The organism is Mycobacterium sp. ACS1612, assembly GCF_001667505.1.
Classification (GTDB): Bacteria; Actinomycetota; Actinomycetes; order Mycobacteriales; family Mycobacteriaceae; genus Mycobacterium.
Genome location: NZ_LZHZ01000063.1, coordinates 57,672 through 172,533 on the forward strand (window position 1 = coordinate 57,672; position 114,862 = coordinate 172,533).

115 protein-coding genes, 4 tRNA genes and 1 pseudogene (2 of these 120 only partly in view) are annotated in these 114,862 nt (G+C 66.0%); 51 read left to right on the plus strand and 69 right to left on the minus strand.

Going from position 1 to position 114,862, the window contains the following annotated elements:
- On the minus strand, positions 1–820 hold the 5' portion of the coding sequence (locus tag A5724_RS25585) for a sensor domain-containing protein (RefSeq protein WP_067808933.1). Its footprint begins 740 nt before the window's first position; the window shows 820 of its 1,560 coding nt (coding positions 1–820); the start codon lies at positions 818–820; its stop codon lies beyond the left edge, outside the window.
- 834 nt (positions 821–1,654) lie between these two features.
- Here A5724_RS25585 and A5724_RS25590 point away from each other — a divergent pair.
- Genes A5724_RS25590 through A5724_RS25600 form a run of 3 tightly spaced genes read left to right on the plus strand, consistent with a single transcriptional unit; the run spans position 1,655 to position 4,557 of the window.
- Positions 1,655–2,398 carry an SDR family NAD(P)-dependent oxidoreductase gene (locus A5724_RS25590; RefSeq protein WP_067808936.1) on the plus strand — a complete coding sequence of 248 codons (744 nt, stop codon included), beginning with the start codon at positions 1,655–1,657 and terminating at the stop codon, positions 2,396–2,398.
- A 40-nt stretch (positions 2,399–2,438) separates the two neighbouring features.
- Positions 2,439–3,305 carry an ABC transporter substrate-binding protein gene (locus A5724_RS25595; RefSeq protein ID WP_067808941.1) on the plus strand — a complete coding sequence of 289 codons (867 nt, stop codon included), beginning with the start codon at positions 2,439–2,441 and terminating at the stop codon, positions 3,303–3,305.
- A gap of 13 nt (positions 3,306–3,318) precedes the next feature.
- On the plus strand, positions 3,319–4,557 hold the full coding sequence (locus A5724_RS25600; protein ID WP_067808944.1) for a thiolase family protein: 1,239 nt from the start codon (positions 3,319–3,321) through the stop codon (positions 4,555–4,557).
- Here A5724_RS25600 and A5724_RS33360 read toward each other — a convergent pair.
- From A5724_RS33360 to A5724_RS25615, 4 genes are all read right to left on the minus strand, one after another.
- Positions 4,554–4,709, minus strand: coding sequence for an SDR family oxidoreductase (locus A5724_RS33360; RefSeq protein ID WP_082965270.1), 156 nt, complete (start codon positions 4,707–4,709; stop codon positions 4,554–4,556). The genes A5724_RS25600 and A5724_RS33360 overlap by 4 nt on opposite strands.
- 21 nt (positions 4,710–4,730) lie before the next feature.
- Positions 4,731–5,678: an aldo/keto reductase gene (locus A5724_RS25605; protein ID WP_067808946.1), complete on the minus strand. Its 948-nt coding sequence runs from the start codon at positions 5,676–5,678 to the stop codon at positions 4,731–4,733.
- A gap of 4 nt (positions 5,679–5,682) precedes the next feature.
- Entirely contained in the window at positions 5,683–6,405 is a 723-nt protein-coding gene (locus A5724_RS25610) for a cysteine hydrolase family protein (RefSeq protein ID WP_232004978.1), read from the minus strand.
- A 70-nt stretch (positions 6,406–6,475) separates the two neighbouring features.
- Complete coding sequence (locus tag A5724_RS25615) at positions 6,476–7,069, minus strand: TetR/AcrR family transcriptional regulator (protein ID WP_067808950.1); 594 nt, start codon at positions 7,067–7,069, stop codon at positions 6,476–6,478.
- 159 nt (positions 7,070–7,228) lie between these two features.
- On the opposite strand from A5724_RS25615, the gene A5724_RS25620 reads away from it, so the two are divergent.
- On the plus strand, positions 7,229–7,600 hold the full coding sequence (locus A5724_RS25620; protein ID WP_067808952.1) for an RNA-binding S4 domain-containing protein: 372 nt from the start codon (positions 7,229–7,231) through the stop codon (positions 7,598–7,600).
- Here the strand turns inward: A5724_RS25620 and A5724_RS25625 are convergent.
- Positions 7,585–8,259, minus strand: coding sequence for a DUF899 family protein (locus A5724_RS25625; protein ID WP_067808954.1), 675 nt, complete (start codon positions 8,257–8,259; stop codon positions 7,585–7,587). The genes A5724_RS25620 and A5724_RS25625 overlap by 16 nt on opposite strands.
- Positions 8,260–8,338: 79 nt before the next feature.
- Here A5724_RS25625 and A5724_RS25630 point away from each other — a divergent pair, with 79 nt between their 5' ends.
- Positions 8,339–9,109, plus strand: a complete 771-nt coding sequence (locus A5724_RS25630; RefSeq protein ID WP_232004979.1) for an SDR family NAD(P)-dependent oxidoreductase — start codon at positions 8,339–8,341, stop codon at positions 9,107–9,109.
- Between the two features lie 37 nt (positions 9,110–9,146).
- On the opposite strand, the gene A5724_RS33950 is transcribed toward A5724_RS25630, so the two are convergent.
- The 7 genes and pseudogenes from A5724_RS33950 to A5724_RS33955 all read right to left on the minus strand — a co-directional run bounded on the left by A5724_RS33950 (position 9,147) and on the right by A5724_RS33955 (position 12,749).
- On the minus strand, positions 9,147–9,314 hold the full coding sequence (locus A5724_RS33950) for a hypothetical protein (protein WP_156752454.1): 168 nt from the start codon (positions 9,312–9,314) through the stop codon (positions 9,147–9,149).
- Positions 9,307–9,520, minus strand: a pseudogene (locus A5724_RS35235) (cellulose synthase); the annotation flags it as partial. The gene A5724_RS33950 and the pseudogene A5724_RS35235, both read right to left, overlap by 8 nt.
- Before the next feature lie 7 nt (positions 9,521–9,527).
- The gene (locus A5724_RS25635) at positions 9,528–10,112 is read right to left on the minus strand and encodes a zeta toxin family protein (RefSeq protein ID WP_067808959.1); all 585 of its coding nucleotides are present in this window, start codon (positions 10,110–10,112) and stop codon (positions 9,528–9,530) included.
- Between the two features lie 28 nt (positions 10,113–10,140).
- Positions 10,141–10,527 carry a hypothetical protein gene (locus tag A5724_RS25640; protein ID WP_067808961.1) on the minus strand — a complete coding sequence of 129 codons (387 nt, stop codon included), beginning with the start codon at positions 10,525–10,527 and terminating at the stop codon, positions 10,141–10,143.
- Positions 10,528–10,653: 126 nt separating this feature from the next.
- Positions 10,654–10,902: a hypothetical protein gene (locus A5724_RS25645; RefSeq protein WP_067808963.1), complete on the minus strand. Its 249-nt coding sequence runs from the start codon at positions 10,900–10,902 to the stop codon at positions 10,654–10,656.
- Between the two features lie 351 nt (positions 10,903–11,253).
- Positions 11,254–11,853 (minus strand): hypothetical protein, encoded by a 600-nt coding sequence (locus A5724_RS25650; RefSeq protein ID WP_067808965.1) that lies wholly within the window; start codon positions 11,851–11,853, stop codon positions 11,254–11,256.
- A complete protein-coding gene (locus tag A5724_RS33955) occupies positions 11,850–12,749 on the minus strand; it encodes a hypothetical protein (RefSeq protein ID WP_067808968.1) in 900 nt (299 codons plus the stop codon). Before A5724_RS33955 ends, A5724_RS25650 begins: the two co-directional genes overlap by 4 nt.
- A 344-nt stretch (positions 12,750–13,093) precedes the next feature.
- Here A5724_RS33955 and A5724_RS25660 point away from each other — a divergent pair, with 344 nt between their 5' ends.
- Positions 13,094–14,317 (plus strand): cytochrome P450, encoded by a 1,224-nt coding sequence (locus A5724_RS25660; RefSeq protein ID WP_067808969.1) that lies wholly within the window; start codon positions 13,094–13,096, stop codon positions 14,315–14,317.
- On the opposite strand, the gene A5724_RS25665 is transcribed toward A5724_RS25660, so the two are convergent.
- Positions 14,308–14,982 (minus strand): hypothetical protein, encoded by a 675-nt coding sequence (locus tag A5724_RS25665; RefSeq protein ID WP_067808972.1) that lies wholly within the window; start codon positions 14,980–14,982, stop codon positions 14,308–14,310. The genes A5724_RS25660 and A5724_RS25665 overlap by 10 nt on opposite strands.
- Before the next feature lie 173 nt (positions 14,983–15,155).
- Positions 15,156–15,467 (minus strand): hypothetical protein, encoded by a 312-nt coding sequence (locus A5724_RS25670; protein WP_067808974.1) that lies wholly within the window; start codon positions 15,465–15,467, stop codon positions 15,156–15,158.
- A 153-nt stretch (positions 15,468–15,620) separates the two neighbouring features.
- Here A5724_RS25670 and A5724_RS25675 point away from each other — a divergent pair, with 153 nt between their 5' ends.
- A complete protein-coding gene (locus A5724_RS25675; protein WP_067809496.1) occupies positions 15,621–16,316 on the plus strand; it encodes an ABC transporter ATP-binding protein in 696 nt (231 codons plus the stop codon).
- The gene (locus A5724_RS25680; protein ID WP_067808976.1) at positions 16,313–18,802 is read left to right on the plus strand and encodes an FtsX-like permease family protein; all 2,490 of its coding nucleotides are present in this window, start codon (positions 16,313–16,315) and stop codon (positions 18,800–18,802) included. The genes A5724_RS25675 and A5724_RS25680 overlap by 4 nt, the downstream gene beginning before the upstream one ends.
- Here A5724_RS25680 and A5724_RS25685 read toward each other — a convergent pair whose 3' ends face one another.
- From A5724_RS25685 to A5724_RS25700, 4 genes are read right to left on the minus strand one after another with little or no spacing between them, the layout of a single operon-like run.
- The gene (locus A5724_RS25685; protein WP_067808978.1) at positions 18,803–19,387 is read right to left on the minus strand and encodes a hypothetical protein; all 585 of its coding nucleotides are present in this window, start codon (positions 19,385–19,387) and stop codon (positions 18,803–18,805) included.
- A gap of 50 nt (positions 19,388–19,437) precedes the next feature.
- Positions 19,438–20,064, minus strand: coding sequence for a class I SAM-dependent methyltransferase (locus A5724_RS25690; protein WP_067808980.1), 627 nt, complete (start codon positions 20,062–20,064; stop codon positions 19,438–19,440).
- The gene (locus A5724_RS25695; RefSeq protein ID WP_067809499.1) at positions 20,061–20,630 is read right to left on the minus strand and encodes a DUF4389 domain-containing protein; all 570 of its coding nucleotides are present in this window, start codon (positions 20,628–20,630) and stop codon (positions 20,061–20,063) included. The genes A5724_RS25690 and A5724_RS25695 overlap by 4 nt, the downstream gene beginning before the upstream one ends.
- Positions 20,631–20,647: 17 nt before the next feature.
- On the minus strand, positions 20,648–21,823 hold the full coding sequence (locus A5724_RS25700; protein WP_197518783.1) for an NAD(P)/FAD-dependent oxidoreductase: 1,176 nt from the start codon (positions 21,821–21,823) through the stop codon (positions 20,648–20,650).
- A 42-nt stretch (positions 21,824–21,865) separates the two neighbouring features.
- Here A5724_RS25700 and A5724_RS25705 point away from each other — a divergent pair, with 42 nt between their 5' ends.
- Positions 21,866–23,326, plus strand: a complete 1,461-nt coding sequence (locus A5724_RS25705) for a glycosyltransferase family 39 protein (RefSeq protein WP_067808982.1) — start codon at positions 21,866–21,868, stop codon at positions 23,324–23,326.
- Here the strand turns inward: A5724_RS25705 and A5724_RS25710 are convergent, their stop codons facing one another.
- Positions 23,327–24,139, minus strand: a complete 813-nt coding sequence (locus tag A5724_RS25710) for a family 16 glycosylhydrolase (RefSeq protein ID WP_067808984.1) — start codon at positions 24,137–24,139, stop codon at positions 23,327–23,329.
- 124 nt (positions 24,140–24,263) lie between these two features.
- Between A5724_RS25710 and A5724_RS25715 the strand changes: the two genes are divergently transcribed.
- Positions 24,264–25,403 carry a hypothetical protein gene (locus A5724_RS25715; RefSeq protein ID WP_067808986.1) on the plus strand — a complete coding sequence of 380 codons (1,140 nt, stop codon included), beginning with the start codon at positions 24,264–24,266 and terminating at the stop codon, positions 25,401–25,403.
- On the opposite strand, the gene A5724_RS25720 is transcribed toward A5724_RS25715, so the two are convergent.
- From A5724_RS25720 to A5724_RS25735, 4 genes are all read right to left on the minus strand, one after another.
- Entirely contained in the window at positions 25,400–27,151 is a 1,752-nt protein-coding gene (locus A5724_RS25720; RefSeq protein WP_232004980.1) for a zinc ribbon domain-containing protein, read from the minus strand. The genes A5724_RS25715 and A5724_RS25720 overlap by 4 nt on opposite strands.
- Before the next feature lie 104 nt (positions 27,152–27,255).
- Positions 27,256–28,899: a S53 family peptidase gene (locus A5724_RS25725; RefSeq protein ID WP_067808991.1), complete on the minus strand. Its 1,644-nt coding sequence runs from the start codon at positions 28,897–28,899 to the stop codon at positions 27,256–27,258.
- Entirely contained in the window at positions 28,856–29,152 is a 297-nt protein-coding gene (locus A5724_RS25730) for a hypothetical protein (protein ID WP_067808993.1), read from the minus strand. Before A5724_RS25730 ends, A5724_RS25725 begins: the two co-directional genes overlap by 44 nt.
- A gap of 9 nt (positions 29,153–29,161) precedes the next feature.
- Complete coding sequence (locus A5724_RS25735; protein ID WP_067808995.1) at positions 29,162–29,455, minus strand: hypothetical protein; 294 nt, start codon at positions 29,453–29,455, stop codon at positions 29,162–29,164.
- A 275-nt stretch (positions 29,456–29,730) separates the two neighbouring features.
- Here A5724_RS25735 and A5724_RS25740 point away from each other — a divergent pair, with 275 nt between their 5' ends.
- Genes A5724_RS25740 through A5724_RS25760 form a run of 5 tightly spaced genes read left to right on the plus strand, consistent with a single transcriptional unit; the run spans position 29,731 to position 35,389 of the window.
- Positions 29,731–31,383 (plus strand): ABC transporter substrate-binding protein, encoded by a 1,653-nt coding sequence (locus A5724_RS25740; protein WP_067808997.1) that lies wholly within the window; start codon positions 29,731–29,733, stop codon positions 31,381–31,383.
- 7 nt (positions 31,384–31,390) lie between these two features.
- Positions 31,391–32,428, plus strand: coding sequence for an ABC transporter permease (locus A5724_RS25745; RefSeq protein WP_067808999.1), 1,038 nt, complete (start codon positions 31,391–31,393; stop codon positions 32,426–32,428).
- Positions 32,428–33,390: an ABC transporter permease gene (locus tag A5724_RS25750; protein ID WP_067809001.1), complete on the plus strand. Its 963-nt coding sequence runs from the start codon at positions 32,428–32,430 to the stop codon at positions 33,388–33,390. The genes A5724_RS25745 and A5724_RS25750 overlap by 1 nt, the downstream gene beginning before the upstream one ends.
- The gene (locus A5724_RS25755) at positions 33,387–34,388 is read left to right on the plus strand and encodes an ABC transporter ATP-binding protein (RefSeq protein ID WP_067809003.1); all 1,002 of its coding nucleotides are present in this window, start codon (positions 33,387–33,389) and stop codon (positions 34,386–34,388) included. The genes A5724_RS25750 and A5724_RS25755 overlap by 4 nt, the downstream gene beginning before the upstream one ends.
- Complete coding sequence (locus A5724_RS25760) at positions 34,385–35,389, plus strand: ABC transporter ATP-binding protein (RefSeq protein WP_067809005.1); 1,005 nt, start codon at positions 34,385–34,387, stop codon at positions 35,387–35,389. Before A5724_RS25755 ends, A5724_RS25760 begins: the two co-directional genes overlap by 4 nt.
- On the opposite strand, the gene A5724_RS25765 is transcribed toward A5724_RS25760, so the two are convergent.
- Complete coding sequence (locus A5724_RS25765; protein ID WP_067809007.1) at positions 35,386–37,188, minus strand: Hsp70 family protein; 1,803 nt, start codon at positions 37,186–37,188, stop codon at positions 35,386–35,388. The genes A5724_RS25760 and A5724_RS25765 overlap by 4 nt on opposite strands.
- A 408-nt stretch (positions 37,189–37,596) precedes the next feature.
- Between A5724_RS25765 and A5724_RS25770 the strand changes: the two genes are divergently transcribed.
- Both A5724_RS25770 and A5724_RS25775 read left to right on the plus strand, forming a co-directional pair.
- A complete protein-coding gene (locus A5724_RS25770) occupies positions 37,597–39,102 on the plus strand; it encodes an FAD-dependent oxidoreductase (RefSeq protein WP_067809009.1) in 1,506 nt (501 codons plus the stop codon).
- Between the two features lie 9 nt (positions 39,103–39,111).
- A complete protein-coding gene (locus A5724_RS25775; RefSeq protein WP_067809011.1) occupies positions 39,112–39,570 on the plus strand; it encodes a nuclear transport factor 2 family protein in 459 nt (152 codons plus the stop codon).
- Positions 39,571–39,573: 3 nt separating this feature from the next.
- Here the strand turns inward: A5724_RS25775 and A5724_RS25780 are convergent, their stop codons facing one another.
- Positions 39,574–40,227, minus strand: coding sequence for a L,D-transpeptidase (locus A5724_RS25780; protein WP_067809508.1), 654 nt, complete (start codon positions 40,225–40,227; stop codon positions 39,574–39,576).
- Between the two features lie 87 nt (positions 40,228–40,314).
- Between A5724_RS25780 and A5724_RS25785 the strand changes: the two genes are divergently transcribed.
- On the plus strand, positions 40,315–41,808 hold the full coding sequence (locus A5724_RS25785; RefSeq protein WP_067809013.1) for a bifunctional phosphatase PAP2/diacylglycerol kinase family protein: 1,494 nt from the start codon (positions 40,315–40,317) through the stop codon (positions 41,806–41,808).
- Here the strand turns inward: A5724_RS25785 and A5724_RS25790 are convergent.
- Entirely contained in the window at positions 41,762–42,370 is a 609-nt protein-coding gene (locus A5724_RS25790; RefSeq protein WP_082965299.1) for a phosphatase PAP2 family protein, read from the minus strand. The two genes, A5724_RS25785 and A5724_RS25790, sit on opposite strands and share 47 nt — an antisense overlap.
- A 128-nt stretch (positions 42,371–42,498) precedes the next feature.
- Here A5724_RS25790 and A5724_RS25795 point away from each other — a divergent pair, with 128 nt between their 5' ends.
- Positions 42,499–42,981 carry a hypothetical protein gene (locus A5724_RS25795; RefSeq protein WP_067809017.1) on the plus strand — a complete coding sequence of 161 codons (483 nt, stop codon included), beginning with the start codon at positions 42,499–42,501 and terminating at the stop codon, positions 42,979–42,981.
- A 22-nt stretch (positions 42,982–43,003) separates the two neighbouring features.
- Here A5724_RS25795 and A5724_RS34775 read toward each other — a convergent pair whose 3' ends face one another.
- Positions 43,004–43,651: an HNH endonuclease signature motif containing protein gene (locus A5724_RS34775; protein WP_232004981.1), complete on the minus strand. Its 648-nt coding sequence runs from the start codon at positions 43,649–43,651 to the stop codon at positions 43,004–43,006.
- Positions 43,624–44,529 (minus strand): DUF222 domain-containing protein, encoded by a 906-nt coding sequence (locus A5724_RS34780; protein ID WP_232004982.1) that lies wholly within the window; start codon positions 44,527–44,529, stop codon positions 43,624–43,626. The genes A5724_RS34775 and A5724_RS34780 overlap by 28 nt, the downstream gene beginning before the upstream one ends.
- Before the next feature lie 136 nt (positions 44,530–44,665).
- Between A5724_RS34780 and A5724_RS25805 the strand changes: the two genes are divergently transcribed.
- The gene (locus tag A5724_RS25805; RefSeq protein WP_067809019.1) at positions 44,666–46,036 is read left to right on the plus strand and encodes a sulfatase; all 1,371 of its coding nucleotides are present in this window, start codon (positions 44,666–44,668) and stop codon (positions 46,034–46,036) included.
- Between the two features lie 66 nt (positions 46,037–46,102).
- A complete protein-coding gene (locus A5724_RS25810; protein WP_067809021.1) occupies positions 46,103–46,903 on the plus strand; it encodes a Stf0 family sulfotransferase in 801 nt (266 codons plus the stop codon).
- Here A5724_RS25810 and A5724_RS25815 read toward each other — a convergent pair.
- Positions 46,864–47,652 carry a trans-aconitate 2-methyltransferase gene (locus A5724_RS25815; RefSeq protein WP_067809025.1) on the minus strand — a complete coding sequence of 263 codons (789 nt, stop codon included), beginning with the start codon at positions 47,650–47,652 and terminating at the stop codon, positions 46,864–46,866. The genes A5724_RS25810 and A5724_RS25815 overlap by 40 nt on opposite strands.
- Before the next feature lie 86 nt (positions 47,653–47,738).
- Between A5724_RS25815 and A5724_RS25820 the strand changes: the two genes are divergently transcribed.
- Complete coding sequence (locus A5724_RS25820; protein WP_082965273.1) at positions 47,739–49,595, plus strand: glycosyltransferase family 39 protein; 1,857 nt, start codon at positions 47,739–47,741, stop codon at positions 49,593–49,595.
- Between the two features lie 16 nt (positions 49,596–49,611).
- Positions 49,612–50,820: a S9 family peptidase gene (locus A5724_RS25825; RefSeq protein ID WP_067809027.1), complete on the plus strand. Its 1,209-nt coding sequence runs from the start codon at positions 49,612–49,614 to the stop codon at positions 50,818–50,820.
- Here A5724_RS25825 and eccE read toward each other — a convergent pair.
- From eccE to eccA, 11 genes are read right to left on the minus strand one after another with little or no spacing between them, the layout of a single operon-like run.
- Complete coding sequence (eccE, locus tag A5724_RS25830) at positions 50,807–51,631, minus strand: type VII secretion protein EccE (protein ID WP_067809029.1); 825 nt, start codon at positions 51,629–51,631, stop codon at positions 50,807–50,809. The two genes, A5724_RS25825 and eccE, sit on opposite strands and share 14 nt — an antisense overlap.
- Positions 51,628–52,971, minus strand: coding sequence for a type VII secretion-associated serine protease mycosin (gene mycP / locus A5724_RS25835; protein WP_067809032.1), 1,344 nt, complete (start codon positions 52,969–52,971; stop codon positions 51,628–51,630). The genes eccE and mycP overlap by 4 nt, the downstream gene beginning before the upstream one ends.
- The gene (gene eccD, locus A5724_RS34785) at positions 52,968–54,365 is read right to left on the minus strand and encodes a type VII secretion integral membrane protein EccD (protein WP_067809034.1); all 1,398 of its coding nucleotides are present in this window, start codon (positions 54,363–54,365) and stop codon (positions 52,968–52,970) included. The genes mycP and eccD overlap by 4 nt, the downstream gene beginning before the upstream one ends.
- Entirely contained in the window at positions 54,347–55,204 is an 858-nt protein-coding gene (locus A5724_RS25845; RefSeq protein WP_067809035.1) for an ESX secretion-associated protein EspG, read from the minus strand. Before A5724_RS25845 ends, eccD begins: the two co-directional genes overlap by 19 nt.
- Positions 55,205–55,492, minus strand: coding sequence for a WXG100 family type VII secretion target (locus A5724_RS25850; protein ID WP_067809036.1), 288 nt, complete (start codon positions 55,490–55,492; stop codon positions 55,205–55,207).
- 16 nt (positions 55,493–55,508) lie between these two features.
- Positions 55,509–55,802 (minus strand): type VII secretion protein EsxS, encoded by a 294-nt coding sequence (locus tag A5724_RS25855; protein ID WP_067809038.1) that lies wholly within the window; start codon positions 55,800–55,802, stop codon positions 55,509–55,511.
- Positions 55,799–57,346, minus strand: coding sequence for a PPE family protein (locus A5724_RS25860; protein ID WP_067809040.1), 1,548 nt, complete (start codon positions 57,344–57,346; stop codon positions 55,799–55,801). The genes A5724_RS25855 and A5724_RS25860 overlap by 4 nt, the downstream gene beginning before the upstream one ends.
- 2 nt (positions 57,347–57,348) lie before the next feature.
- Positions 57,349–57,657 (minus strand): PE family protein, encoded by a 309-nt coding sequence (locus A5724_RS25865; RefSeq protein ID WP_067809045.1) that lies wholly within the window; start codon positions 57,655–57,657, stop codon positions 57,349–57,351.
- Positions 57,657–61,544 (minus strand): type VII secretion protein EccCa, encoded by a 3,888-nt coding sequence (gene eccCa / locus A5724_RS25870; protein ID WP_067809047.1) that lies wholly within the window; start codon positions 61,542–61,544, stop codon positions 57,657–57,659. Before eccCa ends, A5724_RS25865 begins: the two co-directional genes overlap by 1 nt.
- A complete protein-coding gene (eccB, locus tag A5724_RS25875) occupies positions 61,541–63,001 on the minus strand; it encodes a type VII secretion protein EccB (RefSeq protein WP_067809049.1) in 1,461 nt (486 codons plus the stop codon). Before eccB ends, eccCa begins: the two co-directional genes overlap by 4 nt.
- Entirely contained in the window at positions 62,998–64,821 is a 1,824-nt protein-coding gene (gene eccA, locus A5724_RS25880) for a type VII secretion AAA-ATPase EccA (RefSeq protein ID WP_067809051.1), read from the minus strand. Before eccA ends, eccB begins: the two co-directional genes overlap by 4 nt.
- 126 nt (positions 64,822–64,947) lie before the next feature.
- Here eccA and A5724_RS25885 point away from each other — a divergent pair, with 126 nt between their 5' ends.
- The gene (locus A5724_RS25885) at positions 64,948–65,871 is read left to right on the plus strand and encodes an LLM class F420-dependent oxidoreductase (protein WP_067809053.1); all 924 of its coding nucleotides are present in this window, start codon (positions 64,948–64,950) and stop codon (positions 65,869–65,871) included.
- Here A5724_RS25885 and A5724_RS25890 read toward each other — a convergent pair.
- Together A5724_RS25890 and A5724_RS25895 are read right to left on the minus strand one after the other, a co-directional pair.
- Complete coding sequence (locus A5724_RS25890) at positions 65,861–66,754, minus strand: class I SAM-dependent methyltransferase (protein ID WP_067809055.1); 894 nt, start codon at positions 66,752–66,754, stop codon at positions 65,861–65,863. The two genes, A5724_RS25885 and A5724_RS25890, sit on opposite strands and share 11 nt — an antisense overlap.
- Positions 66,755–66,825: 71 nt before the next feature.
- Positions 66,826–67,707, minus strand: coding sequence for an oxygenase MpaB family protein (locus A5724_RS25895; RefSeq protein ID WP_369830667.1), 882 nt, complete (start codon positions 67,705–67,707; stop codon positions 66,826–66,828).
- 90 nt (positions 67,708–67,797) lie between these two features.
- Between A5724_RS25895 and A5724_RS25900 the strand changes: the two genes are divergently transcribed.
- Positions 67,798–68,424 carry a TetR/AcrR family transcriptional regulator gene (locus tag A5724_RS25900; RefSeq protein ID WP_369830668.1) on the plus strand — a complete coding sequence of 209 codons (627 nt, stop codon included), beginning with the start codon at positions 67,798–67,800 and terminating at the stop codon, positions 68,422–68,424.
- On the opposite strand, the gene A5724_RS25905 is transcribed toward A5724_RS25900, so the two are convergent.
- Positions 68,421–69,002 (minus strand): VOC family protein, encoded by a 582-nt coding sequence (locus A5724_RS25905; protein ID WP_067809060.1) that lies wholly within the window; start codon positions 69,000–69,002, stop codon positions 68,421–68,423. The genes A5724_RS25900 and A5724_RS25905 overlap by 4 nt on opposite strands.
- Before the next feature lie 77 nt (positions 69,003–69,079).
- Here A5724_RS25905 and A5724_RS25910 point away from each other — a divergent pair, with 77 nt between their 5' ends.
- The 9 genes from A5724_RS25910 (at position 69,080) to A5724_RS25950 (ending at position 78,388) form a co-directional block, all read left to right on the plus strand.
- The gene (locus A5724_RS25910) at positions 69,080–69,709 is read left to right on the plus strand and encodes a TetR/AcrR family transcriptional regulator (RefSeq protein WP_067809062.1); all 630 of its coding nucleotides are present in this window, start codon (positions 69,080–69,082) and stop codon (positions 69,707–69,709) included.
- Positions 69,706–70,848 (plus strand): alpha/beta hydrolase, encoded by a 1,143-nt coding sequence (locus A5724_RS25915; RefSeq protein ID WP_067809064.1) that lies wholly within the window; start codon positions 69,706–69,708, stop codon positions 70,846–70,848. Before A5724_RS25910 ends, A5724_RS25915 begins: the two co-directional genes overlap by 4 nt.
- Before the next feature lie 29 nt (positions 70,849–70,877).
- Positions 70,878–71,816, plus strand: coding sequence for a 2-hydroxyacid dehydrogenase (locus A5724_RS25920; RefSeq protein ID WP_067809516.1), 939 nt, complete (start codon positions 70,878–70,880; stop codon positions 71,814–71,816).
- 59 nt (positions 71,817–71,875) lie between these two features.
- Positions 71,876–74,068, plus strand: coding sequence for an acyl-CoA dehydrogenase (locus A5724_RS25925; RefSeq protein WP_067809067.1), 2,193 nt, complete (start codon positions 71,876–71,878; stop codon positions 74,066–74,068).
- A gap of 64 nt (positions 74,069–74,132) precedes the next feature.
- Positions 74,133–75,089 carry a LysR family transcriptional regulator gene (locus A5724_RS25930; RefSeq protein WP_232004983.1) on the plus strand — a complete coding sequence of 319 codons (957 nt, stop codon included), beginning with the start codon at positions 74,133–74,135 and terminating at the stop codon, positions 75,087–75,089.
- Between the two features lie 71 nt (positions 75,090–75,160).
- Entirely contained in the window at positions 75,161–76,657 is a 1,497-nt protein-coding gene (locus A5724_RS25935) for an APC family permease (RefSeq protein ID WP_067809070.1), read from the plus strand.
- A gap of 25 nt (positions 76,658–76,682) precedes the next feature.
- Positions 76,683–77,699, plus strand: a complete 1,017-nt coding sequence (locus A5724_RS25940) for an aminotransferase class IV (protein ID WP_067809071.1) — start codon at positions 76,683–76,685, stop codon at positions 77,697–77,699.
- Between the two features lie 86 nt (positions 77,700–77,785).
- Positions 77,786–78,043, plus strand: coding sequence for a hypothetical protein (locus A5724_RS25945; RefSeq protein WP_232004984.1), 258 nt, complete (start codon positions 77,786–77,788; stop codon positions 78,041–78,043).
- A 33-nt stretch (positions 78,044–78,076) separates the two neighbouring features.
- Positions 78,077–78,388 (plus strand): hypothetical protein, encoded by a 312-nt coding sequence (locus A5724_RS25950; RefSeq protein ID WP_067809075.1) that lies wholly within the window; start codon positions 78,077–78,079, stop codon positions 78,386–78,388.
- On the opposite strand, the gene A5724_RS25955 is transcribed toward A5724_RS25950, so the two are convergent.
- On the minus strand, positions 78,385–79,164 hold the full coding sequence (locus A5724_RS25955; RefSeq protein WP_067809077.1) for an SDR family NAD(P)-dependent oxidoreductase: 780 nt from the start codon (positions 79,162–79,164) through the stop codon (positions 78,385–78,387). The genes A5724_RS25950 and A5724_RS25955 overlap by 4 nt on opposite strands.
- Positions 79,165–79,193: 29 nt before the next feature.
- Complete coding sequence (gene fadD2 / locus A5724_RS25960) at positions 79,194–80,924, minus strand: long-chain-fatty-acid--CoA ligase FadD2 (RefSeq protein ID WP_067809079.1); 1,731 nt, start codon at positions 80,922–80,924, stop codon at positions 79,194–79,196.
- Between the two features lie 54 nt (positions 80,925–80,978).
- On the opposite strand from fadD2, the gene ligD reads away from it, so the two are divergent.
- From ligD to A5724_RS25975, 3 genes are all read left to right on the plus strand, one after another.
- Positions 80,979–82,226: a non-homologous end-joining DNA ligase gene (gene ligD, locus A5724_RS25965; RefSeq protein WP_067809081.1), complete on the plus strand. Its 1,248-nt coding sequence runs from the start codon at positions 80,979–80,981 to the stop codon at positions 82,224–82,226.
- Between the two features lie 117 nt (positions 82,227–82,343).
- Positions 82,344–82,757: an STAS domain-containing protein gene (locus A5724_RS25970; protein ID WP_067809083.1), complete on the plus strand. Its 414-nt coding sequence runs from the start codon at positions 82,344–82,346 to the stop codon at positions 82,755–82,757.
- 168 nt (positions 82,758–82,925) lie between these two features.
- A complete protein-coding gene (locus tag A5724_RS25975; protein ID WP_067809085.1) occupies positions 82,926–83,234 on the plus strand; it encodes a hypothetical protein in 309 nt (102 codons plus the stop codon).
- A gap of 3 nt (positions 83,235–83,237) precedes the next feature.
- On the opposite strand, the gene A5724_RS25980 is transcribed toward A5724_RS25975, so the two are convergent.
- Positions 83,238–84,449, minus strand: coding sequence for an acyl-CoA dehydrogenase family protein (locus A5724_RS25980; RefSeq protein WP_067809087.1), 1,212 nt, complete (start codon positions 84,447–84,449; stop codon positions 83,238–83,240).
- Positions 84,450–84,557: 108 nt separating this feature from the next.
- On the opposite strand from A5724_RS25980, the gene A5724_RS25985 reads away from it, so the two are divergent.
- Positions 84,558–85,616 carry a M42 family metallopeptidase gene (locus A5724_RS25985; protein WP_067809520.1) on the plus strand — a complete coding sequence of 353 codons (1,059 nt, stop codon included), beginning with the start codon at positions 84,558–84,560 and terminating at the stop codon, positions 85,614–85,616.
- A gap of 325 nt (positions 85,617–85,941) precedes the next feature.
- Positions 85,942–87,345, plus strand: coding sequence for an NCS2 family permease (locus A5724_RS25990; RefSeq protein ID WP_067809088.1), 1,404 nt, complete (start codon positions 85,942–85,944; stop codon positions 87,343–87,345).
- Here the strand turns inward: A5724_RS25990 and A5724_RS25995 are convergent.
- Positions 87,332–88,180 (minus strand): helix-turn-helix transcriptional regulator, encoded by an 849-nt coding sequence (locus A5724_RS25995; RefSeq protein ID WP_067809090.1) that lies wholly within the window; start codon positions 88,178–88,180, stop codon positions 87,332–87,334. The two genes, A5724_RS25990 and A5724_RS25995, sit on opposite strands and share 14 nt — an antisense overlap.
- Positions 88,181–88,344: 164 nt before the next feature.
- Between A5724_RS25995 and A5724_RS26000 the strand changes: the two genes are divergently transcribed.
- Positions 88,345–89,124, plus strand: a complete 780-nt coding sequence (locus A5724_RS26000) for an SDR family oxidoreductase (RefSeq protein ID WP_067809092.1) — start codon at positions 88,345–88,347, stop codon at positions 89,122–89,124.
- Positions 89,125–89,135: 11 nt separating this feature from the next.
- On the opposite strand, the gene A5724_RS26005 is transcribed toward A5724_RS26000, so the two are convergent.
- The 3 genes from A5724_RS26005 to A5724_RS26015 all read right to left on the minus strand — a co-directional run bounded on the left by A5724_RS26005 (position 89,136) and on the right by A5724_RS26015 (position 90,910).
- Positions 89,136–89,642 (minus strand): hypothetical protein, encoded by a 507-nt coding sequence (locus tag A5724_RS26005; protein ID WP_067809097.1) that lies wholly within the window; start codon positions 89,640–89,642, stop codon positions 89,136–89,138.
- A gap of 66 nt (positions 89,643–89,708) precedes the next feature.
- On the minus strand, positions 89,709–90,368 hold the full coding sequence (locus A5724_RS26010; protein WP_067809099.1) for an IF2 family translation initiation factor: 660 nt from the start codon (positions 90,366–90,368) through the stop codon (positions 89,709–89,711).
- On the minus strand, positions 90,365–90,910 hold the full coding sequence (locus A5724_RS26015) for a CsbD family protein (RefSeq protein ID WP_067809101.1): 546 nt from the start codon (positions 90,908–90,910) through the stop codon (positions 90,365–90,367). The genes A5724_RS26010 and A5724_RS26015 overlap by 4 nt, the downstream gene beginning before the upstream one ends.
- Positions 90,911–90,998: 88 nt before the next feature.
- Between A5724_RS26015 and A5724_RS26020 the strand changes: the two genes are divergently transcribed.
- Positions 90,999–91,955 (plus strand): DNA polymerase domain-containing protein, encoded by a 957-nt coding sequence (locus A5724_RS26020; RefSeq protein WP_067809102.1) that lies wholly within the window; start codon positions 90,999–91,001, stop codon positions 91,953–91,955.
- On the plus strand, positions 91,952–93,325 hold the full coding sequence (locus A5724_RS26025; RefSeq protein ID WP_067809104.1) for an MFS transporter: 1,374 nt from the start codon (positions 91,952–91,954) through the stop codon (positions 93,323–93,325). The genes A5724_RS26020 and A5724_RS26025 overlap by 4 nt, the downstream gene beginning before the upstream one ends.
- A 4-nt stretch (positions 93,326–93,329) precedes the next feature.
- Here the strand turns inward: A5724_RS26025 and A5724_RS26030 are convergent, their stop codons facing one another.
- The 10 genes from A5724_RS26030 to A5724_RS26075 all read right to left on the minus strand — a co-directional run bounded on the left by A5724_RS26030 (position 93,330) and on the right by A5724_RS26075 (position 101,860).
- Positions 93,330–94,442, minus strand: coding sequence for a spore photoproduct lyase family protein (locus A5724_RS26030; RefSeq protein WP_082965276.1), 1,113 nt, complete (start codon positions 94,440–94,442; stop codon positions 93,330–93,332).
- A 111-nt stretch (positions 94,443–94,553) separates the two neighbouring features.
- A complete protein-coding gene (locus tag A5724_RS26035; RefSeq protein ID WP_067809106.1) occupies positions 94,554–95,912 on the minus strand; it encodes an MFS transporter in 1,359 nt (452 codons plus the stop codon).
- A gap of 67 nt (positions 95,913–95,979) precedes the next feature.
- Positions 95,980–97,827 (minus strand): CocE/NonD family hydrolase, encoded by a 1,848-nt coding sequence (locus A5724_RS26040; RefSeq protein WP_067809108.1) that lies wholly within the window; start codon positions 97,825–97,827, stop codon positions 95,980–95,982.
- A 24-nt stretch (positions 97,828–97,851) separates the two neighbouring features.
- Positions 97,852–97,928, minus strand: a tRNA-Arg gene (locus tag A5724_RS26045).
- A 14-nt stretch (positions 97,929–97,942) separates the two neighbouring features.
- Positions 97,943–98,014: transfer RNA gene (locus A5724_RS26050), tRNA-Arg, on the minus strand.
- Between the two features lie 3 nt (positions 98,015–98,017).
- Positions 98,018–98,090, minus strand: a tRNA-Arg gene (locus A5724_RS26055).
- A gap of 133 nt (positions 98,091–98,223) precedes the next feature.
- A tRNA-Lys gene (locus tag A5724_RS26060) sits at positions 98,224–98,295 on the minus strand.
- Positions 98,296–98,733: 438 nt separating this feature from the next.
- On the minus strand, positions 98,734–99,732 hold the full coding sequence (locus tag A5724_RS26065) for an NADP-dependent oxidoreductase (protein ID WP_067809110.1): 999 nt from the start codon (positions 99,730–99,732) through the stop codon (positions 98,734–98,736).
- Positions 99,729–100,733: an LLM class F420-dependent oxidoreductase gene (locus A5724_RS26070; protein WP_067809112.1), complete on the minus strand. Its 1,005-nt coding sequence runs from the start codon at positions 100,731–100,733 to the stop codon at positions 99,729–99,731. Before A5724_RS26070 ends, A5724_RS26065 begins: the two co-directional genes overlap by 4 nt.
- Positions 100,730–101,860, minus strand: coding sequence for an acyl-CoA dehydrogenase family protein (locus A5724_RS26075; protein WP_082965277.1), 1,131 nt, complete (start codon positions 101,858–101,860; stop codon positions 100,730–100,732). The genes A5724_RS26070 and A5724_RS26075 overlap by 4 nt, the downstream gene beginning before the upstream one ends.
- A gap of 67 nt (positions 101,861–101,927) precedes the next feature.
- Between A5724_RS26075 and A5724_RS26080 the strand changes: the two genes are divergently transcribed.
- Complete coding sequence (locus tag A5724_RS26080; protein WP_197518784.1) at positions 101,928–102,569, plus strand: TetR/AcrR family transcriptional regulator; 642 nt, start codon at positions 101,928–101,930, stop codon at positions 102,567–102,569.
- Here A5724_RS26080 and A5724_RS26085 read toward each other — a convergent pair whose 3' ends face one another.
- The 3 genes from A5724_RS26085 to A5724_RS26095 all read right to left on the minus strand — a co-directional run bounded on the left by A5724_RS26085 (position 102,570) and on the right by A5724_RS26095 (position 105,825).
- A complete protein-coding gene (locus tag A5724_RS26085; protein ID WP_067809113.1) occupies positions 102,570–103,955 on the minus strand; it encodes a S1C family serine protease in 1,386 nt (461 codons plus the stop codon).
- Positions 103,956–104,054: 99 nt separating this feature from the next.
- Positions 104,055–105,203 carry a metallophosphoesterase gene (locus A5724_RS26090; protein ID WP_067809115.1) on the minus strand — a complete coding sequence of 383 codons (1,149 nt, stop codon included), beginning with the start codon at positions 105,201–105,203 and terminating at the stop codon, positions 104,055–104,057.
- A gap of 1 nt (position 105,204) precedes the next feature.
- Positions 105,205–105,825, minus strand: a complete 621-nt coding sequence (locus tag A5724_RS26095; protein WP_067809117.1) for a TenA family protein — start codon at positions 105,823–105,825, stop codon at positions 105,205–105,207.
- 148 nt (positions 105,826–105,973) lie between these two features.
- Between A5724_RS26095 and A5724_RS26100 the strand changes: the two genes are divergently transcribed.
- Positions 105,974–106,480: a hypothetical protein gene (locus A5724_RS26100; protein WP_067809119.1), complete on the plus strand. Its 507-nt coding sequence runs from the start codon at positions 105,974–105,976 to the stop codon at positions 106,478–106,480.
- Here the strand turns inward: A5724_RS26100 and A5724_RS26105 are convergent.
- Together A5724_RS26105 and A5724_RS26110 are read right to left on the minus strand one after the other, a co-directional pair.
- Positions 106,465–107,673, minus strand: coding sequence for a metallophosphoesterase (locus A5724_RS26105; RefSeq protein WP_067809121.1), 1,209 nt, complete (start codon positions 107,671–107,673; stop codon positions 106,465–106,467). The genes A5724_RS26100 and A5724_RS26105 overlap by 16 nt on opposite strands.
- 134 nt (positions 107,674–107,807) lie before the next feature.
- The gene (locus A5724_RS26110) at positions 107,808–108,083 is read right to left on the minus strand and encodes a site-specific integrase (RefSeq protein ID WP_067809123.1); all 276 of its coding nucleotides are present in this window, start codon (positions 108,081–108,083) and stop codon (positions 107,808–107,810) included.
- 102 nt (positions 108,084–108,185) lie between these two features.
- Between A5724_RS26110 and A5724_RS26115 the strand changes: the two genes are divergently transcribed.
- Positions 108,186–108,407: a hypothetical protein gene (locus A5724_RS26115; RefSeq protein ID WP_067809124.1), complete on the plus strand. Its 222-nt coding sequence runs from the start codon at positions 108,186–108,188 to the stop codon at positions 108,405–108,407.
- A 27-nt stretch (positions 108,408–108,434) separates the two neighbouring features.
- Here A5724_RS26115 and A5724_RS26120 read toward each other — a convergent pair whose 3' ends face one another.
- A complete protein-coding gene (locus A5724_RS26120) occupies positions 108,435–109,322 on the minus strand; it encodes a LysR family transcriptional regulator ArgP (RefSeq protein ID WP_369830669.1) in 888 nt (295 codons plus the stop codon).
- 71 nt (positions 109,323–109,393) lie between these two features.
- On the opposite strand from A5724_RS26120, the gene lysE reads away from it, so the two are divergent.
- The 3 genes from lysE (at position 109,394) to A5724_RS26135 (ending at position 111,786) form a co-directional block, all read left to right on the plus strand.
- Positions 109,394–109,993, plus strand: a complete 600-nt coding sequence (gene lysE, locus A5724_RS26125; protein WP_067809128.1) for an L-lysine exporter — start codon at positions 109,394–109,396, stop codon at positions 109,991–109,993.
- Positions 109,994–110,019: 26 nt separating this feature from the next.
- Positions 110,020–110,625: a TetR family transcriptional regulator gene (locus tag A5724_RS26130; RefSeq protein WP_067809130.1), complete on the plus strand. Its 606-nt coding sequence runs from the start codon at positions 110,020–110,022 to the stop codon at positions 110,623–110,625.
- A 78-nt stretch (positions 110,626–110,703) separates the two neighbouring features.
- On the plus strand, positions 110,704–111,786 hold the full coding sequence (locus tag A5724_RS26135) for a hypothetical protein (RefSeq protein WP_197518785.1): 1,083 nt from the start codon (positions 110,704–110,706) through the stop codon (positions 111,784–111,786).
- A 39-nt stretch (positions 111,787–111,825) separates the two neighbouring features.
- Here the strand turns inward: A5724_RS26135 and A5724_RS26140 are convergent, their stop codons facing one another.
- Together A5724_RS26140 and A5724_RS34790 are read right to left on the minus strand one after the other, a co-directional pair.
- Positions 111,826–112,173 carry a heme-binding protein gene (locus tag A5724_RS26140; RefSeq protein ID WP_067809139.1) on the minus strand — a complete coding sequence of 116 codons (348 nt, stop codon included), beginning with the start codon at positions 112,171–112,173 and terminating at the stop codon, positions 111,826–111,828.
- A gap of 39 nt (positions 112,174–112,212) precedes the next feature.
- The gene (locus tag A5724_RS34790; RefSeq protein WP_082965280.1) at positions 112,213–112,506 is read right to left on the minus strand and encodes a hypothetical protein; all 294 of its coding nucleotides are present in this window, start codon (positions 112,504–112,506) and stop codon (positions 112,213–112,215) included.
- 278 nt (positions 112,507–112,784) lie between these two features.
- On the opposite strand from A5724_RS34790, the gene A5724_RS26145 reads away from it, so the two are divergent.
- The 3 genes in view from A5724_RS26145 to A5724_RS26155 are tightly spaced (at most 2 nt apart) and all read left to right on the plus strand, a layout consistent with a single transcriptional unit that may run on beyond the window.
- Positions 112,785–113,339, plus strand: coding sequence for a hypothetical protein (locus tag A5724_RS26145; protein WP_067809141.1), 555 nt, complete (start codon positions 112,785–112,787; stop codon positions 113,337–113,339).
- Positions 113,336–113,734: a nuclear transport factor 2 family protein gene (locus A5724_RS26150; protein WP_067809143.1), complete on the plus strand. Its 399-nt coding sequence runs from the start codon at positions 113,336–113,338 to the stop codon at positions 113,732–113,734. Before A5724_RS26145 ends, A5724_RS26150 begins: the two co-directional genes overlap by 4 nt.
- A 2-nt stretch (positions 113,735–113,736) precedes the next feature.
- Positions 113,737–114,862, plus strand: partial view of a peroxidase gene (locus tag A5724_RS26155; RefSeq protein WP_082965281.1) — the 5' portion only. Its footprint extends 188 nt past the window's final position; only the first 1,126 of its 1,314 coding nucleotides appear in the window; it begins with the start codon at positions 113,737–113,739; its stop codon lies beyond the right edge, outside the window.

Below are 114,862 nucleotides of genomic sequence, written 5' to 3' on the forward strand. Positions count from 1 at the left end.
GCACCAGCACATAGTGGCCGCCGTGCGCTTCTAGGACACGTAGGCATTGGTAGCGGTAGACCGGTGGTGCCGGCGGTCCCTGCGAGGGCAGCACCGTTGTCTTCACCAGGTTGCTTGGCATGTCGAGTATCTCGGTGGTGTCGAGTTGGACTGCGGTGTAGTCACCGTCGGCGGCCCATAGCTGGTCTGAGGCATACGCGCCGTGGCCCTTGCCTTGTTCGACGGCGTACAGATCGGTGACCCAGAACAGCGCGACCACTAAACCTGTCGCCGCCAAGACGAGCAGTGTCCGCTCGGCGAGCTTGGGCAGCCGGCTCAAGCCGGTGTGGGTCAGAGTCCAATAGCCGGTGGCCAGTAGTGTGATTCCGGCGGCGATCGTCACTGCCATCTGCATCTGGGTCGGGTTGTCGACTATCCAATTGATCAGGTTGTAATCGGACGCCAGCCAGACGACGGCAACGGTCACGCCTACTGCGCCGAGGGTTGCCAGCGACCACGCAATGGTGCGCAACAAGGTGATTCGACGCCCCGATGCCACCCAGTGGCGGACGGCCACCATGAGCACCACCAGCGCTGCGAGCACGATCAACACGCGCAGTGCCGCGAAGAAGAAGAGCCCGATGGTGGTGACTGCGTAGTCGGCCGACGTGTAGCCCAGCGTGGACGGATCGACACCGAAAAACTGCAGTTTGCTTCGGATGAAGAGCAGACCAAAGAAGTAGCAGAGACCAGTGATCAGTGATGTCGGTGCGACGATGAGCGCCGCAAGGCTCAGCCACCGCTCCGCGGACTGGGTCAGCGACTTCGCCCCGTCGCTCACGCCGGCGGCGCCTGCGTGGTGGGCGGAACCGACGTGAGTATCGGCAGACCGTCCGTCGTCGGGGTTGTGATTGTCGTGGTCGGCAAAGTTGTGGTCGTCTCCGGGACAGTAAGTGTTGTCGTCACCGATGTGGTGGTTGTGGTGTACCCATCTGGGTCCTCAGTGATTGTCGGGTTTGAATGGGTTGTGGGCGGTCCTGACTTGGTAGGCGTGTTCGACGGCAAAGTCGCGCTCCCGCTCGTGGGCGGCGGTGGCGTCGTCTCGGTGTGGTCGCCCTGTCCGCCACAGGCCACCGCTAGAAATGCCGATGCAGCAATCGCCGTGAGTCCGGCAATGCGCCCCATCATTCTCGTTCCGAGGTTCATTTCACCTCCTACCAGTGGCTTTACGATGATGGCAAAATCGTTGAGGTCGTGCGTACGTATCCGACTACTCGAATCGCAGAGCCGTGCCAAAATCGGTCACGAACCACTCTCGACCAGTAAACGACCCGTCGATTCTGCGGCGCCCCAGAGCTTCCAGAGCTCCATGTCGACGTAGAGTGCCGGGCTTGTTCAGCACAGCCCATCGCTGCTTGCGAGCCTGTTCCGCATCGAGCAAAGCAAAAGTCTCAAAGGGTCAGGGGGCTCACATGGTGTTTCAGTGTCGTTGCCCTGCAATGACTTTGACATGTCGATCTTCGGCCGGGAACCCCGCAGAGGGCGGGACAGATGCGAGGCTGGATCCCATCTGCTGCCAGTAGACGCGCACAGCATCCACCCAGGTTTCTCATACCCACGGTCGCGATCACGAAAGTTGCTGACATCGCAGGGCAAATGGCGGCAAGATCAGCTGATGACTCGTGTCGCCTTGATCACCGGAGCCAGTCGTGGAATCGGCGCGGCGGCCGCGTCGGTTCTCGCAGAGCGCGGATTCCGGGTCGTCGTAAATTACCGGGCAAGTGCGGAGCAAGCGGACGAGGTGGTCCAGCGGGTGACGGCCGCCGGCGGCGAGGCGGTGGCGATTCGTGCCGACGTCACCGAGGGCGACGAGGTCGCGGCAATGGTCGGGGAAACCGTAGACCGGTGGGGACGGGTCGACGTCGTCGTCCACAACGCCCTGATTCCCTTCGATGTCACGTCGTTCGCGGACCTGACCTGGCAGCAACTCGGCGGCAAGCTCGATCGGGAGATGCACGCGGCATATCTGATCACCAAAGCCGTTGTGCCAGGAATGATCCAGCGCGAGTACGGCCGGCTTGTATATCTCAGCACAGGACTGTCTCGCCGCCCGCGGGCGGGAATGATTGCGCTGGGCACCGCCAAGGCGGCGTTGGATCAATTCGTTCGCTACATCGCGCTCGAACTCGCTCCCCACGGGATCACCGCGAACCTCGTCGCACCTGCCACCGTCGACGAAACGAAGGTGACCGGACAGCTGACGCCCGACAAGGTGCAGCATCTCGGCGCCACCAACCCAATGGGACGTCTGGTCCGCGCTGACGAGGTGGCCAGAACGGTGGCGTTCCTCGCTAGCGAAGACTCTGGCTTCACCACAGGTCACTACCTGCCGGTCAACGGCGGTCTGTCGATGGACTGAGCGTCGCCGCGCCCAATCACGTCGAAGGAAGGATCTGGCGATGCACACCATCGACCTTGCCTATGTCGGACGCGGCATCCACGAGGAACTGATCGCCCACGTCGCCGACCAGGAGGGCTTTTTCGCGGACGAAGGTATTCACGTCGCCATCCATGACGGGACCGGCTGGAGCGAAGAACGGCTGCGTTCGTACGTGACCATCGGACTGGGACGAGCCACGCTATCGCGATTGACCGACCGCACCCCGTGGCGTGTGCACTGCGTCAATACGCACCAACCACTCTTCTGGTTTCTCGGCAACGGCGACACCACGTCGATGGCCGATCTGCGCGGACGTCGGCTCGCTGTGCACGCGGCCCACACGGCACCCGGCTGCTTCGCCCGAATAGTGCTGCGCCGCAATGGTCTTGATCCTGACCGTGATTTGGAGTGTGTGTCCCGGCACCCAGGTGACTATCAGATGGATCTGCGGCGTCTGCGCGACGGGTCCATCGTCGCGGCCTACGTGGGCAGCACCCTCGGGCCGGAACAGGTTGCCGCCGAGGAGGGCTTCAATGTGCTGGCCTGGGTCGGCGACCATTTCCAGATCCCCACGGTCGGCATCGCCGCAGACGCCACCCGATTTCCGGCCGAGGACACAGCGTTGCAGGCACTTGTGCGCGCCAATCGACGAGCCTTGGCGGCAATCGCGAGCCGAACCGATATGGCGGTCGACTACATCGCATCCTTCTTGAACCGGATGACACGCGATGAAGTGCAGGCCTACTACACGCGCTACATCGGTCCGTACTTCACCGCGGACGGTCGGGTCGATCTCGATATCGCCCGGGCGGCGATCGATGTCGTTGCGACAGAACTCGGCGTGCCATCCGCTGATGCTGAAGAGATCTATCAGCCCGCCCTGTGAGCGAGGAGAGGACATGACCGACGCGTTCATCCTGGGAGGCATCCGCACGCCGTTCGGGCGCTACGGCGGTTCCCTTTCGCATCTGCGGGCCGACGATCTGCTTGGCATGACCATGCGCGGTGCCTGCGATCACCTGGGCATCCCGCTCGACCATATCGAGGACATCGTCGCCGGATGCGTCAATCCGGCGCATGAGGGACTGGGCGACATCGCCCGGTGGGCGGCACTGGCGGCGGGCTTCCCCGACAGTGTTCCCGGCGCGACCATCAACCGGTTCTGCGGATCGTCGGTGAGCGCCACGGTCAACATCAGTCACGCGATCATGGTGGGCGATCTGAACATCGGCATCGCTGCGGGCGTGGAGTCGATGTCGCGCTCCGGGTGGGCCTGGATGAAGGGCGACGCACCCTTCGCGCCTCGCGGACCTCTGTTCCTTCTCGACACGATGTGGGCAGGCGCCGGCGGACCGCCGAACCCCACGTTGGTGGCCAGCAACGCCTACATCTCGATGATCGAGACCGCACAGAACGTGGCGGATCGCTACCGCCTGAGCCGCGAGGAGATCGATGCATTCGCTTTGCGGTCGCAACAGCGGGCCGCGGCGGCGCGCGACTCCGGCCGGCTGGCCAAGGAGATCATGCCAGTGACGATCGCGGCGACGAAGAGGAGTGGCGAAAGGCTGTTCGAGCACGACGAATTCATCCGTGACGACACCACAGCCGAACGCCTGGCGGCGCTGCCCGCCCAGTCGGGCACCACGCAGATGACTGCGGGCAATTCGTCGCCGCTCACCGACGGCGCCAGCGCGATCGTGATCGCGTCGGGGAAGAAGGCCGCCGAACTCGGCATCACTCCGATGGCCAGAGTGGTCTCTTCTGCCGTCTACGCCCTCGACCCGCTGATCATGGGACTCGGTCCTGCGTATGCAATGCCGTTGGCGCTCAAGCGCGCTGGGCTGACCCCGGAGCAGATCGACGTGTGGGAAGTGCACGAGGCCTTCAGTGCGCAGACACTGGGGGTGCTGCGCGAACTCTCCAACCAACTCGATGGTTTCGGCATCCCCGACGACAAACTATCCCCGAACGGCGGAGCCGTTGCCACCGGACATCCGTTCGGCGCCTCGGGCACCCGCTACGTGCTGACGCTCGCCACCGAACTGCGTGAGCGCAACGCGCGGTACGGGATCCTCGGAGTATGCATCGGCTCCGGCCAGGGCATCGCGTTGGTCATCGAGAACACCCAGGTCCGCTAGAACAATCCCCGACGGGCGCCGCCGTCCAACGCCAGTGTCGCACCGTGCAGCGCGGCCGCCTCAGGGGCGAGCAGAGCCACGATTGCCCAGGCGACCTCGTCGGCGGTCGCCATCCGTCCCAATGGCGAGTGCGACCGGTATTCGTCGAGCACGTCCGGGACACCGGACCCGGCTCAGATGTCCTTCGGCACTTCACTGAAGCCCGGTTCCCCGCCGTCCACCACTGAGTTGAACCGGACGCGCGTGTGCAGTCGCTCGCTTATCTCCCGGACGGCGCTAGCGGGAAGGGCCGTGACACCGAAATTCTCCCGGATCCGGCGTGGCGTCACCGAGGACGTCAACACAGCGGTGCCGCGCTGAATGCCCCAGGCCAGAAGTATCTGTGCGGGAGTGCTTTTGAAGCGCTTGGCCATGTCCACGATGAGCGGGTCGTCGAGTACGCGCGGCTGCAATGCATGTCCGAGCGGCGCGAATGCCAACAGCACCATGCCTTCGCTGGTGCAGTAGTCGTGCAAATCCCACTGCGGGTGATAGGGGTGCGATTCCACCTCGACGACCGCGGGCTTGATCCGTGCGCTTGCGACGATCCGCTGGGTTCCCTCGACATCGATGTCCGACAGACCGATCGCCCGAGTGAGTCCCTCGTCGACGAGTGCCTCCATCGCCGCCCACGTCTCCTCGAGAGTGACGCCGTCGTCGTACACCACGTTTCCAGACGCGTCCCGCGGATCCTGGTCGTCGCCCGGCGCGAACGCGAAGGGAGTGTGCATCAGGTAGAGGTCGGCGTACTCGAGACCGAGCTTTGTCAAGCTGGCCTGTAGCGCGGGCCTGACACGTTCGGGGCGGTGGTTGTTGTTCCAGAGCTTCGTGGTGATGAACAGGTTGTCGCGGCGGACGGTTCCGTCGGCGAACACCTCCTTCAGAGCGAGTCCGACCTCCTCTTCATTTCGATACCGCTCTGCACAGTCGAGATGTCGAAAGCCCTCTGCCACAGCGGCTTTGGTCGCGTCTCTTGTGGCGCTGCGGTCCGACAGCAGTGTCCCGAAGCCGAGAGCGGGAAGAGACCCACCGCCGTGGTTCAGGGCGAATCTGCGCTGTCGCGGATCCTCGATCGATGTCATGTCTTCAGACTCCTTGTTGTTGTTCTTCGGTCAGGTGGGCAACGGCTTGCGCGGTCGTCCATACCGCGCTGGCGAGGAACCGGTAGTTCACCAGTGCCGCGAGGTACCCGTCGCCCTCGGGGAGACGTGGGCCCGCCGTGGCGTCCTTGACCACGGCTACCTCGAAACCTTGTTCCACGAGCTCGCGCATGTGGCCCTCGACACACAAATTGGCCGCCATCCCGGCCAGGATCACCTGGCTGATATTGCGCTTGCGGAGTTGCAGCACAAGGTCATTCGATTCCGGACCCACGATCTTGTGCGGAGAGGTGATCACCGTTTGCCCGTCGAGAATGTGGTGCTTGTATTCGGCCAGGAAGTCGGCACCGGATCCGGCGAACCCGTCTGTCGTGTACGCACTTTGGCGGGCGAACATGTCGACCGAACTCATGAATTGCTCGAGCGGATCGCCGAATGCCCACTGCCTGTCGGACGGATAAAAGTAGTGCGGCGACACCGCGACGGTGATGCCCGCCGCCTTGGCAGCGTCGAACAATTCGCCGATGTGCGCCACGGTGTCGTTCTCGCGAACGCTGTCGCCGAACACCGGCCAGGAGACACCGTTGGGGCTCAGGAAGTCGATCTGCGGATCGGTGACGACGAGTGCGGCCCGCGCGACGTCGAGTTGGAATCCGGTCGCCGGCAGCGCAGCGTCCTTCGGTTCGGGATGGATCGGGGTAATGGTCACGATTTCGAATATAGATGACCAGTCGTCTATAAATCAACTGAGAGGCGTTCCGTGCCGCTGAGCAGGGCGATCAATGCAGCAAGGCGGGCACGACGACGGTTTCGAACCGGTCGTATGGAGCGCGGTCGCGGGTGACCTTCCCCCGCAAAGCGGCGCCTTCCCACGCCTCGATGAGAAGAGATGCGAGGTCTTCGGCATCGAGATCGGTCCTGATGCCGTCGGCGCCCGCTTGGCCTGCACGCACGCACGCGGCCAACGCGCCATCCCAGCGGGCGAGAATGCGCACGATTTCGTCCCGAATCGCGTCGCTCGACCCGCCGAGTTCCAGCGATAGCTTGCCGACCAGGCAGCCCAGCAGAAAGTCGCCGGCTTCGTGCTCGTCGGCCAGCGCATTGAAGAACCGCGTGATCCGCTCGGAGGCCGATCCATCGGCCTCGAGGATCGGAATCATCAGCCGCGCTTCGATATCGGACCAGTAGTACTCGAGTATCGCTGCCGCGAAGGCCTCCTTGCTGGGGAAATACGCATAGAAGGAACCCTTCGGCACGCCTGCCGCATCGGTGATGTCCTTGACGCCGCTCGCTGCGAAGCCGCGGGCATGGACGAGTGCGAGCCCCGCCTCGAGTAGGCGGCGGCGTACATCGGGATTGGCCGGCCGCGGCATACGTCCAATAATAGCCGACCGGTCGTTTATTGCTTCTTCTTCAGGGCACCAGCACCATCCCGGTTACCGGACACTGCACGAGCCGGTGAGTCTTGATCTGCAGCACCGACCCGCCACTCGAGGATGCTTCGCCATGGTCACGCGTCCACAATGAAAGCCATGGAAGCGACCCGCGTCGACAAATGGTTGTGGGCAGTCCGGCTGACCAAGACCCGGCCCGACCCCCCCCCCGCCTGCCGCGGCGGCCACGTCCGGGTCAACGATCGACCCGCCAAGCCCGCCACCACGGTGTCACCCGGCGACACCGTGCACGCCCGCATCGGCGACCGGACCCGCATCGTCGAAGTGACGCGCGTGATCCACAAGCGGGTCGGCGCCGTCGACGCCGTCACGTGCTACCTCGACCGCTCGCCCGCGCCACCGTCGACGCCGTATGTGCCTGTCGCCGTTCGTGATCGCGGCGCCGGGCGGCCGACCAAACGCGACCGCAGGCTCCTCGACAAGTGGCGGGCCGGCTACCGCCGACCGTAAGCCTTCGCGATGTCCGGCGAGTCGAGCCACCCAGAGTACGTGGGCCGCGACGGCCAGCCTTCCGGCGAATCCTGCCACTCCTCCTGACGCCCGAACGGCAGGATGTCGATCAGCCCGAACGAGTGGCTCAGCTGTTCGGTGCCACGGCCATTCGTATGCCACGTCCGGTAGACCGTGTCGCCGTCACGCAGGAACACATTGACCCCGAAGCCACCGCCTGGCGGCGCGTCGATATCTGCGCCGAACGAACTCCCGGACGACGAGTACCACTCCATCTTGTTGCCGACCTTGTCCCGGTATGCCAGCGCCTCGTCGATCGGCCCGTTGGTGACGATCACGAACCGCGCGTCGTAGTTGTCCAAAAACTCCAGCCGGGTGAACTGCGACGTGAAGCCGGTGCAGCCACCGCACTGCCACTCCGCGCCGTCCTCCCACATGTGGTTGTAAACAATCAGCTGCGAACGGCCCTTGAACACGTCGACCAGCCGAACCGGGCCCTCCTCGCCGATCAGCGTGTACTCACCCATCTCCACCATCGGCAGCCGCCGCCGCTGCGCGGCGATGGCATCCAACTCCCGCGTGGCCGCCTTCTCCCGTCGCCGCAACTCTTCGAGTTCCTTACGCCAGGTCTCCTGGTCTACCACCGGTGGTTTAGCCATGGCACTCTCCTTCCGAACACCGTTGTCCGTATAGACATGATGCGCACGCGAAACTCATCGCCAGGGAAGGATCGACACGGTGGCCGGACTGCTCGAGAACAAGGTTGTCATCGTCGCCGGCCTCGGCGGCATCGGCAACGGCCTGGCGCGCCGCTACGCCGAGGAAGGCGCGCTGCTCGTGATCGGCGACCTCGACGCCGACCTCACCGCGCGGGTGGCCGCCGAGATCGACCCGTCCGGTGCGCGAGTCAAAAGTGTGCCGCTCGACGGCGCCGACGAAGACTCGGTCAAAGCGATCGTCGACCTCGCCGTCAACACGTTCGGCCGCCTCGACGGCATGCACGTCAACTTCACCAACGCCGCCGACGCCTATGAGCCCGGCGGCGTCGTCGAACTGCCGCTCGACGCGTTCGACGAAGTCATGCGCGTCAACACCCGCGGGTTCGTCATCTGCGCCAAGCACGCGATCCCGCCGATGATCGACGCCGGCGCCGGGTCGATCGTGTTCACCGCATCCATCGACGCCTACAACGGCGCGGGCACCCGGGTGTCGTACGCGATGAGCAAGGCCGCCGAGCTCGCGCTGATGCGCCACATCGCGCGCCGCTACGGCCCCAAGGGCATCCGCGCCAATGCCATTGCGCCAGGCCTGATTTGGCACTACAAGTTCGACGAGCAATGGATGCCAGACGGCATCATCGAGCAGACCCGGGCACGTCAGATGATCAAGTCCCGCTTCGGGAAACCCGACGACGTGGCCGCATTGGGTGCGCTGCTGCTCTCCGACGACGGCAGCTTCATCACCGCCCAGACCATCAGCGTCGACGGCGGAGTCACCTTCCGCCCGTGACTACCTCAGTCGCAGCATCAGCGTCCACCGATTCCCGTCACCGTCGCCCCTGCTCGGCCAATTCGTCGAGCAGTGTCACCGCGGACAGGTCGACGGCCGCGGGATGGCCATCGTCACACAGCGTCACGGTGGCTGAATCGGAGTTGAGGAAGGGGCTTACCACGACGACGCCTGAAGTTGCTGTGCGCGTTGAGAACTCATTCATCACTTTCCTCCGCTTCGTGCCCGCGGTAGCGCACCGCTTGGAACACCACACTCAGAATGATCGTGTCGAAGATGACCCAGAACAGATTCACTCCGACTCCCAGCACGGAGACGCACCGAAATACAACTGCACGATCCCGATGATCGACGCGACCACCAACAGCACCATTGCGCCATCTGCCACTTCACCAGCCCCCACGGAATCGAGGCGCTGTCAGCTGGTTAGCGGCCAGCGCGTGGTCAGCGGCTGCGGCGCCCAGCCCGGCCAGTCCGGGGCGCCGACGATGAAGCCTTCCGCCATCTGCGCGACGATCCGCGGGCCGGTGAGAGCGCTGTTGTCGTACACCGTCGCCTGCTCGCAGCGCGAGATCGCCTCGGCGACCAGCGGCCACAGCCGGTGATAGCGCTGCCGGATCTTGTCCTGCGCCACCGGGTGTCCCCCTGCGCGCACCCGGTAGGCCACGCGCGCCACCGCCAGCTCCTCGGGGATCAGCAGCACATGCAGCACCACGGTGTAGCCCGCGGCGTGTGCCGCGTCGATCAACTCGAGCTTCGACGGATGGGAGAACACCGTCTCGGCGATGAACGAGCGGCCCGCTCGAATGAGCGTCTCGCGCGTCTCGGCGGCGATGACCGCCGCTTCATAGGCGTGTGCCGACGGCTCCTTGGGCCAGCGGTCCTTGGCAATCTCGTCGGCGTTGACGAACACGCTGCCCTTGAGCAGCGGCGCCAGGGTGAGCTCGACGAAAGTGGACTTACCGGCGCCGTTGGGCCCGGCGATGAGGTCGAGCCGGTTCACCGGCAGGCGGCGTCGTCTGTCGCCGGCGTCACCGACCGCTCACCACGACCGAGGTGCCGTCGGGGCGGTGTTCGACGAGCTCGCCGGCGTCGTTGAGCGCGACGGTGGTGACGCCGCGTCCAGCCAGGATGCCGCCGTAGTTCGCGCCGGCCAGCTTCTCCTCGATCGCCGCGGAGATCTCCGCGTTGAACACCACGCCCTCCTCGTGGGAAAGCTCAGTCAGCTCCAGCTCACCGGCCAGTGCCGCCTCGACCCGGCGGCGCGCAGCGCTGTGCCGGCTGGACACCGCGCGTCCGACCCGCGCCCAGTGGTCGAGCTGCTGTTTGGCTGAGCGGCTCTGGCGCGCGCCTTCGGCCGCCGCCGCATCCATCAGGTCAGCGGCGAATCGGGTCACCCGGTCAGCGGTTTCCGCCATGACACCCTCCTGCGTGTAGCATTCTGCAACTAAGTGTAGCAGTCTGCTACAGAGGAGGTCATTCGGCATTTCGTCGGTGCGATTACTGCGGAAGGGGCTGTTCGCGACCGGCCTAACGACGCCGGATCACGCCAACACCAGGTCATCGCTGTCGACGAACACCAGGGTGTCATCGCCCAAGCGAACTGCCCAGCGCCGCGCCGCATTCACAATGTGATGAACGCCGATGTCAACGCTGTGACCCGCCGAGTCGCCGAAGTCCTCGACCACCACACCAAGTCGCTCCTGCTCACTGCCTGGATACACCCGCACGGATGCGCCGACGGTGACCTCATCACGTTCGTCGCGCTTGTCGCCCGGCTGATCGTCGGTCATCGACCGATCGTACGAAGCGACGCGGAATCGACGCAGCCGATCGCGGCTGATTGCTCGCAGCAGCTCTACCAGAATTCGACGTTACCGTTGCCCACCGTGTGCCACTTGATAGCGGTAGGGAAGTCCTCACCAGTTCGCACTGGACCGCACGGGACCGACTGGGGCACAACAGGATTCACAACTCGGGGATAGCTACTCGGGACCGGAATCCGTCTCACAATTCAAGTTTTGACATCGGAATGCCTAGCGAACCTTGGCCACTAGCGGTCCGGTTCCGATTGACCCTCACCCACCGCATCGGGTCGGTGTGGCCAATTCGCAGGGACGCGAGCAGTTTTATGGCGGATTGAGTCAGTTTCGCACGTCCCGGCGGTCGCCGCGCAAGGTGAGTTCCGCGGTGATCGGGAAAGTCATTGTCCTATGGCCGATCTGCAGATCGTCAATCATCACCGACCCGTCGGCTTTGGCGTTCCCGGACCGAATCGCAACGACGCGCCCGTCGCGCGCGACCGCCACCACATCGCACAGCTGGGCCGCCATGGCCATCTCGACGGCCAGCGTCATCACCCGCACATGGTCCATTTCGATATCCACACTGTGGTCGTGTCGCGTGGTAACGGTGTGTTTGGCCAGCGAAACAATCTGATCGACCCCAGGTTGCCTGCGCGATTTCTGCAACGCCTCGGTGACCGTGGCGTGCTTTCGCCAAGCAGCGATGACGAGTTCGACGAGCGTCTCGCTGAGGACCATGCGCAGTTTTGTCTCGATCTCCTCGAGCAGGACCCGGCGGGCCACGTCGGTCAGCGTACGCAGCGGCCGTGCCCCGTTGGCGCCGGTTGACTTCGGTTGCCGCATGACATTTTCGAGTCGTAGCCGGGTCTCAGTCGAGGTCGGCAACAGCCATTCGGCGACCGGTGTGTGCGCGGCGGTGGGCGTATCCGTGTGTGTCATGAGCGGTTCTCCTCGATCGTTGAATGCCGCTGGCCGTTTGTCGCCACAACGCTGAAGGCGTGGTCGCGCAGGCGTTCGTCGTCACGATGTATGTCGGCGGTCGGCGCTTGGGCTGGCCGCGTTGTCACTGTGACGTGCTCGCGGAGCCAGTCGGGGCCGCGACGTCGCTTCGTGTGCCAGAACAGACCGGCCCCCAACAGGACCGCCAGGGTGAGAAGGACCCCCACTGTCACCCAGGGAACGGCGTCAACTGCCGATCCACAGGACGCCACACTGGCCGCGGGCTGCACGAACACCGCGACCCTGGGAAGGACAAAGGTCGGCAGCGGGGACGTCGTGGTGGGCGTGGTCTCCGTCGGCGTGGTCTCGGTCGGCGTGGTCTCCGTCGGCGTGGTCTCGGTCGGCGTGGTCTCCGTCGGCGTGGTCTCCGTCGGCGTGGTCTCGGTCGGCGGCGTTTCGGTGGTCAGAGTCGTCGTGGTGGTGGGTGACTCTCGGAACGGGGTCTGGTACGTCCACGTATCGGTGGGATAAACCGTCGGCGCCCATGTCGACGTCGCCGGCGTCGACTCGGTGGACTGCACCACGTGCTCAGCCGGTAGACACTCGTCGCTGGCCGTCGCCGGGTCCGCGTGTGCACGGGCCATGACCGTGGCGCCCACCACCAAGGGCAACGACATCGCCGTCATCCATACCAGCGCGACCGCTACTGCGCGACGTCTGGCGCCAACGCGCACCGCGCTCCCCCGCCGCCGAGGCGCAATAGCCGGAATCGTGCCCAGCACGTCGGTGGTGGTCGGCACATGCTCGTCGACCGAACGTCTGCGGCCTCTGGCGCCGATTTGGTGGCGCCCGTCGCTGTCCGCACCGAGCACCGCAAGGCCGTCAACCGCTGACATCTTCGCCCCCGCCGCTGCAACTCCCCTTCTGAAAGAAGCATCAACCTGCACGGGTGCGCCGGCGCGAGTAGACAGCTACTCGATTTCGGCAAAGACCTGTTCCGCCCTTCCCCCGGGCTTCGCCGTTGAACGCAGCGACTGCCCGGCGTCAAGCTGGCCGACAGCGCGGTCGCCGCGACCCCAACCGCAGGGGTAGAGACGCTGGTCAATGCCGGGCAATGAGCGGCGACGACGGTCACCGACACCGTCAGTGTCGGATGTTTGACCGACAGACACGCCTGCCAGTTCATTTACCCGAAAATCGGCGGTCACCCGTTCTACCGTCGGGCGGGAGGTGATCCGCCATGGTCGAAGACGCGATCAGCATCGGCGGGGTCGATCTGGCCGACCCGGACACGTACGCCGAGGGCATGCCTTACGAAGCGTTCCGCGAACTGCGCCGGCGCGCGCCCGTCGCATTCCATCCGTTTAAGGACGGACCCGGATTTTTCGCCGTGACCGGCTACGACGAGGTGCACGCGGTGTCCCGCGACAGCGCCACGTGGTCGTCGCAGGCGACCGGTGTCTTCTACGACGTTCCGCTGCCAGCAGAGCAATTCCAGTTGGAACTGATGATGCTGACACTGGACCCGCCGCGACACACCAAGCTGCGGTCGCTGGTCAGCAAGGGCTTCACCCGGCGTCAGGTCGCGCGCCTGAACAAACACATGGCGGACATGGCACGCCAGATCGTCGATGACGTCATAGAGCGGGGAGAGTGCGATTTCGTCGACGACGTCGCCGGCGCCCTGCCGTCCTACGTGATCGCAGAGCTGCTCGGGATTCCGCTCGACGACGGTCGCACGCTCTACAGGCTGACCGAGATCATGAACACCGGCGACATCGCAGACGCCACCGTCAAAGACGCTCAGATGCAGATGTTCGCGTACGGCACCGAATTCGCCGCGCGCAAACGCAAGGTCCCCGGCGACGACATCGCAACCTCGCTGCTGCACGCCGAAGTCGACGGCGAGCACCTCACCGATCTCGAGTTCAACATGTTCTTCCTACTGCTCATCAATGCGGGCGGCGACACAACCCGAAACCTGGTCGCCGCAGGCATTCTCGCGTTGATGCAACATCCTGACGAGCGAACCAGACTGGTTGCCGACCCGTCGCTGCTACCGACAGCCATCGAGGAGATGCTGCGCTACACCAGCCCCGTCACCGTTTTCACCCGCACGGCCACCAGGGACACCACACTGCGTGGCGTACCGCTACGTGAAGGCGACCGGGTGGCGCTGTACTACCCATCGGCCAATCGGGACGAGGCGCACTTCGCTGACCCCGACCGGTTCGACGTCGGCCGCACGCCGAACCACCACCTAGCGTTCGGCGGGGGCGGCACGCACTTCTGCCTCGGCGCGAACCTCGCGCGGGTGGAGGCCACCGCGCTCGTGCCCGAAGTGCTGTCGCGGATGACGGATCTGGCACTCGCGGGCCCGGTCGAGCGAGTGCGCTCGACCCTGATGAACGGCGTCCACAAGATGCCGGTGCGGTTCACCCCCGCCGGAGTGTCTCAGCGGTAGTAGGTCTCACCGCCGGTCGGATACCCGCCCCCGGTGGTGGTGACATGCACGTGGTCGAAATGGCCGTAGCCGCCACTCTTGGCACCGCCTGGGGTGTAGTAGACACCGCGCCAGATGGCGTCCTGAATTCCGAAGACCTTGGCGTTCTGCAGTACGTACGTCACGATCTGGTCGCCCAGTGCGATACCCGCGGCACTACTGGGGTCGGGGATCATCACGTCGAGCGCCAACCCGTTGGGATGCCACCGCAGCGCATCCGGCCGGACGCCGCCGATCGATTGGATCTCGGGGAACTCGGCGCTGATGTGGCGTGCGGTGAGAATCGTCCTGACTTGCAGACCCTTCTCGGGTGCGACGCCCGCCGGCAGCGCACGGTCGACCACACGGTACCGCGACGCCGCCGAAACCAATTGCGCGGGCGCGGAACTCGCTCCCGGCGGAACCACCGACGGCAATCCGGGCGGCGCAGCGACGATCTCGAAGCAGCACGGCGCGGGTGGTTCGGGGGCGGGCGCGGGCTTGGGCGCGACCGGTTTGATCTCGCGTTCGGCGGCCAACGGATGTACATCGGCGGTGACGGCGAAGAACATGGCAGCGGGGGCGATGAGCGCAGCCAGCGCAGCAGGTGGCTTGCGCCGCTCCTTGGCTAATGAGTGCCGGCCCACGCAAGCACGATACGAAATACCAGGGGCAAATGTCACGAAGTTGTCACGACGCGGTCACAGAACGGGGTCACGCGGTTCGGATCCCTAGCCGACGCGCGCATCATTCTCGCAGGTCAAAAGCCTGCGCGGGAACAGAAGTACCCGTTATACAGTCCGCCTCGACGTGTGAACAATCACGGAATAGGAGCGGCGCCCCCGCCCTGGGATTCCTGCAATCCGATGCATTCGCCGGTGTTGGCGCCGGTGCACGGAATGCCGTCGACCTCGGGCATGGCCGGGTTGCCAGGCACCGCCGATTCCCCGATCTGGGGCGCGCCCATCACGCAGGCCCCGCTGGTCTCCTCGGTGACGTAACCGGGCGGGCATTCGGCGACCTGCGTCAGCGTCGATGAAACCGGTACGGCGGCAACCGCCGGCGCCGCGGCAACGGCGAGGGCGAATGCGCCGAGAAGGATGGATCGCCGCGACGAAAGCTGCAGAGTCATCGCCGCTCCTTTCTGAAGTCTCCGGTTATTTACGGAGAGGTCATCAACTGTAGGCATCGCCCCTGCGCACCGGGCCGAAATCGCAGGTTGACCTGCCTGCTCCCGAGTAAGCTGCCCGAGCGGGGGTGACCCGCCATGAGCGACGCTGCGGAACTGACCATCGAACTGCGCGACGTGGTCCGTGAATACACGGTCGGGGGTCAACCGGTTCGCGCGCTCGACGGCATCAGCCTGCGCCTGACCGGTGGCCAATTCGTTTCCATCGTCGGGCCCTCGGGTGCGGGCAAGAGCACCCTGCTGCATGTGCTCGGCGCGCTGGATTCCCCTGACTCCGGTTCGATCACGTTCGACGGCGACGAGATCGGCGCGCTGACCGACGAACAGCAGTCGGCGTTCCGGCATCACCGCGTCGGCTTCGTCTTCCAGTTCTTCAACCTGTTGCCGACGCTGTCCGCCTGGGAGAACGTCGCGGTCCCCAAGCTCTTGGACGGCGTTCGCCTCGGCAAGGTCAAACCGGACGCGGTCCGCCTTTTGGAGCGGGTTGGTCTGGGGAACCGGACGACGCACCGGCCATCAGAACTGTCCGGCGGGCAGATGCAGCGGGTCGCGGTGGCCCGCGCCCTGATGATGGATCCACCGCTGATCCTGGCCGACGAGCCGACCGGAAACCTCGACACCACAACAGGCGCTGCGATTTTGGCGCTACTCGCCGAGGTCGCACACGAACAGGGCCGCGGCCGATTGGTCGTGATGGTGACGCACAATCCCGACGCCTCGGCCGCCACCGATCGGGTGATCACATTGCAGGACGGTCGGCTGGGATCTGATGAGATGTCGGCGCTGCCGTGACACTGGGCGCGACGATCACCGCCACCGCGAGCCGGTTGCGGGTGTTCAGTCTGCGCGAGTTCGTCGTGCATCGCCGACGGACCGTCGCCTCGATATCCGTAATGGCAGTCTCTGCAATGTATCTCGTCGCCGTCTTCGGCATCTTCGGGTCGATCACCGGATCAGTCAGCCGGCTGGCCGACGGCGTCGCCGGTATCGCCGCCCTCGAGGTGTCGGGTATCACCGACGCGGGGTTCCCCGATTCGATCACCGCCGAGGTGGCCGCGGTACCCGGCGTCGCCACCGCCGCACCGATGATCCGGATGTCGGCGCAGACGCAATCAGGACCGGTGCTGCTGTTCGGCGCCGATAAGAGCAGCGCCGAACTGGGTGGTGCGCTCAAAGACGCTGTCGCCCAACCGGTCGAGCAGTTGGCGCAGACACCGGACGGTGTGCAGGTCGGGCCCGGCGTAGGCCGCGCCAAGGGCGACAAATTCCAGTTGGGCTCCGGCGAGGTGACCGTCACCGATGTGCTCGAAGGCGAGCAACTCAGCGACCTCAACAGCGGACAGTACGTCCTTGCCCCGCTTGCCCTGGCGCAGAACGTCACCGGCAGAACAGGCCAACTCGACTCGATCCTGATCACCACCCGACCGGGCGCCGACCTCGCGGTGGTTCGAGACGTGGTCACCAAAGCCGTCGACGGGCGTGCGATCGTCGCGCCGCCGAGTATGCGTGCCGCGCGCGCGGGCGACGGCGTCAAGATGATGAACTACATGGCTCTGATGGGCGCGGTGGTCGCCCTCATCGTCGGCGCGTTTCTCATCTACACCACCATGACGATGGCGATCACCCAGCGCCGGCCCGTGCTCTCCATGCTCCGCGCGATCGGCGGTAGGCGCGCCACCATCGTGCGCGACATGCTGGCCGAGGCGGCGGTGCTCGGCGTCAACGGTGGCGCGATCGGGTCGGCCGCCGGAATAGCGCTCGGCCGCATCGCGATTGGTCGATTGCCCCCGGCGTTGACCCAGGGGTTGGAGGCCCGGATCCAGTACTGGCTGCCGGGTTACGCGATTCCGATCGCGCTCGCGACGACGGTGCTCACCAGTGTCGTCGCGGCGGCCACGGCGGCCAGGCAGGTGTACAAGGTGTCGCCGATCGAGGCGCTGGCGCCGGTCGGGGTGTCGGCGGCCGACCGGGTACCGAGGTGGCTGCGCGTCGCGGTCGGCGTCGGCGCCATAGCGGTGTTCGCCGTGGCGATCGTCATCGTCGTCGGCCGAAGCGGCACCATCGCGGTCGCTGCGATGTCCGCGCTGTTCTGCGCCGAGATCGCCCTTGGCTTCGCCGTCGCGGCGCCGATCGTCAAGGCCACCGCCGGCGTCGCCAGAACGTTCGGCTCCGCCGGATCGCTGGCCGCCGCGACCATCGAGCGCTCGACGCGTCGGGTGTGGGCCACCGTCATGACCGTGCTGATCGCGGTGGTCACCACGGTTCTCATCACCGGCACGAACACCGACATGATCCGCTCGGCGCGCGCCATCTTCGCACCCGTGGCCGACGTCGACGTCTGGGTGAGCGCGGACTCGCCTGACAGGTACGCGACCACACCCCTGCCGCAGGGCCTTTCGGATCAAGTGCGCTCGGTGCCGGGAGTCCAACGGGTGGTCGAGGGCGCGTTCGCGTTCGCCGACGTGTCAGGCACCCGCGTCATGCTCGACGGATTCGCCCCCGGCACAGCCGATCCGCTGTATCGGGCGCTCGACGCCCGGACACGCGACGAGGTGCTCGCCGGTCGCGGTGTGGTGCTCACCCAGAACCTCGGCAGGTCACTTCAGGTCAAGGCCGGCGACACGCTGCGGATGCAGTCCCCGCACGGTGTGCAGCAGGTGACGGTGTTGGCGCTGGTGCCCTACTTCTCCACAGTCATCGGCACTGTCGGAATGGAACTCGGCCAAATGCGCGCATGGTTCGACCGTCCGGCCGCCACCACGCTTCAAATTGACGGCGCCCCAAGGGTTCTGCAGGGCGTCCGACGGGTCGTGCCCGCCGAGAACTACGTCTACGACGGTGCGGCGGCGTTGGCCGGGATGGAAGCGCCGATGCGACAGAGCATGTTCATCGCCAACGCGGTGTGGATCATCGTCGCGTTCGTTGCCGCCGTCGCGCTGCTGAACACGCTGACGCTGTCGGTGCTGGAACGACGCCGGGAGATCGGCGTGCTGCGCGCCATGGGATCCAGTCGCAGACTGACTCTCGGCATGGTGCTTGCCGAAGCGGCCGCCATCGGTGTCGTCGGCGGCGTGCTCGGGCTGATGTTCGGGCTGGCCGACCAATGGCTCTACAGCCTCGTCAGCGGCGACATCATGAACTTCACCGTCGAGTTTCGGCCGAGCCCGATGGCGCTCGCCTTCACCCTCGGGGCGATCACCATCAGCCTGCTCGGCTCGGTGCCGCCTGCGCGTCGGGCAGCGCGGCTGAACATCATCGAGGCCGTCAGCGTCGAATGATCAAAAGCCAGCCCGCACAAGCTCGGTGAACAGCGGGGCGAACGGGTCCTCGACCGGGATCGCGAGCGAGAAGGTCGCGAACGGGCCGATGAACGTGTTCACCGTATGCCCGGCCACTCCGATGCTCGCGCGCCCCAATCCCAGGTTGTTCTCCGGGTCGGTGCCCGACGTCAGCACGTCGGTGAACAACGGTGTGCGAAGAACGAACGCGACATAGTTGTCGTCGTCGGGATCGGCGGCCGAGGTCACCGAGAACAGGCCGAAGAAGTCGTGTGTCGAGCTGATGAAACCCGGGTCGGCCGCCGCGGCAGCAGTCTTCGGTTCGGGTGCAGTGGCCGTCGAGCGCACCTGTAGCGCTGACACCTTGGTGACAGGCTGTTTCTTCGGCGCACGCCGGTGCGGTTTGGGGGTGTCGTTCTTCGTCGCCGCCCCGCTCTTCTTGGCCGACGGCTTATGCGCCGACTGCGACGACGCCCCCTTCCCCGAATCTGCCGCCGCGATCGCCGGCGTGCTCACCGCCGCCACCCCGACGCCCAGCGCGATGGCCAGGGCCCACATGCATCCGATCTTCTGTGCGTTTGTCATGGGTCGCTCCCCTTCCCCTGTAGAGGTCACGTAGCACCCCCGCGGGAAGTTCAACCGCGCGCCGACGTCGCGAAACCCAGCAGATGCGGTGTGCACGGCGGCGGCACGGCCGTGCGGCGGATGCGGCGCAGTCCCGCCGTGTCGAAGCCGGCCGCGGCGATGGCATCGACGGTCCGGCGGTTGGGATGACACCCGGACGCCACCACAGACCACGGCCTGGCGATCAGATCCTGGAACCGACCCATCACACCGTCGCCGCGGACGTGCTCGAGCACCACCAACCGTCCCGCGGGCGCGAGCACCCGCCCGATCTCGTCGAGGGCCGCGTCCGCGTCGTCGACCGAGCACAGCACCAGGCCGACGTGAACCGAGTCAAAGCTGTTGTCCGGGAACGGGATCGACTCCGCCACCCCGGCCACCACGTCAACCGTTAGACCGCGGCGGCGCGCGGCAGCCAACGCCATCCGCCGAAACGCCGCCTCCGGTTCCACGGCGGCGATCGACGTCACCGCCTGCGGCACAAACGCCAGATCGGTGCCCGGTCCGATACCGACCAGCAACAGCCGACCGGTCGCATAGCTCATCGCCTCGCGGCGATACCGGTCGTAGAACAGCTTCCCGAACACCGGTGTGCCCAACCGGTAGACATACGGGAACAACGGGTTACGCCGCGTCACGGCATGCCCAAATCCATCCGGAACGGCGGATATTCGTCTCGCATCAACGAGACGTAGACCGCCACCCGGTACCGGTAGCGCACCATCCCCATCAAGAGGTCGAACATGCCCTCGTGAATCGAGCCCTTGACCAATAACCACGCCGCGTTGATCACGCACAGCACCTGGAGGAACGCCTCCATCGCCCAGCACAGCAGGATCTGCGGCAGGCCCAGCAACCACCATTTGACCAGCACCGACCATCTGTCCAGCCGCTCGGGATAGTCGACGTCCAGGTCGCCCGGATAGGCAGGCCGGGCGGCGAGAGTGAACGGCGGGTACTTGTCGGTGGTGTTCATCGGGAATCGGTAGTTCATCACCCGCCAGGACCAGCGCAGCACCCCCACGTTAAAGTCGAAGATTCGGCGCGGATAGCGTCCCGTGCACAAGATCGCCACGCCTGCAACGAAAGTCGAGAACGGATACACCAGATACAGGCCGATCAAGATCGGATAGTGCGGCACCGCAAGCACGCACCACTTGACCAACCAGAGCCAGCGCGACGGCGCATCGATGGCGCCGCGCACCGTCACCGGGTCGACGGTCATGAGCTCGGCATGGCCGCGAGATCCCTGCTGACCTCCGCGCAGATCCGGCGGTGACTCACCTTGCCGAGGAAGGTCGTCAGCGCCCACGTCATGCAGCGGTCCGGGATCACCGCCGCCGGCCTGAGCACCGCCTCGGTGTGCGACACCTGCAGCGCGGTCACCCGCGACACCGCCGACACACTGCGTCGCCGCGTCTTCTCATACCAGCGCAACGCTTTCGACGGATCGCCGCGCACATCCGCGAGCGCCTTGCACAGCACCATCGTGTCGAGCAGCGCCTGATTGGTGCCCTGCGCGAGCGTCGGCGGCATCGTGTGCGCGGCGTCGCCCAGCAGCGTCAGCGGGCCGCGACCGGGTCCCGGCACCGGATGCCGGAAGTGTGGGTACGGCGAATCCGCCAGATCAGCGTCGGTCAACGTGGCCAGCAACCCGTCGACCACTTCGCACCATCCGGTGAAGTGTTGGCGGAGACCGGCTATCGGCGATTCGGGTCTGACGAATCCGAACGACCACGGCAGATCGAACCACCACTGCACCTCGGATCCGCCTGCGGGCCAAAGGCCGAGATTCCCGTGCTCGCCGATGACGAGAAGCGCGACGTGCTTGTCTACGAGATCAGCAACGGTGGCCAACCCCTGCCAGCTACACCAACCTGTCGGCTCCGCATCGCGCGCCCCGACTACGTCTCGCACCTTCGAGTGCAGACCGTCCGCGCCGATGAGCAGATCAGCCTCTGCCGCGCCACCGTCTTCGAACTCCACCCGCACCCCGTCGCGAAAAGTGGCCACCCTGGCCGCGCGCCGGTCGAATTGGATCCGGTCGGTCTGGAAGCCATCGAGCAGTCGTTCGAGCAGCACCCGCCGCGGCACCATCCGGACCGACTCGCCGAGCCGATGCACGATCGCGGTCAGGTCCAAAGTGACCAGCGGGCGGCCCGTCGACGTCACCACCCGCACGCTGCTCAGCCGCTGCCCTGCCCCGGTCATGTCGACACCGAGTTGCTGCAACACCGTCGCACCGTTGGGCCAGATCGTGACGGCCCCACCTCCGGGCTGGGTGTCCGGCCGCTGTTCGACGACGGTGACGTCGTGGCCGTCGCGCAGTAATCCCCTGGCTGCGGAGATGCCGCCGACGCCCGCGCCGACGACGAGGATCCGCAGCCTCCTCCCCACGCACTCAGGCTACGACGAAGGCTCTGGCAACATAGCCGTCTGATGAGACTGAGGCCGGCCGTGCTCGACCCACTGGTCGTCGGGGTCCTGGCCGCCGCGGTGAGCCTCGCGGGTGCGGCCCGCCCGTCGTTCTGGTACGACGAAGCGGCGACCATCTCGGCTTCCTACAGCCGGTCGCTGCCCGCGCTGTGGCAGATGTTAGGCAATGTGGATGCCGTCCACGGCCTGTACTACCTGGTGATGCACGGCTGGTTTCAACTGTTTCCGCCGACCGAGTTCTGGTCGCGTGCGCCCAGCGGATTGGCGGTCGGCGCCGCGGCGGCAGGCGTGGTGGTGTTGGCCAAGCAGTTCTCGTCGCGCACCGTCGCGGTGAGTGCGGGGGTAATTTGCGGGATCCTGCCCCGATCGACGTGGGCGGGCATCGAAGCCAGGCCCTATGCGATGACGATGGCGGCCGCGGTCTGGTTGACGGTGCTGTTCGTGCACGCGCTTCGCCGCGACGACGCGCGGATCTGGGTGGCGTACGGCGTCGCGTTCGCGGTGTCGACTCTGCTCGACATCTATCTCGCGCTGATGTTGTTGGCGCACATCACATTCCTCTGCCTCTACCGGCCCGGCCGAAAGACGGTGCTACGGTTCGGCGTTGCTGCGGGGCTGGCAACTCTGGCGTTGGGCCCGTTCGTGCGCGAGGCGTTCGGTCAGGTGCACCAGATCGTCTGGATCGCACCCGTCGGCCGACGCACGCTCGAGGACGTGGCGATCCAGCAGTATTTCGAGAGGAGCCCGCCGTTCACGATCGTGTCGGTGCTCGTGGTCGCGACGGCTGTCGCGGTGTGGCTGTTCACCTCGGCCAGCCCGGACCGTCAACTGCTGGCCTTGGCGGCCGCGTGGCTGATCCTCCCGACCTCCGTGATCCTGCTCTGGTCCACGGTCGTGAACCCGATCTACACCCCCCGCTACTTGTGCTTCACCGCACCTGCGGTCGCACTGGCGTTGGGAGTGTGCATCGGCGCACTGGCCGTCAAGCCGTGGCTGGCGGTGGCCGTGGTGAGCGTCCTCGCGGTCGCCGCCGTACCGAATTACCTTCTGGTGCAACGCGGTCCGTATGCGAAGTACGGGATGGACTACAGCCAGGTGGCGGACCTGATCACCGCGAAAGCCGCCGCGGGCGACTGCCTGCTCGTCAACGACACGGTGACCTTCATGCCCGCACCGATGCGGCCGTTGCTGGCCGCCCGCCCCGACGCCTACCGGAAACTGGTCGACCTGAGCCTGTGGCAGCGAGCGACCGACCTCAACGACGTCTTCGACACCAACCTGATCCCGGAGGCCACCGCGGGACCGCTCAGCGACTGCCGTGTCGTGTGGATCATCACCCAGGCGGACACGTCCGACCAACGCTTCTCCGATACGCCCGCGTACGCGGTGCCCAACAGCCTCGGCTTCCGGTTCGTCGACCGTTGGTCGTTTCACCTGGTGCAGGTGATCAAGGCGACCAAATAGCTACCAGACGCGGATGTAGTCGACCAGATACGCCGCCGGGTAGGTGCCCAACGCGGCGTCGCCGGCGCCGACCCCACCGACCGCGAGGGTGAACATCGGTGACAACCAGTAGCCGGGGTTGTTGAACGGCCACCGCAAGTCAGTCACGTTGCCGTGCACCGGGATCGGCTTGTTCGGCACGCTGAAGTACGGCTTCGCCCCGTCGACATAATCCCGCCAGAACTTGAAACCGTCCTCGCCCCAATGCATCCGCCAGGTGTGCCACGCGCCGTCGACCATCCCCGGGATCGACTTGCCTTCCCAGGTCTTGCCATTGGAAGCGGCGTGCACGGTGGTTCCCGGTGCCCAGTTGCCGTTGCCGTACCACTCGAAGATGTCGACCTCGCCGTCGGGGAGCGGATCCTCGTTCACCGCCCAGAACGCAGGCCACAGTCCTGGGAACAAGCAGTCGAGCTTGATCCGCGCCTCCCAGGTGGTGTTGATCGGCACTCGCCAATTACCGCGCACCTTGCCGCTGAAGTAGTCGCCCATTTCCTGGGTGGCGAGCAGGACGAGGTTGGAGTTGCCGTCGAGGAACACGTTTCGGCGATCGTCGCGGTATATACCCTCCACCGGCGGGAACACGTCGTCCTGCCAGCTCTGCACCGTCCAGTTCGCGGGATTGGGCGGCGCACCGGCGGGCCCGTCGAACTCATCCGAGAAGATGTACCTGCCGGGATCGCCGCTCGGCGGCGCAGCCCCGGCCTCGGGTAGGGGGATAGCGGCGGCCAGGGCACCGAGCCCGGCCATCAACATCAAATTGCGACGATCCATCTGAGGCACGACTGGAACCCTAAAGGTACAACCTCTGACCGCGCGCGATTTACGGACGGTTTTTGAGAATTTGATTAGAGCGGTAGGCTCGGATCCGATTTGTCCGAAGCGGGGAGCAAACCAGGTGGACCTCGTACTCGGTCTGTCGATCAGTTCGGCAGTCCTCCGATGGGTGCTGGTAGAAGGCACGACGGCCGAGGGCGCCACAATCTCTCGCGATGCAGTGGATTCCGACACCCTCGACGACGTCCTGACCGCGGTCGCGGACAACCGACTGCATGCGGTGGGGGTCACCTGGGCTACTGAGGCCGAGGCCGCCGCGTCCAGCCTGCTCGACGCCCTGGCCGACCGGGGTCTGTACAACGTCGTCACGGTGTCCGACGAGGAAGCCGCCGACGCGCTGGCGGCGGGTATCGCCGATCGGGGCGGCTTCGCAGACGTGGCTGTTTGCCTGTTCGAACCCGACGGCGCCCTGCTCACCGTGGTCGATGCGGACGGGGTGACGACGGACCGGGTCGAACCGACGGCCGACGAGATCTTCGCCGCCCTCGACCGCCACGCCGCCCGACCCGAGTCGATCTTCGTGCTCGGTTCGGCAGGCGACCTCGATGCCATCGCGGCGTCGTTCGACGGGGCAGGCGTTCCCGTGATCACCGCGGCCCAAGCCGATCTCGCGCTGGCGAGGGGTGCCGCGCTGGCGTCGGCCGGAGCGGTCAACGCCCTGAACGCTCCGCCTGCACGATGGCGGATGCCGTCGAGGACCGCAGCGCTGTCGTCGGTGGTGGCGGCCGCGGCCGTCGCGCTCGTCGTCTCGCTGTCCACCCTGCTCGGCATCGGGCTGACTCCCGACAGGGAAACGGCTGTGGCGCAACGGGACACAGCGGCCACCATTGAGAAACCGGTACGACCGCCCGCAAAACCGCCCGCTGCACCTTCCGCACAGGCCGCGCCCGCACCGGTGCCGCCGCAACCGGTTCCGGCGGCAGCTCTGCCTCCGCCGCCAGAGCCGGAGGCCCATCCGATCGTCGAGGCCGCCGCTCCGCTGCCGGATGTGCCCGACGCCATCCCGATGGTCGAGCCGCCCGCCGCGCCTGCGCCCGAACCGGCGGCGGTGCCGCCTGCGCCGAATTACGTACCGCCTGCGCCCGCACCGGTTTACGTGCCGCCCGCGCCGCCGCCGCAGCCACGGTTGCGTGACCGGATCATCGAACGCATCCCGATCATCAACCGATTCCACGAACCGCAGTACGGCTACGGCAATTAACGGTGCGAGTTGTCGCGCCAGATGAAGCTGTTCACGTACTTGCCCATGTCCAGAGCCAGTTGCATGTTGACCCCCGACGGGTGGCCGCTGCCGAAGCTCGGGCTGAATTCGTGATAGGGGCCGATCGCCGCCGCCACCAACGCGTAGTTCTTCTTGATCGCAACCAGCACCAGTAGCCTCAGCCGCGTGAAGGTGCCCGCCGAATCCTGCGGGTAGGCGTCTTTGACCACCCCGTAACCGGGCTGATAGCCGACCATGGCGTTGGGTATCTCGTAATCCGTTGTGGCGTCCGGATATTTGTCCCGGATCAGTTGCTCGGCGATCTGCTTCGAGGTGCGCCCGTTGGCGGGAAGGCCGAAGAACTGCATCCTGCCGGTGTCCCCCGCGGTGAAGTCCACGTTCACCCCGTCGGGATCGAACGTCACCTCGTAGGCCGTCCCGGCGCGGGGATATTGGACGGAGAATCTGCCGTCGCTGGACATGAACCACGGATTCGTCTCGACGGGTTCGCCGATCGGCGGCTGCCCACAGTCTGGCGGACACACGAATTTCGGCGCCTTCGGCGTCGCCAGCACCGACACCGCGACCGCCGCGGCGGCCACGACGGCCGTGCCGACCCCCAAGCCCGTCAACACCCTGCCATGAGTGATGTATCGGGTCGGCGCGGTCTCATACGAGCCAGCGGGCATCGCGTAACCGGGCCGGGTCACGGGTGCGCTTGCGGGTGCGCGTCGTTGCTGGCGCGCCGTGCGCGACGAGGCACGCGCGGCCACCCCGCAATTCGGGCAGAAAGCCGTGTCCGGCACGACATGGTCGCAGTGCGGGCACAACACATGCCGCTCGGGTACCCGCGGGTCGTGCTCTTCGTACAACAGCATCGCCTGCAGCCCGATCCGCAGCACCAGCAAGGCGATTACGGCGATCACCAGGTGCAGTCCGAGATGAAGTCCTTCGAAAAAGGGCAGTGACTCCATCACGCCGAGCAGGCCGTACAGCAGCAGGGCCGCCGCGGCACTTGCAGCGAGCAGCACCACCGCCGGTCGCCGGTTGCTGCCCGCGGGCGGCGTGAACCACAGCGCTCCGCCGAACAGACCGCCGAGTGCCGCGGCGGTCAGCGGCAGGGCGACGCCGAGGATGGCGGCCTGGACGAGGAGTTCGGTGACCGGCCGCGCGGCGTCCGCCTTCGGTCCCGTGGCGAATTGGGGCGCGAACCGTGTGAGGGTGCCCGCCGCGGTGAACGCGATGGCTCCCAACGCGCCAATGACGAACCCATCCAACGACTCTCGCGTCGACGGCCGGGTCAACCGCACCACCACCGCGGGAAGCAACGAAAATACCGCCGTCAGCAGCGCCACCCCGAGTCCGGTGAGGACCGTGGCGGCGTCGACCTCGACGTCGCCGAACGCGACGTCGTACCGCTCGGCGATGAGCCCACCGCTGAGCAGCCCCCACCCAACGCCGAACCCCACCCCAAGCAACACAGTCAGGACCAACGCCGGGGCGGGCAGATCGTCGTCGACATCCGCCGCGCGCAAGTACATTCCGAACAGCAACGGAAGCGCAAGAGCGCTGAGCGCGATCAGGGGTGCTTGCCCGCGCAGCAGCCCGCAGACCACCAACGCCAGGAACACCAGCGCCAGCGCCGCCCGAAACGGTGCCCGCGAGCGGTGTGGCAGATGCGGAAACAGGGTGCTCGCGATCGACAGCCGCAGTACGTGTTCACCCGGCGCCGCCGCTGATGCGCTCATGCGCAGGCGGCCCCTGCGCTCACCGCGCTCCGCCGGAAGGTGTGTGCCGCAGGTGCCGCAGAACGCGGCCGCGGGCACCTCCGCGTCGCAGACCGGGCAGTGCATCATCGCGGCGCGACGCCGCTCTGGATATCCAGCAGATCCCGGACCAGGTAGTCGACGTTGGGGCTGCCGAGACCCGTCACCATGTCGTATCCGGGCTGCGACAGGTCGACGGCGTTGCCGCCAAAACTGATGTCGCGGAACGCCGGCCGGTTCGCACCCGCGGCCACCCGGTAGAGCAGCGGGTTGATGTTGCCCAACTTTTGTCCGCCGTTGGCGACCAGGTACTGGTTCATCAACACCGTCAGCGCCGCCCAGATCGGTGCCGCCTGCGAGGTGCCCGCGCCGACCGCGTCCTGCTGGTTGAACACGATCCGCACACCGGTGAACGGGTCGGCGACGGCGGAGACGTCCGGGGCGAGGCGACGCTGCTTGATGTCGCGTTCCATCGAAAGGTCGCGCTGCCACGCGGGACGGTTGAACAGCGCCGACACGCCGCCGCTGGTGCCCTGGGACAGCGGCGAATCGACCCAGGCGCGTTCGCCCATCCAGCCGCCGTTCTGATCGGTCGACAGGGTGGTCCCGCCGACCGACGTCATCGCGGGCAGCGACGAAATCGCGTCCAGCCCAATATCATCCGCACCGGGTGGTGACGCCCACTCGTCACCGCCCTTGCATTCCAGGCCCGCCGTGTCGCCGCTGGCGTCGAACGCCGACGTGCCGTGCTTCTGCGCGGTGGCCAACGCGCCCTCAACCGGAGCCAGATCAGCGGCCTTCAGCAGTGCATCGCACCCCCAGCCGATCGACAGACTCCAAACCGCGCCGGGGAACTGCCGATCGACAGACTCGAACAACTGCCCGATCTTCTCGTATGCCCCGTCGCCTTCGACGGTAGGCCTGGCGTTGACCACCACCTTCGTCGCGCCGGGCGCAATGGCATGTGCGACTTCGAGGTCCATCACCGTCTCGGCGCCGGACGGTCCCGGCTGACCACCCACCAGTACGGGGGTGAACCGCGGCAGTCCCGACGAGTCCGCGAACGCATCGAGGTCTTTCTGGTCGTATCCGCTGAATTCGAAGAACACGATGGTCTCGCCCTTGCCGGTGAAGCCCGCGGCGGCAAGGGGGTTGGCGTTGTAGGCCTCCAGCAATGCCTTCGGACCCAAGCCGCCGGTGGGCACGTCCAGCGGCAGGACGCCCGGCGACGCCTCGCGGTGCGGGGTGTAGCCGAGGATGCGGCCCAGTTCGCTGACCACGCCGCGCACCGGTTCCGGCACCGCGGGCTGCTGCGGCGACGCGTAGAACACCTGCCCCTTGCGCCCGCGGTAGTCGTGCACCGGCACCCGCAACGCGCTCGCCACATCCTGAGCCGCACCCTCGATGACGGCCCATGCGTCGCCAGGCCGCCACCGCACCGACACGCGTTGTGCGCCAGCCCAGTCGAACAACGCGGCAGGCCGAACCGGGTCGGACAGCGCAGCAGTCAACTGCACGCTGCCGTCCCGGGACGGCCCGAGATCCGTTGAGCTGGTGAGCAACAACGCCATCGGACCGCGGATGCCCGGTTGCTGGTCAGGGATCCGCGTGTACACACCGGTGGCGAGCACGAGCACGCCCGCCGCAACTATCGCCAGCAGGCGGTGACGCACCTGAATCCGGCGCTTACGGAACGTTGTTGATACCGGGATGCTGGCCGGGCGGAACATTCGGTGCCGGGGTGGCCTGAACCGGCGGGGTGAACAGGTTGCCGCCCGTCGGGTCAATGCTCTTCTCAGACGGTGCCGACGGCGCTCCCGCTCCTGAGGTGGCGGTCGTCGCCGTCGTGGTGGTGGTCGTCGTCGTGTTTTCCGGCGCCTTCTCTTCTTCCTTGGCGCACGCGGCCGTCATAGCGCCCATTGCGACGATCGCCGACAGGCCGGCCACAGCGGCGAATCGGCGAGTCGGGAGGAATGACTTCATGTTGGGGTCCTATCCGTTGTTCCGGTGAACGCCGGGCGGCTCAGTTGGCGCCGGCGGCGCCTTCACCGGCGGCGTGAACAGGTTGCCCCCGGTCGGGTCGATGCTCTTCTCGCCAGTCGTCGGTGGTGGAGCGGTCGGAGGCGCCGTGGTTGCCGGTGCGGTAGTGGTCGTCGTCGTGGTTGTCGTGGTCTCGGGCGCCTTTTCTTCCTCCTTGGCGCACGACGCCGTCAGGCCCACCATGGTGATGATGGCCGCCCCTCCGGCAACAGCCGCAAGTCGACGAGACAAGCGGGAGAACTCCATCTTGATTCCTATCTATTGGCCCCGCAACTAGCCGATTTTTGACAACCGGCAGCCGCCGAGGAACTCGGCGTAGCCCTGCGGTGATCATGGCACAGTTAACTTCGCCCGGCTGAAATACCGAAAAATTGACGCTATCGGTGGGCCAAACGAACACAAGAAATGTTCGAAAACGCTCGACTTGCCGTCAGGAAATTTTCCTCCAAGATGGCATCTCAGCCGATGAAAAGGCGTACAGCTTTAGGGGAGTCACCCCACATGTGAGCCACAGGAGCGAGATGAACACACTGCGCAAAGTTGTCGCGATCGCCTGCATCACCCCGCTGGCAGCGTTCGGTGTCGCGGCGTGCGGCAGCGACAAAGGCGGCGGTGGCGGCGGTGGCGCTGGCGGCGGCGACATCAACATCGCGCTGACCTCGTTCCCCGACTATGTCGACCCGCAACTGTCCTACACGGTCGAGGGCTGGGAAGTGCTGTGGAACGTCTACACCCCGCTGCTGACCTACAAGCACGCCAAGGGCAAGGACGGCACCCAGGTGGTGCCGGCGCTGGCCGAGAAGATGCCCGACATCTCGCCCGACGGCAAGACGTACAAGCTCAAGCTACGGTCGAACATGAAGTACTCCGACGGAACGCCCATCAAGGCATCCGATTTCACCTACGGCATCCAGCGGCTGTTCAAGGCCGACTCCGGCGGTTCGGTGTTCTTGAAGGTCATAGTCGGCGCTCAGGACTACGCCGACGGTAAGGCGCAGACGATCAGCGGCATCAAGACCGACGACAACACCGGTGACATCACGATCGAATTGACCAAGCCGAACGGCACGTTCGAAAACGTGCTGGCGCTGATGTTCGCCGCACCGGTGCCGCCGACCACTCCGCTGGACAAGGACGCAACCAACAAGCCGCCGGCATCCAGCGGTCCGTTCATGATCACCAAGGTCGAAGCGCCGCGCACCATGACACTGGAGCGCAACCCGAACTTCAAGACCGTCAAGGATGCGGGAGCCACCGAAGTCGCCGACGCCAACGTCGACAAGATCACCATCGCCGAGAACAAGAACAACAGCGCGCAGGTCACCGACGTCGAACAGAACAAGGTCGATTTCATGCTCGACCCGCCCGCGTCGGACCGGCTCCAAGAGGTGAAGACCCGCTACGGCAACCGATTCCGCCTCGAAGACTCGATCAACACCTACTACTTCTGGATGAACACCCAGAAGGCCCCGTTCAACGACATCAGGGTGCGTCAGGCGATCAACTACGCCGTCGATCCGGAAGCGCTGAACCGGATCTTCGGTGGGCGTCTGCACCCGACGCAACAGATCCTGCCGCCGGGAATGCCCGGTTACCAGGAGTACAAGCTGTTCCAGGGGCCCGACATGAACAAGGCCAAGCAACTGATCGCAGAAGCGAATCCAGCGGACCGCGATATCACGGTGTGGACCGATGACGAGCCGGACCGCAAGCGGATCGGGGAGTACTACCACGACCTGCTCACCCAATTGGGCTTCAATGCAACGCTGAAGGTGATTGCGGGCGATGTCTACTGGACGACGATCGGCAACCAGTCGACGCCCGACCTGGACACCGGATTCGCCGACTGGTTCCAGGACTTCCCGCATCCGGACGACTTCTTCCGGCCGCTGCTGCACGGCGATTCCATCCTGCCCACGAACGGAAACAACTTCTCCCACGTCAACATCCCTGCCAACAACGCCAAGCAGGACGAGCTGCTGACGAAGCTGATCGGAGACGGCGGCGTCGAGGAGCAGTACGCGGCCCTGGACAAGGCGTACATGGAGCAGGCCGTGTGGGCGCCGTACGGCAACGAACAGTTCTCCACGTTCCTGTCCGAACGCATGGACTTCGATACGTCCTATCACCATCTGCTGTTCAACCAGGACTACACGTCGTTCAAGATCAAGTAGCCGGAAGATGGTCGCTACCGTAGGCGAACTGGAGATCCCAGGAGAACCGCCGCTTCCCACCGGTGTGCCCGCCTCGCAGATCCAGGGGCGCAGCCCCTGGTATCTGGCCTGGCTTCGGCTGCGGCGCAACAAGGTCGCGCTGTTCTGCGGCGGCGTCTTCGTGCTCATCGTGTTGTTCTGCCTGGCCGCACCGCTGTGGGCGCAACACGTCGCGCACACCGGCCCGAACGAGAACCACATCACCGAGAAGGTGCTGATCGACGGTCAGCCGACGAACGTGGTGGGCACTGACGGCACCCCGATCGGGCCCGGCCTGCACGGGCAGTATCTGCTCGGCGCGGACCAGAACGGTCGCGACGTGATGGTGCGACTGATGTACGGCGGGCGCACATCGATCTACATCGGCCTCGCGGCCGCCGCCGTCACCACGGTGCTGTCGGTGATCGTCGCTCTGCTCGCGGGCTACTACCGCGGCTGGATCGACTCGGTGCTGTCCCGGGTGATGGACGTGATCTGGGCCTTTCCGGTGCTGTTGCTCGGCATCGCGTTGGGCACCACGTTGGCCATCGGCGGTCTGAAGCTGGGCCCCCTTGCGATCGCCGGTGATTCGATCTGGATCCCGATTTTGATCATCGGCTTCGTGTACGTGCCGTACATGGCGAGACCGATCAGGGGCGAGATCCTGGCACTGCGGGAAAAGGAGTTCATCGAGGCCGCCGTCGCCCAGGGCAAGGGTCCGCTGCGGATCATGTTCTCCGAACTGCTTCCGAACGTCATCTCGACGATCATCGTGTTCTTCACGTTGAACATCGCCAACAACATGCTGCTCGAATCCGCCCTGTCGTTCCTCGGCGCTGGCGTCCGCCCCCCCAATGCGTCGTGGGGCACCATGATCGCTGACGGCTACGAAATGATCTACACCGCACCGCATCTGACGATCGTTCCCGGCTTGATGATCATCGCGACGGTGTTGTCGCTGAACGTGTTCGGCGACGGGCTGCGTGATGCACTTGATCCGCGCGCGAAAATCCGGCTGGAGCACTGATGGCTCGTTTCGTCGCCCGCCGATTGCTCGGCATGATCGCGGTGCTGTTCGCGATCTCGGTGATCGTGTTCCTGATCTTCAACGTGATTCCCAACTCCGACCCGGCGGCACGGATCGCGGGCAAGAACGCCGATCCGGCGTTGATCGCCAGGGTCAGTGCCGACCTCGGATTGGATCAGCCGCTGCCGATTCAGTACCTGACGATGATGAGGCAGATCTTCACCGGCCAGTTGATGTCGTACGCCAAGGACCGCAACGTCGTCCAGCAGATCTGGGACGGTGTGCCCGCGACGTTCTCGCTGTGCATCGGGGCGGCGGTGATCTGGATGGTGCTCGCGGTGATCTTCGGCTACATGAGCGCGGTACACGCGGGCAAGATCACCGACCGCGCGTTGACCATCCTGTCGCTGGTCGGGATCTCGATGCCGGTATTCTGGCTGGCCGCAATCCTGCTGTACTTCTTCACGTTCAAGGTGCAGGCGTTCCCGACCGGTGGATATGTGCCGCTGACCGACGATCCCGCGGAGTGGGCCTATCACCTGATCCTGCCCTGGCTCACGCTGGCCGTGCTCTACGTCGGGTTCTACAGTCGACTGCTGCGCTCCAACATGCTCGACGCGATGAACGAAGACTATGTGCGCACTGCGCGCGCCAAGGGGCTGTCCGAACGGCAGGTGCGGATCCGGCACGTGCTTCGCAACTCGATGATCCCGGTCGTCACGCTGTTCGGCCTCGACTTCGGCATGGTGGTCGGCGGCGGCGCCATCCTCACCGAAACGGTGTACAACCTCAACGGCGTCGGCCTGTATGCCGGTGAGGCCATCCGGAGCCTGGATCTGCCGCCGCTGATCGGCGTGACGCTGTTCGGCGCGTTCTTCATCGTGCTGTTCAACACGATCGTCGACATCGCATACGCGGTGCTCGATCCCCGAATCCGACTCGGAGAGGCGGCCCCAGCGTGAGCGCCATCCTCAAGGTGGACGATCTGCGGGTCAGCTTCGCCACCGAAGACGGTGTGGTGCAGGCCGTCGGCGGCGTCTCGTTCGAGCTACAGGCCGGTGAAGTACTGGCCATCGTCGGCGAATCGGGCTCCGGGAAAAGTGTTACGGCGCAGACGATCACGGGGTTGACACGGGCGCCCAACGCGCGGATCACCGGATCGGTCACCTACCACGACCGCGAACTCAACGGCCTCGACGACGACCAACTGCGGGACATCCGCGGCGGGCAGATCGCGATGGTGTTCCAGGACCCGATGTCGTCGTTGAACCCCGTCTACCGCGTCGGTGACCAGATCGCCGAGATGATCCGGGCACACCGCGACGTGTCGAAACGCGAAGCGGCAGAACGCGCGGTGGAACTGCTGCGGTCGGTGGGCATCCCCAACCCCGAACGCCGAGTCCGGCACTATCCGCACGAGTTCTCGGGCGGCATGCGGCAGCGCGTGATGATCGCAATGGCCCTCGCGCTCGAACCGGATGTGCTGATTGCCGACGAACCCACCACCGCACTGGACGTGACGGTGCAGGCGCAGATTCTGCGCCTGCTCGACCAACTCAACCGCGAGCGCGGCCTTGCCGTCATCCTGATCACCCACGACCTCGGGGTGGTCGCCGAGATCGCCGACCGGGTGCTGGTGATGTACGCCGGCCAGATTGTCGAGAACGCAACGCTTGACGAGACCTTCTACGACCCGCAACACCCCTACACGTGGGGACTGCTCGGTTCGCTGATGCGTCTGGACCAGACCCGCACCGACCGGTTGGCCCAGATTCCCGGACAGCCGCCGTCACTGCTGGCCCCGCCGACGGGATGCCGGTTCGCACCGCGCTGCCCACACGAGTTCGACAAGTGCGCAGAACACCCGACGTTGGAACCGCGGGCAGGTGGAATGCATCTCGACCGGTGCTGGCTGGACCCCGAAGACAAGAAAACGCTTCGGGCGCAGGTGATTTCATGAGCAAGGGCGATCTGCTGCTGGAGGTCAGCGACCTGGTCAAGCACTTCCCCATCAAGACCGGGGTGGTGGTGGACCGCGAAGTCGCCAGGGTGCGTGCAGTCGACGGTGTCAGTCTTTCGCTACGCGAGGGTGAAACACTCGGGCTGGTCGGCGAATCCGGATGCGGCAAATCAACGCTGTGCCGGGCGATCCTGCAACTGACACACCCCACGTCAGGGTCGGTGCGGTTCCTCGGCGAGGAGTTGGTGGGCCGGTCGCGGCGTGACCTGCGCCCGCTGCGCAGGCAGATGCAGATGATCTTCCAAGACCCGTTCGCATCGCTGAATCCACGCAAGCGGGTCGGCCAGATCATCGGCGATCCGCTGGAATTGCACGGCATCGCCACGGGCGCCGCGTTGAAACGCCGGGTGCAGGAACTGCTCGACCGGGTCGGTCTGTCCCCCGAGCACTACAACCGATACCCACACGAATTCTCCGGCGGCCAGCGGCAACGCATCGGTATCGCAAGGGCGTTGGCGCTGCAGCCCAAGTTCATCGTCGCCGACGAACCGGTGTCGGCACTCGACGTGTCCGTGCAGGCGCAGATCATCAACCTGCTCAAGGAGCTCCAGGACGAATTCGGCCTGTCCTACTTGTTCGTCGCCCACGACCTCGGCGTGGTCCGGCACGTATCCGATCGCGTCGCAGTGATGTACCTGGGCAAGGTCGTCGAGAACTCGGAGACCGAGGACCTGTACCGCAAACCGATTCACCCGTACACGAACGCGCTGCTGTCGGCGGTGCCGATCCCCGATCCGAAACTCAACGCCGCACGCGAGCGCCTCGTGCTGCAGGGCGATGTGCCGAGCCCGATCGATCCGCCACCGGGATGCAGCTTCCACACCCGCTGCCCGTGGGCCACTGAGGTCTGCACCACCGACGAACCCGCTCTGCTCGAACATGCCGCGGCACACGTCGCCGCCTGCCACCATCCGCGTAACGTCGAAAAGGCTGCCGTCTAAGGGAATTGCGGAGGCTGCAGGTACTGCGGTTCCTGTGGATAGGGATACGGCTGCTGGTACGGCGGCGGCTGGTATTCCGGCGCCTGCGTCTGCGGCACCTGGATAGGGATCGGAACCGGCACGAACGGCACCTTGATGTACGACGTGGTCATCGGCACGGTCGTGGTGGTTGTCGTGGTTGTTGTCGTCGTGGTCGTGGTGGTGGTCGTCGTCGGCGACGTGGTGGTGGTCGTGGTTGTCGTCGGCGGGGTTGTCGTGGTGGTGAAGTGCGTCGTCGTCGTCACCGGCGGCACATACGTCGTGGTGGACGGCGGTGGTGGCGGCGCCTCGCTGGTCACCGTGACGGTCTCGACCGGCGGCGGAGTCGACGGCGGTGGTGCGGCACTGGTGGGCGGTGGTGGCGGCGGAGCCGAGGTGGCGGTTTTCGGCGGATCGGTGGCCTTGGTGGCGTCACTGGCGCTGGTCAGCGCCACTGCGACCCCACCGACGGCTATCACCGCGACCACGGCGGCCAGCCCAAAGATCAACTGCGGCAGTCGGTTCCAGCTGCTGCGCTGCTCTTCGATGGGTTCGGTGGGCGGTACGTACTGCACCTGCGGACGCGCACCGGTGGTCGGTGGGTCGTAGACATCGCCGGTGTAGGGCACCACATCGTCGGTGCTGTCGTCGTCCTGCGACCATGCCAGCGCGCGGAATGTCGACGACGCTGGCGCATCGAGCGCAGCGGTGACCTCCGCGGGAATGCCAGGCGCCATCCCGGTCTGCAGGTCGGACTCGGCGCCGTAGGCGGCGATGAGCGCGGCCCCGACCGCGGCGTCGAGCGCCGGTTGCGGTGTCGCCACGACCTGCGCCCGCGAATGCTCGGACAGCCTTTGCGTGATCATCGGGATGCTGGCACCGCCACCGACGGTGACCACCGCCGACACGTCGGACCAGCCGATCCCGTTGCGCTCCAAGGCGTTATCCAGAGCGGCGAGCGCACCGGCCAGCGGTTCGGCGATCAGGCTCTCCAGTTCCGAGCGCGTCACCCGCACACCCGACCGGTACCCCGGCAGGTCGGCGATCAGTGAGGTCACCGTGTCGGCGGACAGTCGTTCTTTGGCGCCGCGGCACTCCTCGCGCAACCGGGTCAGCGAACCGACCGCGGCGGTGGCTGCGGGGTCGATGCCGCCCGCGGCCGTGATGCCCGCCAGCACATGGTTCAACAGCGCCTGGTCGATCTGATCACCGGAAAAGTCGGCATAGCGGATGGTGTCCTCGATCGGTACGAACCCCGCCGCCGCGTCCGCCAGCGTGATGCTGGTGCCGCCGCCGCCGAAATCGAGCAGCGCCACCACGCCGTTGGGACTCAGGCCCAGGTTGGCGTGCAGGGCGGTCAGCGACGCCACGGCGTCCGAGACCAACCGGGCAGGCACACCGTTGGGCGCCAACGTCGAGTTGGCCCGCAGCGCGTTGCGCAGCGCCCACATCGTCGACGTGCCCCAGTGCGCCGGGACGGCGATCGCGGTCTGCGGCGACGGTTGGCCGCCGGTGGCCACCACCATCGCCTGCAGGGCGTCGACCAGTAGCGAATCGGCGGAATGCGACGACCCGTCGGGCGCGACCAGTGGCACCCGGTCGCCGACCCGTTCCACGAACCCGCTCAGCACGATGCCGCCGGCGTGCGCTGACGGCACGCCGACTTCGGGCGCGGCATTGCCGAACACGGTCAACACCGAGCGCCTGATCACTGGTTGATTGCCGACTAGTGTCGCGACCAGGTTGGTCGTCCCGATCGACAACCCCAACGGGTCGCTCATAACGGAGGACACCATAGCGGGCCGACAACCCCAATTTCTTTAGACACTCCGCTTTTTGGGCTGCTTTGCCAGCTGGTTGGAGTCAACCGCATAGCTGCAGCACAGGATTCGATGTTCGCGTTTACCGCGTGAAAACATTGGCGCGCTGTGCAGCAACGACATTCATCGTCGCGGCCGGACTTGGATTGACAGGTGTTTCAGCGGCGACGGTCGCGTCCGCTCAAATCGGAGAGTTCCCGAGCTACCACTGGTGCCCAGGTGAATTCTGCATCCGGAATGGGGCTTCAACTTCGACTGGAACACCCGCCACGCCGACCACCATCGCGACAGCGACGGAGACAACCACAACAACGACTTCTGAGGGCTGACCCGGGTTTCGTCCTTGCTGGCCTGGGTACAGCTTTGGCCATGAGTTCACTGTGGCTTGCCGACCGCATCGAGAAGCCCCAACAGCCCAATCCACTGGTCGAGGAGAACCGGAAAGTGGACGTCGCGGTGGTTGGCGCCGGGATCACTGGCCTGATCACGGCGGTGCTGCTGGCCAGGGCCGGCAAGGACGTCCTGGTACTCGAGGCACACACCGCCGGGGCCGGTGCGACCGGCAACACGACCGCGAAGATCAGTCTGTTGCAGGGCACCAAGATGTCGAAGATCGTCGGCAAGCACGGAGCGAAGACCGCGCAACAGTACGTCGACGGCAACCGTGAGGGCCAGGAGTGGCTGATCGCCCACTGCGAGGCGCACGGCATCTCGGTGCAGCGCGAAGACGCCTACACCTATGCGCAGTCGGAGAAGGGTGTGCCGTCGGTGCGCCAGGAGTTGGACGCCTGCAAGGCGGCCGGCCTCGACGTCCAGTGGGTGGACGAAGCCGACGTGCCGTTCGCGTTCGCGGGCGGTGTCCGGCTTGCCCACCAAGCGCAGTTCGACCCGATGCCGCTATTGGACAGCCTGATCGTCGAACTCGAAGAACGAGGCGGCAGACTCGCGCAAGGCGTTCGGGTGCAAAAGGTTTCGGGTCAGGGTGATGGCCTGGCGTTGAACGTACGCACTTCTGACGGTGGCGAGTTCGACGTACTCGCCAAGCAGTGCGTGCTGGCGACGGGCATCCCGATCCTCGACCGTGGCGGGTTCTTCGCCCGGCTCAAGCCGAGCAGGTCGTACTGCATGGCGTACAAGGTGCCGGGCAACATCACGCGTGGCATGTACATCTCGGCGGATTCGCCGACCCGCTCGGTGCGTTACGCGCCCACCGCTGACGGCGATCGGCTGATCGTCGGTGGTGCGGGGCATCCCGTCGGCCATCAGAAGAGTCCGGCCTGCTCGGTGCAGGAACTCGACGCATGGGCCAAGAAGACGTACCCGGGAGCCATGCAGACCCACTACTGGTCGGCACAGGACTACACCCCGATCGACGAATTGCCGTACGTGGGCCCGATCCTGCCCGGCAACGACAACATCTTCGTCGCAACGGGTTTCGACAAATGGGGGATGACCAACGGCACGGCCGCGGCGCTGGCGTTGTCCAGCATCATCCTGGGCGGACGGATGGATTGGGCCCAGGCGTTCGCCAGTTGGAGCCCGCACGAGTTGTCGGGCATCCCCAAGGCGATGCAACTGAACATGGAAGTGGGGCTGTATCTGGCCAGGGGTTGGCTCACTCCGGTGACGCGCATCGGCAACCGCACGCCGGACAGCGGTGGTGTCGTCAGCGGCCCGCCATGGGATTTGGAGGCCCGCAGCGTCGTCGACGGCGTCGAGCATCGGGTGTCGCCGGTGTGCCCGCACCTCGGCGGGATCGTCAACTGGAACGACGCCGACCAGTCGTGGGAATGCCCGCTGCACGGGTCACGCTTCGCACCAGACGGCACGTTGCTCGAGGGACCTGCGACGCGGAATCTGACCGCTGCTCAGTAGCCTGTCGCCATGGGCGACATCGAGGAGATCCAGCAAGTCAAGTACCGGTACCTGCGCGCGCTGGACACCAAGCACTGGGACGACTTTGCCGACGCGCTGACCGAGGACATCATCGGTGACTACGACGCCTCGATCGGCGAGTCACACCACTTCACCGACCGGGACTCACTCGTCGAGTTCATGCGGACCTCGATGCCCGCCAACATCATCACCGAGCACCGCGTCACCCACCCCGAGATCACCGTCGACGGAGACGAGGCGTCAGGCACGTGGTACCTGCAGGACCGGGTGATCGTGCCGGACTTCAACTTCATGTTGATCGGCGCCGCGTTCTACCACGACCAGTACCGCAGGACCGCGGGCGGATGGAAGATCAGCAAGACCGGTTACGACCGGACCTACGACGCCACCATGTCGACCGAGAACCTCAATTTCAAGTTGAAAACCGGTCGTGCGCTTGACATTTGATCGCTACTCGCTGATCGCGATCAGCGCGCCTGGCTGAAGCCAGCGGATGATCTCCACCAGCGTGCCGTCGTCGATGGACACACAGCCCGCGGTGGGACCTCCGTCGGTGCTGTGCAGGAAGAACGCACCGCCGTTGCCGGGCACCCTGGCCTTGTTGACACCCATCACGACAGCATGCTTGTACTGCGGGATGTCGAGGTTCTCGGTGCCACTGGCGGGCGCCGTGTCGAACGGGCAGTCCTGCTTCTTGCAGACCTGCATGGTGTTGTAGGTCGGGCTCTTCATATCGCCGTCCCACCAGTGATCCGGCGTCACCTGGACGTATTGCAGGCCGCCGCCCGGATTGGCCGCGGTACCGAACGCGAAGTCGAGCGTGTAGATGCCGAGCGGGGTTTTCATCTGGCCGTCATGGGTCTGGGGTGCGAATCCGTTCGCGCCGACGTGCGCGGGGATGCCCGCGCGCAGCGGCTGCCACCCGTTCGGACCGCGTTGGAAGACATCCAGCTTCGCTGACGAACCGCCCGCTCCCACAACGGAAATCACCTGGGTCGCGTTGCCCACCTGCGGGGCGAACCACGGCGTGTACTCGGCCAGCGCCACGGGCGCCGCGGTCAGATAGACGGCTCCCGCGCACAGCAGAGCCAGCAGTCGGCGCACGTCCTCCATGGTCAGTGGTGCCACAGCTAGGGTCAAGTCAAGGTTCAGACACGATTGAGAACGCCGAGATGGGGCTAAGTAGAGATCATGAGCTTGCTGCCCGTGCGTGGGCGCCTACAAGGGGTCCGGCAGATCGGACAGGGTCTGGGGACCTTGGACCGCGAGGTTTTCGAGGCGATCGCCGAGTCGCCGAGTCCGCTGTTGGACGCCACCATGCCCAGGCTGACCAGGGCGGCCGACCACTCCAAACTGTGGTTCGCCCTCGCGGTGCTGCTCGGGGCGCTCGGCGGCCCGTCGGCCAGGCGCGGCGCGACGCGCGGAGTGGTGTCGTTGGCGTTGACCAGTCTGGTGACCAATCAGGTGGCCAAGCGGGTTTGGGTACGGCCGAGGCCGAACCGGCTGACGGTGCCCCTCGCCAGGCGTGGCTGGCGGTCGCCGACGTCGAACTCGCTGCCGTCGGGCCACTCGGCGAGCGCGGCGGCGTTCGCGGTCGGAGTCGGTCTGGAGAGCCCGCCGCTGGGTTTGGGCATGGCGTTGCTTGCGGGTCTGGTCGGGCTGTCCCGGGTGGCGACGGGGGCGCACTATCCGGGCGACGTGTTCGCGGGGTTCGGTATCGGCGCAGGCATCGCGGTGCTGGGCGGGCGGGTGGTGCCGCCGGTAGTGGTCACCAAGATCCCGGCGGCCGATCCGCTGCGGGTCGCCACACCGGAACGGCCAGACGGCGCCGGTGTGGTGTTGGTGGTGAATCCGGCATCGGGCGGCGGCTCCGGCGCGAAGATCATTGACGAGGTCCGAGAGTCGTTGCCGCAGACCGAAATCGTCGAACTCGGTGAGGGCGACGATGTGGAGGAAGTGCTGCGCAAGGCCGCGGAGCGCGCCGAAGTGCTCGCGGTCGGCGGCGGCGACGGGACGGTGGCGTGCGCGGCGAGTGTGTCGTTGCAGGCGGGGATCCCGCTGGCGGTGTTTCCCTGCGGCACGTTCAACCACTTCGCCAAGGACATCGGCTGCGACACCGTCGGCAAGACCGTCGATGCGTTGCAGCGCGGCAGCGTGGGGTGCGTCGACTTGGTGTGCCTGAACGAGGGGCACATGGTGATCAACACCGCCAGCATCGGCGCGTATCCGACGTTCGTGCAGACGCGCGAAAAGCTCGAGCACAAGATCGGGAAGCCGCTTGCGGGGTTGTACGCAATGCTGCACACGCTTCGGCACGACCAGCCGGTGCGCATCGCCTACGACAACAAGGAACTGCAGACTTCGCTGTTCTTCCTTGGCAACTCGACGTATCTGCCGTCCGGTTTCGCGCCGTCGCGACGCACCCGGATGGACGACGGGCTGCTGGACGTCCGGATCCTGGAGACCGGCCGACGGTTGAGCAGGACACGCATCCTCGTCGCGCTGGCGCTGGGCCGGTTGGAACGCAGCCCGCTCTACCACGAGCTTCGGGTGCCGGAGTTCAGCTTCAAAGCCGTCGACGGGCCGACCGTGCTGGCCCGCGACGGTGAAGTCGGCACGGAGGTCAGCGAGGCATCGTTCAGCGCGAAGTACCGAGCGCTGCCGGTGTTTCGTCCGTTACCGTGACGGGCCGCGTCGGCGGCACCACGAGCAGGCACGCGACGAAATAGGCGTAGCCGAGCGCCCATCCGGCGACGACGTCGGACAGGTGATGAACGTTGAGCACCACCCTGCCCACTCCGATCATGATGGCGATGACGGCGCCCAGCGCGATCAGCCAGCCGCGCGCCTGGGGGCGCACGATGGGCAGCACGATCGTCAACAACGCCAGCACCCCGACCGTCACGCCGAGCGCGTGCCCGGAAGGGAACGACGTCGAGAGCGCGTGCACCAACGCCGTCGACGGACGGGGCCGATTCGCCGCGAGTTTGGCGATCTCGGTGAGCAGCCCGGACAGCTCGACGCTGATCAACAGGAACATCGCGACACGCACGTTGCGACGCGTCAGCGCGAAGACGATCCACACCAACGCGACGAGGCGGAAGGCCGTCGGGCCCAGCACAGTGCAGAACAGGTTCCACGCGGTCACCCAGCCGGGATGTCCGAGCGCATAGTCGTGGCCGACGCTCAGCGTCGAGGAGTCGATGGCCGCGAGCCAACCCCAGTTCAGCACAAAGCCGACCCACATCAGGACGAACACCGCGACGCCCAGCACCGCCGATGCGATCAACCAGTTGTTACGCGGTGTCCCCACCCTTCCAGCTGTACCACCTGGACAATCTGCCACGCTGCGAACTGCCAGTAGGGTTGCTGACCATGGCTGTCTTTCTGCGAAAGATGCTGGGGATTGGCAAGCTGCCCGACGATGTCCGCGCCGAACTCCAGGCCGAGGGCATCCTTCACATCGCCGAGTTCATTCCCGTCACGCGGCGGTTCACCGGGCGGGTGCCCGGCATGCGGTCCAAGGGCAGCATCTCGAGCTACGTCGGCTCGCTGGTGCTGACCAATCAGCGGGTACTCGGCACATTGTCGTCGGTGCCGAAGTTGGCGGGCCGCACCATAGATCAGCGCTGGGACGCCCCACAGCAGGGCAGTGTGAAAGCCGAGTTGTCCGCGATGGGTCTCGTGCTCGACGTCGACGTCGCCGAAGTCGACGCGCGCTGCTCCGGTCACCTGTCGCTGCATTACAAGGAGCCGCTGCCCGAGGACCTGCTCATGCGGCTACCCCGCCGATCGCTCGCGTTCGATGTGCCGCCCGAGTACGTCTTCCGCGCGGTGGGCGTGCCCTACCACCCGTAGGTTGCCCTGAATCCGTTGAGCTTTAGAAGGGTGGGGGTTTGCTGCGTTCGGCGATGTGGGTGTCGTTGAGGCGGCGTTCGGCGTCGATGCTGCGTTGCCGGTAGTGCTCGCGGGTGTGTGTCCGACGCGGCATCATCAGACCCGAGGCCGCCGGCGGTGTGTCGGCGGGCGCGGCGACCGGCGCGGTCGGTGCGCACAGTTGCGGAAACAGCAACCAGCTGCCCGGATAGGTGGTGTAGGTCCGCCCGCTGGGTGCGCTCCAGATCAGGGTGCCGTCGGGCAACTGTCGCGCCGACCAGCCCCAGAAAGTCTTGAGCAGATGGTGTTTTCGACACAGGCATGCCAGGTTCGACGCGCACGTCGGCCCTACCGGATAGGCGATCGTATGGTCCAAGTCGCAGTGGTAGGCCGGTTCCTCACAACCCGGGAAACGACACGTCATATCGCGACACCGGACGAACTCAGCCAGCGCCCGCGACGGGGTGTAGCGCGGTTCCGGTGGCGCGTCACCGGGGTGAATCAGCGGCCGAATGACCGCGGTGTCGGCCAGTTTGGCTGCCAGCAGTGGGGCGGGCACGATCCCGCCGCCGATGATCGCTGCCGGGTTGGTGTGCGCCGGTCCGGGCATCGGTTCGGGGGCGCTCAGCTCGGCGATCGTGCGTTCCCGCACGGCTTATCCGAGTCGAACAGCGGTGGTGTCTGCCCGTCGAGTTGCACTGGGGTGTCATCGTCGAGGCTGGCCTGCTCGGCGATCACATGAATCACTGCCCCACCCGACGCCGGGGCCGCGGGGGCGGTGGCGGCGAGGCAGTGCGGGTCACCACACTCACAGGCCAGTCGGTCGGAATAATTGGCGATCGCGCCCATGGCATCCGAGCGCAACTGATCGACGGTGCGCGGATCGTTGGCGCAGACTCCACGAATCAGGGTGCGCAGCCGTGCGTTGAGTGCGGCGCTGTGCGGGGCTAGCAGCGTGCCCTCGATGGTGTCGACGCCGCTGCCGTCATCGCTGACCACGATGTCCAAATGCCGGCCACGGGCGCTGCGCTCGGCGCGCCGCACCGCGCCGGGATCGAAGCGTTCGATCAAGGCGTCGATGGCGGTCTGCGTGTTGGCCACCGACAAACGGGTCCAACTCTCGGCTTCGGCAGCGATCGCGGCGTCCAGCGCCGCACGGGCGTCGGGGTCGCGCACCAATTGGGTGCGCGTCACGATCGCGGCCACCAGCCGATAAGACAGCGCCCCGGTGGCGAACACCGCCGCCAGCCGCGACAGCCGCTCACGCAGCGCCATCGCCACCAACAACTGATGCGAGGCGACCCCGTGCGAGACGTTCTGCTCAGCGGCTACCTCGGCGGCCACCGCATCCCAATTGTCCAGACACCACTGATCCCGCTCGGCCGACCCGTCGGCGGACAACCGCGCTTCCAGCATGTCGGCGCTGGCCGCCAGCCGGCGGGCACACGCGGCGTTTTCCACTCGCGCCCACGCCCCCACCGCGCCGGCACCCGAGAGACCCGCGGTAGCCGCCACCAACGAATCGAACATAGGTTCGACACTATTCAGCCAACCGACGGATCCGCCACCACCATGGCTCGAGCTGTGGATAACTTCGTCGGTGAGCCAAAGGGTTGCCGAATCGCGGTGCGCCCTGTTTCGGTGGACCGACGGAAAGGGAGAGGCTGTGACCGCAAGACGGGACAACGTACTGCTCGTGCACTGGCACGACCTCGGCCGCTACCTCGGCGCCTACGGCCACACCGACGTGTCCAGTCCGCACCTGGATCAACTCGCCGCGGAAGGCATCCTGTTCACCCGCGCACACGCGACCGCGCCGCTGTGCTCGCCGTCGCGCGGATCGCTGTTCACGGGCCGCTACCCGCAGAGCAACGGCCTGGTCGGCCTCGCGCACCACGGCTGGGAGTATCGCGCGGGTGTCCGCACGCTGCCGCACTACATGTCCGAATCCGGGTGGTATACAGCATTATTCGGTATGCAGCACGAGACGTCCTATCCCGCCAAGCTCGGCTACGACGAGTTCGACGTATCCAACTCCTACTGCGAGTACGTCGTCGAGCACGCCACCGAATGGCTCACCAACGCACCGCGGCAGCCATTCCTTCTCACCGCCGGCTTCTTCGAGACACACCGGCCGTATCCTCGTGACCGCTATCAGCCCGCCGACGCTGACGACGTCACGGTGCCCGACTACCTGCCCGATGCCGGCGACATCCGCCAGGACCTCGCCGAGTTCTACGGTGCGATCTCCGTCGCCGACGCCGCAGTGGGCAGACTGCTCGACACGCTGGACCAGACGGGACTGGCGGAGTCGACGTGGGTCGTCTTCATCACCGATCACGGCCCTGCACTACCGCGCGCGAAGTCGACGCTCTACGACGCGGGGACCGGTATCGCGTTGATCGTGCGGCCACCCCGAACCGCAGCCATCGAGGCTCAGATCTACGACGAGCTGTTCAGCGGGGTCGATCTGCTGCCGACGCTTCTGGAACTGCTCGGCGTCGACATTCCTGCCGACGTCGAGGGCCTGTCGCATGCCCGCAGCCTGCGCACCGTGGATACCGCCCCGGTCCGCTCCGAGGTCTACACCACGAAGACCTATCACGACTCCTTCGACCCTATCCGCGCCATCCGGACGAAGGAGTACAGCTATATCGAGAACTACGCGGAGCGTGCACTACTCGACCTGCCCTGGGACATCGCCGAAAGTGCACCCGGCCGGATCATGGAACCGCTGGTGCACACGCCGCGGCCCAAGCGCGAACTCTACGACCTCGTCGAGGATCCGGCCGAGTCGCACAACCTGCTGGAGGCCGACGTCTCGGACAAGACCGAGGCCATCGCGAACGACCTCGCGCTGCTCCTCGACGATTGGCGTCACAAGACCAACGACGTCATCCCGTCCGACTTCGCGGGCACTCGAATCGCCGAGCGCTACGCCGAAACCTACCTCCGCATTCACGGCCTTGCGGTCACCAGCCGATCGGCGATCGCGTCCGAACGCGGTGTTGAGGAGGACCATCGCAGCGGTCCATAGATTTACTCATTGTGATCGCAATCATCAATGCTGCCAGGCGATTTGATTGCCATTAGGCTCACGCGTATGTCGCATCCGACCGCGTATCTGGTGCTTGCCTCGCAGCGCAGTGGCAGCACACTTCTCGTGGAGTCGCTGCGGGCCACGGGGGTGGCGGGCGAGCCAGGCGAGTTTTTCCAGTACCTTCCGAGCACCAGCCAGTCGCCTCAGCCGCGACAGTGGTTCGAGGGCATCGACGACGCGTCGGTCCTGCGACTGCTCGATCCGCTCGACGAGGGCAAGCCCGACCTCGCGCCGCCGGAGATCTGGCGTGACTACATCCGCACCGTCGGGCGCACCCCCAACGGAATCTGGGGCGGCAAGCTGATGTGGAATCAGACCCCGCTGCTGCTGCAACGCGCCGACGGTCTGTCCGACCGCTCGGGCACCGGTCTACTTTCGGCCATTCGCGACGTCGTGGGCAGCGACCCGTTACTCATCCATGTCTACCGTCCCGACGTTGTGTCCCAGGCGGTTTCGTTCTGGCGGGCGGTTCAGACCCGCGTCTGGCGCGGCAGGCCGGACCCGGTGCGCGACTCGCGCGCCGAGTACCACGCCGGGGCGATCGCACACGTGGTGACCATGCTGCAACAGCAGGAAAAGGGCTGGCGGACATGGTTCGACGAGGAAGATGTCAACCCCATCGAGATCTCGTATCCGGTGCTGTGGCGCAACCTCACCGAGATCGTCGGCGACATCCTCGAGGCGCTGGGCCAGGACCGGCGGCTGGCGCCCTCCCCTGTGCTGGAACGCCAGGCCGACCAACGCTCCGATGAGTGGGTGGACCGCTATCGGGCCGACGCGGCACGTGACGGGCTGCCGACCTGAGCCACCACGAAGATCCGGCGGAACGGGAAGAACGTCGTACCGTCGGCGCGCGCCGGGTACGACTCGTCGAGCAACGGGATCAGCTCGCGTCGGAAGTCCTGCCATTGTTCTTCGTCGAGACGGCTTTTCACCGGCGTGAGCGCCGTGCCGGTGATCCAGTCCAGCACCGGATTCTGGCCGCTCAGCGGGTGAATGTAGGTGGTCTCCCATGCATCGACCGTGCAACCCGCGTCGCTGAGCAATGCGGCATAGCCCTCAGGGTCTTCGACCTGACCCTCGCGAAACGGGAAGTCGCGCAACGGCTCTGACCACTTCTCCCGCCTAGCGAGCTCACGTACCGCTCGATGCGACGGCGCGTCGAAATTGCCAGGCACCTGCATGGCGATCCACGCCCGCTGCGGCAGCTGACCGGCCCACCGAACAAGCAACTCGACATGGTCCGGTATCCACTGCAGCGTTGCGTTGGTCACCACCACATCCGTGTCAGATTTCGGCGTCCACTCCCGCACATCGCCGACATGGGCGTCGACGCCTCTCTGCCTGGCCGCGTCCACCATTTCCGGCGAGCTGTCCCACGCCTCGATTGCGGCACTCGGCCAGCGCTGGGTGAGGGTCGCGGTGAGATTACCGGGGCCGCAACCGAGATCGACCACGCGGCGCGGCTTGTCGATGTTGACGCGCGAGAGGAGGTCGTAGTACGGCCGCCCTCGGTGGTCGGCGAAGGCCAGATAGACGTCGGGATTCCACATGACGCCAGTGTCGCACCAACGCGACTCACAGTGGGTTCGCAGCCGCGGCACAGGACCGCGCCTGGTAGATACCGCACCGTACGCGTGTGACAACCGTCGTCGAGCAACCGGTGCCCGCGGCGACCTCCGTGCACACTCCCGCTGCACGCTGGTCGCGTTGGCTGTTGGGCGCGTTGTTGGTGACGACGGCGGTGCTGTACCTGTGGAACCTGTCGGCCAGCGGATACGGCAACACCTTCTACGCCGCCGCCGCGCAGGCCGGTGCCCAGAGTTGGTCGGCGTGGTTCTTCGGATCGCTCGACTCGCAGAACTTCATCACGGTCGACAAACCGCCTATGTCCCTGTGGGTGACGGGACTCTCGGTGCGCATGTTCGGCATGAACCACTGGTCGGTGTTGGCGCCGCAGGCGTTGATGGGTGTAGCGGCCGTCGCAGTGGGCTACTGCGCGGTGCGACGCGCGTTCACCGATCCTGATCAGGGCGCCGCGGCGGGATTGCTGGCCGGCGCAGTACTGGCCGTGACGCCCGCCGCAGCCATGATGTTTCGCTTCAACAACCCCGACGCGCTCCTGGTGCTGCTGCTGACGATCGCCGCCTACTGCCTCCAGCGCGCCACGACCACGGCGTCGTGGCGCTGGCTGACGGCCGTTGGCGCCGTGATGGGCGCCGCGTTCCTGACGAAGATGCTGCAGGGCTTCCTGGTGATGCCGGGGTTCGGACTGGCGTATCTGCTTGTGGCGCCGACCTCTTGGGGTAGGCGCCTACTTCACCTTCTCGGCGGCGTCGGCGCCCTTGTGGTGTCGGCGGGCTGGTGGGTGCTTGTCGTGCAACTGATTCCTGCCGGTGCGAGGCCGTACATCGGCGGGTCGACGGACAACACCGTGCTCGATCTGGCGTTGGGCTACAACGGAATCAATCGGCTGCTCGGTCACCATCGCGCAGGTAGGCCATCGAGCAGCTGGGGCGGGTCGAGTCCGATGTTCGGTGGTCGCACGGGTTTGCACAGATTGTTCACCGGCGAAATGGCCAACGAGATTTCCTGGCTGATCTTGGTGGCAGCGTTCGTCGTCGCGTTCGGCGGGTATCTGGCCCTGCGCCACGCGCTGAACCGCGGTGAACTGTGCGCGTGGCTGATGTGGGGCATATGGCTGCTGGTGACCGCGGTGGTGCTCAGCTTCATGGGCGGGATGATCCACCCGTATTACACGGTCGCTTTGGCGCCCGCGATCGCCGCGCTGGTGGGCATCGGCTCGGTGTGGTCATGGCGACGAAGGTCTCGATGGGACGGCCGCCTCGCGCTGTTCACGATCATCGCATTGGCTGCGGTGCCGTCAGCTGTCCTGCTGCACCGCAACACTTTTGGCCCACACTGGCTGCCATGGGTGGTCCTCGTCGTCGCGGCGGTCAGCGGCCTAGCCCTGCTGTGGCACCGGCCGCCGGTAGCGGCACTCGCGGCCGGTGCCGTCGCCGGACTTGCGGGCACCGTCGCATTCTCGGTCGCCACGGCCGCCACCGCCCACCACGGGACGATGCCAACGGCGGTGCGCTCGTCGGTGGTCGCGGGCGGCTGGATGAACGACGAAGCCACCAATCCGCAACTCGCAGCCATGCTGGCGGCAACGCACACGCCATGGTCGGCGGCCACCAACGGCTCACAGTCCGCCGCCGCTCTCGAAATCGCCTCGGGCACTGCGGTGATGGCCGTCGGTGGCTGGAGTGGTGACCCGGTGCCCACGCTGCAGCAGTTCATCGACGCCGTTCACGCGCACAAGATCACGTATTACGTCGAGGCGGGCCGCGGTCCGACCTCACCGGGTGTGCACGGCGAAGTCATCCACAGCACACTGCACACCGCGTCGCATACCCGTGAGATCGCCGACTGGGTGGACGCGAACTATCCCGGCGCATTCGTCGGTGGATCGACGGTGTATCGCCTGAATTGAGCGCTACCATGCGGATGTGGCCAGTTCGCGGGACTCCGACGCCGTGCCCGTCGATCCGCCCATCCCTGTCCCCGATGTCCCCGGCGCCGACGCGTCCGCGCGTGGACTGCCCCGGCGCATCGACCTCACGCTGCGGCAACGGCTGATCGTCGACTCGTCCGCGGCGGCCGACATCGGCCTGCGCACCGCGATCGCGTCGTTGCTGAGCGTCACGATGGTGCCGACCATGCTCGCGACGGCCCTGCGCCGGTCGCAGGCCCAGGCCGAAGGTGACCACCTGCGCTTCTACGCCGAACTGGCCAGCGTGCGGGACCCGGACCTGTCCTTTCCGAAGCCGACCGTGGCACCGCGGATCTCGTCGCGGCCCGCCAACCCGGTCGCCGAATGGATGGCCAAAGGCCGGGTGAACAACCTCCGCTTCGACAGCAGCTTCGCTGCGGTCAATCCTGCGCTGCGCGAACAATGCCGCGGGTACGTCCGCAACAACGTGGTACGCGCACAACACTGGGTGCACGACGACGGCCCGCACCCCACCCTGTGCGTGATCCACGGGTTCATGGGATCGCCGTATCTGTTCAACGGCCTGTTCTTCTCGCTGCCGTGGTTCTACCGGTCCGGCTACGACGTCCTGTTGTACACCTTGCCCTTTCACGGTGCGCGGGCCGAAAAGGGTTCACTTTTCAGTGGTTACGGGTTCTTCGCGCATGGCTTCGCCGGATTCGCCGAGGCGATGGCGCAGGCCGTTCACGACTTCCGATCGCTCATCGACTACCTGGAGTTCACCGGCGTGGACCGGGTGGCGCTGACCGGGATGTCGCTCGGTGGATACACCTCGGCGCTGATCGCCTGTGTCGACGACCGCATTCAGGCCGTGATTCCGAACGTCCCGGTCGTCACCCCGGACAGGACGGTCGACGAGTGGTTTCCCGCGAACTACGCGGTCCGGCTACGCGATCTTATCGCGGGCGCGGACGAAGAAGTGGTGCGGGAGGCCACCAAGTACCCCTCGCCGCTGAACTACCCGCCGCTCGTGCCGAAGGATCGACGGCTGATCATCACCGGCCTCGGCGACAGGTTGGCGCCGCCCGAGCAGGCCGAAATGCTGTGGGAGCACTGGGACCGGTGCGCGTTCCATTGGTTTCCTGGCAACCACATCCTGCACGTCAGCCAGCCCGACTATCTACGCCGGATGACAAAGTTCATGGGCGAGTTCATGTTCCGATGAGCGCGTCGATGCGTTGCGTCGACATCGGGCTCAGCGCGTCGAGTGCGGGACGGTGACGGCCGTTCAACGGGGTGAGGCCGGCGATACCCACCGGCTTGTCCGGCGTACGGATCGCGCACACCGTCGTGGTGTGTAGATCGGTTGCGCTGCCGCTGATCTCCACCGCGGTCCACACCTCGGCCGTCGGTACGGCACGAACGTCTTCAAGATTTGCGGCCCGGTAGGCGGCGAGGTAGCCCGCCTCGTCACGAAGCCCGTGCCATTTCTCCTTCGCGCCGGGGCGCACAGGGCCATCGGCCGCGTCGACCAGTACGGCGTCCCATCCCACTTCACGCAGGTGCGCCGCCAACCGCCTGCCCACCACTTCCGCGGTGTCGTGCAGAGGGATTCGCGGTGAGCGGGCCCGCAGGGCGGTGAGGTTGTCGACGGCGCCCAACGTCAAACCGATCCACCTCGTCCGTGCACCGTCGAGGTCGCGGCTGGTGATCCGGATCTTGTCGCATCGCACGCCATACCGGTCGAGATAGCCTGCGATCAAGCCAACGGGCACCTGGTCCGGTCCGTCCAGCTTTAGCAGCACGGTCGTGAATAACGACGAATGATGGACGCCTGTCGACCGACCGCGACGGCGCCACATGCCGAGGCGGCGGCGCAACCGTCCCGTGATGAACGCGCCTCGCCACCAAGCGAACAGCACACACACGACTACCACCGCGACCGCGAGCAGCCAGCGATCGCCCATCGACCGCCACGGGTACGCCATCGCAGCGGGGACGATGCACAACAACGCCAGCGCCATCCTGGTCGTCATCGGGCCGACTCCTTTCGTCGATGAATGCCGACGGCAACCAGCGCAGCCGACAACAGCACCGCCGTGCCGATGAAGGCGACGTTGCGCGCCGTGGTGTCCTTCTCGGGAGGTGTCGGCGGCGCGGCCACCTGCCTGACCGCCCCTGGATCCGACCGCGGGCTCTGCGTGACATCCCAGGTGAGTGCGGCCACCGCATCCACCAGGCCGGCGCCGACCACATTCGACGGTGACCGCGCGGCACCTTGCGCCGTGGCGGTGATCCGGTGGATCACCTCGGCCGCCGTCAGATCGGGAAACCTGCTGCGCACCAACGCCGCAACACCGGAGACGTAGGCCGCGGCAAAGCTGGTACCGCTGATCGCGAACAGCTCCGACCGATCATTCGGCAGCGCGTTCGCCAATTCGCCGCCGGGCGCGTTGCTCAGCGAGACGATGTGCTCACCGGGCGCCGCGATGCCGAGCCACGGACCCGCCATGGTGAACTCAGAGGGCAGGCCGCTCGCCCCGACCGAGCCGACGGAAAACACGAACGGCTGCCACCACGACGGGATCGACACCGACGTGACGTCAGCCCAGCCCCCTGAATTAGCCCCGCACGTCGATCCCACGGTCAGCCCACCGCGAATATCGCCTGCCGCCGCGACGATCACCGCGTCCTTTTGCACCGCCGCGTATTTCAGGGCGGCCCCGAGTTCCGTCTGGTCGACGGTCTTGTTCGCGGCCAGACATGTCACCGCGGAGATGTTGATCACCCGCGCGCCGAGGTCGGCCGCGCGCACCACCGCGCGGGCCAGGCTCGCCACCTCCACCGCTGCCCGCGCCGAATCCGGGTCCGGCCCAGGGCTGCGCGGTGCGAATCTGGCCGACGTCTGGCGGATCGCGATCAACCGCGCTCCAGGCGCGACGCCGGCGAAACCGTCGTCACCCGGTTGACCCGCGATCAGGCCCGCCACCAGGGTGCCGTGCCCGTCGCAGTCGGTCCGGCCGTCGGTGGATTCGACGAAGTCCCCGCCCGCTTCGACGTTGGGCAGACGCGGTCCCGGTTGCACGCCGGTGTCGATGACGGCGACCGTTTGGCCGTCTCCCCTGCTGTGCTGCCATGCTTCGGACAGATTGAGCGACAGCTGGTTCGGTGTGGCAATGCGGGGATCGGTGTTCGGTAGCACGCCTGTACTCACGCACTGGCCGCGCTGCACCATCGGCGCCACCGGTCCGGCGCTGCCAGGCGGCGGGGTGGCGTCCTGAGCCACTTCCGGCGGCGCGATGGCACCCGCAGGCGGCCCCGCGCTCACCGCTACAGCGAATACGACGGCCACCAAGCCGATCAGCCGCCGGATCACCGATTCAGCACCAACGCGAAGAGGCCGACGAGGTACGCCATCACCGGGATCAGTGACGCGTCGATCGCCGACGCGGCGAAACCGACCAATCGCCGCATCGGCAGTGAATAGCTGTCCGGGGAGCCGATCGACGGGTTCAGCGCGACCGCCACCCACACCGCGACCAGCACAGCCAGCGCGGCCAGCGCCCACCACGCCGCGTCGTAGCGCTTCGTGACGGCGAACGTCACCAACAGCGCGACCGCCAGCAGGTAGGAATGCCCGAGCAGCCATGCCTTGCACGGCGCCGAATCCCACACTCGCGCGCGCAGAGTCGCACCCGCGGCCACCGCACCCGCCACGTACCACGCCCACGGCGACGCCCCCGCCGGGCCGACCAGGGCAAGCGATCCGGTGACCGACAGCAACACCGAACCGGCCATGAACCCGGTCTGGTACGAGTCGCTGATCCGGACCCGGCGCGGCAGATCCTCGAGCACCGTGAGCGGCTGCACCGGCGGGGCGGGATCGCCTGGCGCGGGAATGACCGGCAGCGGGAACCGGGCCGACAGCGCCGCCAACGGGGCGGCCTGCACAGTGACCATTAGTGCCGACAAGACCAGGCCGCAACCGAGCGTCGCAATCGGCAACTCCCACAACGTGTCCGCCGCGGCCGCCAGCAATACGCCGAGACCGACCACTGCGGTGGCGGTGAACAATGCGATCGCGCGCTGCGCGATGGTGATGCCGACGATCGACCACGCCGCCACTCCTGCGGCGGCCAGCATCAGCTGAGCCGGCCCGAATTCACTTGGCACAGCGAGCAGGAACGCGGCGCACACCGGCACCAGTCCCGTCACCGCCAATGCCGCGGAGAGCCGCGGCGATCTGAGGCGGCTGACGAGCGCGGCAAGCACCGTGCCGGCCGCCACCGCGCTGACCACGAACTGTCCGAGATTCGTACCGGTCGCGAAGCGGTGCGCTACCCCGAGACCGGTGATCACCAGTATCAGCCCGATCACCGAGATGACGGCGCCGCGCTGGATATGCGTTGCGCCCCAGGGTCGCTCTCGCGCCGCAGAGAAGATCACCGCGGCGTCGGCGATGTCTTCGACGATGCGCGGCGCGGGCGGGCCGGCGGGCACCGGTTGCAGGGCGAGCAGATCACCGTCGACCACTCCGACGGTGTCGAGGGTGGTGTCGAGGCTGAACGGCGCGCCGCCGATGGGGGCGAGGCTGAGCAGACCCGGCGGGTTCGCGTCCTCGCCGACCGGCAGCACGATGCGTTGTACCGCAGGCAGGATCTCGCGCAGCGGTAGCTCGGCGGGGAGTGCCAGTTCGGTCATTCGGCCACCGTCGTCGGCGCTTGCGAGCACGGCGACCCGCACGATCGACATTACAGCGGTGTCGGGCATCGGTTTTCCGTTCTGTCGAAGTCTCGGGCCAGGTTGATGTCGGGAAACCATGACCCGTCGGGGAGCGTGGCGCTGAGGCGGTCGACGGCTGCGGTGATCGCGGTCGGGGTGCCGGGGGCGAAGGCCGACACCCATTCCCCGTCGTACGCCCGTGACGGGCTGACGAGGATCCGGCCTTCGGTGGTGTCGACGATGCTCACGCCGACGTCGGTGGTGATGTGGTGACCGTCGTGGTGTTGCCCGGCGACGATCTCCACGTAGGTCCTGCGCCAGTCGAACGCCGCTTCCACCGCGGCTCGTGCTGAGGACGGTATTCCCAAGAACTCCACGGTGTCTCGTAGGTCAGCCCCGGCCCGCAGTTGCTCGTCTGCGCGCGCGCCTGCTCGAGCCGGGAGGGTGAACTCGTCGAATCTGGCGGGCCACCGGCTGTCCAGACCCGCCGTCACAACGGGCACCAGCGCATGCGGATGGTCGATATCCATCGCGGTGAAGGTGACCAGATCAGCGGACCGCAGCGCGACGACCGTCCTGCCGTCGGTGCGCGAGATTACGCCGCGCAGCATCTCGCCGCGGCCCCTGACGAACCGCATCTCCAGCCATTGCGCTGGCCGGCAGATGGCCAGAATCCACTGCGTCACCGCAGGATCGACGGTGCCGTCCGCGGCCACCACACCCAGCCGCCTCAGCTCATCGGTCTGTGCCGCCTCGAACGCGGTGCGGTGCGCGTGGTCGGTGTACGGCTGGGTGATCGCCAGCACCCACGGGAACGAGCCTGCGCCGCACGACTCGGCGAGGAACCAGGCCGAGTCGGTGGTCAGCTCAACGGCATTCGCGCTCACTCAACCCCATTTGGCGCCCTCGGCCTGATCCCGGGCGCTCATCGACATGGTGTTGGTCTCGTGTGTGGTCGCCATCGCGCGGTATGCGCGGATCAGTTCCTCCATGGCGGCGTTCCACTGGGCCTGCCACGCCTGGTAGGTCATCCCCGTGTCGCCCTGCCATCCGCTCGCCAGCGCGGCTTGCTCGCTGGCGATGTCGGTGCCGACGGCGTGCAAAGCGCCTGCGTAGCTTGCCATCTCGCTGGCATGCGCCAGCATGGCAGGATAGTTGTACATGATTTGAGACATGGGTTTTTCCCTTCGCTCAGATGGCGGTGTAGGTGCTGGCGGCGGCGGCGTCCTCTGCCGTGTAGCTGCCCGCGGCGTCGCCGACGTTGGCCTGCGCGATGTCCAGCAGCGTGTTGATCTTCGCGGAGACCTCGACGAAGCGGGCGTGTGCGGCCTGGAACGCGGCGGCGGATTCGCCCATGTGGAAGGCCTGCGCTGACGAAGCAGCCTGTTCGGCTTGCGCGATGGTGCTGCGCATCAGCGCGGCCTTGGCGCCGAACGCCGCCTCTGAGGCGACCAGTTGCGGAATGTGAGCGTCCAGCATGCTCATTGATCTTCCTTTCTTTCGGGGTTGTCGTGGTCGTCCCACGTGGACGGCAGCATCGGGTTGACGGGTCCACCGCCGAACGAATCACCCTGCAGCGTGGTCAATCCGGCGGCCTCCGCGGTTCCTGTGGGCACGGCTCCGGTGAAGCCCATCGGGCCGGCGCCGCGGGCGGATGCCGTCACACGCGGTTCCTCGACCGGCGGGGTCGGGTCGAGTCCTGTATCCATGTCCATGAACTCGTCGCCGTAGTCGCGGGCGATGGCGCCCCGCTTCTTGCGGGCGCGACGCCGTTCGCGCGCCGATGCGGCACTCGACGCCGCCGCGATGGCCGGGATGTCGGCCGCGGGCGCTTTCGCCCCGGTGCCCTCGCGCAAGGTCGGCGTGAAGTCCTCGCCTGGGTCGGCGCCGACAACGAGATAGGGCACCGACGGCGCGGCGGCGGGGGCGGCGGGCGCGCTCGGCGCCGCGGGGGCACCGGCGGCGGGCGCCGCGGACCCTGCCACTGGGGCGGCCACCGTCGGGGCGACACCGGCCACCGGCCAGACACCCGGTTGGTCCGCGCGGGCGGGCGCCGGTGCGGCGGGCGCGGGAGCGTCGGCGGGCGTGTCTGCCGGCGGCGCGGTCTGGTCGAGGAGCTGCGGCGCCAACCCGCCGATGACGCCGAGCGTGACGGCCAACAGCGGCTGGATCAACAGCTGGGGATACGTCAGCGAGGCGCCGACCCAGGAGAACACCTGGTAGGCAACGGCGAACAGGAACGGTCCCCAGGTGACCAGCGCCTCCGACGGATTGGTCAGGAAGTCGGTGATCAGCTGGAAGGAGTTCCCGATCGGGTCCTGCAGGAAGTTGATGATCGGCTCGAACAGCCGAAACGTGTAGTCGGAGTACCACTTCAACAGTTGGGCGATCAGGTCTGCGATGTTCTGGCCCGCACCCGCGTCGGCGGCTCGGAGTTGGGCCGCAGACTGGCTGACGTCCGCTGCGGCGCGGCCCGCCTCGCCGACGGCAGGTGTCAGCACGAACGGCACAGGCGACGTCTCGGGCGTGGCGGCCACTGCTGCGCCCGCGACGGCCTGATAGGTGGCCATCGCGGTGGCCGCCTGGATCCACATCCTGACGTAGTCCGCTTCGTTGAGGGCGATCGGAATGGTGTTGATACCGAAGAAGTTCGTCGCCAGCAGGACCGCGTGAGTGGTGTGGTTGAGTGCGAGTTCCGCCAGCGTCGGCATGACCGCGAGCGCGGTGGTGTACGCCGCGGCAGCAGTTTCGTGCTGCGCCGCCGCGGCGGCACTGTTCGCGCTGGCTTCTGCCAGCCAGCCGAGATAGGGCGTATGTGCGGCGGCGTATTGTTCGGCGCTGGGTCCCTCCCAGGACCCGGCGGAGACGGTGCTGAGCACACCGGTGAGTTCGGCTGCCGCCGAGGCATATTCGGTGCTCAGCGACTGCCACGCCCCTGCGGCGGCCAGTAACGACCCAGGTCCGGGGCCGCTCGACAGCTGCGCCGAATGCACTTCGGGTGGCAGCGCCATCCAGACGGGGGCGGTCATGCTCAACCGCGCGCGATCAGATATGACCCTGCGGCGAGGGCGTCACCGGTGGCGTAGCTGACACCTGACTCTTGCACGCCGACACCGGAGCGGGCGAGTTCTTCGACGCCCTGCGTCGCCATTGCCTGCTGCTGCGAACCGTGCGCGTTGAACGCGGCGGTGGTGGACAGCGATACCGGGTCGGCGGCGGGCGGCAGGACGGCGGTGACCAACGGCGCGGCGGCGGCGTGGGCGGCGACCATTCTGGCGGCCAGCGCCTCGACGGCAGCGCTCGCCGCGGTCAGGCCTTCTGGGACGACACGTAACGTCATCAGCGGTACTCCTTTCCATGCGAAGCATGTTCGGCAACAAGCGGATTGACGAGTTGAACAAACGTCGGGTGGTCCGCGTCGGTGAGCAGCATGCCGCGGCCTGCGGGCAGTCGACTGAATCGGTGGCCGCGGATCTTGCCGCCGTCGTGCGGATTGCCCGACAACATGATCGTGGTGGCCTGCAGATCGTTGAGCCTGCGCAGCAGCGGCGCGGTCATCACCGCGTGTGCCGACCCCGCCGCACGTGCGGTGACGATGACCCGCAGGCCGAGGTCGGAGGCTTGCGCCAGCAAGCCGATCAGCGCCGTCCATGGCCGCTGCCCGACGTGGGGTCCGGCGACGGCGGGGCTGTCCGGGATCTGGTCGACGTCATCGACGATCAGGTAGTGCGTGTGGCCCTCGTAGGTCCAGTCCCGCAGCTGGTGGGTGTCCAATCCGGCTGGCGGATGACGCTTTTCGAGCAGCGCCGACAGGCCGAGCATGGCCGGCAGGATTCTGTCGACGTTCGGTGTGTATTCGTTGTCGGCGAACAGCGGTTCGTCGACCAGTTGCAGTCGCCGGTCGATCACCGTGAACGCGACCTGATCGGGCCGGGAGTGTTCCCGAATGGTCCGGATCAGGTGACGCAGCAGTGTGGTCTTGCCGGACTTCGCGTCGCCGAACACCATCAGCAGGGGATTGTCGGCGAACTCGACGACGACTGGCGCCAGGTCCTCTTCGCGCTGGCCGATCACCACCCGATCGGTGGCCGGGTACAGCGGCGCGACTGCAGCCGGGGGCAGGTTGGCAGGCAGCAGCCTGACTTCCGGCGCTGTGACGTCCGGGTACTTGGCGTTGATGGCAGCGATGGACTCGAGCGCAGGACGCGCGAGCAGGAAGTGTTCGGCGGCCATGGTGAGCCCGCGGCCGGGCTGGTCAGTCGGCACCGTCTCGGCGGGCCTGCGCAACGCGCCGGGCAGCCGGACGTTGCTGTCGGCAGAGTCGTTGAGCCGCAACTCCAGTCGCAGCCCGAGGCCGTCCCGCATGGCCAGCGGCACTTCGATCCAGTTCGGGGTGGTGATGACCACGTGAATGCCGTACGCCATGCCCGTATTGACCAGCTCGGTCACCTTGGCCAGTAGCGGGTTGCGGGTGTTGAATGCGTCGGTGTTGTCGCGGCCGAACGCATAGAGATTGTCGATCACGAGGAACACCTCGCCGTAACCGTCATCGCGGTCCGAGGCGCCCCGCAGCTGCCGTGCCCGGAGCAGCTGTTGCAGCTCACCGAACGTGCGCCGGATCCGTTCAGGTTCCAACGGCGATGCGACGCTGCCGACGTGGGCCAGGTCCTGCAGCTCGCGCAACTGGCCGCCGCCGTAGTCGAGGCAGTAGAAGGTGACGTCGCGTGGCGAGTGCAACGCGGCCGCGGACAGGATGAACGTCTGCAGGGCAGTCGATTTCCCGGATTTCGGGCCGCCGTGGATGACCAGGTTTCCGCCCGCAGAAGTGGCGTCGAACACCAGCGGGTCGCGCCGCATCTCGAATGGCTTGTCGATCTCACCGAGCGGCCACCGCCACTGCCGGGCGGGTACCGACGACCGCTGCACTACGTCGTCGAGGCTGATCGGCTCGTCCAGCGGCTCCAGCCACAGCCGTGGCGCCTTGGGGCCGTAGTGCGCCAACTGGTCGCCGATGGTCGCGATCAGCTTGCGTGGGGGCAGCACCTCGATGTCGGTTTCGTCGACGATCACCGTGTCGGGTTCCGGCTCGACGCGCCCGGCGGTGAACACCTGAGGCTGTGGAAGTGCGTGCACCACAATCGATTTGTCGGCGCGTGGGGGCTCGTAGATGCCGTCGACATAGGTGCTGCGGAACTTGATCGGCATCGCGCCGGGGGCGGGCACCAGGAAGCCGACGCCTTTGTGCTCGCGGCCCGACTCGATGTGGTAGGCGTCTTCGACGCCGATGATCTGGCGCGAGATGCTGGGACTGGCCACCTTCAAACCGATGCGGTAGGAGGTGTTCTTGTCGATGTCCTTGATCCGGCCAACGTCCAATGTCTGCGAGGCGAACAGGATGTGGATCCGGAACGAACGACCCTTGCGGGCAACGTAATCGAAGAGGTCGGCGTATTCGGGGTGGTCGGCCAGCATCAAAGTGAACTCGTCGGCGACCACGAACAGCGTCGGCAGCGCCGGCAGATCAGCGGCCGCGCTGGCGGCCGAATTGCGAGCGTTCTCGTACTCGGTCACCGAGTTGAACGCGCTGCCCTGTACCCGCCTGCCCGCTTCCTTCAGCAACTGTTCGCGGCGAGCCACCTCGCCGCGCAGCGTGTCGGCGAACCGGTCGGCCAGCGAGCGCTTTTCGGCCATGTTGGAGATGACCGCGACCACTTGCGGGAAGTGCCGGAAGATGTCGGCACCCGCCTCGCCCTTGAAGTCGGCGTAGATGACGATCAGCCGGTCGGCCGGATGCGTCGTCAGCAGGGACAGCAGGATCGACATCAACGTCTGCGATTTACCGGACCCGGTCATGCCGATCATCAGACCGTGCGGGCCCATGCCGCCTTCCGCTTCGTCCTTGAGGTCGAAGTACAGCGGTTCGCCGGTGGTGGTGACGCCGATCGGGACCCGAAGCTCCTCGTCGCGGTTGCGCGGCGCCCACAGGCTGGCGACGTCGAGTGCCGAGGCGTCTGGAATCTCGAGCAGCGTGGTGAAGGTGGCGCTGCCGGTGTTTGCCACCCGCGACTGGTTCGGGTGGGTGTCCCAGCGCGCCAACCGCCTGGCGATGTGGCGCGCATCGTCGGCGCGGAGGTGATCTGCGGTGTCGATGAAAGGCTGCCAGCCGCCGCTGTGCCAGCGTCGGATTGCGCCGTCGACGATCTGTAAGACGGGCCGCTCAGGGTCTGCGTACTGCTCTCGGTGCGGCGGTGTCGTGGACCGATGAATGACAGTGACGCCCGCAGCGAGGAGCGGCCCGGGATCGGCGTCGGGATTGTCGAGGATGACCAGCCAGTGCTTGGCCGTTTCGGCAGGCGTTCGCAGACCCGACATCTCGGTGCTCAGGTGGCGCGCGGGCCCGACGCCGTCGACTTCGCCGGACACGTCGACGTGCGGCAACCACTTCAGCCAGGACCAGTCGGAGCTCTCCAAATCTGTTCCCGCGAAGGCGATCCCAAGCACGGTGGGGTCATGCCATGTGACGGCCTGCGCCAGCCAGGCGCGCAGCGCGCCACGCACGTCGTCGACGTCACCAAGGACGGTGATCTGCGACAGCTTGTTGACGTCGATGCCTGCGGGCGCGTTGTGCAGGGTGCGCTGCGTATCGAGCAGTCCCCGCAGCGTGCTGTGCGATACCGGTTCGAGGTCGATCTCGTCGGCGCTGTCTTTGACCCGCAGTGCGGTGTCGAGCGCAACGTCGTGCAAGCCTGCGCGCAACACGAGGAAGTCGTCGTCGTGCGGATCGCGCTCCCATTGCCGCCGGGTGCCGGGAATCGCGGTGAGCGCCAACGGCTCGGGATGCGACCACTCGAGGCGGGCCCGCTGCGCGGCGGCGTGTGCGCGCACGTTGTCGCGAACCACCGAAAGATACCGCAGGTAGTCGGCGCGCTCGGCGTCGACCTCTTCGGTCCGCATCTTGTTGTCCGAACCGCGGTACAGCGCGGTGGCGGCCAGCAGCAGGACGAACGGGAAGAACAGCGTCTGCGGGGAGATCAGCCGCATACCCGTGGCCACCAGCGCCACGATCATGCCGACGATCAGGATCACGATCAGATACGGCAACACGCGTCGCAGCAGAGACGGCGGCACCTGTCGCGGCAACTCCGGCGGCGGCTCGATGGTGATGGCCCCCGCCCGGGTCGCAGGCGCAGGCAACCTGCGGTGCGCTTCGAAGATCAGACGGCTCACGGCTTTTCGCTCCGGTCAGATGGCAGGGCGTCGTGTGCCAACAATGCGTCGGCGCGCGACAAGGTCGGGCCCGCCGCGAATTGAGACAGCATCGACCAGGGAATCGGCAGCGGCTCGGCGCCGAGGCCGAGCGCGGCAGCGGCCTTCGCGTCGTCGATGCCGTAGCGGACACCGGTGTCGCTGACCCAGAACAGCGAGCCGGCGCTGTCGACCAGATAGCCGGCGCCCGGCCACAAGGCCACCCGGTTCGGGGAGCCGACGAGTGCGACGGTGTGCAGTCCGTCAGGCAGCGGAACGGTGGAGCCCGACAGCAGCATCACCGAACTCGTCGTCGCACCTCGGGGTTTCGCCCATTGCAGGCACGTCACCGGGTTGTCCGTGGCGTCAACGACGGTCACGCGGTCCGCCGGGTATGCGTCGGTGTCAATGCCGCGCGCCATCGGTAGCCGCGCCACCTCGTCGGCATCGAGGCGCGGGGGCTTTTCGAGACCAAACGAGTTGGTGTTGCGCAGGATCGCCGCGAGCACCTCGGAGATGGGTTGCAGGCCGTCACTGAGCACTACGTAGTACCTGATGGTGTTGTCGGCCTCGTAGGCGGCGACGACGGCACCCACCGGCGCCGCGGACGGCAGTGGGAACTGCGGCGGTTCACCGGCACGCGGAATTGCGGGCGCAGTGAGAGCGGCGCCCTCAGAGATCGCGTTGAACAGTCCGGTGGCGATGGGACGCGGCACCGGGATGTCCGTACCGAAGCCAAGCGCATCGGTGACGGCACGGTCGGCGAGATCGACCGCACTGCGCCTGCCGTTCCACAGCAGCCAACTGCGGCCGTCGTGCTGCACGAGAACGGTATGCGCGGACGGCAGTTCGGTCGCCCGTCCGCCGCCCGTCCCGGGGCGACCGGCGATCACCGTGACCCCTGGCGCAACGGAGTCGTCGCAGAGAATCCACTGTGCGTCGCGAGATATGCTCTGCACCAACCGCTCTGGGGCACCCGGGACGCCGAGCAGGTTGCCCCTGGCGAACTTGTCGAGTTCGCTGGACTTCACGCTGGTCGGGTTGTCCGGCCGCCCGGCGATCAACCGCGCGGAGGCCAGATTCAGCACCGGATGCAGGCGCTCGCCGACCTTCACGTAGAGCGCCGCGGTCGACCGGTCCGCCAGCACCGTGTCGTTACCCGCCACACCCGACGGCCGGATCAGCGAGAAGACGAAGCAGCCGGCGAGGCCGGTGATCAGGATCAGCGCGCCGACCAGGACAGCGCGGGTCTGCGTGCGCAGCGGGTCGACCAGCATTCTGGTGTCGTGCAGCGCGACGCCGGATGCGATGCGGCGCATGACAAACCGCCAACCCGACACCTGGTGCCGGGTGACGAAGCCGCGGCGGTACACCACGCTGTCGGGGTTGTCGTTCACCGGTGTCCGTGAGGAGAACTCCCGCCGATCCTGCCCGGTCAATTCGGCACCGGTAGGCCGAGGCCGCGAAGCAGCGACGCGGCAGACGAGTTCACGTCGTCCGCGGTGATGGTCATCAACTCGTCATCGGTGAACTCTGCTGTCTCCGAGTGGTCGAGGCGGTATTCCCGCTCTTCCTCGGACCGTTCGACGAGGTTGCGGACGAATCGGCCGTTGCCTGCGATGTCGAGACTGCGCCGCGCCACCCCTGCCGCGTCGGGCGTGGTGGCGTTGGCGAGGTGGCCGAAGAGTTTCTCCATATCGGCGAGTGCCGCCGGTTCGAACACGCTGTCTCGCTTTTCTGCCATCCGGGTTGCGATCTCGACGAGTTCGTCCGCGGAGTACGACGGGAAGTCGATGCTTCGGGTGAAGCGCGACCGCAGCCCCTCATTCGTGTCGAGGAAGTGGTCGAGGTCCTTGCGGTAACCGGCGACGATGACCACGAGTCGGTCACGGTCGTTCTCCATTCTGGCCAGCAGGGTGTCGATGGCGACAAGGCCGAAGTCGTTCTTGGCGCCGGTGGAGACCAGGGCGTAGGCCTCGTCGAGAAACAGCACACCGTCGAGCGCGCTGTCGATGATCGCGTTCGTCTTGGCTTCTGTCTCGCCGATGTGCTGACCGATCAGGTCGGCGCGGTGCACCTCCCGCACGGTCTCCTTTTTCAACAGGCCGAGGCCGCAGTAGATCTTGGCGACGACCCGGGCGATCGTCGTCTTACCGGTGCCGGGCGGGCCTGCGAACACCAGATGGTTGGTACGCTGAGCGACCGTCAGCCCGCGCTCCTGGCGCCGGATCGCCATGGCCACCGAGCTTTTCAGCCGGGCCACCTGGTACTTCACTTCATCGAGCCCGATGAACTCGGCGAGTTCGGCCTCCGCCTCGATGAGCAGATGCGCCTTCCGTTCCTTGGCGCCGGGATCGACGAACTCCGCTTCGGTGGGCTCGGAATCCGGATTCCACGGGTCGGTGCGCGCCTCGATCCGCGCGGCCGTGGTGGTGGCCAACCCGAACGACGAATCCGACAGCGCATCTTCGATGTTCGCGTTCTCAGGGTGGGCCGCATAGAGATCCTGCAGCAGTTCGTCGGCGTCGTCGTCCTCCCCCTGAGCGCGCAGCGAAAGCGCCTTCGCCAGCGCACCGTCGACGGCCGCAACCACAATCGGACCGTCGGGTTCTTCCAGGTGCGACAGCGCGGGCGCGAACATACCGAGGCGGGCCAACGCGATGCCGAGCGTCACCCGGGCGGCGTGTCGGAAGAACTCGTCGAGTGAACCGTCGTTGACGACGCCGGTGAGCAACCGCACCACATCGGACCACCGTTCGGTGCGGTAGCAGAGGGCCACCCGCAGCCACAGCGCGTTGCGCCAGTCCGGTCGCCGGTCGAGCACGTCGCCGATTTGCCGATCGGCGTCGGCAAACTTACCTGCCGCGGAAAGCGTTGCCGCGTAGGCCAATTGGAAGTCGTCACGATCGGTGGCACGCAACTGTAGGTAGAGACCGGTGTCGTAGGTGAACCCGAGTGTGCGGGGCGCGAGGCCGATTTCGCGCTGCAGCAGTCCCGCCGTGCCCACCGTCCGCCAGATCGATTCGACGACGCAGGCGTTCATCTCGCCCGCCGCGGCCAGGCCGGTCCACGCATCGCACTGTTCGTGCGCGACCCGCGTCAACGCGGCGAACCCCGATCGGGCGGCGGTCAGATCGGCGGGACGCCGCCGGTCGTGGACCGACAGACCGAGGGCGCGGCAGCAGGTCGCGAATCGGCCCACGACGTCACGGTCGGCCCTGGTCGAGGCATGAGGGGCCGACAGAGTGTCACTCTCCACGACGTCCCCTTACTTAGCCATGCCTTAGCTAACTCGGGTGAAGTTAGCATTGCATAAGCTAAGTGTCGAGACGTACGTCCCACTGCCAACGGAATAAACGCGGCCCCGCCTCCGTCAACACAAAGCGTGACTATTCGACTTGGACTGCAGATTCCGAACTTCACCTACGGCGCGCCCGTCGCCGAGCTTTTCCCGGCCGTCAAGGCGCAGGCCAAGGAGGCGGAAGACGCCGGTTTCGACACCGTGCTCGTGATGGACCACTTCTATCAACTGCCGACGCTGGGCGAACACGACGAGCCGATGTTGGAGGCCTACACGACGTTGGGTGCGTTGGCGTCCGCGACCGAGACGGTGCAGCTTTCGACGTTGGTCACCGGCAACACGTACCGGAACCCCACTCTGCTGGCCAAGGAGATCACCACGCTCGACGTGGTCAGCGGCGGGCGGGCGATCTTGGGCATCGGCGCGGGCTGGTTCGAACTGGAGCACCAGCAGTTGGGCTTCGAGTTCGGCACGTTCACGGAACGGTTCGAGAAGCTCGAGGAGGCGCTGCAGATCATCATCCCGATGACTCACGGTGAGCGGCCGAGCTTTTCGGGCAAGTGGTATCACACCGAGAACGCGGTCAACGAGCCGCGGTTGCGAGACCACATTCCGGTGATGCTCGGTGGCAGTGGCGAGAAGAAGACCTTCCGGATGGCCGCGCAGTACGCCGACCACCTCAACATCATCGCGGGCATGCCGGAGCTTCCCGGCAAGCTTCGCGCGTTGCATGATCGGTGCGCCGAAGCCGGTCGCGATCCGTCGACGCTGGAGACAAGTTGCCTGCTGACCGCGGTGGTCGACGGGTTCGAATCGCACCGGGCCATCGACGAGGCCCGCGGCGACCGCGCCGTCTCTGGGTCGCCCGAGCAGATCGCCGACGAGATCAAGCGTCGGGTGCTCGATGTCGGCATCGACGGCGTGATCATCAACCTGCCGACGCATCGCCACCAGCCGGGACTGATCACCAAGGTCGGCGAGGCGCTGCGGCCGCTGGTCAGTGCTTGACGGCGCTGACCAGGCTGATGTTGCCGATCATCGCGCCGGCTTCGGAGTCGGGCGCGGGCACCGGCCTGCCGAACGCGCGCAGCTGATACGCCAACGGGGTGGCCACCGCCTGCCAGCCACGGCTGCCGAACCACTCGTGTGCGGGTGCGTGCTGCTCGTTGTAGACGAGGGTGTAGAAGGTGCGGTCGGTGGCGCCGGTGACCTCCTCGTCGCGTCTGGCCGCGAAGATGTTGGCGTCCAGCGGCTCCGACTCCTCGACAGCGAGGTGGCTGCCCGAAGCGGCGAGCGATTCGATACCGGTGAACAACTGGTGCTGCGCGCTGGCGGGCAGGTAGATCAGCAGCCCCTCGGCGATCCACGCTGACGGCTTCGAAGGGTCGAATCCGCTGTCGCGCAACACCTTCGGCCAGTCGCTGCGCAGGTCGACAGCGATCTCCCTGCGGTCGGCGGTGGGTGTGTCGCCGTGGGCGGACAGCGCCTGCCGTTTGAACTCGAGCACCTGCGGCTGATCGAGTTCGAACACCACGGTGCCGTCGGGCCACGGCAGCCGGTAACCGCGCGAGTCCAACCCGGCGGCCAGCAACACGATTTGGCGCACTCCCGCTTCCGCGGCCGCGGTGAAGTAGGTGTCGAAGTACCTGGTGCGCACGCCCTGGAAGTTGATGAAGTAGTCCCCGAACTCGGTCCGCAGCGGATGCTCGGGGGCGCCGCCGTCGAGTAGCTCCGCCCACTCGCCGCCCACGGCGCGGCAAAACACCTCGGCGTACGGGTCGACCGCTGCAGGGTTGGCCTTCTGCGCCTCCAAAGCCCGTGCCGCGGCGACGAACAAAGCAGTGTTGCCGACGCTCGTCGTGATGTCCCAGGTGTCGTTATCGGTACGCACGTACGCGTTTATACGCTCCGATGCTGGACGGTTCTCTCAGGCTGGTTCGGTGGCAAATCCGACCAGGCGCCCTAAACCAGCGGGCGGCCGGTCCGAATCCGCCAGTCCAGGTCCTTCAGCAGCACGTTGAACGGGAACTGCCGGACGAAACGCGGCATCAGGTTGTTGAGGAAGCGAAGCACACGGATGGTGCGGTCGAAGCGGCGCTGCCTCGCCGCGTTCCACTCCAGCCTCATCTCGTCGCGGAACCGTTGCGGCAGAAAGCCCGTCGTGATCATCAAGTTGAAGTCGTCGAGCCTGCGCTGCACCGGGACAGGCAACTTGACGCCACGGATGCGGCCCGCGGCGATCGGCCACAGATAGTCGCGCACGGCGTCGTCGATATGGACCTTTCCCAGCGACTCCTCCCAGTACCGATCGAACGCGGCACGGTCCTTCGGCCACATGTCCTCAGGAACCTGCAATGTGGTTCCGAGCGGCAACCCCTCGGCATAATGCCGCTCGGCAGTCTCCTGGTCCATCTCGCCGACGAACAACCGGTACACATCCACCGCGCCCTTGTACAGGCAGGCCCCCACCCACAGCTGGAGGTCGCGGTCGAACGCGTTGTAGGTGACGGGACTCTCGTCGGTCGAATAGACCTGAGCGTGAGCGCGATTGACCGCACGCCGGAACGCCGCCTTTTGCTCGGGCGAACCCTGAGTGGCGACAGCGAGGTAGGTGAACGTGGTGCGCGCGCGCTTGATCGGATGCAGGTCCACCCGGCCGCTTTCGACACGGCTTTCCATCACCCCGTAGCCGACCCCGGGCCGGGCCAACTGCATGATCACGTTCGCCGGGCCTGCCAGCAGCGCAACGCCCATCAACCCGTCGTCGAAGTTCGCGCCGCGGCGCCGCGGCTTCGTCGGATTCACGAGGGCGGCGTCGCTGACCGGCCGCTCGACCTGTGCCACCGGTCGCTGATCGTCATTGACCCGCCTAGAGAGAATGTGAGAACGTCTGTTTCCAGATTATCTTGCCGGCGTCTCGACGGCGGTGTCAAGATGGATCCGATGGCTCAAGTGCGCCCCTACCGGGGCATCGAGGCGGCCGACCGGGTCGCCGAGCGACGGCGCCGGTTCCTGGAAGCGGGTCTGGACATCCTCGGATCCGACTCCGACTTGTCCGAACTGACCGTGCGGGGCATCTGCCGCCAGGCCGGCGTTGCGTTGCGCTACTTTTACGAGAGCTTCTCCGACAAGGACGACCTGATCGCCGCGGTGTACGACTGGGTGATCGCCGACATCGCCACGACGACACAGGCCGCGGTCGCGGCGGCGCCGGTGCCCGAGCAGAGCCGGGCGGCCATGGCCAACATCGTCCGGAACATCGCCGCCGACCCGCGGGTGGGCCGGCTGCTGTTCAGTTCGCAGCTGTCGAACCCGGTCGTGGTGCGCAAGCGCACAGAATCCTTCGCGTTGATGGCGTTACTGACGTTTCAACATGCCAGCACCGTCGGCGGCGGGCACACCGACCGCGTCAAGGCCGGGGCCCACTTCGTGGTCGGCGGCGTCGCGCAGATGATCACCTCATGGCTGGCAGGCGATGTATCGCTGGACAACGACGAACTGGTCGACCAACTGGCCTCGATGATCGACGCGCTCGCCGTTCCCGACCTCTATACCGATTAGCGCCCTGCGGGCACCCTCGGCCTGCGATCGGCCGCGGTCTTCGGCGTGGTCTGCGCGTCGGTTTCAGTGAATTCTTTTGTCCAGCAAGCAAACTCGAGTGTAATACCGTCCGGATCGAGAAAGTAGAACGACCGCACGTACACACCGGGATGCACCGTCGGCGACACCTGGGCTTCGCTCTCGTCGTGGTTGAGCACCGGGCCGACGCGCACGCCCTTGTCCTTGAGTCGCTGCCGATACTCGTCGAACTTCTCGGCGGGCACATGGAACGCGAGGTGGTTCATGGTGCTGACGGCGCTGACGATGTCGCCGATCCCGGGTATCGCCTCCGGTGACGAAACGCCAGGCACCCTGTCCGGCGCATCGGCAAACCAGAAGAACGCGACACAGTCGCCGTTGCCCGCATCGAAGAAGAAGTGCTGACCCATGCCGCCCGGCAGATCCAGCGATTTGATCAGCGGCATGCCGAGCACATTGCTGTAGAAGTCGACCGTGCGCGCCATGTCGGAGCAGACCAGGGCCACGTGGTTGATGCCGCCGAGTTCGAATTCGGAATTGGGATTGGATGGCTTGATCACGTTCGCAACTCCTCTAGCCAAGCTCGAAATCTGAATCTAACATCAGATTCACTTTGGATCAACGGCCGAGGAGTCCCGTGACCGTCAGCCCCCGCGAGCAGTTGCCGACGGTGCGCGGCAGGCAGACGCAGGCTGCAATCGATGCGGCCGCGCGGCGCGTGATCACGCGCAAGGGCATTCTGGCGACGACGATTTCGGACATCGCCGCAGAAGCGGGCAAGTCAACGGCGTCGTTCTACAACTACTACGACTCCAAGGAAGCAATGGTCCGCGAGTGGGCCGTGCGGTTTCGCGACGAGGCGCGGGAGCGGTCCCGGGCGGCCGCGGAACCCGGCCTGACCAACTGGGAACGCGCGTATCAGGCGGCCGCCGCGCATTGGCACACCTATCGCAACAGGCTCGCCGAGATCATCAGCGTCTCGCAACTGGCCATGATCAGTGACGATTTCGCCGAATACTGGGCGGACATCTGCTCCCTGCCCATAGCGTTGATCACCGACATGGTGAAACAAGCTCAGCGGCAGGGCTTCTGCGCAGCCGACGACGATCCGCATCTGGTTGCGGTCGCGATGGTGTCCATGCTCAATCAGTTCTGCTATACGCAACTGTCCGGCGACGCGCGTGCTGTCGACGACGACGCGTGCATCACCATGCTGGCCAACATCTTCTACCGGACGATCTACCCCAAGGAGGCCGGCCTGCCATGACGAAAACCGCGACGTCATCCGGAACTCCGGGCGTCACACGCGAATTCGTCGGTTTGGACTCACCGACAGCGCGGCGCGCCGGTTCCGGCGGCCATCCGTGCCAGGGGCTCTACCACCGCGGCGTCGGACGCAAGCCGAAGGTCGCGATGATAGCCGCGCACTATCAGATCGACTTCTCCGAGCACTATCTCGCCGACTACATGGCCACCCGCGGCATCGGTTTCCTCGGCTGGAACACCCGCTATCGCGGATATGAGAGCAGTTTCCTGCTCGACCACGCCCTCGTCGACATCGGTGTCGGGGTCCGATGGCTGCGCGCGGTACAAGGTGTGGAAAGCATTGTGCTGCTGGGCAATTCCGGCGGTGGTTCGCTGATGGCCGCCTATCAGGCCCAAGCGGTCGACCCGCATGTGACGCCGCTGCCGGGCATGCGGCCCGCGGCCGGCCTCGCCGATCTCCCGCCCGCTGACGGCTACGTGGCAAGCGCTGCGCATCCCGGGCGCCCCGATGTGCTGACCGCCTGGATGGACGCGTCGGTCATCGACGAAAACGACCCGTTGGCAGCGGATCCCGATCTCGACCTGTTCAACGAACACAACGGGCCGCCGTACTCCAAGGAGTTCATCGAGCACTACCGGTCGGCGCAGATCGCCCGCAACCATGCGATCACCGACTGGGCGGAGACCGAACTCAAGCGGGTGCATGCGGCGGGTTTCTCGGACCGCCCCTTCACGGTGCACCGGACGTGGGCGGACCCGCGGATGGTCGATCCCACGATCGAGCCGACCAAACGGCCCGCCAACATGTGTTACGCCGGACCGCCGGTCAAGGCCAACCGGTCGGCCCACGGCATCGCCGCCGCCTGCACTCTGCGCAACTGGCTGGGCATGTGGAGCCTTCGGCACGCCCAGACACGCGCCGAACCGCACCTGGCCCGCATCGACTGTCCCGCGTTGGTGATCAACGCCGAGCAGGACACCGGTGTCTTTCCCAGTGATGCGCAACGCATCTATGACGCTTTGGCCAGTTCGGACAAGTCGCAGTGCGCCATCGACACCGACCATTACTTCACCACGCCTGGAGCGCGCAGCGAGAAGGCCGATACGATCGCCAAGTGGATCACCAAGCGGTGGCGTTAGCTGTTGGCTCTTCGCGCAAGCGCTCATCGCTGAGAGTCCTCGCCCACTTCCTTCCCGGCCGCAGGGACGTCGAATTCCTTGCCCCAGAGTCGGATTGGCTTGACGTCCGGTATTGCGCCGAGGACGACGACGCCACGTTCCACCGCGAGCTGCCCGACGCCGAAGTCATCTGGCATGTGCTGCGGCCGATCTCCGGTGACGACCTCGAGAAAGCGACCAAACTCAAACTCGTACACAAGTTGGGCGCCGGAGTGAACACCATCGACGTCGACACCGCAACCCGACTTGGCGTCGCGGTGGCGAACATGCCCGGCGCCAACGCGCCGTCGGTCGCCGAGGGCACCGTGCTGCTGATGCTCGCCGCACTGCGCCGGCTACCCGCGCTGGATCGCGCGACCCGCGACGGCAAGGGTTGGCCGACGGACCCAATCCTCGGCGACACCGTGCGCGATATCGGCGGGTGCACGGTGGGCCTGATCGGATACGGCAACATCGCTAAGGCCGTCGAGCGCATCGTGTCGGCGATGGGCGCCCAGGTCCTGCACACCAGCACCCGCGACGACGGCCACCCCGACTGGCGCCCGCTGCCCGATCTGCTGTCCGCCAGCGACATCGTCTCTCTGCATCTGCCGCTCACCGAGGCGACCGCGCGCATCCTCGACCGCACCGCGCTGGCCCGGATGAAGCCCGGCGCCGTCCTGGTCAACACCTCACGAGGCGGCGTGGCCGACGAAGCGGCGCTCGTCGACGCACTGCGCACCGGCAGCCTGGCCGCGGCGGGTCTGGACGTCTACTCGGAAGAACCCGTTCCCGCCGACAACCCGCTGCTCACTCTCGACAATGTGGTGCTCACGCCACACGTCACCTGGTACACCGCCGACACCATGCGGCGCTACCTGGAACACGCTCTGGACAACTGCAGGCGGATCAGGGACGGCCGGAGTCTGACCAACGTCGTCAACGAGTAATCTGGCTCCCAACCGACCGGTTAATCGGGAAGACTTCGGCCCTGCCTGGAGGCGGATACATGCCCATCGCAATCACTGAGGAACACAACGACCTGGCCGATTCGGTCCGGTCCCTGGTGGCGCGGGTGGCGCCGTCGGAAGTGCTGCACGAAGCGCTGGAGAATCCGATTCCCAATCCCCCACCGTTCTGGAAGGCCGCTGCCGAGCAGGGCCTCCAAGGCGTTCACCTGGCGGAATCTGTTGGCGGACAGGGTTTCGGCATCCTCGAGTTGGCCATCGTGCTCGCCGAGTTCGGCTACGGCGCGGTGCCAGGACCGTTCGTGCCGTCCGCGATCGCCAGCGCGCTGATCTCGGCCAACGACCCCGACGCGAAACTGCTCAACGACCTGGCCTCCGGCGACGTCATCGCCGCATACGCGATCGACTCCGGCCTGACGGCCACCCGGCACGGGGACGGCCTCGTCATCCGCGGCGAGGTGCGCGCGGTGCCCGCCGCCGCCCAGGCGTCGGTGCTGGTGCTGCCGGTCGCCATCGACAGCGGTGAAGAGTGGCTGGTGCTCGACGCCGACCAGTTGGAGATCGAACCCGTAGGCAGCATCGATCCGCTTCGGCCGATCGCGCATGTGCGGGCCAACGCCGTCGAGGTCGGCGACGACCGCGTGCTCGGCAACCTGAGCCGGACCCTGGCTCGGGCGCTGATGTCGACGCTGCTGTCGGCCGAGTCCATCGGCGTCGCGCGGTGGGCGACCGACACCGCGGCGGGATACGCAAAGATCCGCGAGCAGTTCGGCAGGCCGATCGGCCAGTTCCAAGCCATCAAGCACAAGTGCGCGGAGATGATCGCCGACACCGAGCGTGCCACCGCCGCGGTGTGGGACGCCGCCCGAGCCATCGACGAGTATCGCGAAACCGGTTCGCAGGAAAGCGCTTTCGAGTTCGCCGCCGCGGTGGCCGCGACGTTGGCGCCCGCCGCGGCGCTGCACTGCACCCAGGACTGCATCCAGGTGCACGGCGGCATCGGCTTCACCTGGGAGCACGACACCAACGTCTACTACCGGCGCGCGATCATGCTGGCGGCATGCTTCGGACGCGCCGCGGACTACCCGCAGCAGGTGGTCGACGTCGCGACCACCACCGGCATTCGCAAGATCGACATCGACCTCGACCCGGACACCGAGAAGCTGCGCGACGAGATCCGCGCGGAAGTCGCGGCGCTGAAAGCGATTCCGCGTGACGACCGCACCGTCGCGATCGCCGAGGGCGGTTGGGTGGTGCCCCACCTACCCAAGCCGTGGGGTCGCGCGGCCAGCCCCGTCGAGCAGATCATCATCGCCCAGGAATTTACCGCCGGTAAGGTGCGACGCCCCAACATGGGTATCGCAGCGTGGTTGATTCCATCGGTCGTCGCGTTCGGCACCGAGGAACAGAAGCAACGCTTCCTGCCGCCGACGCTGCGCGGCGAGATGATCTGGTGCCAGCTGTTTTCCGAGCCGGGATCCGGCTCGGACCTGGCCAGCCTGAGCACCAAGGCCACCAAGGTCGACGGCGGTTGGCGGATCACCGGCCAGAAAATCTGGACCACCGCCGCACAGCTGTCGCAGTGGGGCATGCTGCTGGCCAGGACCGATCCGAGCGCACCGAAACACAACGGCATCACCTACTTCCTGCTCGACATGTCCAGCGAGGGCGTCGAGGTCAAGCCGCTTCGCGAGCTCACCGGCAACGCGATGTTCAACACCGTGTTCCTCGACGACGTGTTCGTCCCCGACGACCTGGTGCTCGGCGAGGTGAACCGCGGCTGGGAGGTCAGTCGCACCACGCTGACCGCAGAGCGGGTGTCCATCGGCAGCAGCGAGGCGCCGTTCCTGGCCAACCTCAACGGTTTCGTCGAGTTCATCCGCGACGGGCACTTCGACCAGATCGACCAGAACCATGCCGGCAGACTGATCGCCGAGGGCCATGCCGCCAAGCTGCTCAACATGCGCTCGACGCTGCTGACGTTGGCGGGCGGCGATCCGATGCCCGCCGCCGCGATCTCGAAGCTGCTGTCGATGCGCACCGGCCAGGGGTATGCGGAGTTCGCGGTGTCCTCCTTCGGCACCGACGGCGCGATCGGCGATCCCGACCAACTTCAGGGCCAGTGGGCGCAGATGCTGCTGGCCAGCCGGGCCACCACGATTTACGGCGGCACGTCGGAGGTGCAGCTCAACATCATCGCTGAGCGGCTGCTGGGACTGCCCCGCGACCCGTAAGAAATCGCGCCGCGTCGTCGATATTGCACTGAGGGTCGTGGACGGCGGAGAATCACAGCCCTCATTGCAATTTCGCGAAGGGACCGGGCCCACGAGCGGTGACGTCACGCTGCGCCAGCTGCGATACTTCGCCGTACTGGGCGAGGAGCTGAACTACCGGCGCGCCGCGGAGCGGCTGTTCATCACCCAACCCGCATTGTCGACGGCGATCAAACAGCTCGAACATCAGCTCGGCGTCATGCTCTTCACCCGCAGCACCCGCGAGGTCGCGCTGACCGAACTGGGCCAGGCCTGGTTGCCGAAAGTGCGCGACGCGCTGCGCGGCGTCGACGCCGCTGTCGACGACCTCATCGCGCTGTCAGCGCACTATCGCCGGATCCGGCTGGGCTATCTGATCGGCACCGGCGCGGACCTGCTGTTCCGACTGGTCCGCCACTTCGAGGCCAAGTATCCGGAAATCACCTTGGAGCCAAGGGAATTCGACTTCTCCGATCCGACGGCCGGGCTAGCCGACGGCAGCACGGAGGTGGCGATCATCCGGCCTCCGGTGGACCTGCCCGAACACCGGATGTTCATTCTCGACGCGGAGAACTGGGTGGCGTGCCTGCCGCGTGATCACCCGCTGGCGAGCCGCTCTGAACTGCACATTGCCGAACTGCTCGACGACCCGATCGTGGTTGCGCCGGCCAGCGCGGGCCGGTGGCGCGACTACTGGATGGCGATGGACGCCCGCGACGACAAACCGCCCACCATCGCCGCCGTCGCGGCCACCTACGAAGAGGAGACGACGACGATCGCGCGCGGTCTCGGCATCAGCTTCACCAGCGAGGCCAGCGCGCGCCTGTACAACCGACAGGGCATCGCCTACGTGCCGATCGTCGACCGCCCGCGCAACTACACCGCGCTGGCCTGGCATCCGGCCGGGCTGTCCCACGAGGCGGCGCAACTGGTCAAGCATGTCCGCGAGGAGTGGAGCTTCGGCGAAGGGCAGGCGATCGAACGCCCGGCGACCTACTACTGATAACGCGGGTTTATAAGTACATCAGAAACTGCAACTTCCGCCGGTGCGCCCCGGTCGGGTTTCCTCACTTCATGACTGACACCGCCTCACCCGTGATGCCGACGGCGCCGAGCGACGACGAGGACGCCAGGCTGGCCCAATTCGGGTACTCGCAAAAGCTCGATCGCTCGGTCGGCCGGCTGGCGTCATTCGCCCTCGGCTTCGCCACCATCAGCGCCACCACCGCGGTGTTCACCGGGTTCGGCGCAGGCTACTTCACCGCGGGCGGGCCGTTCGTCTGGACGCTTCTGCTGGCCGCGGCGGTGTTCCTCATCTGGACCTTCATCGCCGCCGACCTGACCGCGAAGATACCGCTGGCCGGTTACGCCTATCAGTGGACCAGCCGCATCCACGGCTCGATCCTCGCCTGGTTCACCGGCGTGCTCGCACTCGCAGGCTGGGTCTGCGGTATGACCGGCGTCGGCTTCATCCTGTCCGGCTACCTCGGCAGCCTGTTCGGCTGGAATATGAGCCAGACCGCCCAGATCCTCGTCGCCATCGGCGTGATGGCGGTGTGCATGCTGGTGAACCTGTACGGCGTGCGCTTCGCGACGATGGTCAACAACATCGGCGTCGGCCTCGAATTGGTCATCACCGTCGGCGCGACACTTCTGGTCGCGGTCGTCGCCTTCTCCTCCCCGGAAAACCACCAACCGATCTCGGTCCTGTTCACCGGCGGCACGTCCGACGAGCACAGCGCCTACATCCTGGCCTGGCTGGCCGCATCGCTCGGCCCGTTCTTCGGCCTGATCGGCGTCGAGGCCAGCGCAGACATCGCCGAGGAGACCGTCAACGCCCGCCGGGTCATACCGCGGACGATGTTCTATGCGCTCACCGCATCGATTGTCATCGAGTTCTCGATGTACGTCGTCTACGTGTTGGCCATCAAGGACCAGGACGCGGTCGCGGCCGCGACGGCGGCGCCCATCGAGGAGATCATCACGCAGCAAGTAGGGCCGGTGGTGACGAGAATCGTTGTGGCAGTAGCAATGACGAACATCATGGCGTGCATCCTGGCCAACATCCTGGTGGCCACCCGGCTCACCTACTCGATGGCACGCGACAACATGCTGCCGTTCTCCCACGTCTGGCGGCACGTGTCCCCGTCCAACCGGACGCCCACCTACGCCGTACTCGGACTGTTCAGCCTCTCGACCATCCTGCTGCTGTCCGCCCTGGTCAGCGAGAAGGCGTTCTTCCTGATCATCGGGCTCTCGTCGCTGGCGGTGTGCGCGATGTACTTCCTGCAGACGGTGGCCGTGCTGATCGCCAACCGCCGCGGCACCATTCCCGCGCCGGAACCCGGGACGTTCGATCTCGGCCGGGCCCGGGTGCCGGTCGCCGTGCTGGCGCTGATCGCCTTCGGCCTGGTATGCGCGGCGCTGATCTTCCTTCCGCAGTTCGCGGGCAACGGCTATGTGTTCCTCGGGCTAGTGATCCTCGCCGCGCTGTGGGCGGTCACCGGACTGCGAACCCGACTGCGAAACGGCGACGCAGGCCCGGATTACGCCAAGACCCACCTCTCCTGAAACTCCCGAAAGGACCTGTACCTCAATGACTGTCGTAGACCAGGGCACCAGCAACCTCGTCGCCGTCGAACCCGGCGCCATCCGCGAGGACACCCCGCCCGGTTCAGTGATCCAATACAGCGACTACGAACTGGACACCTCGAGTCCGTACGCGGGCGGCGTCGCGTGGATCGAAGGCGAATACATCCCCGCATCCGAGGCCCGCATCTCGATCTTCGACACCGGCTTCGGGCACTCCGATCTGACCTACACGGTGGCACATGTGTGGCACGGCAACATCTTCCGGCTCGGTGACCACCTCGACCGGCTGCTCGACGGCGCACACAAGTTGCGGCTCGACCCCGGCTACAGCAAGGACGACCTGGCAGAGATCACCAAACGCTGTGTCGCCATGTCGCAGCTGCGCGAGTCGTTCGTCAACCTGACCGTCACCCGCGGATACGGAAAACGCAAGGGCGAGAAAGACTTGTCCAAGCTGACCCACCAGGTGTACATCTACGCGATCCCCTACCTGTGGGCGTTCCCCCCGCACGAGCAGATCTTCGGCACGACGGCGATCGTCCCGCGGCATGTGCGGCGCGCGGGCCGCAACACCGTCGACCCGACCATCAAGAACTACCAGTGGGGCGACCTGACCGCGGCCAGCTTCGAAGCTAAGGACCGCGGCGCGCGTACCGCGATCCTGATGGACGCCGACAACTGTGTGGCCGAGGGCCCGGGCTTCAATGTGGTCATCGTCAAGGACGGCAAGCTCGCCTCGCCGTCACGCAACGCGCTGCCCGGGATCACTCGCAAGACGGTGTTCGAGCTCGCCGACGCCATGGGCATCGAGGCCACGCTGCGCGACGTCACCAGCCATGAGCTCTACGACGCCGACGAACTGATGGCGGTCACCACCGCCGGCGGCGTCACGCCGATCAACAGCCTCGACGGCGAACCCATCGGCGACGGCACGCCCGGTCCGCTCACGGTGGCCATCCGCGACCGGTTCTGGGCGCTGATGGACGAGCCGTCGCCGCTGATCGAAGCAATTGACTACTGATGGTCGCGTCGAATCGGGTCTACGATCGAAATAGATGGTCTCGATAGATCGTTAGACACGTTATGAATAACTTCCGGCGACGCTCGATGCGGCTTTTCGTCGGCGGAGCAGCGGCCATGGCGGTGCTGGCCAGCCCCGCGGCGTTCTCGACTGTCAGCGCTCCGCCGGCGTCAGCGCAACCTTGCTACAACGGCGTCGTGCCGTGGGGTCCGTTCGTGCCGAGCTGCACGGTTCCCGGTCCACAGGCGCCGCGGGTCCGTGGTTCGGCCCCCGACGCGAATGCGATCATCGCCTGCCGCAACCATCCCGGCTGCCTGTCGTGGTACGTGAACGGCGGCCCGTAGTTTCCTCGTCTCGCAGCAGGGAACCCAATCGCCATGACCCACGACGTCGAGAAACGCTTCGACGACCCCGGCACGTTCCGCGAGGCCGCGATGTACGTCGGTGCGATTGTCGCGGTGGCAGGCCTGGTCTTCGCTGCCTGGGCCGTCATCGCACGGGATTCGGTGATCGCGGCTTCGCTGGTGCCCGCCATCCTGTTCGGTGGCGGGATCGGCGCATTCGTCAAGACCTACCGCGTCTGGAAAGCCGAAGGCGCGTGGCCGGCCTGGCAAGGCGCGGGGTGGTTCCTGCTGACACTGATGCTCATCAGCCTGGCCATTCCCGGCGCCGCGATGATGGCCTACTAGGGCACGATCGAATCCACGTATCCGCCGTCGACGCGCAGCGCGCCTCCGGTGGTGGCTGATGCCAGCGGCGAGGCGAGATACGTGACCATGTTTGCGATTTCGGCGGGTTCGATGAGCCGTTGCAGCAGCGACTGCGGTCGGTGCTTGCGCATGAACTCGCGCTGCGCCTCGTCCCACGGCAGCGACTTGTCGACCAATTGGTAGACGAACTCCTCTACGCCCGCGGTGTGCGTCGGCCCCGCGATCACCGAGTTGACGGTCACCCCGGTACCCGCCGCGTCCTTAGCGAAGCCGCGCGACACGGCTAGCAGCGCCGTCTTGGACACCCCGTAGTGAATCATCTCCTCGGGTGTCACCAACGCCGAATCGCTGGCGATCTGAATCGCCCTGCCCCAACCGCGTTCGGTCATGCCCGGCAGGTACATGCGGATAAGCCGAACGGCGGCAAGCACATTCACCTCGAAGTAGGTGCGCCACTGCTCGTCGGTGATCTCGCGGGCCGGTATGGCGCCGAAGATGCCGAGGTTGTTCACCAGGATGTCGACGTCGGGCAACTCGCGTTGCAACTTCGCCGCGCCGTCCTCGGTCGACACGTCGGCGGCGACACCGACGACGTCACCGGTCAACTTCGCGACGGCCTCGTCGACCCGCTCGGCTGAGCGGCCGTTGACCGCGACGCGGGCGCCGCTGCCCGCCAGCCCTTCCGCGATGGCCAACCCGATGCCGTGCGTCGACCCTGTGACGAGGACCGTCTTTCCACTCAGATCAATGTTCACGCCGTGGTACTACCACCGGGCGCGGCGGACTATTCCGCTCCTGCCTTATCGTCGGCCCCGCCGACACCTGCCTTATCGTCGGCCCCGTCGATGGCCATTTCCCGCAACTCGCGCTTCAGCACCTTGCCCGTCGGATTGCGCGGCAGTTCGTCGAGGAAGATCACCTCGCGCGGCACCTTGTACCGGGCGAGATGCTCGCGCACGTAGGTCTTGATGTCGTCCTCGCCGATGCTGGCGCCGTCGCTCTTGACGACGAACGCCCGCAGTCGGTGGCCCCACTCCTTGTCCTCGACGCCGAGGGCGGTGGCTTCCACCACGTCCGGGTGGCCGCTGATCAGGTCTTCGACCTCGGCGGGGAATACATTCTCGCCGCCCGACACGATCATCTCGTCGTCGCGGCCGCTGACGTACAGCAGACCGTTCTCATCGAAATAACCGACGTCGCCCGAGGACATCAGGCCGTCGATGATCTGCTTGTGGCCGCCGCCGGTGTAGCCCTCGAAGGGGAAGAAGTTGCCGACGAAGATCCGGCCCACCTCCCCTTGGGGGACGTCGTTGCCGTTGTCGTCGAGGATCTTGACCTTCACCCCCTTGACCACAGGCCCGACGGTGGCGGGATTGATCGACAGATCCTTCGGCCGTGCGATGGTGGCGAACGCGATCTCCGTCGACCCGTACAGGTTGTAGATCACCGGGCCGAGATCTTTCAGCGCGCGCTGCGCCAGTTCGGCACCCAACTGCGACCCGGACACGAACACGATCCGCAGCGACGACAGGTTCGGCTTGCGCTCCATCGCGTCGAGCGCATCGAGTATGCGCGACAACATGACCGGCACCACGACCACCGCGGTCACGTTGTGCTTCTCGATGTCCTCGAGCACCGTCGCCGGTTTGAACTTCCGCCGCAACACCAACGTGGTGCCGAGCATCATCGCGATGGTCGCATGCAGATAGCCGAGCGCATGGAACATCGGCGCCGGAAGAGCCGTCACCTCACCGGATTTGAACGGCACGTGGGACAGCACGCCACCGATCGGAGCGAGCGTCGGCGGCGTACTTCTGTTGGCGCCCTTGGGAGTTCCGGTGGTGCCACTGGTCAGAATGATGATCGACGAATGCTTGGTCACCTTCGGCGCCGGCTTGCCCGAACTGCGCGCGACAAGGTCCTCGAGCGTCTCGTCGGTGCTCGCCGAGTCCTCCTTGTCGGGGTTGACACCCAACGCCCGCAGCTTGCCCAACTCCGGCTCGGCCTTCGACACCGCGTCGAAGTACTCGTCGTCGTAGATGATCAGCTTGGCGTCCTCGCGCTCCGCGACCTCTTTGATCTGCGGCCCGGAGAACTCGCTGTTCAGCAGGATGATGCGGGCACCCGCCCTGGCGCAGCCGTACACCGCGGTCAAGAACCAGCGGTGGTTGCGCGCCAGGATCGCCACCCCGTCGCCGCCCTTGACGCCCTTCTTCGACAACCCGTTGGCCACTGCGTGGGCAGCGTCGTCGAGTTCTTTGAAAGTGATCTCGCCGAAGTCGTCGATGATCGCGGTCCGGTTCGGGGTGCGGCGCGCGTTGAGCGCGGGGATCATCCCGAACTCGCCCCACCGCCGGATGTCGGCGATCATGGCGGCGACGTTCTGCGGCGGCTCGAGCTTGAAGGCGCCCGCCTCCAACATCTTGTACGCGTAATGCAGCTCTGCTGAGCCGCGCTCGACGAGCTGCTGCGCTTTGGCTACTGCCTGCGACGGAAGATCAGTGAGCTTAGGCATGACCCCACACTAATGACGGGCGTCTCAGCGCGACCGGGAAATTACCATGACGATATGGCCTCTCCCATGTCGCTGGACGTGGACGGTCGGCAGGTCGCGATAACCCACCCTGACAAGGTCGTTTTCCCGGATATCGAAATCACAAAACTCGACCTGGTCACCTACTACCTCGCCGTCGCCGGGGGTGCGCTGCGCGGTGTGCGCGACCGGCCGATGGTTCTGAAGCGGTTCGTCAAGGGCATCACCGAGGAAGCGGTGTTCCAGAAGCGGGCCCCGGAGAAGCGGCCGGATTTCGTCGATGTGGCCGAATTGAAGTACGCGTCCGGCACGTCGGCGAAGGAAGCCGTCATCCGCGACGCCGCAGGCCTGGCGTGGGCGATCAACATGGGGTGTGTCGACCTCAACCCGCACCCGGTGCGCGCCGACGACCTGGCTCATCCCGACGAGTTGCGTGTCGACTTGGATCCGATGCCCGGCGTGGCTTGGCGTCAGATCGTCGACGTGGCCATGGTCGCCCGCGAGGTGCTCGAAGAGCACGGCCTCACGGCGTGGCCGAAGACGTCCGGCTCCCGCGGATTTCACATCTACGCCCGCATCGAGCGGCGCTGGCCCTTCAAGTTCGTCCGATTGGCGGCCCAAGCGGTGGCGCGCGAGGTGGAACGCAGAGCGCCGGGACAGGCGACGGCGCGGTGGTGGAAAGAGGAGCGCGGCGAAGAGGTGTTCGTCGACTTCAACCAGAACGCCTTCGACCGCACCGTCGCGTCCGCGTACTCCGTCCGGGCCACCCCTGACGCCAGGGTGTCCACCCCGCTGTTCTGGAACGAGGTAGCGGACTGCGATCCGGCGAACTTCACGATTGCGACCGTGCCGAAACGTTTCGAGGAAATCGGCGATCCGTGGGAAAGCATGGATGACCACGCCGGCACCCTGGACGCGTTGCTCGACCTCGCCGACCGGTTGGGGCCAGCGGAGAAGGCACCGCGTGGGGCCCGCAAAACCGCACAGAATCCGACGGGCAGGCGTCAATCGGTGATGCCGCTGATCGAGATCGCCCGCACCAAGACCAAGGACGAGGCGATGGCCGCGCTCGACCAGTGGCGCGCGCGTTACCCGTCGGTAGCCGAAATGCTCAAGCCGGCAGATGTTTTGGTCGACGGCATGCGGGGGCCTAGTTCCATCTGGTACCGGATCCGGATCAATCTGCAGCATGTGCCAGAAAAGCAGCGGCCGCCGCAGGGGCCCCTGCTCGCCGACTACTCCCCCTGGGAGAACTATTCCGGCCCGCAGAAAATGCGCGACTGACTGGTTTGCTGACCGACCCAAAATCGGTTCTTAATAAAGTATTAGCCGTTACTCCCCGTTGCCTTATATCGGCTCCGTAACTTCGTAACCAGTTAAGGAAACGAGGGGAGGCGCCAGATGTACGGCAATCCGGCAATCCAATACGACGGCGCCCAGGTGCGGGCGTGCAGCCGCCAGTTGGCCACGGTGGTCACTGTCACCGGGGATCTCAACGATGTGAACCTCGACAAGGTCAGCCAGTACACCAAGCGCTTCGTCCTCAAGGAGAAGCCGATGGTGCTGGATCTGAGCGGCGTGAGTTCGGCGACTTCGCACATCATTTCGTTGCTGTCCGAGCTTGACGATGCCTGCACCGCCGCAGGGGTCGAGTGGTCGCTGATCGCCAGCCAACCGGTCAGCCGAGCGGTCCACTCCTTCGACGCTCGCGTTGAACTTCCGACGGTGGAGTCGGTTGCCGACGCGCTACACAACTTCGCCGACGCCATGGCTGAACGCCGTCGGCTCCTTCCGCTTCTCACGAAGAGCGCTTAGAGACAGGGACCACGCACAGTGATACTCGATATTCGGTGGCTGGCCTACCTGGTGCACGGTCGTCACAAGCCGCGTTCGCGGCCATTGGCTATCACGGCTCGCTGACCTGTTGATTCCCATCGGGATTCGCGCGGTTTGAGGCCTACCGCCGTCGGGTAAGCGGCGGTTGTGGGGCGTACCGGCAATTGGATTCTGGCGTTGGCGACCGTGCCGGGCGCCATCGTCATCGTGGTGTTCCTCTATATGCAGGTGCTCGGCACCGCAGGGTGCAACCACCAACCGTGCCCGCGACAGGGTCCAGGCGAGCTGGGTTTCACACTCATCCAGTACGGCGCACCCGTCGTCGCCGTCGCCGCAGTGGCGTTGTCTTTCTTCACGGCGCGGCACCGTCGCGGGGTTGTGGTCCCGGTCGTCGCCTGGTTGCTGCTGATCGCCGCGTTCCTCGTCCTGGTGTTCTCGTTCACCGCGACGGGCTAGCAGCTACCGGATGGGCAGTCCGGTGATCGCGCGACCCATGACCAGTCGCTGGATCTCACTGGTGCCTTCGAAGATCGTGAAGATCTTGGCGTCCCTGTGCATGCGCTCCACCGGATAGTCACGGGTGTAGCCGTTACCGCCCAGGATCTGGATGGCCTCATCGGTTACGTAGACGGCGGTTTCACTGGCCACCAGTTTGGCCATCGACCCTTCGGCGTTGACGAACGGCTTGTTGTTACGAGCCATCCAACCCGCGCGCCACACCAGCATCCGCGACGCGTCGATGCGGGTCTTCATATCGGCCAGCTTGAACGCGATCGCCTGGAAGTCACCGATCTTGCGGCCGAACTGTTCTCGCTGCTGCGCATACTCCAACGCGTATTCGTAGGCGGCCCTGGCCACCCCGAGGGCCATCGCGCCGACTGCGGGCCGGGTGCGTTCGAACGTTTTCATCGCGGCTTGGGCTGCCCCGCTTTGGCCTTCGCGGCTGCGGGCGATGCGCTCGTCGAACTTCTCCTTGCCGCCGACGATCAACCGACCGGGGATGCGGACATCTTCGAGGATCACCTCGGCGGTGTGCGAGGCGCGGATCCCATGCTTGCTGAACTTCTGTCCCTGTTTGAAGCCCGGGGTGTTGGGCGGGATGATGAAGGTGGCCTGTCCGCGGCTGCCCAGATCGGGATGGACCGACGCAACGACGATGTGCACGTTGGCAATTCCGCCGTTGGTGGCCCACGTCTTCACACCGTTGAGCACCCACTCGTCGTTGGCTTCGTCATAGCGGGCACGGGTCAGAATCGCGCCCACATCGGAACCCGCGGCGGGTTCTGAGGAACAGAACGACGCGAGCAGGGGTTCGTCGGGCGTGCCGAACATCTGCGGCAGCCATTCGCCGAGCTGTTCGGGTGTGCCGTTGGCGGACAGCGACGCGGCGGCCAGTCCGGTGCCAAGAATCGACAGCGCAATGCCGGCGTCACCCCAGAACAGTTCCTCGAATACGGTCAGCATCCCGAGGCCGGTCGGTTCGGCGGCTTGGGTGGCGAACAGTTCCATGGAGTACAGCCCGATCTTGGCCGCCTCCTGGATGATCGGCCACGGGGTTTCTTCACGTTCATCCCACTCGGCGGCGGCAGGGCGCACGACGTCGGCGGCGAACTCATGCACCCAGTCCCTGATCTGGATGACGTCCTCAGACAGTTCAAGAGAAAACGACACGCCCAACCGTCCTTTCTGATTCGGTGAACAACCGTACACTGATACTTACCCCTCGGTAAGTCCCAGTTCTGTGGAGTGCCTCACGGCGGCCCCGGGTAGGTAACCGTGGTGACTGATCAAGAGTTCTCCCGCGACCTGTTGCAGGAACTGCTGTTCACCTACGGCCCGTGCGGACAAGAGGATGCGGTTCGCGACGTGTGCAGGCGCGAACTCACCACGCTCGTCGACGAGACCCATGTCGACGAGGCGGGAAATCTGGTCGGCCTGATCCAGGGCAGCGGCAACGGGCAGCCGATCCGGGTGATGGCCCACATGGACGAGTTGTCGATGCTGGTCAAACGCGTCGAATCGGACGGCACGCTGCACCTCACGCAGTTGGGGACGATGTATCCCGGCAACTTCGGCCTCGGTCCGGTCGCCATGCTCGGCGACCGGGAGACGCTGTGCGGAGTGCTGACGCTCGGCTCGGAGCACACGACCAGTGAGAGTCAGCAGATCTGGGAGACCAAACCCGACGGTGGCGACAAGGCGCTGGACTGGACGCACGTCTACGTCTTCACGGGCCGCACCACAGACGAGTTGTCGCGCGCCGGGATACGCCCGGGCACGCGAGTTTGCGTGGACAGCAGCAAGAGAACACTCGTCGAGTTCGGCGACTACCTCGGCTGCTACTTCATGGACGACCGCGCGGCGATCGTCGCCCTGCTCGACGCCGCTCGGCGGATGCGGGACACGGGAAGGCGCCCAACCTGCGACGTCTACCTGGTCTTCACCACCGATGAAGAGATCGGCGGCATCGGCGGGCTGTATGCCAGTCGGACGCTGCCCGGCGATCTGACGCTCGCGCTCGAGGTCGGTCCGACCGAGGCGGAATACGGCACGAGTGTCGGCTGCGGACCGATCGTCGGCTACAGCGATGCGCAGTGCGTGTACGACAAGGATGTCGCCGACAAATTACTGTCTGTGGCAACGGATTTGGACTTGAGGCCGCAGCCTGCTGTGCTCGGCGCTTTCGAATCCGATGCCTCGCACGCAAAAGCCAGCGGTTTGACCGCGCGAGCCGGATTGCTGTGTCTTCCCACGTTGAGCACGCACGGCTACGAAGTCATTCGACGCGATGCGATCCCGGCAATGAGCAAGGTGCTGGTCGGGTTCCTGCTCGATTGACCGACGCAGTCCGGTCTTCGCCGCACTGACGTCGATCGCGAGCGGCCAGCCCGCCTCGCGGCCGTGGCCAACACGAAGCCAACGGAAGTTCAAACCTTCTCCGTCACATGGGATTCCAAGAAAGATCCCGAACCCGCACCGGCGCGACGCTCAGCAACGGCCGCACATCAACGCCGAAGTAAGGGGCCACGCAAGCGCGTCGGGACGACACACCGAAACCATCCGACAATGCCGACGGTTCGGATGACGAGGAGTCCGATGCTGCCTGAGCACCGCCGGTAACCCGCCGACCCGTCCTCGCTGAGCTGGCCTTAGGGTCAAGCCCGTGGACCGGTTCTTCGAGATATCGGAACGACAGTCGACGGTTGCTGCGGAACTACGCGGCGGGGTCGTCACCTTCATCGCGATGGCCTACATCATCGTGTTGAACCCGATCATCCTGTCCAGTGCGCCGGACGTCACCGGCCAGAAACTGCAATTCGCCGAGGTTTCGGCGATGACGTCGCTGGCGGCCGGCGTCATGACAATCCTGTTCGGCGTCATCGCGCGGTTGCCGTTCGCGTTCGCCGCGGGCCTCGGGATCAATTCGTTCCTGGCGACGACCGTGGTGGGCTCGGTGACGTGGGCCGAGGCGATGGGCCTGGTGGTCATCGACGGGCTGATCATCGTGCTGCTTGCGGCCACCGGCCTGCGCAGGCTGGTCTTCGACGCGGTGCCCCTGCAACTCAAGCTCGCGATCACGGCAGGTATCGGCTTGTTCATCCTGTTCATCGGGCTGGTCGACGCCGGCTTCATCGGCGCCACCGGACAACCGTCACCGCCCGTCGGTCTCGGCCACGGCGGCGTCGGCTCGATCAACACTGTGCCCGCGGTCGTTTTCGTTTTCACCCTGCTGGTCACCGCCATCCTCGTCGTGCGTCGGGTGCGCGGCGGAATCCTGATCGGACTCGTGATCGGCACGCTGCTCGCGGTTGCGATCGAGGCGATCTGGCACCTCGGCTCGGCGACCGAGCATCCCGGCGGTTGGAGCCTTTCGGTGCCGACGCTGTCGGGTTCGCCGTTCGCGCTTCCCGATTTGTCGCTCGCAGGCGACTTCAGCTTCGGCAGCTTCGGGCGCATCGGCGTGCTGGCCGCGGTCATGCTGGTCTTCACACTGGTGTTCGCGAACTTCTTCGACGCCATGGGCACGTTCACCGGATTGGCGCGCGAGGCGAACCTGGCCGACGCGCAAGGCACCTTCCCTCGGCTGCGGTCGGCGCTGATCGTCGAGGGCGCGGGTGCGGTCGTGGGCGGTGCGACGTCGTCATCGTCCAACACCGTGTTCATCGAATCGGGTGCGGGCATCGAGGAAGGCGCGCGCACGGGGTTGGCGAGTCTTGTTACGGGCGTGCTGTTTCTGGCCGCCATGTTCGTCTCACCGTTGGCGTCGATCGTGCCGACGGAGGTGGCGGCGGCGGCGCTGGTCATCGTCGGCGTGATGATGATGTCGCAGTTGCGTCACATCGACATCTCCGAGTTTTCGGTGGCGGTGCCGGTGGTCCTCACCGTCGCGGTGATGCCGTTCTCCTACTCGATCGCCAACGGTATCGGCGTCGGCTTCATCGCATGGGTGGTGCTGCGCTCCGCAGCGGGCAAGGCCCGTGAGATCAGCCCACTGCTGTGGGTGGTGGCGGCCGGCTTCGTCCTGTATTTCGCGCGCGGGTGGATCGAAACCCTCATCGGGTTGTGACTTTCCAGTTGGCGAGCAACTGCACCGCCGTCTCCGACGGTGAACCGGCGTCCGCGGTGTAGATGCACAACGTCTGATCGGGATCACCAGGCACCGCAACGGATTCGTAGTTCACGGTCAGATCACCGACGACGGGATGATGGTATCGCTTGATTCCGTGCGTGCGCTCGCGCACGTTGTGATCGGCCCACCACCGACGGAACTCGCGGCTCTTGACCGACAGTTCACCCACCAACTCGACAAGCTGCGGATCGTCGGGGTGGCGTCCGGCGTCGAGGCGCAGGATCGCGACGTTGTCGCGTGCCACCTCTTCCCAGTCGACGAACAGTTCGCGGGTGGATTCGTCAAGGAACGTGTACCGCAACAGGTTTCGGTCGCGCGGTGGCATCGCATCGAAGTCGGCCATCAACGCGCGAGCCAGCCGATTGGCGGCGAGCACGTCCATCCGCCGTCCGAACACGAACGCGGGTGTGACGTCGTCCAGTGTCTCGAGGATGCGCCGCACTCCCGGCCGAACCCGCTGCGCAGGCGCAGGCGGGCGGCGACGGGCGCGACGATTCCTGCGTGCGATCTGGAACAGGTAGGCGCGTTCGGTAGCGTCCAGTCGCAGCGCGCGGGCCACGGCGTCGAGCACCTCGTCGGAGACATTGAGGTGGCGGCCCTGCTCCATCCGGCTGTAGTAGTCGACGCTCACTCCGGCCAGTTGGGCGACCTCCTCGCGCCTGAGTCCGGGCACCCGACGGGTGCGCCCAGTGCCGCCGATCTCGACATCGTCGACGCTCAGACGCGCACGTCGGGTGCGCAGGAACTCCCTGAGTTCCGCGTTCTGCTCCACATCCCCAGTCTGAGGGCGGGATCGGCTTCGCGCCCGGTAAACGTAGGTCTGGTGGACCTAGGTTGAGTGCGGCCCGATTTCGGGACGTCGTGGACCGGTTCTCCCTTGTTGTCTCGGATACGCGGCACCACCGCCGCTATCGACACAACAAGGAGAGTGCACAGATGACCAGTCCGATCGACACCGCAGCTCCGCTGGCAGGCCGCGTCGCCGTGGTGGCCGGTGCGTCCAGTGGCATCGGTGCAGCCGCCGCGAAGCGGCTCGCCGCATCCGGTGCGAAGGTCGCCGTGCTCGCGCGGCGCGCCGACCGTTTGGAGAAGCTCGTCAACGAGATCGAGGAATCCGGCGGGACGGCGCTCGCCATCGCCGCCGACGTGACCGACGCCGATGCGATGCGCGCTGCAGCCAACCGGATCGCGAACGAATTGGGCACCGTGGACCTGCTTTTCAACAACGCAGGCGTCATGCTGCCGGCCCCCGTCGACGAGCTGCCGGTCGAACAGTGGCAGCGCCAGATCGACATCAACGTCGGCGGGTTGATGAACGCGATCGCCGCGTTCGTGCCGCAGCTGATCGCAGCGGCCGGTGAGAAGGGCGTCGCTGATCTGATCAACACGTCGTCGATCGCCGCGCAGAACATCTTCCCGAACTTCGCGGTGTACTCGGGCACCAAGGCGTACGTCACCCACATGTCGCGCACCCTGCGTGCCGAACTCGGCGCCAAGAACGTCCGCGTCTCGGCCATCGAGCCGGGCATTGTGGAAACCGAGCTGCAAAGCCACGTGACCGACGCAGGGGCGCAGGAGTGGCTGGAAAGCACCAGGGGTCAGATTGATTGGCTGGCGCCTGCCGACGTCGCAGAGGCCGTCAACTTCCTGGCCGCACAGCCGGCGCGGGTGAACATCCAGCAGCTGACGATCATGCCGACCAAGCAGGCCTCGTAGACCTGTTGCCGCTACCGCTTGTTGCCGCCCACCTCGGCGGGTAGCGGTGGCGGCAACGGCGTCGTCGGTGTGGGGGTGTCAGGCGCCGGTCCGGGGCCGGGGCCTGCGGGTGCGTCCGCCCGGTAGGTGTCCACCAGCTGCTCTTTGCGTATCACGTTGTCGCCGTAACTGATCACCAGCGACTCCGCGGTGACGGTGTAGGTGATGCCGTCGTTGTCGACGACGTAGCCGTCACCGGACTGCGAGGCGGGCAGGATCAGCTTGGCGCCGTCGCGCACCCGCACGCCCCGGTATTCATACCCGCCCGCCGGCGACTTGCAGATCGCCACGCGCGAGGTATCGGTGCTGCCGTAGAGGACTGCCGTGTTCGGCGAGGCGCACCGCGCGGTGGAGTCGACGTAGCCCTGGCTGTCGGTCGACGGGGCAGCTGCGGACGGCGGTCCGCACAGCACCGCACACGCCGCACCTGCCGCCATGGCGAAGACCAGTCGCGCTGTCCGCGCATTCGGAGACGTCATCGATTGTCGATGACAGCACGGCGGGCGTTTTTACGCGAGCGTCGACGCCGAATCACAACATAATCGTTAGCTTTGGCGTCGTTCCTTCTCGGTGTCGGCCAATTCCTCCAACCGGTCGGCGCTCGTGACCTTGTCGGCCGCGGTGACACGCTTGTCCTGGGCGTCGTCGAGCTTCGCGCCGGCCGCCGCCACTGCGCTTTGCTCGGCTGCCCGGATCATCGCGTCTTCTTCGCGTTTGGCCGCTTCGACCGCGCCTTCACGCTGTGCTGCGGCCTCGTCAGCCCGCTTGTTGCCGGTGGCGATGCGCTTTTCGGCGCTGTCGACCGCGGCGCGCTTGCGGTTCTGAGCCGCCGCACGTGCGTCCTTGGCGGCGGACTCCTCCTCGGCCTGCGCCTGTTCGCGTTCTTGGGCTGCTTTCTCGCGGCTGGCCCTGACGTTGGCGCCGGCGGCCTTGATGTTCTCGCTTGCGGCCTCGTCGAGTTTGGCTGCCTGCCGTAGCGCGTCAGTGCGTTCGACCAGTTCGGCGCCTCGCTGTTCGAGTTCCGGGACGCGCAGCGCGTTTCCGACGGTCATGTCCAGCATGCCGAGTGAGCGTTCGAAGAACAGCCGCGCCGGCGCGTCGGATTCCATCCGGCGGAACACTCGCTCGTCGACCAATTGCAGCGGTATGCGCGCCAGTCGGTATTGCATCTTGAGGACAGCGAACGGGATATCGGTGATGCTCATCGGTCACTCCTCGTCTCGGCTTGCGCCCTGAGTCGGTCCGCCTCTGCCCGCGCCTCGGCGGACTCGCGCACCGCGTCTTGGTGGTCGTCGAGCGCGTCGGCGACTTCCTCGTCCGCGGCCTGGGTCGCCTCACGCTTCTCCGACTTGGCCTGCTCGATCCGCTGCTGTGCGTCGCGTTCGGCGTCGGCCTGCTGCTTCACCAGATCCTGATGTGCGGCCTGCTCGGCGGCTTGTTTCTGCGCGGCCCGATCCGCGCGGATCTCGGTCTCCTCTGCCGCCGCTTCGGCGTGCACCGCGCTGCGCTCTGCGGCGCCTTCGCGCTTGGCTTCTGCCGCCTGAGCACGCGCCTCACGCGCCTCGGCGTCGGCGATGGCCTCGGCCTTGCTGGCCTCCTTGCGCTGCTGCGCCTCGGTCTGCTCCAGCTGGCCCTCGGCGGTCAGCGAATCGTTGCCGGTAACCGCGCCGACAACTTCCTTGGCCTTACCTTTCACCGAGTCGATCAAGCCCTTGCGAGCCTGGTCGGCCTTTCCGGAATCGGTCACTGATGTCCCCTCGGATCCTCGTTCATGGTTGGCGGTCCACCCCGGGTTAGCCAGTCGCGCGTAATCCAAACGCGGATAGGGTCGGAATATGAGCGGCGGAGAGCAGCGCGCCGGGGTCGCGCTGACCAACCTCGATCAGCCGCTGAGCCCGGAGGCGAATGCGACAAAGCGTGACCTGATCGACTATCTGGATGCGGTCGCCGATCGGATGCTGCCCGGCCTCGCCGACCGACCGCTCACCGTGATGCGGGTGTTGCGGGGTCAGGCGCCGTTCATGCAGAAGAACACGCCGAAGTACACCCCCGATTGGGTGAAGACCGTCTCGATCTGGGCTGAGGCCTCCAGACGCGAAGTGCACTATCCGCTGTGCAACGATCGGCGCACTTTGCTGTGGCTGGCCAACCAGCGTGCCGTCGAATACCACCCGTCGCTGGGGCTGGCCGACAACATCTATCGTCCGACGCATCTGGTGCTCGATCTGGATCCGCCTGGCGACAACGATTTTCGTGCCGTCGTTGCTGTCGCCAAGCTGGTGCGTCAAGCACTGGCGGACAACGGGCTGGCCGGTGCCGTCAAGACCAGCGGCGCGAAGGGACTGCACATCTTCGTTCCAGTCGACGACAGCGCGCCGGGCGACGAGGTGGCGGCGGCCACCCGTGCATTGGCCGCCCAGGCCGCGGCGCTCGATCCCGCCATCGCCACAACGGCTTTCATCGTCGAGGACCGCGACGGGAAGGTGTTCGTCGATTCGACTCGGGCCGGCGGTGCGACCATCGTCGCCGCCTACAGTCCGCGTCTTGGCGCCGGCATACCGGTGTCCTTCCCGGTGGACTGGGCGGACCTCGACGCTGTCACTCCCGCCGATTTCACGTTGCACACCGCGGTCGACGCGCTTTGCGGGCGCGACCCGTGGGCCGACGCGATGCCTGCACCACAACGCCTGCCGCACCACCTCATTGAGTTCGGCCGTACGATTCCTGTTGCCAGGGTGGCGGCCATGCACGAAGGGAAGCGCCGCGCCAGGGCGGCGAGGAGGAGTCGGTGACCGGTACCGAAGTGAGGGCGGCAACGTCGGTGTTGGAACAGCTGCCCGTCACCCGCTGGCATTGGCGTCTGGTGGTGATCGTCGGGCTCGGCACCTTCTTCGACCTGTACGAGGTCTTCCTCGGCGCCGTGCTGGCACCCGTGCTGGCAGGTGAGTTCCACCTCAGCACCGCAGGCAAGGCGATGGTGATCTCGAGCGGGTTCGCCGGCATGTTCGTCGGCGCAAGCGTGTTGTCGATCGTCGCCGACCGGCTCGGACGCCGTCGCGTGTTCATCCTCAATCTGCTTGTCTATTCCCTGTTTTCACTGATGGCGGCGTTCTCACCGAATATCGAGACGTTTTTGGTGCTGCGCTTTATCGCCGGCATCGGACTCGGTGCTGAACTGGTGCTCGTCGACACTTATCTGGCCGAGTTCGTCCCCGCCAGAGTCCGCGGCAGGATGACGGCATGGGCTTACACGCTGGGGTTCGTCGGCGTCCCCCTGGCGGCGCTGCTCGGGGGCAAGCTCGTCGCGCAGCGTCACCTGTTCGGCATCGACGGGTGGCGGTGGCTGCTGGTGTTCGGCGCGCTGGGTGCGGTGTTCGTGCTGGCGATACGGACGATGCTGCCAGAGTCTCCGCGGTGGCTGGAAAGCCGCGGCCGCAACGCCGAGGCACGCGCGGTGGTCGCGTCGATCGTCGCCAACGTCGCACCGGGCACCGCATTGCCGCCGAGCCAGGCCGACACGGCCCTTGGCGAAGACGATGCACGCACCGTCCGTGACGTGCTGCGAATCGCGTTCCGGGATTACCGCAAACGCACGGTGATGCTGGTGAACTTTCAGGTGCTGCAGACGGTGGCGTATTACGGTTTCGGCACCCTGGCCCCACTTGTGCTGGTCAGCAAGGGTTTTGAAGTGACGCAATCGCTCGGCTACGCGGCGCTGACGTTCGCGGGCTATCCGCTGGGATCGCTGCTCTCGGTGCCGCTGGTCGAGCGGTTCGAGCGCAAGTTCTTGATCATCTATTCGGCACTCGGAATCGCGGTGTGCGGCATAGTGTTTGCCGCGGCGGAGAACGTCGTGCTGATCGTGGTGGCGGGATTCCTGCTCACCGCCATTTCGAACATCTTCTCCAACGCGTTTCACATCTATCAGGCTGAGATCTTCCCGACGGCGATTCGCAGCACCGCCAGCGGCATCTGCTACTCGCTGTCCCGCGCCACCTCGACCGTGCTGCCGTTCATTGCCGTGCCCGCGCTGGTGACGCTGGGGCCCGTCGCCGTGTTCTCCGGGTCGGCGGCGCTGATCGTCCTACTCTGCCTCGACGTCGGACTGCTCGGTCCGCGCAGCACCGGACTCGAACTCGAAACGGTCCAACAAGTCAGCTGAGGCGTCAGAACGCGTAGCGAATCCGGCAGCTGGGCAGGATGTCGCCGACCAGATCGGTGAGTTGCTGCACCCAGCGGCCTTTCCACGGGCTCTTGTACCGCACGTTCCACTGGCCGCTCTGGCTGCGCTTGAGCTGTTGCAGATCCGGCCGCCAGAGCAGGTCCTCGGCCTTGGGGTGCCAGCCCAGATTCACCTCGTGCAGGCCCTCATTGTGGGTAAGGAAGATCACCTCGGCCGCCAACTGCCGCTTGGTGCGCTCGGAGGTGCCGTCGGCGATCTGCTGCAGCAGCTCGGCCCAGTCGGCCAGCCAGTTCTCGTAGACGATCACCGGACTGAAGTTGACGTGCACCTCGTAGCCGGACTCGACGAAGTCGTCGAGCGCGGCGATCCGATCGGCGATCTTGGAGGTGCGCACGTCGACCAGGCGTGACGTGTCTTCCGGCATCAAGCTGAACCGCACCCTGGTGCCGCCGCGGGGCTCGTAGTCGAGCAGGTCGCGGTTGACGAGCTTGGTGGCGAAGCTGGCTTTCGCGTTCGGTAAACGCGCGAACAGGTCGACGAGATCGCGCACATTGTCCGAAATCATGGCGTCGGCCGAGCAATCGCTGTTCTCACCGATGTCGTAAACCCAATCGGTGGGGTCACACTGGTTCGGCTCCGGCTTGACCCCCTGCCGGGCGACGTGCCGCTCGAGGTAACCGCTGATCTTGTCGATGTTGGCAAACACCGTGATCGGGTTGGCGTAGCCCTTGCGCCGCGGCACGTAGCAGTACGAGCACGCCATCGCGCATCCGTTCGCTGTCGAGGGGGCGATCCAGTCGCTCGATCGCTCGTTGCGGAGGGCGGAAAGACTTTTCTTCTCGCCCAGCACAAGCACTTCCCGCTTGGTGCGGACCCAGTCGTCGACGTTGCCTTCGTTGCCGTAAAGCCCCGGAATCGCCTGATGTGATGGCACCTCGATGCGCTCCGCGCCGGGAAACCGGTCGAGGACCTGGCGGGCGCGGGAAAACCGCTCGATGTCGGGTTCGTGATAGATCCGCTTGATGTCGAGCAGTCGGCTCGCGAGGTCGACCGGCGTCCGGCGGGATGGTGTATCAATTCCCAACTTGGACGTCACTCACATACCAACGCCACCGCGTCCAGCAGGGTTCCGAGCGCAGCGACACGGGCCCGGCCGTCGCGATCTCGTCCTCTAGCGGCGCGATCGCCGCACGCACCTCGGTGCAGGTCAACGCGCTGCGGGCACCCGGTCATAGATCGCCGCATCGTCGATGTCAACACGCGAACGGTCAGGCAGGGCCACGCAACAAAGCACGGTGATGACGGCCGCGACGACGATGTAGATCGAGATCGAGTAGGGCGTCCCGGTTTCGTGGAGAAGCCACGTGGCCAGCAGCGGGGCCGGTCCGCCAGCGAACACCGACGCCAGTTGATAGCCGAGTCCGGCGCCGCCGTAGCGCAAATGTGTCGGGAAGCTTTCCCCGATCAGCGCTGCCTGCGGCCCATACATCATCGAGTGCACCACCATCGACAGCACGACCGCGAGGAAGATCGACACCTGCCCGCCGTGCGTCAGCACCATGAAATACGGAAACGCGCCGAGGCCCGCAAAAACCGCCCCGGCCAGGTAGACCCGTTTTCGGCCAATTGCATCCGAAAGATGCGAGAAGAACGGGATCGTCGCGAGTTCGACCGTGGCGCCGACGAGCACCGCGGTCAGCACGAACGTCTTGCTGTAGTGGTGGCGCTGCACGACGTAGGTCAAGACGAACGTGGTGAAGAGGTAGAAGGGCATCTGCTCGGCGAACCGCAGACCCGCGGAAAGCAGGATCTCCCGCCAATGCCGGCGGACCACTTCCGCGACCGGCGTGCTCGCAGTCTTGCCTTGGTCCAGGACCTTGCTGAACATCGGGGTCTCGAGGATCTTCAGCCGGATGACCAGGCCCACCGCGACCAGCACCAGGCTCGCCAGGAACGGCACTCGCCAGCCCCAGGAATTGAACGCCTCGTCCGACATCGTGGCGGACAACAGCGTCATGCCGCCCGTGCCCAACACCAGCCCGACCGGGACGCCGACCTGAGCGAAACTGCCGAGCAGACCGCGCCGCTTCTGATCGCCCCACTCCATCGTCAGCAACACAGAACCGCTCCACTCGCCACCCACGGCAATGCCCTGCAGCACACGAAGCGTGACAAGCAGCAGCGGCGCGGCGACCCCGATGGCTTCGGTGCCGGGCAAGATGCCGATGACGGCGGACGCGAGGCCCATCACCAGCAGCGTGATGATCAAAGTGGTCTTGCGGCCGATCCGGTCGCCCCAGTGTCCGAAGATGGCCGCGCCGATCGGCCGGGCGGCGAACCCGACGAAGTAGGTGGCGAAGGACTGCATCGCGCCGGCGTACGTGCTGGATTCGGGGAAGAACAGGTGCGGAAACACCAGTGCGGCAGCGGTGTTGTAGAGGAAGAAGTCGTACCACTCGATGGTGGTTCCGATCGCGCTTGCCATCGCGGCGCGCCGAACTTGTACTTGGCGATGATTCGGATCCAATTGCGCGGTGCGGCTGATCCCATCGTCTGCAGCAGCCATCGGATGACCTCCTGTGAGCGACGCCACTTCATAGTGTGCGCCGCGGGAGGGCGGTTTAAACCCGAATTCAGTCGGGGATCACCGGCAACGTCACCGCCGTTGGATGCTGCGCGTCGTGCAGGATGGTCTGCGTCGCACGCCGGGTGACCGCGTCGGTCCCGAATGCCGCACCGGTATTGGGGTTGGGAGCAAACTGCGGATAGTCGCTACTGGAGATCTCCAATCGGATGCGATCACCTTTGCCGTATTCGTAACTCGTTGGCCAGACCTGAATTCGGTACTCGTACGGGTGATCGGGTGTCATCGGCGTCGGCTGTGCCAACGAGTCGCGGAACGACGTACGCACGATGCCGTTGTTGAGATTGATCACTTCGCCATCGGGTTTGACCACCGCCACCTTCGCGGTGAAATCGGTATCGGTTGCGGTGGATTGTGCCCACAGCCGGACCGAGATCGGGCCGGTCACCTCCATGTTGTGGTCGAGTTGCGCACTGGTGTAGATCAATACGTCGGAGCGTTGCTCGACGGGGGTTTGGTCGTAAGGCCCCTGCGGCCCGGAATGTGCGGCGCAGCAGGAGTGACCACCCAGGCTCGGTGCGGGAAATGCCGGATCGTAGGTGTAGACGTCCGGTGGCTGCGCGGCAGGCGCAGCAGTCGTCAACTCGCCCTTGCGATCCTGGATTCCGCCGGACCCCGAGAGATAGAATGTCGTCCATTTCGTCTGTGGCAGCGGCCAACTGGTTGCCGACTTCCACTTGTCCGCACCCATGACGAAATAGTCGACTCGCGGTTTGCCTGCGACGTCGTTCTTCTCGCCTTTCAGAAAGTGGTCGAACCACGCCAGCATCAAGTCGTTGATGGGGCTGTCGCCGACGGCGCCGATCGATTTGAGCAGCGGCGCAGGCGTCGAGTCTGGTCGCCCCCAGTCGACGTGGTCCCACGGGCCGATGACCAGACGTTGGTTGCTGCGCGCGAGGTCGGTGCCGCCGTGGGCGACCATGCCTGCAAAATTCTCTGTGCCGCCGGCGAGGAACGCGTCGTACCACCCCTCGAAGTCGAGCACGGGCACCTTCACGGAGGGGTAGCGGTCCCTGACGCTGATCTCTTGCCAGAAGCCATCGCGGCTGGAGTGTTTGAGCCAGTCGAAATACCACGGGGCGACGGCAGGATTCTGGGGTTGCATCGGCGGCAAGTCTTGGTAGGGGCGAAAATCCATCCATCGGGTGGGGTCGGCGCGCGCGGCGGTGAGTTGCGCGACCGCGGGTCGGTCGTTCCGGTTCTGCGCGGCGGTGTTGGCAATTCCGAATGCCCACGGTTCGACGAACGCCAGGCGGAACTCGCCGCCCTCGTATGTCCAGCCGTCGTAGTAGTCCGAGGCGGTGTTGGCGGGCACGATCGTGACGAGGTGCGGCGGCGCGGTCACCGCGGCCAGCCATTGGGTGGCGCCGACGTACGACGATCCGTACATCCCGACCTTGCCGTCGGATCCCGGCAACGCGGCGGCCCACTCGACGGTGTCGTAGCCGTCGGACATCTCGTGGGTGAACTCGTTGAAGGTGCCGCCTGAGGCGCCTTGACCGCGCACATCCTGGATGACCACCAGATAGCAGTGCGATGCGAACCAATCCGGTGGCTCATACCGGGTCCCCGCCTGCGCATCCGATTTCCCGTACTGGGTGCGCATCAGGATCACCGGTACCGCGTCGGTGGTTCGGGGTCGGTAGACGTCTGCGCGCAGGACGGTGCCGTCGCGCATGGTCGCGGGCACGTCGGACTGTTTGGTGACAGCGCATGGCCCACGCCCGGCACGACCGGGAAACTGTGCCGTGCCTGTGTGCCCGTCTGCGGCGCATCCGGTCAGAGTCAGTGCGGTGCCCACAGCGACCGCACAGATGCGGCAGGCAACGGAACGCATTTCATCAAGTTAATACGCCATGCTTGGAGCCCGCGGCGGGATTCGAACCCGCACGATCCGGTTTAGGAAACCGGGACTCTGATCCGTTGAGCTACGCGGGCAGGACATCTGCGAGTACCCCTGGGAAGAATCGAACTCCCACCTCCAGCTCCGTAAACTGGCGCTCTATCCGTTGAACTACAGGGGTGTGCGCCCTTGGCAGGACTCGAACCTGCAACCTCTGGTTCCGGAAACCAGCGCGCTATCCGTTGTGCTACAAGGGCTTTGGTGGGCGCGGCGGGATCCAGACCGATCACACAAACTGCGCGATGTTGTCGCGCTCCTTCGGCTCGAATGGCTCATGCATCATGGCTATTCCGGAATCATGGCCGCATACCTCCCTTTCGATGTCGTGTGTGCGCCGTGAGGGTTTCGATCCCCCGTCCCCAGATTAAGAATCTGGTGCTATCCCAACTCAGCTAACGGCGCAGGTGTCACCTGTCACGTGGTGCGGCATGAATGCTGGCCCCGACAGCGGCGGATGTCTAGTGCGCATTTTCAGCGAGAGATGCTGTGCTACAACGAAATTGGGCCCAGCAAGCTACAGGAATGTCAGTCGACGTTCCTGGCTGGGATAACAGCAGGGTTGAGAGTTCTATGAGATTTTTCTTCTGGCCCTGGCTTCCGGCTTGGGCGCACGTCGATCGAGTCAACGGAAGATTGGCTGGACAGCCGGAAGCAACCGCGTCGCCTCACGGCGCGACGCTCCATGTTCCGGACCGCGGCTATCGCGCTGTGCGTTTCCGCGCACGACAACGCCACCGCGGACGCAGGCGTCCCGCTGAGCAAGGCGTAGCCGTGGCCGAAAACGGTCATAGGTCGAGGATAACAGCGGACGGCTTCGTCGACCAGCAAATACTGAAGCGGTCAGAGGGCCAGGATCAGTTTCCCGGTGTTCATCCCTTCGAACAGGGTCAGCAGCGTTGCATGGAAGTCGGCGACGGTACCGGTTACGACGTCCTCGTACGAGCTGAGTTGGCCTGTTGACAGCCAATCCGCAAGGCGCTCAACACCTTCGGGGTATCTATCGGCGTAGTCGAAGATCACGAAGCCGGTCATCGACGCCCTGGCGACCAGCAACTGCATGTAGTTCGCGGGGCCGCGCGGGGTGTCGTTGTATTGCGATACCGCGCCGCACAGCACGATCCGGGCGCCGTGCGCCAGCCTGTTGAGCGCGGCCTCCAAGGTGACGCCGCCAACATTGTCGAAGAAGACGTCGACGCCGTCGGGTGCGTGGGTCTTCAGCTCGGCGCGCAGGTCAGCGGTCTTGTAGTCGATCGCGGCGTCGAATCCGACCTCGTCGACCAGCCACCGGCACTTCTGCTCGCCGCCTGCGATGCCGACCACGCGGCAGCCCGCGATCTGCGCGATCTGCCCGACGACGTTGCCCACCGACCCGGCCGCCCCGGACACCAACACGGTCTGGCCCTGCGCCGGCTTGCCGATGTCGAGCAATCCGAAGTAGGCGGTCAGGCCGCTGATGCCCAGCGCCGCGAGATGAGTGGTCGGCGGCACCAACGAGGTGTCGACCTTGCTGACGCCTGCGCCGTCGGAAATGGCGAAGTCCTGAACGCCGAACAGGCCCGAGACCACGTCTCCCACTGCGTAGCCCTGGTGACGCGACTCCACGACACGCCCGATTGCCAAGGCGCGCATGACGTCTCCGACCGCGACCGGCGGCACGTAGGAGCGTCCGGCGTTCATCCAGGTACGCATCGCAGGATCGATCGACAGGTAGTCGACCGCGACCACGAAGTGGCCTTCACCGGCAGTAGGAACAGGTTCCTCGACGAAGGCGAAGTCGCCGGGTTTGATCTGCCCCGTCGGTCGGGCGGCGAGTCGGCATTGAGTGTTGGCGGTTTTCAATGGCTCGACTCCTGAATCGTCGACAGCTGTCGGTTGGTGGCGGCGGCGCAGTCCAGGACCGCTTGGCCCGCGGGGTCTTCGGCGGTGGACGGGACCACGGCCACCGTGTCGGCGCCTGCGCTCAAATAGGCGTGTAGTCGCGCCGTGACCTCGTTTTGGTCGCCGAACGCGCCCACTTGTTCCAGAAGGCCGAGCGGAATCGCGGCCGCCAACTCCGCACGGCGGGTGCCCGCACGGGCCTTCTTCACCAGGTCCGCGTAGCCCAGTCCGGCGAACATCTCGCCGTATCCAGGCGGCCCGAGATATACGGCCAATTGCCCGGCAGCCTGTCGCACCGCCGCGTCGCCTGGCCGCAGGGCGGCGGGCACCCACACCGTCAGGTGGGGCGGTTCGCGATCCACCGCGGCGGCGTAGGCGTTCACCCGTTCCCGGACGTCTGCGACGCGCTCCGGTGTGGCCAGGTTCAGCACCACCTCGTCGGCGGTCTGCGCCGCCAACCGGATCATCGCCGGACCGAATGGCCCGACCCCAATGCTGCTGTGCGGCAATGCCTGGCGAAGCCGGAATCCGTGACTGCGGACGTGGTGTCCGTCGAAGTCGGCGCGCTCCCCGCGCAGCATCGAGCGCAGGCAGTCGATGGTCTCGCGCATGCGGTCGGCGCTGTGCCGCCAATCCCGATCGTGCCACCCGGCGACGATGGCCGGGCTGGAAGCGCCGAGCGCGACGTCGACGTCGCAGCCGGTCAACGCGGCGACCGAACTCGCCCCCAGCGCTATGGCCGCCGGGGTCCGCACGCTGATCGGTAACGGCCCCAGCGCCAGCCGGATGTCCGGCGCCCGCAGGGCGATCGCGGTGGCCAGCGCGAACGCATCGAAACTGGCCATCTCACCGATCCAAAGTCGTTTCAGCCCAATGTTGTTGACGGCCTGCGCGATGTCGACGGCCTCGCCGTCGGGGCGGTCCAACCAGAACGGCAGCACCGCTTCGATCGACGCACTCACAACATCGCCGTTTCCGTCGGCTGGTTCAGCAGGATCCGGCCGGGGAGTTCGCGGGAGGCCAGGTTCACCTGGAAATGCGCGGTGGCGGTGAAGGCATCGCGGAACCGACGTTGCAGCGGTACTCCGTCGTAGATCGCGCTGCCGCCGGCCAGGTCGTACATGGTTCGCACCACATCGGCCGCGGCGCGCACCCCGTGCGTGGCGGCCAGCCGCAACCGGGTGCGCTCCTTTACCGGCACCGATGGACCGGCTTCGCTTGCTTGCCAAGCAGTTTCGACTGCCTGGTAGTAGAGTGCGCGTGCGCTCTCCAGCTCCGCCTCGGCCCCGGCGACGGCCGCCTGGATGGCAGGGCGTTCGGCGAGCATGCGCGCAGAAGCCTGCGCCTTCTTGGTCCCGGCCAACTCGACGAAGTCATCGATGGCGGCGCGGGCGTTGCCCATTGCGGCCGCGGTGATGCACGCCGCGAAGAATCCGAAGGGCGGGAAGCGGTACAGCGGCCGGTCGATCACCGGCCCGTCGAACAACGACAGCACCCGGTCATCCGGAACAAACACCTCATCGGCCACCGCGTCGTGACTTCCGGTGCCACGCAGGCCGAGGGTGTGCCACGTGTCGAGCACCTGCAGTTGCTCCGTTGGCAATGCGACCACCGCGGGGCGGTCGTCGAGCACACACCCCGCGAAAAGCACGTCGGCGTGAGTGATGCCGCTGCAGAACCCCCACCGTCCCGACACCACCACCCCGCCGGACACCCTGTGGGCCTTGCCTTGTGGAGCCCACACGCCCGCCGCCACACCACGTCCGCCACCGAAGTACTCCTCCCGGCTGGCCGGCGGCAGGTATGCGATCAGCAGGCTTGCCGTCGTCGCGATCGAGACGCACCACCCGGCCGACGTGTCGCCGCGGGCGATCTGTTCGGCGCAACGCAGCGCGGTGCCCGGGTCCAACTCGGGACCGTCCACCTCGACGGGGGCGCCTGCCCGCAGCAGGCCGGCGTCGCGCAGCACATCGACGAGTTCGGCGGGCAACCGGCGCTCGGCATCGATCTGCGGCCCCAAACCGGCCGCCATGTCGGCGATCTGTCGGGCACGCTCGTGAATGTCCGACTGTGTCGTGTCTGCGTTCACCGCGTCCTGGCCTCTCCAAGAGCTACACTGCCGTAGCTTAAAGCTACGCTACTGTAGCTTCACTACCATGGCGACTGTCAAGGAGGTGCCGATGGCCCAGACCGCGCAACGGCGCAATCGGCCTTACGCCCCCCGACTGTCGCCCCAGCAGCGTCGCGAACAACTGCTGGACATCGTGCTCGACGTGATCGACACCGAAGGAGTCGGCTCGGTCAGCATGGATGCGGTTGCCCGCCGCGCAGGAGTCACCCGACCGGTGGTGTACGGCCAATTCACCGATGCCAACGCGATGTTGCGCGCCTGCCTCGACCGCGAGGAACAACGGGCCCTGGCGCAGATTCTGGACGCCATGCCCGCCGACGGTGCGGACACCGCCGAGGCGTTTCACCGTCTGTTCGACACGTACTTGACTGCGGTCGCCGACGCACCTCAGCGATGGCGATCGATCTTCATGATCGCTCCGAGCTGGACTCCCACCCTGAGTAGGAGCATCGCAAGGATCCGCGCCCGCATGGTGCTGGATTCCGAAGTGGCACTGCGCAAGTCACGCGCGGGCGGCAGACAGGCCGACCGGGAACTGTTGGCCCACCACCTGGTGGCCGCACTGTGGGAATCGGGACGACTGCTGTTGGTGGCTCCCGACGAGTACAGCCACAAGCGGCTGCTGCGCTCGCTGGACGCGATGTTCGTCGCGCTCACGCAGCGGTGACTACGACGACTTCTTGGCGTCCGGCTTGATGGTCAGCGTGACGGTCTTACCGTCGCGCAGCACCTCGATCGGCGCGTCCTGACCGATCTTGAGTTGCCGAACCCCGACGGTGAGCTCGTCGAGGCTGTTGATCTTGCGGTCGCCGATCTTGACGATGACGTCCTTCTCAGCGAGGCCCGCGCGCTGGGCGGGGCTGTTCGGGTTGACCTTGGTGACCCGCGCGCCCCCGGTTCCGCTGTCGTTCACCGACTCTGCGGTGATGCCCAGTGTCGCGTGCGCGATCTTGCCGTCACGGATCAGTGTCTCGACGACGTACCTGGCCTCGTTGATCGGGATCGCAAAGCCGAGGCCGCTGGCGCTGTCGGACAGCGACTTGCTGGCCGTGTTGATGCCGATCACTTCGGAGTTCATGTTGACCAGCGGTCCGCCCGAGTTGCCGTGGTTGATCGACGCGTCGGTCTGCACGGCGTCAATCACGGTCTTGGTGTCCGAACCCTCACCGGACAGCGGAACCGCCCGATGCAGTGCGCTGATGATGCCCTGGGTATCGGTACTGCGCAGGCCGAGCGGTGCGCCCGCGGCCATCACCTGATCACCAACCCGCACCCTGTCGGAATCGCCGAGGCGCGCAACCGACAACTTGTCGACGTTGTCGACCTTGAGCACGGCCAGGTCCGTCTCGGGATCGCGTCCGACGAGGTTGGCGGGCGCCTGCTTGCCGTCGTTGAAGATCACCGACAACTTGAACTTGTCCGGGCTGGCCGCGGCCTCCGAGATCACGTGGTTGTTGGTGATGATGTAACCGCGGCCGTCGATGACCACTCCCGAGCCCTGTGACCCCTCGGTGTCGCTGATCGCCTGAATCGTCACCACCGAATCACCAATCGCCGCAGCGACTTTGGCCATCTGCCCGGAGGGCAGGCGGTCGGTGTCCGTGGTGTTGAGGGTGATCTTCGGGATGGTGAAGGCCTCGATTACCTCCGCGGTCTTGCGGCCCATCCAGCCGCCGACGAGGCCGATCAGTACCGCGATGACCGCCAGCATCACCAGCGCGGGCCGGGAGACCCTGCCGCCGAACAGAATGTCGCGCACACCGAGCTTCTGTGTCGGGAGCGATGGTGGCGGCGGCGCGTGCGGCGGTTCTGCCGCGACCGGTGCTGGCACCGCCTCGGCGGCCCGCACCGGTTCGTCGTCGGAGTCGGCGGTCAGCGATGGGCCGAAGGCCTCGGCCAGCACCTGGTGCGGCGGCTGGTTGGTCGGCGTGTACTGGCCCTGGTCGCGGTCATCGGCGGGCAGGAAGGAGCTGTCCACCCCATCTGGGCGGCCGAAGGCGCGCTGTGTCGCAACATCGACCGCAGGGCCGCTGCTCTGATCCCGATCGGTCACGCGTACATCACTTCTTCCCGGCGCTGAACTGCATAACAACCGTACCGGAGGCACAGGTTTGCCCAGCACCACGGCGCTGACGCCGCGACCGGCCTGTGCTCAGGGGCCGGCCTGAAGGGACAGCACGGTGATGTCGGGCGGTGCGCCGATCCGCACCGGCGGACCCCAGAACCCCGCGCCGCGCGTGACATACAGCTGGGTGCCGTCCACCGTGGACAGTCCTGCGAGGCTGGGCTGCGCCGCCCGGACCACGTAGTGGAACGGCCAGAGCTGCCCTCCGTGGGTGTGTCCGGACAGTTGCAGATCGACGTCACGGGCGGCGGCCTCCCGGACCATCACCGGCTGGTGGGCGAGTAGAACAGTCGGACGCGACGGGTCCGTTCCGGTCATGGCGCGATCGAAATCGGGCCCGTGCGCGCGTTTGGCGCCTGCGACGTCGTTGACGCCGACCAGATCGAAGGCCGCCGCGCCCCGCCGGATCGCGGTGTTCTCGTTTTGTAGCGGGCGTACCCCGAGCCGCTCTAGTTCGCGCAGCCAAGACGACGTGTCGTCGACGAAGTACTCGTGGTTGCCGGTGACGAAGTAGGCACCTTCGCGAGAAACCAAGTCGGCCAACGGCTCAGCTGCCGAACCGAGTTCCGCGACGGTGCCGTCCACCAGATCGCCGACGATGGCGACGAGGTCCGGTGCGGATCCGTTGATCATCCTGACGATGCGCTCGGTGTGCGCGCGACCCGCCAGCGGGCCGAGGTGGATGTCCGATACGACCGCGATGCGGAAGCCGTGAAAAGCCGGGTCGAGGCGGCGCAGCCGCACCGGCACAGCGAGCAGCTCAGGCGGCCCCAACGCGATGCGAGCGCCCCCACCGACAAGGCCCACCGCCGCCGCCCCGGCCGCCACCGCCGTCGCCCTGGCGAGGAACAGCCGTCGGCTGATCGCCTGCTCGGCGGTGGCGCGCCGTCGCCGCCACGACAACGCGAGCCGCACCGGTTCCGTCGCGAGCAGGATCAGGAACAGGTATGCGGCCAGACCGAACCAGAGGTAGCCGGGCCACGCGACCCACGCCGCCCTGGCGGCGCCGATGACGCGCGGCGCCACGAGCGCCGCGACCAGTAGCGCTGCTGATGCCGCCAGGGCGGCGGTCAACGCCCACCGCGTGCGTCCCGGCCGCGTCGTGTCTTTGACCAGACGTAGCCACAGATACACATGGATCAGCGCAAGGACCGTGACGAGGACGACGAAGAACATGTCAACTTTCGGGTGCGTACGCCGCCTGGAAGAACGCGAGTTCGAGTTCCATGGCGCGCCGGTACGCGGTGCGCACGCCTGGGGTGTCGCCGCCCTGTTCGTCGAGCAGTCGCTCCAACGATCGCGCAATGTCCTCGAATGCCGGATCGGCATAGGTCTGCACCCATTCGGCGTACGGCCCCGCCGTGCTCGCGTCCAGCGACGACCCCAGCCAGGCGTACAACCGCATGCACGGCGTCATCGCCGCGAAGATCTCGTCCAGCCCTCGACTGCACGCGGTGGCGAGCAGGAACTCCGTGTACGCGAGCGTCGCCGGCCGGGGCGTGACGTCAGCCATGTCGATCCCCCATGCGGCGGCGTAGGAGGAGTGCAGTCCGAGTTCTTGCCGAACCCCGGTGAGCAGATCGGCCAGGGTCAGCAGCGTCGAGGTGTCCTTGCTGCGGACCAGGGCCATGGCGTATGCGCGGGCGAAGGATTCGAGGAAGAACGCGTCTTGAGCGACGTAGCCCGCAAACAGCGCCCGCGGCAGTGTGCCGTCGCCGATGCCGCGGACGAACGGATGCGCGAGAACGTCGGCCGTCACGTCGGCGTTGGCGGCCCACAATTGTTCAGAAAGCCTCATCGGCCTCCCTTCTCCTCAATGGTCAAAACCAGCTGTTTCTTGATTGTTATTCAGGTTTGTCTCAGTTGTCACATGGGTAACTCTGGTACCAGTGGTGTAGTGGCACACCACCGTCCACAGCGAAGAAAGAGATGAATGGAACATCCCGATGAACACTGTTCTGTACTTCAGCCCCAGCGGCGCCGCTTATGAGACCCGCGCGTACACCGCCGCGGATATCGCCCAGCTTGTCGACAACCACGGTTTGCAGTGCTTGACCAGCGCGGATCGGCAGTTCGACTTCTGGTTCACCTCCTCTACCCGTCGCTGCCAACGCCGCGCCAATCGGATCGCCACTGAACTGCTGCTCGCCACCACGTCCTTCACCGCGCGGACGGTCCCGTTGCTGCGTGGCCACGTCGTCGTTGCCACTCATGATTCGGACGGCGATCTCGACGGCCTCAGCTGGCAACAGTTGGACCTGCTGGCTCAAAAAGGCCGGTCACTGACCAGCCGTGAAGAACGAATCCTCAACCGCCGCTTCGCGCGTGACGAGCGCCGCCAACGGCGCCACCGCTCAGTGAATGCCACGGCAGAAGTGAAGCTCTTGCGTCGCAATACAGACGAGCTGACCGGACCTGTTGCCCATCGTCGAGGTGGTCAGTCCGCGGCCTGAGGTCGACTGCGGGCGGTCCGCAGCGTCAGCAGGGTGATCTCACTGGGCGCGAACACGCGAAACGGCGGGCCCCAGAACCCGGTTCCCCGGCTCGTGTACAGCTGGGTCCGTTCACCGTGGCGGCTGAGCCCGTGCACCACCGGTTGCTCGAGGCGGACCAGCAGATGGAACGGCCAGATCTGCCCACCGTGGGTGTGGCCCGACACCTGGAGATCGACGCCGGCGTGCACGGCGTGGACAACCTGTTTCGGTTGGTGCGCGAGCAGTAACACCGGCAAGGTGCGGTCGGCCCCCGCGAGTGCGGCGTCCAGATTCGCGCCGTGCCCGTGCACACCGGACGTCTGCGCGGTGGCATCGTCGACGCCGGCGACGATCAGGCGGTCACCGCCGCGTTCGACGACGATGTGCCGGTTGTGCAGAGGCGTCCAGCCGACGCTGTCCATGTAGTCCAGCCAGCCCTGCGCCTCGTTGAAGTATTCGTGGTTGCCCGTGACGTACACCCTGGCCGAGGTGGCCCGGACAATTGCCAGCGGGCTGGCCTGCGTCTCGCGGATGTCGACGGTGCCGTCGGCGATGTCCCCGACATGGCCGACGACGTCGGCGTCGAGCGTGTTCACCCGCGCAGCGACGGCTGCCGACCACCGGGCGCGGTCGATCGGCCCGTAGTGGGTGTCGGTGATCAGCACCACGCGCAGGCCGTCAAGGCCGGCGCCGAGTCCCGCGATGGCGACGTCGACCTTCTTGACCCGTGGGATGCGCATCGCCTCGGCATAGCCCCAGATCAGAAGTCCGACCACGATGACTACGACCGCCGCTGCGACCACCCGGGACCGCAACGGACTGTCGAAACCGGCGAACAGCAACGCCAATTGCGCAATCTGGCCGAGCACCGACCAGGTGAACAGCACCCACACCGCGCCGAGCAGAGCGAGTCCTGTGGCGGCGGCCCAGTCGAGATGCCGGTGGCCATGGCCCAGCCCCAGCAGCACCGGCAGCGCGATCGCGGTGACCACGAAAATCGTTGTGCCGCCGAGGAAGACGGGAAGCGGCCAAGCCGCACCTGAACCCATCAGCACCCACCACGGCACGCCGAACAGCAGAGCCAACACACACGTGACAACGGTCATGCGCCGCCATCGCCGCCGCGGGCGGTCGACGGATTCGACTACGTCTGCCGGGGTCTCTGTCGTCACGTCTGAATCTTCTGGTTGGTTGCGGGTACATCGACGACGTTACCGGGGCCTGCGCCGTGCGGTGTGCGGCGGATGCGCCCGCCAAATAGGGCCGCCTCCGCGGCGAATTGCAGGCCGCGCGTTTTCGGCGTCCGTTACGCGTGCACAAGTCGAATCACAACTGCGGAATCTGGATTCGAGTCACTCACTCCGCGAGTGACGAGTTCGCCGTAGAACTTGCGAAGGGCGGTCACACGCCTACGGATCGTGCTTTCGCTGTACTTCCGTCGGCGCAGCAACGCAACGTATTGACGAAGGTCTTTCTCAGAAAGTTTCAGGATGTCCTTCCCACGCGCTTGCGCCCACCAGAACACGTCATCCAAGTCGCCCCAGTAGGCGCGCGCGGTGTTCTTGCCGTAGCTCAGCAGCACGCTCTCCCGAATCTCGGCGAACCGCCCTTATGCTTTTTCAACCTCTACCTGCAGTTTTAGCGTTGTCATCGGAACATCCACTACGGATCCGAGGAGCAGGCAATGCGCCGGCAACCGATCAACCGCACGGCAGAGTCACGCCGGCCAGTGCTCGACGCCGCCCAGAGGCTCGCGCGATTGGCAATCGTCAGCTGCGTCATTCTGGTGCTTGCATACTTCGGACTCGCCGCCGTCGTGGTCATCCGTACTGGCGACGTTGAAGCCGTCGCCGAGGTCGGACGCGCGGCTGCGGACCTGATTCGCGCGCTCATTAAATACGACTGAACGAGCAGCGGAAGGAATCGATCATCGCTACCGCCGCTCGCCTGCACGGTGCAGACCCGATGCAGCCGAGCGCACCGCCTCGCTGACGCGCGTGATCATCGGGCTGTTGAGCTTCCAAACCTGCCAGTACAGCGGGACGTCGAGATGCGCATCGCAGATGCGCCCGACCACACCATCGGTGAGCGCCCTGGCAGCCAACTGCTCCGGGAACATGCCCCACCCCAACCCGGCGTGCACCGCGGCGCCGAAACCCTCCGCCGTCGGCACAAAGTGCTGCGGTCGCGCGATGTCGCGACGAAAAACTTTGCGCACCAACATGTCCTGTAGCGCATCATCACGATTCCAGGCCAGCGACGGTGCATCGGCCACCGCATGCGCGGTGAATCCGCCCGCCAGATAGCGTTTTTGGTACGCCGGTGTGGCCACCGGCAGATAACGCATCACCCCCAGCGGCTGCACCCGACACCCCGGCACCGGATGACGCTCTGTGGTCACCGCCCCCATCACGACACCCTCACGCAACAGCCGCGTCGAGTGATCCTGGTCCTCGATACGAACGTCGAACAACACCTCACCGACCACCCCGAACACCTCGGTGAACCAGGTCGCCATCGAGTCGGCGTTGACCGCGATCGCGATCCGCGGCGCCGCACCGTCGCTGCCGCCCATCTCGGCCAGCGCCTCACCCTCCAACAACGCCACCTGCGCGGCCAACCGCAACAACGGCACACCCGCCGCGGTGGCACGAGACGGCTTCTCCCGCAGCACCAACACCCGGCCCACCCGCTGCTCGAGCGCCTTGATCCGCTGACTGACCGCCGACGGCGTCACATGTAAGCGCTCCGCGGCCGCATCAAAACTGCCCAACTCCACCACCGCGGCGAACGCCGCAAGTTGTTGACCGTCCAGCTTCACATTAGGAATCCTAATGCCGATGAAAAACCATTAGTTGGACTGATCTCACCGCCGCCTCTAGCGTCACCGTCATGAGCTCGCCACTGATTGTCGGCTTCATCGCCTCGTTCACGCTGATCGCTGCGATCGGCGCGCAGAACGCCTTCGTGCTGCGCCAAGGCATCCGACGCGAGCATGTCGCGCCCGTGGTCGCGCTGTGCACGGTGTCCGACATCGTGTTGATCGCGGCCGGCATAGCCGGCGTCGGGACTGTGATCAGCGCTCACCCCAGCGCGTTGGCCATCGCCAAATTCGGCGGCGCGCTGTTCCTCACCGGCTACGGTCTGCTCGCGGCGCGCCGCGCCCTGAAGTCGTCGGCGCTGACGCCCGCGGAAGCCGCACCGGCCCGGTTACTCGACGTGCTGCTCACCTGCGCGGCGATGACGTTCCTCAACCCCCACGTCTACCTCGACACCGTGGTGCTACTCGGCACCCTGGCCAACGAACACCAGAACGGGCGCTGGCTGTTCGGCGTGGGCGCGGTCACCGCCAGCGCGGTCTGGTTCGTCAGCCTCGGCTTCGGCGCGCGACGGTTGGCCGGTCTGTTCGCCACCCCGCTGACGTGGCGCATCCTCGACGGCCTGATCGCAGTCATGATGATCGGACTCGGGGCGTCGTTGGCCTTGTCCTAACACCTTGGCATCGACACAATGGCCCAATGGGGGTCGGCGACCAGATCCTTGGATTACGGGATCGCAAGAAGATCAGGACTCGCGACACCATTCGCCGTCAAGCCATGCGGTTGATCGAGGAGAACGGCTACAGCAACACGACGATCGAACAGATCGCGGAGGCCGCCGAGGTCTCGCCCAGCACGTTCTTCCGGTACTTCCCGTCCAAGGAAATGGTGCTGATGGCCAACGACCTCGACCAAGTCGCTATCGAGGCTCTCGAGAAGCAGCCCCCCGAACTTCCGTCGTTACAAGCCTTCCGACGCGCATTGGAGATCACAATGAGGACGCTGTCGGAGGACGAGTGGCGCTTTGAGCGGAGGCGACTTCGGTTGGTGCTTTCGATTCCCGAACTCAAGGCCACCCAGTTCGACGTGTACCACCGCCGCACCATCGCGGCGCTCACCGAAGCCGACTGCCGCCGGACCGGGCGCAAACCCGACGACTTCGAAGTGCGCGTGTTCGTCGGGGCGTTGGCGGGCGGGTTGATGGCTGTCATCGACCACGCATCAGGTGCGGTCGAACGGCTGTATCGGGCGCTGGAATTCATGGAAGCCGGTATGCCGTTGAGGGCAACCGACGGACGACCCTGAACAAACTCTGCACATTTCAATCAATTTACGCGTGCGTCAGGTAGTTTCCCTGGCAGATAACCGACGATGGGGGACACCATGCACGCAGCCATTCGTCCACTGGCCACGGCCGGCGTTGCATTGGTAGGCGCCAGTGCAATTGCTGTAACGCCTGTCGCCGTCTCGCCCCAGGAATTCGCGCCGCGGGTGCACATTCCCGAAGTGCAGTTACCTCAGGTGCAGTTGACGGCGTCAGTCGCCGAGATCTTCACGTTCCCCGCCTTCCGGCAGTTCGTCCTCAACCAGATCGACGACGCGGTCACTCTCGGCGTCGGATTGGCAGGATCCGCAGCAGGATTGGGGCAATCGATCGTCGCAATTCCCTCGACGCTGGTGACGACCACTCAGCAAGTGCTCACCGGCGACCTGCTCGGCGCGCTGACCACCGTCGAAACCTATTTGGTGGGAAGCCTTGTCGCCGTTGGCGAGCCGACGCTGGCCGCGATCATCGAACGGCGTCAACGCGTGCTCGCGGTCAGCGAGGCGATGCAGGAAGCCGTCCCTGCGGCCGTCATCGGGTTGGGCACCGGCGTTTTCGCGGCGGTGGACGGGGTCCTACGTTCGTCAATCATCGCGGGGCAGGGTGTGGTGGACGCGCTACTGCCACCGAATCTGGGCAATCTGGTCAATGCCTTGGTCGGCGGCACCCAGTTGGTGATCGGGTCGGTGGTCGACGGCGGCCAAGACATCGTCGACGCAATCGTGTTCGCGCAGAAGACAATTGCGACAGCATTGGCTGCCAAGCCTGCCGTCTCCGCGACCGTGTTCAGCGCTGAAGTGACAGACGTCCCGGAGCTGTCGAGCAAGGCGGCGCTGGTCCCGGTGAGCACTCTCGACACAGTCGCGCCCAAACGGGCTATAGCGGAGGCAGAGAAATCGGCCGGGGATCAAACTGAGCCAGAGCCAGCGGGCAACACACCAAAAGTGAAGAAGATCAAGCGCGAATCGACGGCGAAGGACGACGCGCGCACCGCTGCGGACAAGACCGATCGAGAAACGACGAACTCGCCGAAGGCCGACAGTGGAAAGAAGGGCGGCGACTCACCCAAACAGGAGCCTAGAAAGGCAGGCAGCAAAAAGGCCGACAAGGACTCGCAGGCCGCAGGCGCCGAGCAGAAGTAACGCTTCCGCCCGGCGGCTACCGGCCCGATCTCGGCCGGACTACCCCATCGGTCCGCCGTCCGGCAGAGGCGCGTTGCAGCGGTCACGGAAGTCTGATGCGGGCTGCCTGACCGCCCTGATCTCGTCGGCCACCTGCGGGTTGGCGTCGAAGTAGTTGGTGATCTCGGTTCGCATTTCGTCCCTGGGCTTGCCTTTGAGTCCGGTGAAGAAAGTGTTCACGTCCGGATGGGTGAACAGGTAGGACGACATCCCTGCGTTCACCCCGGACATCACACCAGCCAGGTCGGCCGCGGTGCAGTTGGGTGGATCGGCCGCCGCGGTTGCCGCGGTACCGATGAGCGTCGCCCCGGCAATCACGCCGGCGCCGATGAAAACACGGAACATCATTCGGAACTCCTTGATTCAGTGAGTGGTAGGGGACTTTGCTCAGCGACGTGGACCGATGCCACCTGGGCGGCCCGGACGTCCGATATCGATCGGCGGCAGGACCACGTCGACATCCCAGCCGTCGTCGCAATACCACGGGTCGGCGCAATAGCTTGGGTAGTACGGCCCCGCCGAGGGGGCGCTGGGGCCGCCGCCGCGGACGTCGCCCTGTGCGCATACCGTTGCATTCCCGGCACCGACGCAATCGGCCCACGCTGGCGCAGCGGACATGACACCGAAGGGCACAAAGGTAAGGACAAGACCCAAACTCAGGCAGCGCTGGCTTCTTCGCACGGCTGCTCCCCTCCTATCGTGAGTGGCTCGCCAAGGTGGCCCCCCCGACGACGCGCCCGATCGTTATGAGCGAAAGCGTAAATCGAACTGTCTCGGCGCGTTGGGTTATGTCGATTTTCATGATCGAGTTCTGTTGTTCCGGACAACATCACGATCATCGACTCAGCTTCCCTGTGTGGACAACTCGCATTCGACCGCCGTCTGTCCGAATCGACCACCGCGCGCTGGTAGCGGGTGTACGTTCACGGCATCGGACCGCTGGAATAGGGGCGTGCGGAATGCCGGAACAAGATTGGACCAAACCCGCCGCAATGGCGATCCCGAAGGAGGGCTATTTCGAGCTCGAACGCGGACGCTACGGCCCGATTTTTCCACGCACCCCTGCTTGTCACGGCTTCTCGATCATCGCCAAGGTCAAGGAGGGCCGGGAAGAGGCCGTGCGGGCGTACGGCAAGACGATCGAGGACACGATTGCGGCGAGCCCCGAGGCGTTGGCGCCTCTTCGCCTGCACTATCTGCGCTGGGTGCTCTTCGATGTGGGATCGGGTCTGCACTTCCAGTACCAGGGGATCTTCGACACCGATTTCGACAAGTACACCGAAGACGCCGTACAGCTGTTCAGCGCCACCGGAATCACCACCGTGTTCACCAATCTCGAAGGCTTTCCCGAGGATTGGAAAGAAAACCCTGAGGCGTTCATCAAATTCGTACGCGATCATCAGGTTCCGAGCTTCCTCGAGTACGGCGAATACCCCTACGCCACCGCTGACGAGATCAAAAAGGCGCTACGACTCAAGGCCGCGTTCTCGAACATGCTCGATCAAATGCAATGACTTCCACTCCGCTCGAAGCCATCGAGCAGTACATCGACGGCTTCAACAACGGTGATGCCGAGGCGATGGCGGCGACCTTCGACGTCCCTGGCTCGATCCTCGATGGCATGCCACCCCACGTGTGGCAGGGACCGACGGCTGCCAAGGACTGGTACCGAGATGTGCTGGCCGAAGGTGCATCACACGATGCATCGGGATATTTCGTGACGCTTGGCGAACCCCTGCACGACACCACCACCAGCGACAGCGCGTATGTAGCGCTCCCCGCGACCATGACGTTCACCATTGGTGACCGGAAGGTCACCCAGACGGGCGCGGTCTTCACGGTCGCGCTTCGTCAACGGTCCGACGGCTGGCGCATCGCGGCATGGGCGTGGACGAAAGGCAAGCAGTAGCAGTGCTCGAGTTCGACGACATCCAACACATCCTGCTGACCCGAACGCCTGCGATCACAGGACGCTACGAGTTCCTGACGTTCGACACCGCACAAGGCGGCCGAGCGTGGTTGGCCGAGTTGCAGGACAAGGTGCAGTCGGCCGCCGATGCGCAGGCGACGATGGATTCCTCGGACCGCTGGGTCACGCTGGCATTCACCTGGAACGGACTCAAAGCCCTTGGCGTGCCTGAGGAATCGCTGGTCACCTTCCCCGACGAATTCCGCGAAGGCATGGCCGCACGCGCCAGCATCCTCGGTGACACCGGCCCGGCCGCCCCCGAACACTGGGTCGGTGGGCTGGCCGGTGACGACCTGCATGCGATCGCGATCTTGTTCTCCCGCACCGACGAACAGTGCCAGCGGTCGATCACAGAACACGACAAGCTGCTGGCCCGAACAGACGGCGTGCGCTCACTGTCGCATCTCGACCTCAATGCGACACCTCCGTTCAACTACGCCCATGACCATTTCGGCTTCCGTGACCGGCTGTCGCAGCCGGTGATGAAAGGTTCCGGAGAAGACCCCACGCCCGGTTCCGGGGATCCGCTCGAACCCGGTGAGTTCATCCTCGGCTATCCCGACGAGAACGGCCCCGTCGGCAATCTGCCCGAACCAGCCGTGTTGTCCCGCAACGGAAGCTATATGGCGTACCGGCGGTTGCAGGAGCACGTCGCGACATTCCGGGACTACCTGCGCGCCAACGCCGACACCCTGGAGGGGCAGGAGCTGCTCGCCGCCAAGTTCATGGGACGCTGGCGGAGCGGTGCGCCGCTGGTGCTCGCTCCGGACAAGGATGATCCCGAATTGGGTGCAGACCCGATGCGAAACAACGACTACAACTACAAAGAGATGGATCCGTTCGGCTATGCCTGCCCACTGGGCTCCCATGCCCGCAGGCTCAATCCCCGCGATACCGCGCACTACATGAACCGGCGCCGGATGATCCGGCGCGGCGCCACCTACGGCCCCGCGCTGCCTGAAGGCGCACCCGACGACGGTGTCGACCGCGGCATCGCCGCGTTCATCATCTGCGCCGATCTGGTCCGTCAGTTCGAGTTCGCGCAGAACGTGTGGATCAACGACAAGG

Coding starts and splice junctions, on each gene's coding strand:
- A5724_RS25590 (WP_067808936.1), top strand. CDS start 1,655: ATGACTCGTGTCGCCTTGATCACCGGAGCCAGTCGTGGAATCGGCGCG.
- A5724_RS25595 (WP_067808941.1), top strand. CDS start 2,439: ATGCACACCATCGACCTTGCCTATGTCGGACGCGGCATCCACGAGGAA.
- A5724_RS25600 (WP_067808944.1), top strand. CDS start 3,319: ATGACCGACGCGTTCATCCTGGGAGGCATCCGCACGCCGTTCGGGCGC.
- A5724_RS25605 (WP_067808946.1), bottom strand. CDS start 5,678: ATGACATCGATCGAGGATCCGCGACAGCGCAGATTCGCCCTGAACCAC.
- A5724_RS25615 (WP_067808950.1), bottom strand. CDS start 7,069: ATGCCGCGGCCGGCCAATCCCGATGTACGCCGCCGCCTACTCGAGGCG.
- A5724_RS25620 (WP_067808952.1), top strand. CDS start 7,229: ATGGAAGCGACCCGCGTCGACAAATGGTTGTGGGCAGTCCGGCTGACC.
- A5724_RS25625 (WP_067808954.1), bottom strand. CDS start 8,259: ATGGCTAAACCACCGGTGGTAGACCAGGAGACCTGGCGTAAGGAACTC.
- A5724_RS33950 (WP_156752454.1), bottom strand. CDS start 9,314: ATGAATGAGTTCTCAACGCGCACAGCAACTTCAGGCGTCGTCGTGGTA.
- A5724_RS25640 (WP_067808961.1), bottom strand. CDS start 10,527: ATGGCGGAAACCGCTGACCGGGTGACCCGATTCGCCGCTGACCTGATG.
- A5724_RS25645 (WP_067808963.1), bottom strand. CDS start 10,902: ATGACCGACGATCAGCCGGGCGACAAGCGCGACGAACGTGATGAGGTC.
- A5724_RS25650 (WP_067808965.1), bottom strand. CDS start 11,853: ATGACACACACGGATACGCCCACCGCCGCGCACACACCGGTCGCCGAA.
- A5724_RS33955 (WP_067808968.1), bottom strand. CDS start 12,749: ATGTCAGCGGTTGACGGCCTTGCGGTGCTCGGTGCGGACAGCGACGGG.
- A5724_RS25660 (WP_067808969.1), top strand. CDS start 13,094: ATGGTCGAAGACGCGATCAGCATCGGCGGGGTCGATCTGGCCGACCCG.
- A5724_RS25670 (WP_067808974.1), bottom strand. CDS start 15,467: ATGACTCTGCAGCTTTCGTCGCGGCGATCCATCCTTCTCGGCGCATTC.
- A5724_RS25685 (WP_067808978.1), bottom strand. CDS start 19,387: ATGACAAACGCACAGAAGATCGGATGCATGTGGGCCCTGGCCATCGCG.
- A5724_RS25705 (WP_067808982.1), top strand. CDS start 21,866: ATGAGACTGAGGCCGGCCGTGCTCGACCCACTGGTCGTCGGGGTCCTG.
- A5724_RS25710 (WP_067808984.1), bottom strand. CDS start 24,139: ATGGATCGTCGCAATTTGATGTTGATGGCCGGGCTCGGTGCCCTGGCC.
- A5724_RS25720 (WP_232004980.1), bottom strand. CDS start 27,151: ATGAGCGCATCAGCGGCGGCGCCGGGTGAACACGTACTGCGGCTGTCG.
- A5724_RS25725 (WP_067808991.1), bottom strand. CDS start 28,899: ATGTTCCGCCCGGCCAGCATCCCGGTATCAACAACGTTCCGTAAGCGC.
- A5724_RS25730 (WP_067808993.1), bottom strand. CDS start 29,152: ATGAAGTCATTCCTCCCGACTCGCCGATTCGCCGCTGTGGCCGGCCTG.
- A5724_RS25735 (WP_067808995.1), bottom strand. CDS start 29,455: ATGGAGTTCTCCCGCTTGTCTCGTCGACTTGCGGCTGTTGCCGGAGGG.
- A5724_RS25740 (WP_067808997.1), top strand. CDS start 29,731: ATGAACACACTGCGCAAAGTTGTCGCGATCGCCTGCATCACCCCGCTG.
- A5724_RS25745 (WP_067808999.1), top strand. CDS start 31,391: ATGGTCGCTACCGTAGGCGAACTGGAGATCCCAGGAGAACCGCCGCTT.
- A5724_RS25750 (WP_067809001.1), top strand. CDS start 32,428: ATGGCTCGTTTCGTCGCCCGCCGATTGCTCGGCATGATCGCGGTGCTG.
- A5724_RS25760 (WP_067809005.1), top strand. CDS start 34,385: ATGAGCAAGGGCGATCTGCTGCTGGAGGTCAGCGACCTGGTCAAGCAC.
- A5724_RS25765 (WP_067809007.1), bottom strand. CDS start 37,188: ATGAGCGACCCGTTGGGGTTGTCGATCGGGACGACCAACCTGGTCGCG.
- A5724_RS25770 (WP_067809009.1), top strand. CDS start 37,597: ATGAGTTCACTGTGGCTTGCCGACCGCATCGAGAAGCCCCAACAGCCC.
- A5724_RS25775 (WP_067809011.1), top strand. CDS start 39,112: ATGGGCGACATCGAGGAGATCCAGCAAGTCAAGTACCGGTACCTGCGC.
- A5724_RS25785 (WP_067809013.1), top strand. CDS start 40,315: ATGAGCTTGCTGCCCGTGCGTGGGCGCCTACAAGGGGTCCGGCAGATC.
- A5724_RS25790 (WP_082965299.1), bottom strand. CDS start 42,370: ATGTGGGTCGGCTTTGTGCTGAACTGGGGTTGGCTCGCGGCCATCGAC.
- A5724_RS25795 (WP_067809017.1), top strand. CDS start 42,499: ATGGCTGTCTTTCTGCGAAAGATGCTGGGGATTGGCAAGCTGCCCGAC.
- A5724_RS34780 (WP_232004982.1), bottom strand. CDS start 44,529: ATGTTCGATTCGTTGGTGGCGGCTACCGCGGGTCTCTCGGGTGCCGGC.
- A5724_RS25810 (WP_067809021.1), top strand. CDS start 46,103: ATGTCGCATCCGACCGCGTATCTGGTGCTTGCCTCGCAGCGCAGTGGC.
- A5724_RS25815 (WP_067809025.1), bottom strand. CDS start 47,652: ATGTGGAATCCCGACGTCTATCTGGCCTTCGCCGACCACCGAGGGCGG.
- eccE (WP_067809029.1), bottom strand. CDS start 51,631: ATGACGACCAGGATGGCGCTGGCGTTGTTGTGCATCGTCCCCGCTGCG.
- eccD (WP_067809034.1), bottom strand. CDS start 54,365: ATGCCCGACACCGCTGTAATGTCGATCGTGCGGGTCGCCGTGCTCGCA.
- A5724_RS25850 (WP_067809036.1), bottom strand. CDS start 55,492: ATGTCTCAAATCATGTACAACTATCCTGCCATGCTGGCGCATGCCAGC.
- A5724_RS25855 (WP_067809038.1), bottom strand. CDS start 55,802: ATGAGCATGCTGGACGCTCACATTCCGCAACTGGTCGCCTCAGAGGCG.
- A5724_RS25860 (WP_067809040.1), bottom strand. CDS start 57,346: ATGACCGCCCCCGTCTGGATGGCGCTGCCACCCGAAGTGCATTCGGCG.
- A5724_RS25865 (WP_067809045.1), bottom strand. CDS start 57,657: ATGACGTTACGTGTCGTCCCAGAAGGCCTGACCGCGGCGAGCGCTGCC.
- A5724_RS25900 (WP_369830668.1), top strand. CDS start 67,798: ATGGATCCGATGGCTCAAGTGCGCCCCTACCGGGGCATCGAGGCGGCC.
- A5724_RS25915 (WP_067809064.1), top strand. CDS start 69,706: ATGACGAAAACCGCGACGTCATCCGGAACTCCGGGCGTCACACGCGAA.
- A5724_RS25925 (WP_067809067.1), top strand. CDS start 71,876: ATGCCCATCGCAATCACTGAGGAACACAACGACCTGGCCGATTCGGTC.
- A5724_RS25935 (WP_067809070.1), top strand. CDS start 75,161: ATGACTGACACCGCCTCACCCGTGATGCCGACGGCGCCGAGCGACGAC.
- A5724_RS25940 (WP_067809071.1), top strand. CDS start 76,683: ATGACTGTCGTAGACCAGGGCACCAGCAACCTCGTCGCCGTCGAACCC.
- A5724_RS25945 (WP_232004984.1), top strand. CDS start 77,786: ATGCGGCTTTTCGTCGGCGGAGCAGCGGCCATGGCGGTGCTGGCCAGC.
- A5724_RS25950 (WP_067809075.1), top strand. CDS start 78,077: ATGACCCACGACGTCGAGAAACGCTTCGACGACCCCGGCACGTTCCGC.
- fadD2 (WP_067809079.1), bottom strand. CDS start 80,924: ATGCCTAAGCTCACTGATCTTCCGTCGCAGGCAGTAGCCAAAGCGCAG.
- ligD (WP_067809081.1), top strand. CDS start 80,979: ATGGCCTCTCCCATGTCGCTGGACGTGGACGGTCGGCAGGTCGCGATA.
- A5724_RS25970 (WP_067809083.1), top strand. CDS start 82,344: ATGTACGGCAATCCGGCAATCCAATACGACGGCGCCCAGGTGCGGGCG.
- A5724_RS26000 (WP_067809092.1), top strand. CDS start 88,345: ATGACCAGTCCGATCGACACCGCAGCTCCGCTGGCAGGCCGCGTCGCC.
- A5724_RS26005 (WP_067809097.1), bottom strand. CDS start 89,642: ATGACGTCTCCGAATGCGCGGACAGCGCGACTGGTCTTCGCCATGGCG.
- A5724_RS26010 (WP_067809099.1), bottom strand. CDS start 90,368: ATGAGCATCACCGATATCCCGTTCGCTGTCCTCAAGATGCAATACCGA.
- A5724_RS26020 (WP_067809102.1), top strand. CDS start 90,999: ATGAGCGGCGGAGAGCAGCGCGCCGGGGTCGCGCTGACCAACCTCGAT.
- A5724_RS26035 (WP_067809106.1), bottom strand. CDS start 95,912: ATGGCTGCTGCAGACGATGGGATCAGCCGCACCGCGCAATTGGATCCG.
- A5724_RS26040 (WP_067809108.1), bottom strand. CDS start 97,827: ATGCGTTCCGTTGCCTGCCGCATCTGTGCGGTCGCTGTGGGCACCGCA.
- A5724_RS26080 (WP_197518784.1), top strand. CDS start 101,928: ATGGCGACTGTCAAGGAGGTGCCGATGGCCCAGACCGCGCAACGGCGC.
- A5724_RS26090 (WP_067809115.1), bottom strand. CDS start 105,203: ATGTTCTTCGTCGTCCTCGTCACGGTCCTTGCGCTGATCCATGTGTAT.
- A5724_RS26095 (WP_067809117.1), bottom strand. CDS start 105,825: ATGAGGCTTTCTGAACAATTGTGGGCCGCCAACGCCGACGTGACGGCC.
- A5724_RS26100 (WP_067809119.1), top strand. CDS start 105,974: ATGAACACTGTTCTGTACTTCAGCCCCAGCGGCGCCGCTTATGAGACC.
- A5724_RS26115 (WP_067809124.1), top strand. CDS start 108,186: ATGCGCCGGCAACCGATCAACCGCACGGCAGAGTCACGCCGGCCAGTG.
- lysE (WP_067809128.1), top strand. CDS start 109,394: ATGAGCTCGCCACTGATTGTCGGCTTCATCGCCTCGTTCACGCTGATC.
- A5724_RS26130 (WP_067809130.1), top strand. CDS start 110,020: ATGGGGGTCGGCGACCAGATCCTTGGATTACGGGATCGCAAGAAGATC.
- A5724_RS26135 (WP_197518785.1), top strand. CDS start 110,704: ATGCACGCAGCCATTCGTCCACTGGCCACGGCCGGCGTTGCATTGGTA.
- A5724_RS26140 (WP_067809139.1), bottom strand. CDS start 112,173: ATGATGTTCCGTGTTTTCATCGGCGCCGGCGTGATTGCCGGGGCGACG.
- A5724_RS26145 (WP_067809141.1), top strand. CDS start 112,785: ATGCCGGAACAAGATTGGACCAAACCCGCCGCAATGGCGATCCCGAAG.
- A5724_RS26150 (WP_067809143.1), top strand. CDS start 113,336: ATGACTTCCACTCCGCTCGAAGCCATCGAGCAGTACATCGACGGCTTC.